We start from the raw sequence: 115,343 nt of genomic DNA, 5'->3' as shown, positions 1-115,343 counted from the left end.
GCATCCGTTGGACCATCTGTTCCATCTGTACCAACAGATGCAAAAACCACATTATTTAATCCTTCTATCTCCAAAGCAAAAGAATATGATAATTCTTGATTTCTACCGCCCAATCCATTGCCTTTTACACTTACAACTGTTTCTCCACCTGCTATTATTGCACATGGTTTTTTCACTGGATTATTTGATTTCAATACTTCTTTTGCTATATTTGCAAAAAATTTTCCTGCTTCTTTAGCCTCACAATTTAAACTCGTTGTTAATAATAACGTATTGTATCCCATTTTTTTTGCTTTTTCTACTGCAGAATGGCAGGCTACTCTTACACTACCAATTATTATATGTTGAACATTAGAGATTTCTTTAGGTGTTTCTTTTTCCAAAACTTTTTTAATCTTCTCATTCATTTTAATATCATATCTTTTTATTATTTCTAAAATATCTTCTGTAGTTGTTTCATCTTTATATACAGGACCAGAAGCTATGCTATCTAATTTATCCCCAAAACATCAGAAAGAACTAACGCATAAACTTTTTTAGGATATACTAATTCAGCAAATTTTCCTCCTTTTACTTTTGATAATCTTTTTCTTATAGCATTTATCTCAGTTATATCAGCACCTGATTTTAATAATTGTTCTGTTATATTTTGTAAATCTTCTAAGGTTACCCCTTCTTCCGGCATTTCAAATAAGGATGAACCTCCGCCAGAAATCAACAATAAGATACTATATTCGTCATCTAAATTTTTTATTAATTCTACAGCTCTTTTAGTAGATTCAACAGAATTTTTATCAGGTATAGGGTGACCTGCTTCATATATTTCAATTCCTTTAATTTCTCCTTGTGAATGATGATATTTAGTGATTACAATACCACTTTTTATTTTTTCTTTTAATTCGTCTTTAGCCGCATTTGCCATTCTCCATGCTGCTTTTCCAATAGCAATAAGAAATATCTTCTTTTCCTTAAATTCCAATTTTCTTAAATTATTTTTAACTGCATTTTCCGGCAATACTGATTCAATAGAATAATTAATTATCTCTTTTAAATCATCTATTAAAATCTTCCTCACTCCTTCCTTTCTAGATATTTTATTATATCATATATAGAAAGGAATCGCTTTAAGCGATTCCTTTAAATTATAGGATATTCAATTGTCATCTGGGCTATTTTATATACTACTTTATCAAGATAATAGGAATTTCCTCCACCATTATACCATCCAATCGCATGTGTAATATCCCCATGTAATTCCTTTAAATACTCTAAATATGCAGTTCCCACTAAAATATTATATTTTGGGTCATATAAAAGCCTTTGTTTAATCCATTCTAAATTCAGATTATCATAATCATATTTTTTGAATGTTTCAATATACATTTCAACTATATACTTCGCTGTTGCGGGTCTAATTTGCATATATCCAACCTCACCATATTTGCCAATAACATTTCTAAAACTAGTTTCTATATCGATAATAGAAGCTATAAGAAGCGGCGAAATATTAAATTCTTTTGATGCTGTTAATATACTTTCTGTCAATAAAACTTTTCTATCAGATTTTAAATCTTTTCCTGTAGTTAATTTATATTCACGATTTATAAAATCTACTAAAAAAAGCTTTAAGTTCGTTTCATTAGTTAAATTATAACTTTTAACTTCTCCATAAGCCATCACAGATAAAAACACCATAAACACTAAAATATACTTTTTTATATGCACCACCTCCGTGCTAAATTTCTATTATTAAAGTTGAATATCCTCCAATTTCTACCGTATTTTCAACTATTTTTGCAAAACCAAATATTTTATATGATTTATACTTTTTTAAAGGAATTACAGTTTTTTGGGGTTTAATATTATGATATATTAAAATGTTTTTCTCATTTAACTTTAATCCATATCTCACAACAAACCTATCGTTATTTAAATCATAAATTTTAGCATTTTCCATCCATTTATTTTCTTTTCTAAATACTGCAAGATTTTTTACATGATTTAAAAGTGAATTATCATCCTTTAACTGCTCTTCAACAGAAATATTTGAATATGGCGGATTAAACTTACATCCTTTCCATTCAGTCTGTCCTATTCCAAATCCAGATTCATACCATTGCATTGGTTCTTGTGAATCTTCCGTAAAATTAACGTCTATTATTTCACCACGCATTCCCAATTCTTCACCATAAAAAACAAAAGGATATCCAGGTAATGTAAATAAAATATTAAAAGCTATTTTCGCCATTTCTGGATTCTCATCAAAAACAGATATTAACCTTTCCATGTCATGATTGGTAAAAAAATTACCTGAAATTGATTCTACATCACCTGTTATATAATGTCCCAATGTTTCTTTTATACCTTTAACTAAAATTTTAGGATCATGATATTTTATTGTATCTTTTATAAAATATGACAACGGAAAATTGAATTCTACATCAAAAAGACCATGATATTTTTTTACAATATCAGGTGAATCCCATATTTCACTTATAATAATTGCATCAGTTTTTATATTTTTTATATATGTTGTCATTTCTTTCCAAAATTCTATATTTTTTTCATGTTGATATTTGAATCTCATATTCTCAATATCATAATCAAATATATGTTTAGCAGCATCTAATCTGAATCCATCAACTCCTAAATCAAGCCAAAATTTAAATACACTTTTTATTTCTTTCCACAATTCTTTATTTTCAAAATTCAAATCCGGCGAAGATGAACCAAATAGACCATAAAAGTATTTATCTTTGTATTTGAACCATATTAAACTATCATCCCAATGCCTTTTTTCATTTAAATCTGTTTTTTCATTGGCCCAAATATAATAATTTTTATATTTTTCATCTCCTATTATAGCCTTTTGAAACCATTCACATTTTACAGAAGTATGATTGATTGGTATATCTAAAACTATTTTAATTTCTCTTTTATGAGCTTCTTTAACCAGTTCTTTAAAATCTTCTATAGTACCGTAAGATGGATTGATTGAGTAAAAATCAATTATGGTATATCCATGGAATGCAGCCGATTGCATAACTGGTAACAGCCAAATGCCTTCAACTCCTAATTCTTTTAAATAATCCAGTTTTGCAACAATTCCTTTTATATCGCCTATCCCATCATTATTTGAATCATAAAAAGATCTTACAAATAACTCATAAAAAAACATAATATATCTCCTTTCTGTGATATAATATTTTTGAAACTATCAAAGAGGTGAATTTATGAAAAACTTATCTATGCATAAAATAACCTTACAAACTTTCATCATTATTATATTATCTTTTTCTCTTTCCTTTATCATGATATCATCTTTTTTAAAACAAAACGAGCAAGTAGATAAATTTTATGAAAATATAAAATTAACAGTTGAAGTTGTTAATGATGTTTTAGTAAACGATTTTGAAAATGCAATAATAAATTATAGTTTCTCGGATATAAATCCATCCTTTATTTCAAAGGCAGAACCAATGAAATCAGATAATGCCGAACTTATAAAAAAATTTTTCTCTATAAATATATATTATATTGGAAATAAAAACAATTATATTTATTTTAAAATAATAAACAAGGATATTGTCAAATATGTAAAACTCAATTTGATCCAGTTTCTTGATATTCATTTCTCAAATTTAGATTTAAATTTTAATTATTATATTACAGATAATAACGGAATTTTTATTTACGGCAATAAACCTCTTTATAAAAAATATAACAATATACAATGTATTAAAGATATTTGCAAAATAAAATCTTTTTATACTACAAAGTTCGATTTTTTTAAAATAAATGATATACCTCTTTTAAAAGTTTATGTTTTTTTTAAACCAAATATTTTTGATTTCCCTTTAAATTATATAAAAACATTTTTATTTTCAGTTATTCTTACGGTTATTATTGCCTTTATATATCATTTTTATCTTTTCCGATTTATAATGTTCAAATTTAATCTGAATAAAGAACAGATTAAAAAAATTACTTTAAATTCTATTATTGAAAAAGATGGAGATTTTGAAATAATTGATACATCTATACCTGAATTCAACGAACTTTTCCAGGAATTTTTTAGAATAATTAATACATTAAAGCTACCTCTTAAAAATGCGTTATCCGAAAATAAAAGTTTAAAGGCAAATATAAAAAAACAGAGCAAGAAAACCTAGCAATTATGACATTTCTATCATCTTTTAAAAAATTTTTATATGGAAAAAATAATTATAGAACATTTGATTTAACTATAAAAAGGCTAAATGAAGAGCTTCCATTCGAATCTGAATTATTAAAGCAAAATTTAAATAATTTATTCAATAAATTAAGCGTTAAAATTATAGAAATAGAAAATATAAAAATAATTATTATTCACAATTGGAGAATTTATTTAATATTATTGGTTCAATGTCTGAAATAAAGGAATATAATCCGACTCATAATATATTAATGGGAAAGATTTCTTATTATTTAGGTGAAAAACTTGAATTGAATGAAGTACAGCTAAAAAGCCTCTATTACGGTGCAAAAATACATGATCTCGGAAAAGTTTTTATTCCTGATAAAATTCTTTTAAAAAAAGGCAAGCTCGCTGATGAAGAATGGAACATTATTAAAAAGCATCCTAAATACGGCCTTATAATACTAAATAATTTGAAAATTTATCCTTTTTTAAACATCGGAAAAATTATTATTTCGCATCATGAAAAATGGAATGGTTCAGGATATCCTTATGGTTTGAGTGAAGAGGATATTCCTTTAGAAGGAAGAATCGTAGCTATTGCTGATACACTAATGGCGCTTCTTTCTGATAAAGTATATAGACCTGCTTATTCGTTTGAGGAAGCTTTAAAAATTATAGAATCAGAGTCAGGAAAAAGTTTTGATCCAAAGCTTGTTGATATTTTTCTAAAACATAAAAATCAAATTAAAAATATAATAAAACAAGATTTAAAAACAAAATAGCGGCAAAGCCGCTATTTTGTTTTTAAATACATTGTTAAATTCATTATATCCGCTGGCGTAATTCCGGGAATTCTCATAGCCTGTCCAATAGATTCCGGTCTTACCTTACTTAATTTTTCCACTGCTTCAAAAGCCAGATTAGGAACTTCTTTATAATCTATATTTTTAGGAATTTTTTCTTTTTCAAGATTTTTCATTCTTTCAACATCTTCCATCATTCTCTTTATGTAGCCACCATACTTTATAGCTATTTCAACCTGTTCTAACAATTCTTTATCCTGGATATTTTTCGTATCAAAATCTTTTATATCTGAATATAATACTTGTGGTCTTTTCAATATTTCATATAAGCTCATACCATTTTTTATAGGCGTTGTCCCTTTTTCTACTAAAATATCATTAATAGCATTATTGGGTTTTATTTTTACATTTTTTAGTCTTTCAATTTCTTCATCAATTGATTTCTCCAATTTTAAAACTTTTTCATAAAAATCCTTTGGAATTAATCCATATTTATATCCATACTTTGCTAATCTTAAATGAGCGTTATCATGTCTTAACAGCAATCTATATTCTGCTCGTGAAGTTAATAATCGGTAAGGCTCATTTGTTCCTTTAATTATTAAATCATCAATTAAAACTCCTATATATGATTCTGCTCTTGAAGGAACAAATGGTGCTTCCCCTCTTATTTTTAAAGCTGCATTTATCCCTGCAACTAATCCCTGACCTGCTGCTTCTTCATAACCACTTGTTCCATTAATCTGACCTGCAAAGAATAATCCTTCTATTATTTTAGACTCAAGGGAATGTTGCAATTGATCTGGATAGGCAAAATCGTATTCTACCGCATATGCAGGCCTTACTATAATAGCATTTTCAAGTCCTGGAACACTTCTTACCATCTGAATCTGAGCTTCATATGGTAAACTCGTACTTAATCCATTAATATAGTATTCTTTCGTCTTTCTTCCTTCAGGTTCAATAAATAATTGATGTGAATCTTTATTGAATTTAACAACCTTATCCTCAATAGATGGACAATATCTTGGTCCAACACTTTCTATTAACTTCACGTCACCATACAATGGAGAAAACATTAAATATCGTTTTATTATATCATGTGTTTCTTTTGTGGTTCTTGTAAGCCAACATGGATAATCTTTATCTAAAATTTTTGGTTCAGAAAAATATGAAAAAGATAACGGTTCTTCTGCTGTATCCTGTCTTTCCATTTTCGAAAAGTCTATACTATCTTTTAAAATTCTTGCAGGTGTTCCTGTTTTGAATCTCCCAAGCTTAATGCCGTTTTCTAATAATGACTTGCTCAATCCATTAGCCGGAAAATCTCCCATTCTTCCAGATTCAAAAACACTTCTTCCAACAAATATCTTTCCTCTTAAAAATGTTCCTGTAGTTAGTATAACTGCTTTCGCTTCATATTTTACACCTAATTCTGTTATAACCCTTTTATTTTTCCATTTTCCACGACTAATTCTTTAACAAGTCCATATCTCAATAATAAATTTGGTGTAGAATGCAATATTTCTTTCATGTTTTGAGAATAATCATATTTATCAATTTGCGCTCTTAATGCTCTTACCGCAGGACCTTTTTTGGTATTTAACATTCTAATATTTATCATATTTCTATCTGTAACTTTTGCCTGAAGTCCTCCTAAAACATCTATTTCTCTTGTAACTATTCCTTTAGCAGGACCTCCAATTGCCGGATTACATGGAGCCCAACCTACATTATCCAGATTTATTGTAAGTAATAGAGTTTTAATTCCCATATTAGCAGAAGCATAAGCGGCTTCTATTCCCGCATGTCCCCACCTACGACAATAACATCATATTTCAAGTCATCTTCAAAACTTCTCACTAAAATTACCTCCATTTTCACAAATCTATTCAATATATATTTTTTATTAATTATACATTTGTTTTTTTTCTTTTATTAATAAAATTTGTGAATTTTCATTTTTCTGGAGATAAAAATTTTTTAGAAGCTAATCCCAAAAGCAAAACACCCCAAAAAACATCATTAAATTAATAATTATAAATGTACTAACTTTCATTAACTCAATACCAGAAATATATCTTAAAGAATCTACTATATATTTTACAGGTAAGAAATATGAAATGGTCTTAAATGTTTTTGGCAAGAATTCTATTGGAAAATATACGCCAGAAAAAAACATCATTAGAGAAAAATATATTGTAGCTGCATTTTGAGCTGTATCTCCTTTTTTAAATAAAAAAAGAAATAATAGTCCTAATCCCATCATTCCAATAGTTGTTGTAAAGGCTAACAAAAAATATAATGGCCAACTTATAACAATTGATAAGTTAAACATAATTTTACTGGTAATAATTAGAATTAACAATGATACAAAGCTTAAAATAATTCTTGTTAATGTTAGCCCAATCACAAAAACATGTGTTTTTATTGGAATTAATATAAACCTTTTTAACACATTTAGTCTTTTATACCTTCCAAAAACCGTAATTACAGAAAACATACCATTTGAAAGTAATGAAATTGCTATAACGCCTGTTAATAAAAAATCTGAATAGGTGGTTTTTATTGAAGTTAGTTGTATATTTTTTTCATTTATTTTATATATTCAAAATTTTTATTTCTATTTAACAATATTTTTTTCAACGTCAATTCCAATCCCTGTATTAATAAGGCATTATTCATATTTGTTTCATCATAATAGATTTTTACTGAATTATTTTTCACTACAATTCCAGCATCATAATTACCTTTTTTAATATTTTCTGATACACTATCAATATTAGATATCTTAACTGCATTATATGTTTTAGATAACTCGTCAATAACCCTTTCATTATCAGTATATATTGCTATACTCATTAATGAATCTGAATTTTGATTATTAAATATGAACCCAAACATAATTAAAAAAATCAATGGAAAGAACAAAGTAAAAAATAATTCCGATTTATTTCTCATTGATTCTTTTGTAATATATTTAGATAACCAGATTATTTTACTCATAACCTAACACCTTCTTATAATTTAACGAAAATAATATTATTGCTGTTAAAAACCATATAGAAGGTACAATATATATCCATATATTTTCAAAAGGAGCTATATTAAATCCTACCAATCTTCTCATACCTTCAACTAAATATGTCACAGGATTAATATAGATAAACCATTTTAATACCCATGGGATATTAAAAACAGGAAAGTATAATCCTCCTAAAAACATGGAAACCTGGAAAAAGATGTTCACAAAAACAATAGAAGTAGTTAATTTTTTTGAGAAAGAAACAAATATCAAACCAATAGAAAATAGAATAATTAATGAAAAAATATAAAATAATATAAACTTCAAAGAAAAAAATTTATTGGATATTTTCATAAAATATCCTTCTACTATAATAATAATACTCGAAATTAACACCATAGCTATACTGCTGATTAACAATGAAATAAAATACGTATATCCTTTTATAGGAGTTAATAAAAATCTTTTATTAATTCCTTTTTCTCTGGAAAAAAGTAGATTAAAAGGAACATTAAAATATGCAACAGACATTATAGATAAAATCAAGATCCCTGGAAAAATAAAATCTTTATATGAAAATTCATCTCTTAATGTACTTATTGGAATCTTTTCTATTATTACATCATCTTCAACATTTTTTACTCTTTTTATCATTTCAATATTCACATAGTCTATAAATACTTTTACAATATTTTTTGAGATATCAGAATTACTTCTACCCTGTACATAGTATAAATCAATTTCAGGACTTTTATCATTTATTAGAGTCGTTGTTTTTGGGACAAACAAAACTACATCTAAATCTTTATTTTTCAATTTTTCTATACCCTCATCTAAATTTTTTAAAACTGTTTTCTTCATAGGTATGTTTTCAAAAGTTTTTGTGAATATTCCTTTTGAAATAATATTCATATTTTTTTCATATACAATTCCCACATTTAAATCTTTAATATTCATTTGATTTGTATTTCCAAAAATAGCCACCAGAATGATAAATAAAATAAAAGGAAATACAAAAGACCAAAAAAACGACTCAAAATCTCTAACATCACTTTTAAATTGATAATACGCTAACTTAAATATCTTTTTCATAATATCATTCCTTAATGTTCTTCCTGTTAAACTTAAAAATACATCTTCTAAATTCGGTTTTCTAATTACAATATCATCAATTTGTATATTGTTCTTTTTTGAAAATTCCATTATTTCAAATAGTGTTTTTTCAATGTTATTCGTACTTATTTCAACTTTTTCATCAAATACTATTCCATTAAATTCTTTTTGGAACAAATCAATATTAGAAGACTTAAATATTATGACAGATTCTTTATTTAATGATTTTATTAATTCCTCAACAGTTCCTTTTGCTATTATCTTCCATGATCAATAATATGAATACTATCAGACAAATATTCTGCTTCTTCCATATAATGAGTAGTTAAAATTATCGTTTTACCATTGCCTTTTAATTCTAAAATTAAATCCCATATCATTCTTCTTGCCTGAGGATCTAATCCTGTGGTTGGTTCATCCAAAAATACAATAGCCGGATCATTTACCAGAGCCACTGCAATAGCCAATCTTTGCTTTTGACCACCAGATAATTCCTTTACTCTTGCTTTCTTTTTTTCATCTAAAAATATTTTAGATATCAATTCATTTACATCAAGTGAATTTTTATATAGTCCAGAAAACATTTTTAATGTTTCATAAACTGTTAAATTATCTAAAAACGCACTGTTTTGCAATTGAACTCCTATTTTTTCTTTTATATAAAAATTCTCAGGTGAATTATATTTACCAAAATAAATTATTTCACCTTCATCTTTTTTTCTTAGCCCTTCTATAATCTCTAATGTAGTCGTTTTTCCAGCACCATTAGGCCCTAACAACGAAAAAATTTCTCCTTCTTTTACAGAAAAAGATATTCCATCAACTGCTTTCGTTTCACCATAATACTTTTTTAAATTTTCTATTTTAATAGCATATTGCATTATTTTCCTCCTTTTCGTTTAACTAACATGCTTAATCCAAAAACAATAAATGCTAATCCTATTATATAATTCCATATATTAATATTCACAATCATTTCTACATAAAATATTGTCGCTAACCCCCCAGAACTATTACAGGATACATTATTTCTTTTCTTTTCGTTACTAAATACATCTGAAATAAACCTATAGCTGGAGCTAATATGAATGTAGGCCATAAATATTCCAGATTATCATATCCAAAAAATGCACAAAAATAAAATAATACACCAATTGTTGTTAATAGACCTCCAGGTACTAGTATCCCCGAATGTTTTCTTTTACTATAATAATCATACTCAAATTTTAATCCTGGTAATAATATAAAAATTGGCCATATAAAATTCCATGAAAATTTTATATCAAAAATATTTGATAAAATCAAATATATTCCCAATAAGACTAAAATTATACCGCCAAAAAGATTTTTATTTTTATACATTTTATCACCTCACTTAACCTTCAATGTAATACTCAAGACTCCTGCATCTATACTACCCTGAAAATCTCCATTATCATCTTTTATTAAATCTTCATCGATATTTATTTTTCTTATTCCTCCATCATAATTAAGAAAATAAGTGGTTTTATCTGGTAAATTTATATCTATTTTTGAAACACCACTATCAATATCAAAAAATATTTTTTCTCCAAAATCAGTAATTTCACCTTTAATATTACTTACACCTGCATCTATTTGAAATTTTTTTATTACATTTATATTTTCTTTCAGATTTACATTAGCTACACCACTATTAATAAAAAAATTATAAACATATTTTAAAGGTATTTTTAAATATATTCTATATCCTTCTTTTTTAAACAATGTATTCATGTTCCCAAAATGAAGATTTTCTTTTTCGTATTTAATATTTAATCCATCTGGTCCGTAATAATACCCTGATATTTTTTCAGAATTCTCATCTGTTGATATATTTAACGTAACTGCAGGAACATCAAATTTTAGATTAATTATTTCAGAATTTGGAATTATTTCAAAATTCTTTTCTTCATATTGAGGTTTATCGGATAAAAAATCCGTATATTTATTATCGGAATTCCAGAAAAATAATAATAACAGAAAAATAAGCGTTACTATAATATTAAAATATTTCAACCATTTAAGATTTTTAGATAAAATCGATATGCCAGCTATAATTAACATAAATGGCCAAAACTTTAAAAAGTTAAATCCCATATTCAATAATAAATCAATATTAAACCCTTGAATAATAAAGAAAATTCCTACAACAATAAAAAATATCCCCCATACATATCTCATTTATCTTCTCCCCTTATAATTAAATATACTCCAAAAATTAGAAATAATGCACCAAAAATAACATTAAAAGATATAATATGCGGAAAAAAATTGTTTAATATAAATATTACCCCAAGAATCAAAAAAGTTAATCCTATAAACAAATTATTTCTTTCACTATATTCATGTTTATTAAATTTTTTTTCTGATTCATAAACATCATCGTCAGAAATCACAGGTTCTGCAGGAATAATTACCCACGCTATAATATACAATAAAAATCCAATACCATCAACCAGTAATAATCCCAAGCACACCAGTCTAACAAGTGTTGAACTTATTTCAAAATATTTTGCTAAGCCTCCGCATACACCACCTAAAAACCTATCCTTACGTGAACGGTAGAGTTCCTTTTCCATAACATCACCCCTCTAATTTTTGCTGCCTTTAATAATTATATACTACTTTTATTATATTTTAAATATCAAAATGATATATTGTCATTTTTTCATAGTAAAAAGGCAAATGATTATATGATATAATTAATTCGAAGAATTCCTGTAAGGAGGTATACTATGATATTAAATTTTTTAGCTTTACAATTTAACACATTAAACACTCTGGAAGATAATCTTGAATTTATTGAAGGAATAATGGATTTTGTTTATCACAAAAAATTGTCTTTTTTCTTTATCAATGGTAATCCGTTCAAAAATGGCAATATTAGCGAAGAAGAAATTGAGCAAATCAGTGATTTTTTATCAGCCTTATCAGATTATAACAATTGTACTATAGTTACTGCACAAACATATCAAAAAAGATACAAACTTTTTATTCAAAAACCTTATGAAGAATTAGAAATAACTAATTCCTTTGAGTTCGAGTTAAAGAATGGTAAAAAACTATTAATTAATTCAGATATTCAAGATGAAAAAAATTATTTTAACATTCATATCAACCCTAATTTTGAAATTCAGAATTTAGGATTATTAGAAAAAGTTGAAAATTACCTATATTTAACTCAACCTATTTTAGGAAAAACAAAAATAAAAGTAGGAGATAAAAAATGGGTAGGCGGAAATACCGAAGGTTACTTATATTTCTCCTGGTAATTGTTATTTTCAACTTTTTCAAAATAATTTTTATTACGGATAATACTATTTATATTATCAATATTTCTTATATGCCTAAAACAGAGTTTATAACAGGATATCAATATTTTAATGGTTTTTTCATGTATAAGAAGTTTGACATAGAAAAAAATGCTCTTTTAAAATTCAATTCAATCGGAATTCCTTATTTTATAAACTTATCAAATGAAATTTCAATAAAAAAAACTGAAAATAACATTTTTATATTTTATGAAAAAAATATACATCGCTTTAAAATTGAAGATTTTACTTTTAAATCACAAATTCCAATTAATATCATTGAACTTACAAATATTATAAAATTCCTGAAAAACATTTATATGACTATCCCAAAAAATTTACTGATTTTGAAAACTCAATATAAGCAGTCTTTCTTTGTTCCAGAAAACACTATATTTATCCGTCAAGATGACATAAAAAATGGCATTTTTATTCATGAACTATCTCATTATACTTTTGGATATTTAATTAAAAGAAAAAGTAAAAATGATATCTGGCCGGAGATAATTTGCGAAGCTATTAGATTAAAATATCTATCCATATATGATAATAATTTATACAATAAAATAATAAGCAAAAAAGAAGATGTACCATCTCAAACTTATTCTCAAATACTAAAATATCCTTTGCTTTTAAAAAAATTAAACACTTTTATTTTTAAACTTAAAAATAAATATACCAATTCTCAATTATCAGATCAAGATTTTTTTGAATTTTATTCTTATTTTGAAAGGGGAGAAAATAATTGATATTAGATATAGTTTTAATTGTCACAGGTATGTTCTTATTAATAGAAGGTGCTAACTATTTAATCGAAGGTTCTGTAGGTTTTTCAAGAAAAATAGGTGTTTCCGAATTATTCACTGGATTAACTCTTGTAGCTTTTGGAACCAGTGCTCCCGAACTTTTTGTAAGTATTAGTGCTGCTTTAAATGGTTCAGCAGGTATAGCTTTAGGAAATGTTGTTGGAAGTAATATTACAAATATAGCTTTAATCCTAGGCCTATCTTTAATGATAAAAAAAAGTTCAATACCAAAAAGTACTTTAGTTTATGAAATACCTTTTGTAATTTTAATTTCATTAACTCTACTTTTCATGCTATTGGATGGAAATAGCTCTCTATCTTTATATGATGGTTTTATTCTCTTAACCTACTTAATCATTTTTATAGCTTATATGTATAATATGGCAAAAAATGACAAAAACATTCAGGAACAGTTACTTGAAGAGGTACAGGAAGTAAAAATCGAAACTATGTCATGGAATAAAATAATTTTTTTAGTTTTACTGGGAATTGTAATGCTGGCAATTGGTGGTGAAATAACCGTTAGAGGAGCTTCTCATTTTGCAAAAACTCTCGGTTTAACTGAAACACTCATTGGAGTAACAATTATTGCAATTGGAACATCTTTACCAGAACTTGTAACCAGTATTATCGCTGCTAAAAAAGGAACAAATGATATATTAATAGGTAACCTTATTGGCTCAAATGCTTTTAACATATTGGTAGTCCTGGAATAACAGCAAGCATTCACCCTATTATTCCTGACAGAAGTGTAATTTTTGATGCATATTATATGGTTGGAGTTATAGTATTAACTGAATTATTTTTATTTAAGAAAAGAGAAGCTGGTTTCTGGAAAGGATTAATTCTCTTTTTATCTTATTTAGCATACATAATTATTAATTTAAAATTAGGATAGGAGGGAAAAATATGAAAGTTTACTTCTTGGGTCATGCTGTTGTTTATATAGAAGCAAGTAAAAAAATGATAATCGATCCTTTTTTAACTGGAAACCCACAAGCTAAAAAAAGCATTGCTGATTTCAAAGAATTAGATTACATTTTGATTACTCATGGTCATGGTGATCATATAGGAGATACTGTTGAACTGGCAAAAAAAACAAATGCAACTGTAATTTCTAATTTTGAAATTATAAATTATTTAAGCTTTAAAGGATTAAAAAATTTACATCCCATGCATATTGGTGGAAGAAAAAAATTTGATTTTGGGTCAATAAAGATGACTACCGCATTACATGGTTCTGGAATTATAGAAGGAGACAACATTATATATGGTGGAAATCCTGGAGGATTCATTGTAGAAATAGATGGTAAAAAAATTTATCATTCCGGAGATGCTGGGTTAACAAAAGATATGGAATTATTATCTTTAGAAAAAATAGACCTTGCATTTTTACCCATAGGTGGTAATTTTGTGATGGATATTGAAGATGCTGTAATAGCTACAAAAATGATAAAACCTAAAATTGTTGTTCCTTTTCATTATAATACATGGGAAATAATAAATGCCAACGCTGATGTTTTTAAAAGAAAAGTTGAAAGTTTAAAAATAAAATGCGAAATATTAACTCCTGGAGATTATATAGAATTTTAAAAATGTACATCTTGTTAACTATTTTTCTTTAATATTTAAAGTCATTTTGTTAAAATCCCCTGAAATAAAAATTTTTAAAGGGGTAGAATTGTGAAAGCATATTACTTTGCTAATAAAACATGTAGAACATGTAAGGGATTATGGCCAAAGGTCGAAAATCTTATGAATGAAAACAACATTGAATTAGAATATGTGGATATTGAAGAAAAACCTGAAGTTTCCGGTCAAATGTTAGTTTTCTCTGTCCCAACATTAGTTTTTGTTGATGAAAACAATAAAGAGATAAATAGATTTTATAGAAATTTTGGAATGCACGAAGTACAAGGTTTTATTGATAGATATTTATCGATAATAAATTCTTAGCTCAATCATTTGATTGAGCTTTTTTATATTTATTTTACTTTATTTATTATAATATTACAAAAACGAGAGATTTGTAAACTATAGAAATATTATATCAAAAAAATATGATATGATTTTCTTAGATTTGAATAGAAAGAAGGAATAAAATGGAAACAATCCTAACGTTTATCGGATTATTGGTAGTAATTTCATTTTTCTTTAGATTCATTGGTGCAATTTTTGTTATATTATTTAGATATCCAATATTACTGTTATTTGGTATATTAGGAATATATTTCTTGTTTAGAAATTTCAGATTTAGATTTTACACTTATAAAACAAGAGAAAATCCATATAAAAATTATAGAAATCAGTCTCAAAATTCTTATGGTTCACAAAACTATTATGATTTAAGACAAAAATACGATTATTACAGAACCTTATTTGACTTGCCAGAAAATTTTACTAAAGATGAATTAAGAAAAAGATTTAGAGAGTTAACAAAGAAATACCATCCTGACAAATGTCCAGATAATAGAAAGAAATGCGAAGAACAGTTTAAAAAGATTAATGAAGCTTATGAATTTTTATTAAAATATGCTAAATAACATTGGAGGTGATCGGTATTACTATCTGGGGAAAAATGTTTCAAAGATTTAACCCTATAGAAGAAATTATCAAACATGCCCGTATTGTTGAAGAAGCTTCTGATTATTTACCTGAACTTTTTGAAAGATATTTAAACGGAAAACCCATTGATGATTTAGTAAAAAAAATTGATAAGCTTGAAGATGATGCAGACGATATAAAAAGAAATTTCAGACAATTCTTAAAAAAGGGTATTTATATCGTTTTGAAAGATCAGAGTTATTAAATTTTATAGATCTTCAAGACAAAATAATCGATTTAATTGAAGATGTTGCGAAAAAAATGACTTTTAATAGAATAAACTTTGATGAAGAACATAAAAAGATGATTTATTCCGTTGTTGATGAAATAGAAAAAATGCTCGATCATTTTAAGAAAACTGTAAAATACATAAATGTGATTCTTGATTCTGATTTCTCTAAAAACACCATATCTTCTGAAGAAAAAGACATTGATGAAATGAAATGGTTCGAAAAAGATATAGATAATAAGTTATTTGCATTTGGAAAATGGTTATATTCTCAAAAAGAAATATTACATCCTGTTGATTTCCTTTATATTAGAGAATTAATATTACTACTTGCAAGAATAGCAGATGTTACTCAAAATGTTTGTGATAGAGTTCATATACTTATCAATGAGTAAAGGAGGAAGACTGTGACTATCATACTTATAATAGGATTACTCATCGGATTTGGAATGGCTTTAGCAATTGGAGCAAATGATGTTGCCAATTCTATGGCTACTGCAGTTGGAGCAAAAGCTATAACTCCAAAACAGGCTGTTGTCATTGCTGGTATTCTTGAATTTGTTGGTGCCACATTTTTCGGAAAGCAGGTTACAGACACTATCAGAAAAGGTATTTTGCATTTAGATATCTTAGCCGATCCAAAACTGGTTATCTGGGGTTCTATGGCTGCATTATTAGGTGCTACAATCTGGCTTGCAATTGCTACCTATAAATCGTGGCCAGTTTCTACAACTCATTCTATTGTCGGTGGTATGGTTGGATATGGTATTGCAGCTGGTGGTGTTGCTGTAGTTAATTGGTCTAAAATTGTTACTATTACATTAAGTTGGTTAATCTCTCCTTTAGTTGGTTTAGTTGTTTCTTTCTTTATGTTTAAAGCTATTTCTGCTACTATTCTTCATAGTAAAGATATAAAGAAAAACTCAAAATTATGGATTCCTTTCTTTCTTGGTTTGGCTGCATTTATTATAGGTCTTTCATTTATTGTAAAAGCTCTTCATATACCTATAAGCTTTAAAACTATTATCTATGCTGTATTATTTGGTGCACTAACATCATTAATAATTATGATATATATTATTTCAAAATTAAAAAATGTATCAGATGATCCATATGTTTATGTTGAAGAAATATTTAGAAAATCTCAAGTAGTAACTTCATGTTATGTTGCTTTAGCACATGGCGCAAATGATGTTGCTAACGCTATTGGTCCAGTAGCTGCAATTTATGCAGCAGTTGTAACTGGTACAGTAGGAGCCAAAGCAGAAATACCAAGATATATTCTTGCCCTTGGTGGTTTAGGTATAGCTATTGGTGTAGCTGTATGGGGAAGTAGAGTTATGAAAACTGTAGGAACTGAAATCACAGAGTTAAATAATTCAAGAGGTTTTGCTATAGATTTTTCAACTGCTACAACAGTATTATTAGCATCTAATATGGGGATGCCAATCTCCACAACTCATACCGTTGTTGGTTCTGTTATTGGTAATGGTTTGGCAAGAGGTACTGGATCAATTAATCTTGGAGTAATAAAAGATATTTTTGTATCATGGTTTTTAACAGTTCCAGCAGCAGCTATTGTTTCTTATATTATTTTCAAGATATTTGCTTTATTCATTTAAAAAAACGTTAATCATAACTTACTAATAATGTTTAAGGTTTGAAGTATTAATTTGTTAAAATAGTCTTACCTATAATTAGGTAAGACTATTTTTATTGGAGGTGTACGTATGAAAAATGCTATTTATGCACAATCAGGTGGAGTTACTAGTGTAATTAACGCTTCTGCTTATGGGGTAATAAAGGCTGCTTTAAGTGCAAAAGATATTGATAATATATATGTTGCTATTAATGGAATAAATGGTGTCTTTAATGAAGCACTAGCAGATATGAAAAAGGAAAATCCTGAACAAATAGAATTATTAAAATTCACTCCATCAAGCGCTTTTGGTTCATGTAGAAGAAAATTAAAAACAGAAGAAGATTTCAAAAAAGTTTTTGAAGTCTTTGAAAAATATGATATTCATTATTTCTTTTATAATGGTGGAAATGACTCTATGGATACAGCAAATAAAATTCATCAATATGCCCAAAAAAATGGTTATGATTTAAAAGTCATTGGTGTTCCAAAAACCGTAGATAATGACTTACCAGAAACTGATCACACTCCAGGATTTGGTTCTATTGCAAAATATTTATCCGTAGCAATTTTAGAAGGAACTTTAGATGTTAAAAGCATGGCTGCTGATTCAACAAAAGTATTTATACTTGAAACAATGGGAAGACATGCAGGTTGGGTAGCCGCATCAACCGCTTTAGCAAAAAGACATGAGAGTGATGGACCTCACATTATATTAATGCCAGAAGTTCCTTTTAATAAAGAAAAATTCTTTGCTAAAATTCAAGAAACAATTGAAAAATACGGATATTGTTCTATTGCCGCTTCAGAAGGGATAAAATATGAAGATGGTTCTTTTGTTGCTGCAAGAGGATATCAGGATAACTTTGGGAATGTTCAACTCGGCGGAATAGGTTCTACTTTAGCAAATATGATAAAAACTGAATTAAACATAAAAACTCATTATGCTGTTCCAGATTATTTACAAAGAAGTGGAAGACATATATCCAGTCAGGTAGATGTTAACGAAGCTATAACAGTTGGTGCTATGGCTGTAAGATATGCTTTAGAAGGAAAAAGTGGATATATGGTTGGAATTGAAAGAATAATGAATTCACCTTATCTAAGTACAACAAAATTAATTCCTTTAGAAAATGTAGCAAATGAAACAAAATTAGTTCCACCAGAATTTATTACCGAAGATGGTATGTTTGTAAATGAAAAATTTATTAAATACGCTTTACCATTAATAGAGGGAGAATATTATCCACCATATTTAAACGGAATACCTGTTTATGCTAAATTAAAACTTGAAATAGTAAAAAAATGATAAAAAAATCTCAGTTGTATCTGCAACTGAGATTTTTTACTTGAATTTAATGTATAATATTATTGAGGTGGATCAAATGAATAAATTTAAATTATATTCAAAATATAAACCACAGGGTGATCAGCCTGAAGCTATACAAAAATTAATAGAAGGAATAGAAAAAAACTATAGATTTCAAACATTATTAGGTGTCACCGGTTCCGGTAAGACCTTTACTATGGCTAATGTTATTGAAAAATTGAACAGACCTACTCTTATCCTCTCACCAAATAAAATATTAGCTGTTCAGTTATATAGAGAATTTAAAGAATTTTTCCCGGAAAATAAGGTTGAATTTTTTATTAGTTATTATGATTATTATCAACCTGAAGCCTATTTACCAGGAAGAGACATGTATATCGAAAAAGATGCAAGTATTAACGATGTGCTTCAAAAAATGCGATTATCAACATTAAAATCTGTTTTGACTCGACGAGATGTTATCGTTGTTGCCAGTGTGTCAACTATATATGCTTCAGGAAATCCTGAAGATTTTGCCGGAATTAACTTAAAATTGGAAGTAGGTAAAGAATATAATAGAAGATTCATATTGGAATCTCTTGCAAAAATGTTATATACTCGTTCAGAAGATAAACACACAGGTGGAGTTTTTAGATTTAAAGGCGATATTTTAGAAATATACCCACCATATGAAGATTTTGGAATTAGAGTTGAATTCTTTGACGATGAAGTTGAAAAAATTTATTCTTTTGATGTTCTTAACAGAACTAAAATAGAATTTTTTGATAAAATCACTATTTATCCTGCAAGCGAATTTGTTACAACTGAAGAAAAAATCAAAAGAGCCATTGATTCCATTAGAAGTGAATTAGAAATACGAGTTGAAGAATTTCAAAAAGCCGGTAAATTATTAGAAGCACAAAGGATTAAACAACGAACATTAATGGATATGGAATTGTTAGAGACACTTGGCCATTGTAAAGGAATAGAAAATTATTCAAGACATTTTGATAATAGAAAACCTGGTGATCCTCCATGGACATTGCTTGATTATTTCGATAAGGATTTTATAACCTTCATAGATGAATCTCATATAGCAATACCTCAATTAAGAGCTATGTGGGCTGGTGACCATTCAAGAAAAAGAAATTTAATAGAATACGGTTTTAGATTGCCCTCTGCATATGATAATAGACCTCTAAAATTTGAAGAATTTTTAGAAAGAATAAAACAAACAATATTTGTTTCCGCTACTCCTGGTCCTTTTGAATTAGAAAATTCGGAACAAATTGTAGAGCAGATTATAAGACCTACTGGATTGATAGATCCAGAAGTTGTTGTAAAACCCACTATTGGTCAGGTTGATGATTTCATTAGTGAATTAACAAAGATTATTAAAAGAAATGAAAGAGCTATAGCTGTTGTTTTGACTAAAAAAGATGCTGAAATGTTAGCAGATCATTTGAACCTTTTAGGTATAAAAGCTACTTATTTACATTCAGAATTAGATGCTATGGAAAGAGCTGAAGTGGTGAGGAAATTAAGAAGTGGTGAAGTGGATGTAGTAATCGGTGTTAATCTGTTAAGAGAAGGTCTTGACTTACCTGAGGTTTCTCTTGTTGCAATAATGGATTCAGATAGAGAAGGTTTCTTAAGATCTGAAACTACCCTAATCCAAACGATAGGTCGTGCAGCAAGAAATATAAATGGAAAAGTAATATTATATGCTGATAAAATTACAGATGCTATGCAAAATGCAATATATGAAACCAACAGAAGAAGAAAATTACAAATGGATTATAACGAAACACATGGAATTAAACCAAAATCAATAATAAAAGAGTTACCAAAAAATATATTTGAACAGTTTATGGAAAAGGTTGAAAAACCAGAATTTATCTTTGAAGTAGCAGAAAATACTACTCCGCAAGAATATATACAACTATTAGAAATGGAAATGTTTAAAGCAGCATCTGAATTAAGATACGAAGATGCAGCAAAATATAGAGACGAAATCAAAAAAGTAAAGAAAAAATATAGAATTAAATAAGACCTTCGGTTGAAGGTCTTATTTAATATCTTCTGTATAAACTTACAACTTTTCCAACGATTTCCCATTTTAAATCATCAGTTAATATTATAGGATCATATTTTTGATTTAAACTATATAGCATTGCAGGACCGTCCATAGGTTTTCTATAAACCTTTACAAGCGCATCTGCACCGTCATTTATTAATGCTACTACTCTGTTTCCTGATTCAATATAAGCATGTGGATCTACAATTACATAATCCCCTTCTTTTATCTCTGGCTCCATACTATCTCCAATAACTTCAACAGCAAATTCTCCTTTTGAACCTACAGGAATATAAATTTCGTCTATTGGATATTCTCCGGGTTCTGCAATCCCTGAAACTCCTGCAGCTACTTTTTCGTATACAGGAATTTTTTTCATATTTACTTTAATTACATTATCATCATTTATTTCTTTATCCAATCCCAATATATAATCTGCGGATACATTAAAATATCTGGACAATTCCAATATAACCTCAGCAGAAGGCAAATTCATTCCTGATTCAATTCTATAAACACTGTTCCCTGCTATCCCAATAATGTTACCTAACTTTTCTCTTGATAATCCTTTCCTTTTTCTTAATTTTTCTATCCTCTTTCCTATACCATTATCGTTAACCATTCTCCCACCTCTCTTTCTATATATATTATACACTATTTTCTACGTCTGGGTAGAATTGTTACTTATTTTTTACAATTTCTTAATTGTATTTCTTTAGAATTTGTAGTAACATAAAATCAAGAAACTTATATGTAGAAATAATTATTTATAAAAATTACAAATAGGAGGTAATATTATGATTAAAACAAATGAGTTGGTAAAATGGTATGAAGAAAAAAGACATTACTTCAAAAAGTTCTTATTGAACTCTGAAAAAATAAATATTTATTAGAATTAATCGGATTGGATAACAAAATTACAGAAAGAGAAATTATAAATCTAAATTCAATTGATGAATTAGAAAATTATATTAAAATACTTTTCGACAAAGAGATTAAAGAAATGTTTAAAAACACTGGCAAACAACCTCTTTCAGCATAGATTAAAAATGGCCTGTTTTAAAAACAGGCCTATATTTTATTCACATATTATAAACTCTTTCAAATAATGTTATATTGTTTTCTAAAATTTTCCCCGATAACAAATCATTTATTGCTTCTAAATAATGTTCTTTTTTTACTTCTGGAATTAATTTCATTTTTGCCATTGTTGCTAAAATTACCATATTTTGCATTCTTGAATCTTTTAAATCATCTAAAAATACTCTAATTAATTCGATCTTTCTTTTTTTGCTTCTTTTTCTATTATCTCATTTTCTACTTCTTTAGCTTTTCTTAATCTAACATCTAATGGTTGCCAAACTGCATCATAATATATAAGTGTAGAATTATTTTTTGAATAATCATTCATTCCTCTTAGGGTTTCATGTCTTTCTAAGGCTACAACCAAATCTGCCTGCCCTTTCATAATAAGTGGTGAATTTATATTATCTCCTATTCTTATATTTGAAGAAACTGTTCCTCCCCTTTGAGCTAAACCATGTGTATCCACTCCTCTGACATTTAACCCTGCCTTATCTGCAGAACGAATTATTACTTCACTTAATAATCCTATTCCCTGTCCTCCAACACCTATTAAATATATATTAAATGCCTTCATTATTTATCACCTTCTTTTGATACTATTTTAAAGGATAATGCATTAGTTGGACAGGTTTGAATACAGGAGCCATCACCTATACATAAATCTTCCTGAACCCAGACATTTCCTTCAGGAGTAATTTGATACGCAGGACAACCGAAATCACTAATACATACATATTGATGGTCACATTTATCGGTAACCTCTACTTTATTATTTTTAAATATTCCTTTTTTTCTTTGTTCTCTTGTTAATTTTAACATGCATGGGTGTTTTGCTATAATAACCTTTAATCCCTTTTCTTTTTGAGCTTCAAGTACATATTCTCTTAATTTTGATTGTTGATATGTATCCACTTCTTTTATATATTTTACTCCTAAACCTTCTAACATTTTCTTTATAGGTATTGCTTCTGTTGTTCCATTAAAGTTTTTCCCTATAGATGGCAACTCTTGATGTCCAGTCATAGCAGTAGTTCCATTTTCCATAATTATAAGAGTTAAATTGTGATTATTATATATTGCATTAATAATACCTGGAATTCCTGCATGGAATAATGTTGAATCTCCTAAAAATGCAACTACTTTTCTTGTATCATTAAACAACGATAAACCAGAACCTGTTGATGTTGAATGTCCCATAGATAATAATACCTGACCCATTTTATATGGTTCCAGGAAGCCAAGAGTATGACAGCCTATATCGGCAACTGTAATATCTGTTTCTTTTAGTGCATATTTAATTGCATGAAATGCAGATCTATGTCCACATCCTGGACACAATTGAGGTGGTCTTGGATTTAATTTTACTGTTGGTATGTTGATTTCAATTTCTTGCAATAAATCTGGCCAGGTTCTTTTTAATATTGTATAGACTTTGTCTGGTTTATACTCTCCGATCCAATCCTCTATGTCCTCTTTACCAATAATCTTTGTTTTTATATTATTATCATATGCTATAGCTTTTATATCTTTTTCCATTACATCATCTAATTCCTCTAAAATTTTCACTTCTTCATGTGTTTTAAGAAATTCTATGATTTTCTTTTTTGGCAAAGGATTTACTATTCCTATTTTCAAGATATCTATTTTCTCATTTGCATATTCCAAAACATCCAATAACGATAAATAAGGTAACCCAGATACTATAATACCTTTCTTTTTATTTCCATTATCAATATATTCATTAAACCTTGATTCATTTGATATTTTTTTGAAATCTTCCAATTTTTTTAACGCTATTCTTTTCATATTTAATGCACGTTCTGCTATAGGTATATGTGGTGCATTTAAATGATCAAATTTTGGCGAATAATCATAATCTTCTATTTTTAATTTTCCAAATTTTATTTTTTCTTTTGCATGACATACATGTGTAGTTAATCTCAATATTACTGGCATATGTTTTTCTTTAGCAATTTTAGCTGCTTCTTTAAACATTTCATAGACTTCTTTAGGAGAATTTGGCTCAAACATTGGTATATATGAAAGTTTTGAAAAATGTCTATTATCCTGTTCATTTTGTGAGGAATTTGCTCCTGGATCATCCCCAGAACAACTACCATGCCACCTTTTAAATCAAATAACCCCAATTGAACAAAAGAATCAGCCGCAACATTTATCCCTACACTTTTAAAAAACACCGTTGATAAATGTCCATTCATTGCAGCACCAAATGCCACCTCAGTAGCAACCTTTTCATTTACAGAAAATTCAAAATACATTGGATTATTCGGTATGCTTCTAATACCTTCTGCAATTTCTGGAGTTGGCGATCCTGGATAAGAAGTTACCACCTTTACCCAGATTCCAGCATTGCTCTAACCAAAGCATGATTACCCATAACAATTTCACTTACAGGTTCTTCAGAAATTAATATATCACCTAATGTTTTCAAATTTATCACCCCAATATCTTTTCGCTTCGCGAAAGAAATTAGTTTTTTATAATATAACTTTTTAAATATTTCACAAAACGAAACTTTTTTCAAAGCAAAGCTTCTACAAAACATAAAAACTAAGGATTAAAATTTTTAATATAAAGGTGTAAAATTCATTTTTGTCCAATAATCATCCGATAACTCTTTATACATACTATATAATATTTCTCTATGAGTTTCTTCCCATTTAGCTAATCTTTTAAATAATTCTTTTGCTTCGTTATTTTCAACTTTTTCTGCAGCTTTTTTATAGAAATTCATAAAATCATCTTCAATTAAATATGCCATTTTTAATATAGACAAGTCCAATGTCATATCTTGAACTACTCCACCTGTTATTTCTTTTAATTCCCTTTTCTCAAACAAATTATCATCATTTTCTTCAAAATCAATATCAAGACTTTGTTCTTTTTCATATTTTTCTATTAAACGTTTTATATAATCTGCATGACCTTGTTCCATTTCTACTAACATAGAAAATACTTCTTTTAAATTTTCATTTGAAATACTGTCCATTTTTAACTTATAAAAATCTCTTCCTTCTATTTCTTTAGTCAAAGCATAATTCAATATTCCAATAATACCATCTTTCATTTTAATCCCCCTATTTAATTATTATACATTTGTAATTATATCATATTTTTATTAATTTTAGAAATAAATAATTAAAAAAAATCGCGGCTTTAAACCGCGATTTTATTATTGTGGATATTTGACAAATCCTATTAAATAATGTTGATATGGCATTATTGGATTATATGGAACAACTCTTACATTCCAACCATATTGCCCTCTTTCGTCTACTTCAAATTCTCCTTCATATAAATACGTATCTTTATTTACTTCTTTTACTAATTTCATATCAAATGATTTCAAAGATACAACTTTATTATCTTCTAATTTCGCTAATACTATTTGTGTCAATACAGAATCTGGTCCTATACCTGGTAGGTAAATCTCTGCTTTTACTTCTATTTTTCCACCTGTTGCATAAACAACATCCTCGTTCACATTAGACAATACTTTTATTCTAATACTGTCCCAATTTCTTTCCAATAGTTCTACCCAGTTAGCAAATCTTCTTGTAATCTCAAAATTATCTTTCACAAATTTTTCTCCTAATTCTGCTGCTGTCATGTATAATTTTTGAGTATACTCCTTCAACATTCTATGAGTGTTGAAGAATGATGTAACCGAAATAATTGATTCTTTCATAATCTTAATCCATTCTCTGGATACACCTAATTCCTCATTATGATCATAATATAAAGGTACAATTTCTTTTTCTAATGTATTATAAATAGATACGCTATCAATTCTATCCTGCAATTCTAAATCTGTATAGTCTCTTTCATCTCCAATAGCCCATCCATTTTTTCCATTATATCCTTCTACCCACCAACCATCTAATACACTAAAGTTTGGTGAACCATTCATTCCAGCTTTTTGACCACTTGTTCCACTGGCTTCTCTAGGTCTTCTCGGATTATTTAACCATATATCCACACCCGCTACCAAATGTCTTGCAACATTCATATCGTAATTTTCAATAAATACTATTTTATCCTTAAATTCAGGCATTCTGGAAATTTCATAAATTCTCTTAATTAGTTCCTGACCCGGTTTATCAGCTGGATGCGCTTTACCAGCGAATATTAACTGGACAGGTCTTTCAGGATTGTTTAATATTTTCTTTAATCTATCTAAGTCTTTAAATATTAATGTAGCTCTTTTATATGTTGCAAATCTTCTTGCAAAACCTATTGTTAACGCATTTGGATCAAGGATTTCTTCAATTTCTTCTAATTGTTCTACAGTTTCTCCATGTCTCATTCTTTGTAACTTAGTTCTTTCATGTATAAATGAAATTAATTTTTTCTTTAAATATTTTCTTACATTCCATAATTCTTCATCTGGAATATTGTCTATCTTTTTCCATAAATCTGGATCATCAATCTTTTCATGCCAATCTCTTCCAAGATAATTAGTAAATAAATCCTGTAATTCCTTTGAAATCCATGTAGTTGCATGAACTCCATTAGTAACATGTGTAATAGGAACTTCTACAGCTTCTAATCCTTTCCAGATATCCTTTGCTAAATCCCTTGAAACTTCTCCATGTAATTTACTTACTCCATTTGCTCTTGATGATAAATTTAGAGCCAATGTTGTCATAGAAAATAATTCCGAACCATCTGGTCTTATTTCAGCACCCAAATCTAAAAATTCTCTTCTAGATGCTTTCAATTGCGGCCAATAATTTTTAAAATATCTATCCATTAAATGGAATGGAAATGCATCATGCCCAGCAGGCACAGGTGTATGTGTTGTAAATACAGCACTGGCTTTAGCTGCTTGAACTGCTTCTCTAAAGGTTAATCCCTGTTCTTGAACAAATTCTCTTATTCTCTCCAATCCCAAAAATGCGGAATGTCCTTCATTCATATGCCATACTGATGGATTATATCCAATGGCTCTTAACGCTCTAACTCCACCTATACCCAATAATATTTCCTGGCGAATTCTCATTTCCTGATCTCCACCATATAATTGGTAAGTAATCATTCTATCTTCTGGATCGTTTTGCGGAATATCTGTATCTAAATATATTAAATTAATTCTTCCTACCTGTAATTTCCATATTTTTGCATAAACTTTTCTATTATCCATTTCTACTGTAACAAATAATTCATTTCCGTCTTCATCTTTCACAGGAACAACTGGAAAATTATCAAAGTCATATGGATTAAAAATTGCTTCCTGCCATCCTTCAGAATTAATTCTTTGTTCAAAATATCCCTGTTTGTATAATAAACCTACTGCAACAAGGGGTATCCCCAAATCACTGGAAGATTTAAGATGATCTCCAGCTAATACACCTAATCCACCAGAATAATTTGGAAATGACTCATGAAGTCCATATTCCGCACAAAAATATGCAAATTCTCCACCTTTATATTCTCTATGAGTTGATTTAAACCATGTGTTTTCTGCTTTCATATATTCATCAAATTTTTCAATAACCTGAGAATATAACGAAACTATAGCCTTATTTTCAGCAGCTTCATTTAATTTTTTTTGACTAACTTTTTTCAAAAATAATACAGGATTTCTATTTACACCGACCCATAACTCTTCATCTATTCTTTCAAATATCTCCTGTGCATCATAATTCCATGTCCACCAAAGATTCTTACTTAATTCAGGTAACCTCGATAATTTTTCTGGTACCTTAGGCAAAACATTTATCTTTGAAATAAATTCCATGGAAAGTCCTCCCTCCAAAATTTAATATATCCAATACATATTATACCAAAAATTATTGATTTTGTGCAATAATCATAGAAATTTAACCTTAATTAAATTTAATTACCATTATTCGCCTTTAAAAACACAAAATTTTCAATATGAAAAGTATTCGGAAACATATCAAAAGGCCTTATAAATTCTATATTATAGAATTCATTCAACTTTGATAAATCTCTTGATAGAGTTGTCGGATCACAGGACAAATAAAAAATATTTTTAGGTTTCAATTGTAAAATTTTAGTTAAAATTTTCTTACCAAGGCCACTTCTCGGCGGATCAACAATCAATAGATCTATTTTTTTATCATAATCCTTAATAAATTCTTCAACATCTGCTTTAATAAATGTAGTATTTTTTATACTATTTATATTTGAGTTTGAGTGAGCTGCCTTTACTGAAACCCCATTACTTTCAACACCAGTCACATGTTTAAACAATGGTGCAAGATATATCGAAAACAATCCAACTCCTGAATATAAGTCCAACAAATTGCCAGAAATTTTATTTTCTTTCACAGCTCTAACAAATTCATTTAAAATTTTTTTAGTTATATTATAATTATTTTGAAAAAATGCAGTAGGTGGAATCTGATATTCAAATCCATCAAATTCTTCTTTTATTACTCCTTCTCCTTTTATAGTTTTATACGGTCCTCTTAACACAATAGAATCAGAACCATTCATAACATGTATAATTGAATTCGATTTTATATTTTGTTTTATTAATTCCTTAAATTTTTTATAATTGCTAATATATTCTGTTTTAGTAATAAATATGCTCATTATTTCATTTTTTGAAAATGATTTTCTTAAAACAAGATGTTTAAATTCACCTTTTCGACTTTTTGGATTATATATTTTTAGATTTAAAGCTTCAAATATTTTTTTCGTTTCATGTATTATTTTATTAAATTCTTTAGGCGCAATCAAACATTTTTTTATATCAACAATTTCATTGCTATTTCTTTTTTTAAGACCTATTTTTATATCTCCTTTATAATAAGAAAAAGAAAACTCCATTTTACTCCTATAATGATTTATTTCATCAGAACCCACTGCATCTAAAACAAGTGAGTCTTCCAACTTTCCAATTCTTCTTATCTGCTCTTTAACAATATTTGTCTTTATTTTTAATTGTTCATTATAATCAAGATCTAATAACTGGCAGCCTCCACATTCCTGAAAATGTGGACATATGGTTCTATTTCTATACGGAGATTTTTCTAAATATTCTACAACTTCTGCAAAATATACATCCTTTTTATTTCTTTTTACTTTGATTCTAACAAATTCTCCAGGATATGCATGTTCAATCATATATATTTTATTATCGTATCTGGCAAATCCATATCCACCATTTACAATCTTTTCTACCACAACATCTACAGTTTCCATTTTAATCACCTCTTAATTTTATCTAATTCCATTATATCATACATTTTATTTTTTGCCGTTTTTCTGATAAAATATAGTATATGGAAATTAAAAACCTTTTGCTTTTAATCCCTTTATTATTAAACTGGATATCTTTATATAATAAAATTTTACTACAATAAATGTTGATGCCCAATTAATGGCCATAAATATTCAAATATTTTTATATTAAAAAAAGATTTATACATAAAATAGGATGATGCCACCGGCACGAGAAAAAATATAATGTGGGGGATTATATTTTTTTTATTATATACTATACTTAACACTGGTGGTAGTAAATAGGTTGCAAAAAATATTAATCCAAAAAGGTCATTTAAGATTAAAATCAAAAAACCGGAAGTTAATGTTGAAATTATGAAATATTTCATATCTGTAAGTTTATATACAAGTATTAAAGGTATTAAACTAAAAAAGGATATAAGTATTCCAAAAACAGGAATAAACATTTGAGAAGTAAATAGTAATACCGTTATAACACTTAGCATAGCAGAAAAGGTTATATTTTTTACCAACTTAATTACCTCACTTTCAAAAATAAAAATATTTAGATAGGAGGAACATCATGGAAAAAACAAGATTAGAAAATTTTGAAAAAATTTTAAGGGATATATGTTTTAAAATCAAAGTTGAGGGTAGAAAAATCATTAAAAACAGTGAAATTTCTCCCGCACAATTTGACTTACTTCAAATTATATATTTCAGAGGTCCAAAAAGAGTTACTGATATTAGTATTGCTTTAGGTATTACAAAAAGTACTACAACTGGTTTAATAAACAGATTAGAAAACTCAGGTTATCTACAAAAAACCAAAGATGAAAAAGATAAAAGGGTTACAACAATCCAGATAACTCAAAAAGGCGAAAATGTTATAAAAGAAGTTATCAAGGCTCGTGTCGAATTTATGAATAAAGTATTGTCTCAAATTGAAAACCCAGAAAAATTAATGAATCAGCTGAAAAATCTGGATGATATTATAAATGAGGTGAGGAATAATGAAAAAGAATAATTTTATCTTAATTATATTCTTAACCTTCACTATATTATCTTTTTCATTTCAGCTAACAATTAATGCTCCAAAAGGAGCTCTAGTGTACGTTAACAATCAATATACATTAACAATGAAAAGAACCAAAGAAATTATTCAATTAAATAAAGGAACATATAATATATTAATATCAAAATATGGTTATAAAGATTTTAAAACATCTATTTCAATAGATTCAGATAAAGAAATAACAGCAGAACTAATCCCGTTGGCCTCTGTAATTTTTCATTCAAATTTGAATTCTTTTTATATTATGTTTGATAATAATAAATTATTGATACATAACAGTGAAATTTTAAAAATCCCTATAAATATTAATAAAGTTATTCTTTCTTCAAAAAACTATAAATCTCAAGAAATCGAATTAAATTTAAGACCTTTTGAGACAACTGATATTAATGTCGATTTTATTCCAAATGGAATGATAACCATAGAATCTACCCCAATTGCAAATTTATATATAAATAATGTTTTTGTTGGAGAAACACCTTATTCTACAATTTTATCTTTAAATAAAAAATACAATTTAAAATTAGAAAAAAGTGGTTATTTAACTCTTGAAAAAAGTATATCCCTAAAAAGCGATGAGCCAGTTAATCTTAAATATGAACTAAAAAAGGAATTCAATTGTATGTTGATTCTTCACCACAAAATGCTTTAGTTACAATCAATGGTAAAAGAATGGGATATACTCCCAATACATTTACAGTTCCTTCAGGAAATCTAAAGATTATTTTATCAAAAATTGGTTACATCTCAAAAGAATTAACAATAAACTTAGATAAATCTTTCTCTAAAAAACAACTTTTTTTTGAATTATATGAAAATAGTAGAATTATAAAGTTTCAAGATGTTAATGGTTTGGATTTTTATTTAGATGGTAAATTTATCGGAAAAAACATTGAATATTTAGAGTTAGATGGAATGCCTCATATAATTGAAATCACTTCTGAAAAAGATAACAGTATATTTTTTAGATACATTATAAACAAAGATTCCCCAAAAGAAATTATCTTAAATCCAAGATTATCAACCTCTATTGAAGTTTTATCCCAAGAAAAAATATTAACATATATTGGTGATAAGTATGCATTCACACCATCAACAATTTTAATAAATACAATCCAGAACACTAAAAATATAGATATTTATTATTTAAATTCCAAAAAATCAACTATTTTAAGAAAAAACAGATCACAAACTGTGTTTTTAACAAATAGTGAAAATGTTGGTGCTGTTTCATTATTTACTTCGTCAACCTATGCTTTGATATATATTGATGGAAAATATATCAATAAAGGTTATGTTTTAGGACATGTTTTAAATTCTGGAACACATAATATCACATTTAAATTCCCAGATGGAAAAACTTATAATATCAATATTAACATAAATAATTATGAACATAGAGTTATATTTTTCTCAAAAGCAAATCTCGTACCTGTAAAAATTATAAAAACTAAAACTTTTGATATTTATGTAGATGACATTAAATATTCATCATCTGAATTAGATTTAAGATTAGAATATGGTGTACATAAAATCGCGATATATAAAGGACAGAAAAAAATTGCTGAAAGATTTATATATTTAACAGATGAAGGGAAATACATCAATCTTGATAATTGGTATTAAGGGGGCAAAAAAATGAAAAAATTTATTATTTCAATTATACTATTAATGTTTATATCATTCGTATTTGGTGAAATTACCGATGTAAAACCACAATCTCCTGTTTATCCACATGTATATAAAGTTGTTAATGCCGGGGTAATGGAAACTGATACACAAGGAAAATTTAATGGTGCAATATCTGTTTCAAGGTATGATCTTGCTATTTTTGGTTCAAAATTCCTCGATTATCTTGATGAAAATTATAAAAAAGAACTAAATACTTTAGATGCATCACTTACAAAATTAGAAACTGAAAAATTACCTGAAAGAGTATATACTCTTGAGAATTTTATTTTTTCACTTGATGCTGATTATAAAAACACTAAAAATACTGTAATGGATCTATCATCAAGAGTTAAAAATTTAGAAAGTGCAATAATTATAGATTCCACTGATTCGAATAATCCTATATTTAAAACTATAGCTCAAAATGCTTATATGGTTGCTGAAAAAAAATCTGTTGAAAAAATAAACGAATTATATGAAACTACATTAGCTTCTATGGTTTTGTTTAGCAATAGAATGAATGATTTTGAAAAAGCAGTGGAAGGTGTGTTGGATCAATTCGCAAAGACAAAGGAATATATGACAAATACACTTGATGACTATTTAAAAAGAGAACAGAGTAATTATAAATCATATATAGATGATTTATTTACAAAAGAAAAAGAGGGTTTAAAGTTATTTATTACAAATGAAGTTTCAGCACAAATGAGATGGAAAGACAGCAGTGAAAATGCTACAATTACACAATTGATGAATGAAATAAATAATTTGAAAAATGAAATATCTTCATCCAACGAATATATTGATAATATAATTCAGCAAAAGTTTGATTTTCAGGTTAAACCTTTGATTAATTTAACTTCTAAAATCCCAGAATTAGATAATCAAATCAAGGAATTAAACGACAAAGTATTACAATTAGAAACTTCTGGAATAAAAACAACAGACTATTCAACAATATCAAATGATACATTATTATTTAAAAAATTGCAAAATATAGAAAATAAAATAGACCCTTTAGACTCAATAAAAATAAAAGTTGAAGAATTAGAAAAACTGACAAATTCATATTCAGCAATATTATCCGACTCATCAAACAGATTAAATAATCTTGATAAAAAAGTTTTAGATGTTCAAAAAGAATTAAGCGATATAAAAACATCTATTTCAACAAAAATACCTAAAGAATTATTAGATAGATTGTCCGTAATTGAAGATAGAGTTAACAATATGGAGAAATTAGAAAATGCTGCTAATGAAATAAATAAGTTTAATAAAAAATTACAGGAATTTGATCAAAGAATTGGGTTATTGGAAGGAGCAGCTTTTGATAAAGAAAATGAAAGTATATCCAACTTATTTACAAAGTTAGATCAGATTGAATCAAGAATTAACACTAACGATTATGCAGTCTCAAATTTAACCGCACAGGTTTTAAATATGTCTAAAGATTTAGAGGATTTTAGAAATGCTGTAAAAGAAAGCGGATTAAAAAATATCGGAGAACTATTAACAAATGTAAATTCTGCATTACCTAAGATTAGTAATCTGGAACAAATGAGCACAAAGAATTATCAGGAAATACAGAAAATCAACGATCAATTGAAAACAATTAATGAATTAAAAGCCAAAAATGAAGAGCTAACCAAGAAAATCAGGGATATGAATAAACTGGTTCAGGATTTAGCTTTGCAACCGCCAACTGAAAAATTACAAAATGATGTTATAAACAATACTAAAACATTATTTGAATTAAAAAGTGATTTTGATAAAAAAGTATTACAATTAAATACATTTGAGGATAGGTTAAAATCATTAGAAAATTCCATATACAATTTAGAAAACCTTCCTTCTAACAATAAAGATGTTTTAACAGAAATAATTGGAGAAATGGTATCACAATCAATTATGAAAAAATCTGATGATATTAAAAATTACGTATATATGCAAATAAAAGATGATTTAATAAAAGAAAATATGAAATCTTTAGAATCCATTATTACAAGATTAAATAATGTTGAGCAAAAAGTAGAACATGTTTCAGATACTTCATATTTAGATGAAAAAGTCATAAACCTAGAAAAAGAAATCACAGAATTAAAATCACAAAACAATAAACTTACATCAGAAATATTAGAGATGAAAAAAGAATCAGCAGATATAAATTCTTTGAAAAGCAAAGTAGAAAATTTAGAAAGCAATATTAACAATCAAAATATATTAAACAATATAATATACAGTTTAGTTGGTGGAATTGTTGGAGGCATTGCAGTTTATGTAATAATGGGAGGAATGTAATGAATTATGGAATTGCTTTAGGTAGTGGTGGCATTCGTGGAATGGCACATATTGCTTTAATAGAATATTTAGAAAAAAAATATAATAAAAAACCCATATCTATAAGCGGGTGTAGCGCCGGTTCTTTAATAGGCGCTTTATATGCATTGGAACCTGATAGTAAAATAGTTATGAGAAAACTTAGTTATATTATCAACCATTCAACAAGAGAAATAGCCCACATAAAAAAAAGTCTTGAAAATAAAATTGCTGGATTCGCAAAACTATTATCTTCTCCTGGAATTTTGAATAACGACTTATTATTCAGTTTATTAAAATCTCTTTTCTATAAAAAAAGATTTTCTGATTGCAAAATTCCTTTTGGCGCTATCGCATTGGACATTGAATCTGAAACCATAGAAGAAATCACAGAAGGTTATATTTTAGATGCTGTAATGGCATCATCAAATGTGCCTGCCGCGTTTACACCTAAATTAATGGGTGGAATGACCTTAATTGATGGCGGAACGCTCGAAGAAGTTCCTGTTAATCTCTGCAGGAAATTGGGAGCAAAATATATTGTTGCTTCACATATACCACAAAAAAATGAAAAATTTAATGATGGTTTAGAATATATTAATTTTATTTCTTCTTTAAGTGCTGATTTAATAACAAATAATCATTTAAAAAATGCTGACGAAGTGTATATATTCAATTCCATATATCAGTGGTATGAATTTGATAAATATAAAGAAATTTATCTAGAAGCAAAAAAGAAGCTCGAAAGAAGTGATAAAAATGAAAGAAATTAGAATTGCCTCTGGTGATTTCAAATATGGTATATACTGGAATTCTGGTATTATTGCTGAATTTATTAATCATGATATTCCAATTTTTTTAAGAGTTTCTGGTATTAGTTCATTAATAATATTTTTATATCAAAATATAAAAATAATTTTTTGGAAAAATGATCGAATTTATAAAAATTCTAAAATATTAAACAGATACTTTTTTAAAGACAAAATATATGAAAATTTGTATAATCAAGCTATTACATTATGGAAATTAAACAGAAAAAAACAATTTGAATTTGAATCTCATAAAGAATTAGAAAAAGAATTAAGAAATTACTTTGGTAATCTTAAAATAAAAGATTTAGGAAGTTTTTTTGAAATTGAAAGTTATGATATTTCCAAAAACGAAATTTATAATTTTAGTCCCAATGAATATTATATAGACGCTTTATTAGCTTCTTTTTCATCACCCCTTTCTTTAAATACTTTGATTACAAAGAAAAGTGGCTGGTTCCAACAGCAGAAATTTCATTATGTCCATTAAAATTAGATGACATAGATGTTGTTGCCTCTTTAGAATGCTCTTTGAAATTACCAACACCAAAAAATGGAGCAGAAATATTACTTTATTCATTTTTTTTGAGAAAAAAGAAATTATTTGATATAATTACTAAAGAAAAAGATGTTTTAACGCCTTTAAAATTAACTTCATTATCTTTAAGTGGCGCATCATACAACAATGCAAAAAAAATGGCTCAATCCTGGATAAATAAAAATTTGGAGGTAATATAATGAAAAAAATACTCTTACTCTTATTTCTAATATCTGTTGCTATTTCTTTCTCTTCAACTATTCATGTTAGTGCTAACTCCGTTAAAGGAGGCGATGATTTTTATGTATTAAAGAATGATGTTCAAGTAATCAAAGATACATTGGAGGTCCTAACTGATTTGGCTACAGTTACTTTAGTCAATGACGAATGGAGAAAACTTGAATCTAAAGGAAATATAAAAATTAAAACTGATACAATGGAAGCCACTTCTTCTCTTTTAAATTATGATTTAAAAAAGATACTGGACTATTAAGAGGAAATGTACAAACTAAAATTTTACTAAAAAAGAAAAAAAGAAATTTATATATTTGTGATGAAATAACTTTCGATAATAAAAATAAAACATATTCAGGTAAAATGGATAATAAAAATTCACTGGTAAAAATTATTAAAGACGACTATTTGATTTTCGCAAAATCATTTGATTATGATGAAAATACAAAGATTTTAGTTTTAAAAGATGATGTTCAAATAAAAAATGAAAAGAAAAAAATTGATATGAAAACTTCTCAAGCAACATTTAAAACAGACAAAAATGAGATATCTGCAGAAAAAGTTAAATTAACTCTTGAAATAAAGGATAAGGAGGAAAGCAAATGATAGATATCAAATTAATTAGGAAAAATCCCGAGGTTGTCATCGATGCATTAATTAAGAGGAACCATGAAACTGATTTAATAAACCAAATTAAAGAATTAGATGAAGAAAAAGAAATATTCAAAAAGAGGTTGAAATATTAAGGGCCAAAAGAAATTCTTTTTCAAAACAAATCGCTAAATTAAAATCTGCAGGAGATACTGAAGAATTAGAAAAAATAATGATAGAGTCAAAACTAATAGGATCCAGAATAAAAGAATTGGAATTAAAAATGAGAGAAATTGAAGATAAAATTCATATAAAATTATTATACATTCCTAATATACCAGATGAATCCGTGCCAACCGGGAAAAGCGAAGAGGACAATATTGAAATTAGAAAATGGGGAAAAATAAGAAATTTTGATTTTGAACCTAAACCCACTGGATTTAGGACCTGAATTAGGAATGTTGGATTTTGAAAGAGCCTCAAAAATAAGTGGTTCAAGATTTTCAATTTTAAAATCACAATTAGCAAAAATGGAAAGAGCTTTAATAAATTTTATGCTTGATGTTCATACAAAAGAACATGGATATATGGAGATTGTTCCTCCTCATCTGGTAAAAAGAGAAACAATGCTTGGTACAGGACAATTGCCAAAATTTGAAGAAGAAGCATATAATACAAAAGACGATGATTTATTTTTAATTCCAACTGCAGAGGTTACATTAGCTGGTATGCATCAAAATGAAGTTTTAAGTTTTAAGGATTTACCTTTAAAGTATGTTGCATATACACCATGTTATAGAAGAGAAGCTGGAAGTTATGGGAAAGACGTTAGAGGTATGATCAGACAACATCAATTTGATAAAGTAGAATTATTCTGGTATACTACACCGGATGATTCGGAAAGAGCGCTTGAAGAATTAACCTCTCATGCAGAAAGAATATTACAATTATTAGAATTACCATATAGAGTTATTACATTATGTACAGGCGATCTTGGCTTTGGAGCAGCCAAAACATACGATCTGGAAGTATGGTTACCAAGCTATAATGCTTATAAAGAAATTTCTTCATGTAGTAATGTAAAGGATTTTCAAGCAAGAAGGGGACATACAAGATATAGAAATAGAAACAATAAAATGGAATATGTACATACATTAAATGGCTCAGGATTAGCCATAGGTAGAACATTAGTAGCTATAATGGAAAATTATCAAATGCCTGATGGCAAAATTAAAGTTCCAGAAGTATTGATTCCATATATGGGTGTGGAGGTCATTGGTTAATGCCCAATATTTTTTACGGAAAATTTTTAAATGAAAAAATCTTTCTGGATAAAAATGAAACAGCACACCTGAAAATTGTAAGACTAAAAGAAAATGATGAAATAAAAGTCTTTGATGGTACAGGAAATATATTCCTTTGTAAAATTGAAAAAATTAAAAAAAATGAAACAATATGCGAAATTATTGAAATAAAACGCTATACAAAAACATTTAAGCCACAAATCGATTTTTATATTGGTGCAAGCAAGTTTGATAGAATGAAAATTCTGATAGAAAAATTAGTAGAACTGCGTGTAAACAATATTTTTATTTATTCTGGACAAAAATCACAATTAAAATTTAAATCTCTGGAAAAATTTAAAAAAACAATTATTGAAAGCTCAAAACAATCTGAAAATTATTTATTCCCAAAAATAGATTTCTTTAAATTTGAAAATTTTAAAGATATAAAAAATCCCATTATTCTTGACTTAACTGCTCAAAATACTTTAAAAAATATTTTAAATACTTTAAATCAGCCAGAAATTGTCTCAGTAATATTAGGACCTGATATGGGGTTTTCAAAAAATGAATTAAATAATATTCCCAATCATTTTCACAGAATAAATCTTGGAAATACTATTATGCGTTTTGAGACTGCTGGAATTTATACTATGAGTATCTTAAACTATTATTATAATAGATTATATTAAGAACTTTTCCCATCTCATTTGAGTCATAAATATCAGACTTATAAATGGGAGGGGAAAGAATGATGAAATCTTACGTGAAATTTTATGAAGAAACAAGAAAAGAGTATCATGACATGTTGAATCATGCAAAAAAGCCACAGGATGTTGTAGATGTATTTGCAAAATACACACTTAATTTTTTAAAAAAAGCATTCCCTGACAAAATCACAGATGAGCATTTAAATTACATAGTTTTCGATGAGGAAACTGAAGATGGATTTTATTTTGAAGAACCATTAATGAATATTTTAAAAGAAGAGTTTGAATCATCAGATTTACCTTCAATAATAAGGAAAAAAGCTAAAGAAGCTAAAGACAGATATTTACATATTGTAAATGATAATGATAGAACAGAAACTTTCAGATTATCAAATAGTTCAAAAAATTATTAAAACAAGGCGGAAATCCGCCTTGTTTTTTATTATATCTATAGAACTTTTAAAAATTATTTTGTTATCCTTTGAATTGTCCTGCAAAGTGACATGCAACCATATGCCCATCGCCCATATCTACCAGTGGCGGTTCTTTTTTAGAACATATATCCTTAGCTATTGGACATCTGGTATGGAATCTACAACCACTTGGCGGATTGATAGGACTTGGAACATCACCCTGTAAAATGATTCTCTTTTTCTTGTATTCTGGATCTGGTATTGGAATAGCAGACATTAATGCTACTGTATATGGATGTAATGGATTATCAAATAATGCTTTTTTATCTGCTAATTCTACTATTTTACCAAGGTACATAACAGCAACTCTATCAGAGATGTGTTTAACAACAGCTAAATCGTGAGCAATAAATACATATGTTAATTTAAATTCTTTTTGTAAATCTTCTAATAGGTTTATAACCTGCGATTGAATAGATACATCAAGAGCTGATACAGCTTCATCAGCTACAATAAGTTTTGGGTTTAATGCTAAAGCCCTTGCAATACCAATTCTTTGTCTTTGACCACCGGAAAATTCATGTGGGAATCTGTATATATATTCTGATGATAGACCAACTTTTTCTAATAAATCTTTTATTTTTTCTGTTGCTTCTGCTCCACTTTTCACTAACCCATGTGTGAATAATCCTTCTGCTATTATACTTCTTATTCTTAATCTTGGGTTTAATGAAGAATATGGGTCCTGGAATATAATTTGCATATTTCTTCTAAACCATTTTCTTTTTTCATTTATGTTAGATAACATTTCATGGTGCAATCCATGTGAACCTTTTTCAAAATATATTTTTGCATATTTTTTATCTACATCATCTTTAAGATTTTTTATTACTTCATCTTCTGATTTATATTTATTTTTTAATTCATTAAATCTGCTTATATATATTTCATGTATATATTTATTTGCTCTTGTTTTAGGTAAAAATAAAGGTGTTGTATCCAATCCATCTACAACAATTCTACCATCCGTTGGATTTAATAATCTTAAAATTGTCATTCCAGTCGTACTTTTACCACAACCAGATTCACCAACTAATCCAATTGTTTCACCTTCATATACTTTGAAGGAAATATCATCAACAGCCTTAACATGTGCTACAACTCTTTTAAAAACTCCAGCTCTAACAGGGAAATATTTTTTTAAGTTATCAACCTGTAAAAGAACTTTTTTATTATCTTGAGACATTATTTTTCACCTACCCTTGATTTCTCTACTTCTTTCACTAATTCATCTATATAGAAGCATCTTGAGTAATGTCCAGGTTCAACTTCTATTAATTCTGGCATTTCATCTTTACATTTTTCTTTTGCAAGGAAACATCTGTTTGAGAAACCACAACCTTTAGGGAATTTTCTTGGGTTTGGAACGGTTCCCGGAATAGACATTAACCTTTCAACTTCTTCATTCAATTTAGGTATTGATTGCATCAATCCCCATGTATATGGATTTTTAGGTCTTTTAAATATAGAAACTATATCTCCATATTCTACAACCTTTCCTGCATACATAACTGCTGCTTTATCAGACATTTCTGCAACAACACCTAAATCATGTGTAATAAATATAATTGCCATACCATATTCTTTCTGTAATTCTTTCATTAATTCCAATATTTGTGCTTGAATAGTAACATCTAATGCTGTAGTAGGTTCATCAGCAATTAAAACTTTAGGGTTACATGATAAAGCCATAGCAATCATTGCCCTTTGTCTCATACCACCTGATAATTCATGAGGGTATTGATCAACACGTTTTTCTGGCTCAGGAATACCAACTTTTCTCAATAATTCTATTGCCCTTTGTCTTGCTGCTTTTGCATCCATTCCCATATGAAGCATTATCATTTCTATAATCTGATCACCTACTGTAAATACAGGATTTAGGGCGGTCATCGGTTCCTGGAAAATCATTGCAATTTCTTTTCCTCTTATATGTCTCATATCATCTTCTGGAATTTTACTTATATCCCTACCTTTATATAATATTTCTCCTTCGGCAATTCTTCCATTTTCATCAAGTAATCTCATTATGCTCAATGAGGTTACTGATTTACCTGAACCTGATTCACCAACTATAGCAAGTGTTTCTCCTTCATGGACCTCAAAGGATACACCACGAACTGCTCTTACTTCACCATCTTCGGTATTGAAATATGTATGTAAATTATTGACCTTTAATATTGGGTCTTTCATTGTAAGCCTCCTTTCAACTAACCACGTAGTTTCGGATCAAAGATGTCTCTTAATGCATCTCCGACTAAGTTCCAAGCTAAAACAAATAATACCATTGCTGTACCAGGATATACTATTGTATACCAGTATTCAAATGCTCCACCTGTTCCACCTAAAATCCAGTTTCTTGCATAGTTCAAGATAGAACCCCAATCTGCATAGCCCTGTGGTGCTCCTACACCTAAGAAACTCAATACTGCAGCTGTAATAACCATAGATCCTATCCTCATTGAAGCTTGAATTAATACAGGAAAAATTGTATTAGGCAAAATATGTTTAACGATTATTTTAGAATCTTTTACACCCAATGCTTTAGCAGCTAAAACATATTGATCATTTTTAGCCTGTAATATATTACCCCTAATTAACCTTGCTGAACCCATCCATCCAAAAACAATCATAGCAATCATAACCTTATCAAGTCCTGTTCCCAAAACTGTAGTTAAAACCATAGCAGATAACATGAATGGTATAGACATAAAAATATCTGTAATTCTCATTAATACTTCATCTACCCATCCACCAAAATATGCTGAAATCGAACCTATAAATAAACCTATTATTGTGGCAGTAATAACAACTATTAACCCTATTTTAAATCCTGTTCTTGTTCCCCACACTACTCCATAATAAATATCCCTTCCATTACTTATTCCGAAAGGATGTTCTTTAGAAGGTGGTTGAGGTGTATTTTCATAAGTTACTATAGGCATTAAATATGGATCATAATGTAAATCCTTAATATAATTGGATTTTAAATCTTTAAAATATTTTTTTGCAGCTGGTAAAAATTCATCTACAGAACTGTTTTTTGAATTTATTTCATCTAACTCTTTTTTCATCTTTTCAGCATTAGTAGCTTTTGATAAAAATGCTTTTACACCATTTTCCAAATCTTTTAAAGCTGAATTGAATTTTTTTGTATCATTCAAATTGTTTTGAATATTTTCCAAATAAGATGTATCCAATACATAGTCTTCTGTTAAAGGGGTTAATTCATCTATCAGTTTTTTTAAATTCTCTTCATTTTTATTTGCTTGATAATTTTTTAATGCCTTTTCTAATTTTTTCACATCATCTGCATAATCTAAATAAAAACCATATGTAAAGTCGTAATAATCCGAAAATGAACTTGTTAAATCATCTATTAAAGATGTATCTTTTGTTTCACTTAATTGATTTATCATAGATTCCATATTTTCTATTTCAGGATCAATTGGAATTTGTGGTGGTGCTAATAATGGTGCAAAAGAAGCTATTAAGATAAAAAATATCAATAATATTAACCCAAACATTGCAGAAGGATTTTTATAGAATTTTCTGAGCGCTCTTTTGTATTCTTCGTTCACTTCAACTCACCTCACTCGTATCTGATTCTTGGGTCTATTAATGCATATGATATATCGATTATTAAATTTCCAACAATCAATAATAATGATGAAAACAATAACATACCCATTATTGAAGCATAGTCTAATTGTCCAGCAGCTTTTGCTGCAAAACTTCCAATACCTGGTCTGACAAATATTGTTTCAACTATAATAACGCCCATTATTAATCCAATAATCATAGAACCTGCTACTGTAGCAACAGGTATTAAAGCATTCCTTTTAGCATGCTTGTTAATAACAACTTTTTCTGATAATCCTTTTGCCCTTGCCGTTCTTACATAATCTTTACTTAAAACTTCTAACATTGATGATCTTGTAATTCTGATTAAATAAGCCCACCATAAATAAGACAAAGTTAAAATAGGACCTATTAAATGTCTTAGACCATCCCAAAAAACATCCAACCTTCCATTTAATAATCCATCTATTGTAATTAATTTTGTATATTGATGAAAGTCTGGAGAATTGATTATTTGTTCAATTTCCAGACTAATTCTTCCAGGGGGAACCATCCAAGCCAACTATAAAACACCATAAGAATTATCAATCCAAAAACAAAATCAGGAAATGACCATCCAACTATTGAAAAAATTCTTATCAAATGATCCTGCCACTTATTTCTATGCAATGCAGCCTGTACTCCAAGCCAAACCCCTATACCTATTATTGGGAATATAGCATATAATGTAAGTTCTATTGTAGAAGGTAATCTGTGAATAATAGCTTTTGTAACAGGTTCTTTACCAACAATCGACCAACCTAAGTCTCCATGAGCCACTGATTCAATCCATTTTACATATCTTGTAAATGGATCTTCATTTAGCCCATATTTTTCTTTGACCATTTCTAATTCTTCGGCTGACATTTTGTCTAAAGAATTAGGATCTACATATGCAGCTAATAATTGGTCTTCTCCAAGCAATTGCATCATGGAGAAAACTATCAATGTAACTCCAAAAATTATAAGAGGTAGTAACAGTAACCTCCTAATAATATACGCCGTCATACAAGCACCTCCATAGATTTTTATTAAAAACCAATATATTATACCATAGAAACATAACATTCAAAAAACAAAAAAATAAGGGGAAGGTGCTTCCCCTCCCCTTTAATAGAAAATAAAAGTTATTATTTTTAAAAATTTAAATTATTTGTCTGATTTATAATAGTGATAATAGTCGTCACCTGGTCTAATTGAGTTTGGATACCAACCTTTTAACCATTTTCTATGTACCCTTACACCAACTGGTTGATATAGTGGAACACCTAGACCTTCTCTGATTACAAATTCCTGTACTTTAATGTATATTTCTTCTCTAACTTTTGGATCTGTTAATGATGCTGCTTCTTCTATCATTTCATCTAATGATTTACCGCCAAAGAATGCTTGTGGTTTGCTTGCAAATTCTGCATATTTTTCTCCATAATATGAACCATAGTCACCTTTTGAATCATAGAATGTGTAAATAAAGTTATTTGGATCTGGATAATCTGCTAACCAACCTAAGATATATAATGGCATTTTACCGTTCTTTCTTGCATCCAAGAATGTTGGCCATTGAACTCCTCTAACTTCTGCCTGGAATTTAGGATTGATTTTCTTCAATGAGTCAGCTAACAATTCTGCTGATTTTTGTCTTGCAGCATTTCCTGTATTGTAAAGAATTGTCATTTTAAAACCTTTTCTCCATAATTGTCCTCTGTAAGCTCTCTTGAAATATTTTGTTGCTTCTGCTAAGTCAAATTTTGGTTTTGGTAAATTTTCATCATAACCTAAGAAGCCTTTTGGTAATGCTGTAGGTACTAATTCTCCATAACCGTCTAATACTTCATCAATCATCTTTTTGTAATCAAATGAGTAAATAAATGCTAATCTAACATTTTTATCAGCAAAGAATGTTGTAGGAACACCTTGGCCATCTAACTTTCCGCTTCCAATGTATGGAGAATCTGCTTTTACCTGCCAGTTAAAGTTTAATGTTGTAACTGATACTGTTGGCAATCCTTCAATAATTTCTAAGTCAGGATTTCCTTTGATTTGGCTTAAGTATTGTGCAGGAACTGCAGCAATATCTGCTTCACCTTTTTCCAACATTGCTTTTCTTGTTGACCATTCATCTACTCCCCAGATAACTACATTCTTAATTTTTGCTGGACCTCTCCAGTAACCTTCAAATGCTTTTAAGGTAACTTTCTGTTGTGTTCTGTCCCATTCTACTAATTCATATGGACCTGAACCGATTTCTTTTGCATATAATGGGGAATCTTCTTTTTTCCAATCATGGAATTTCCACCATCCATCTTTTTTGCCATCCCATAATCCTAATCCCATTGCTGCTTTACTATCTAATATTGCACCCCATGATGAACCCTGTGCAATAATGTTTAAGAAGTATACTTTTGGTGCTGCTAAATGGAATACTACCCAATCTCCGTCTACAGTTACTTTTGAATCAATATATTTGTCATAGAAATCTAACAATATTTGTTTTGCTTCATCATTTACAGGTTCCTTTGTTTCAGGGTTTACTAATTCTGACCAGGAATGTCCTGTTAATCCTTTAACTGCTGATTTTAAACTGAAGTAGTCACCAAAGAATACTTCATATAACATCCAGATAGGTCCTCCACCAGGATTACCTATTAATGCTCTCTTGAATGTGTATTCAACATCGTAAGGTGTTAATTCATTTCCACTGTGGAATTTAACGCCTTTTCTGATTTTGAATTTAACTGTATTACCATCAATTTCCCATTTTTCTGCTAATCTTGGTAAAAATTCGCTTAAGCTTGAACCCTTGTACTCAATTAAGTTATCATATACATTAAAAATTACCTCGCCACTAGCTGTATCATATGCCTGGTGTGGATCTAATGTGTCTGGTTCCCCAATAGTTACATCAACTATAGTGTCGGGGTTCTTAACTGCGGCAAATGTAAAGATAGAAAATACTAACAATAACACTACTAAAAGTTTCTTCATACAGTCCCTCCTTATATAAAATTTATTCCGGATATATTTTACCACAAAAAATCTAAAATTACAAATACTTTATCAAAGTTTCTAATTGATTAAGCGCCAACTACATTGTTATCTTTAATATTTCATTATAATAAATCTAAATATATTAAAATTTCCTATTATTATGAAAATTCTTTCATATTCTCTTTTTATTAATTCTTGCTTGTTAATTCTATGTAAATGAAGAAAATATTTACTAATTCCTTTTACTGAATTAATAATTATTTTAATTCAACTCCAAAATACGTAGATAATTCTTTTATTTCTCTAATAATTTTTTCAAATTCTTTAAAATTTAAACTCTGATTTCCATCTGATAAGGCTTTTTCTGGTTTTGGATGTATTTCCACCATAATCCCATGTGATCCAACTGCTAATGAAGCTTTTATTAAATCTGGTATAATATCTCTTCTACCTGCTGCATGACTTGGATCTATTATGATTGGTAAATGTGTTTCTTTTTTTAATACGGAATAGCTGATATATCCAACGTATTTCTTGTCTGTGTTTCAAATGTTCTTATTCCTCTTTCGCAAAGTATTATGTTTTTATTTCCTTCATAAGCTATATATTCTGCAGAATATAAAAACTCTTTTATTGTCATCATAAATCCTCTTTTTAAAAGTACAGGTTTATCTAACCTACCTACTTTTTTTAATAATCCGTAATTCTGTGCATTTCTTGAACCTATTTGTATTATATCTGCACACTTATTAACCAATTCCAAACTATCTTCATCCAATGCTTCAGTAATTATTTTTAAACTATATTTTTCAGCTGCTAATTTTAAATATTCTAATCCTTTTTTCCCTAAACCTTGAAATGAATACGGTGATGTTCGAGGTTTAAAAACACCTCCACGAATAATTTTCACATTTAATTCAGAAAGAAAATGTGCTGTTTCCTCTATAATTTCTTTATTTTCAACAGAACATGGTCCTGCTATTAAGGTAAAATAACCTTCTCCAATTTTTGTATTTTCTAAATCTATTATTGTATTTTCATTAGATTTTCTGGAAACTAGTTTTATATCCATTTTTTCCTCCTGAATTTTCATTTATATTTTATATTATTATATCATTTTTTATTTAAAAACTTTTGTACATACATATTAAAAAAACCTGCGCTATCGCACAGGTTTAAATTTCAAATACTATCCACTTATATTCATATGGTCTCAATTCTAATTCTTGAGATTTGCTATTTTTAAACAAATCGACCCCTTCTTTTTTTAATTTTATATTTTTTCTTTCATCGGCCAAATTATGAAATGCCCATAACATTTTATTCCCATATTTTTTCTTAACTATGTATAAGGATTTATCTTTCACAGGAATAATTTCTCCTTTTTGTTCAAAAAGTTCTATGTTTTCTTTTCTAATTTTCAACATACTTTTCACTGCATTAAATGTCCTATATTCTTTGGAGTTTTTGTCTTTTAATTCTTTTTCAATTTTGTCCCAATCCATTGGACCTCTATTTAAAAACCTTGAATCTTTGAATCCTGTTTTTTCTGTCATCATATTATAAAATTCATAGTCATTATCCATCGCTACTTCATCACCATAATATATAATTGGAGAACCTTCTGTTGAAAATAACATGGAAAATGATAATAACACTTTTCTAATATCTTTATTCATTAACTCATATAATCTCCCTGAAATTCCTTCACCTTCTCTAAATGTCCATAATGATTCTCTTAAATAATATTGATTCATTTTTTTTCTTTCTTCTTCTGTCACGAATTCAAGAGTTAATTCATCATGACATCTTAAAAAAGTAAACCAGCTGCAATTATCAGGTATATCTGGCGTATTTTTTTCTTTTAATGCTTCATAGATATGTGAATAATCTTTTTCTGCTATTGTTAAAAAGAATTTTGGCATTATTGGAAAATGATAACCCGCATGGCATTCATCACCATTACCAAAATATTTTACAACATCTTTTGGTCTTAAATTTGCTTCAGCTACCAATATACTCCCTTCTTGAAGATAATCCAATGAATGTCTGAAAATTTTTAATATATTATGTGTTTGAGGTAAGTTCTCGCAATTTGTTCCATCTTCTTTCCATAAAAATGGTGCAGCATCCATTCTAAAACCGTCTATACCCATTTTTTTCCAGAATACTAGAACTTTAAGCATCTCAAATAATACTTCTGGATTTTTGTAATTCAAATCAGGTTGAAACGGGTAAAATCTATGAAAATAATAATCCCCGGTTTCTTCATTATACTCCCAATTGCTATTCACCATTCCTTTAAATAGTAGTCTGGCTTCTTTGTATTTTTCTGTTGTTTCATTCCATATATAATAATCTCTATATGGTGAATTTTTAGAACTTTTCGCAGATTGAAACCATTCATGTTCACTTGAAGTGTGATTTATAGCAATATCAAAAATAACCTTTATACCTTTTTCATGAGCTTTATCGAGAAAATATTTAAAATCTTCATTGGTTCCTAAATCTTCTCTTATTTTATAATAATTTTTAATATCAAATCCCTGATCCATAAGAGGAGAATCCAACACAGGTAATAACCATATTGCATTTACTCCAAGATCATATAAATATTCTATTTTAGATGATAATTTTCTGAAATCTCCTGCATATAGATCTACATAAAGAGAGTATATTACAGCTTTTTTATACCAATATTTATCAACATTCTTATCTATAAAAAATCTTTTTTCATTTTTTAAAAAATCTATTATTTTTTCAAGAACTTCTGTTTGTGAGTTTTTATATATTTCCCTATATAATACCTTAATTTTATCCAGCATATAAATCCCTCTATTTTGGAATTTCAATTTTTGAATAATCGCCCACTACTAATTTTATTGTTTTTGGTTTTCGTTCAGAATGAACAACTGTTGCATTGGCACCTATAACACTTGAATCCAATCTTGTATCAAGATTCGCTATAGTAGCCCTATCAAGTATTATTGAATTTTCTATCTCTGCATTTTCAATAGTGACATTTGAGCCTATACTTGTATATGGTCCTATATATGCATCGGAAATCAACACATTTTCACCTATTATAATTGGCCCTCTAATTACACTATTTAATATTCTGGTTCCTTTACCTATTATAACATTTCCATGTACAGTTGAGTTTTCATATATTATTCCTTCATTTGAGCTTTCTTTTAACTGCTCCAATACTTTTCTATTTGCTTCTATCAAATCTTCTGGCTTACCTGTATCTTTCCACCAACCATATACAATATGAGCTCCAACATTTTTCTCATTTTCAAGAAGCCATTGAATTGCATCCGTTATTTCTAATTCACCTCTCCATGAAGGTTTTATATTTTTTATTGCTTCAAATATTATTGGCTTAAATATATATACACCAATTATAGCCAAATTCGATGGCGGCTCTTTCGGCTTTTCTACAACCTTTCTTACCTGTCCATCATCAATAATTGCTATACCAAACCTTGAAGGGTCTTCTACAGGAGTTAATAAAATAAATGAATCCATATTTTTATTGTTGAATTCTCTTACAAATTTCCCAAGATCAACTGTAACCAGATTATCTCCTAAATACATTAAAAATTCTTCATCTTTTAAAAATTCCTCAGAAATTGCAACAGCATGAGCTAATCCTTTTGGTTCTTCCTGAACAATATAAGTAATTTCTAAACCCAATTGTGACCCATTACCCAATGTCTCTTCAAAATCTTTTTTGTTATCCGGATTAACCACAATTCCAACTTCGTTGATTCCTGCTTCTTTTATCATTTCCAGACTATATACAATAGTTGGTTTATTAGCAATAGGAATCAGTGGTTTTGCATTTGTAAAGGTTAATGGTCTTAATCTTGTGCCTTTCCCTGCACACAATATCAAAGCTTTCACAACATCACACCCCCGTAATAATTTTTAAGATTTATTTATAGTATTTATAGCCTTCATTAAATCCTCATGAATATATGGGTTAGAATATAAATTTTTCTTATTGAATATACTGGTAGGATTGCCATAATAATCTGTAATTATGCCACCTGATTCTTTTACTATGATATATCCAGCTGCTACATCCCATGAATTTCCTTTAACAGAAATAAATGCATCAAAATTTCCTGTACCAACATAGGCGATTTGCAAAGCTGCTGTACCCAATAATCTTATTCTCATAACTTTTGTTTCTAATGCTTCAAAATATTTATATGTTTTACCTTTTATATTTCCCATTGAAATCATGGCATCATCCAATTTTTTTGCCCAATTAGGTTTTATCTTCTCTCCATTTAAAGAAACTCCTTTGTTTTCTTCTGCTACAATTATTTGATTCATTACCGGGGCATATATTATACCATATTTTGGTTCGTCATTTTCAACATACGCTGCTGATATACAAAACATCGGCAACATTTTTGAAAAATTAACTGTACCATCTATAGGATCTATAACCCAATAACCTTTTGTTTCTGGTTTCTTATTCATTCCACTTTCTTCACCTAAAAAACCTATTTCCGGAAACCTCTGAGTCAATGAGTTGTATAAAAATTCCTGTACTTTTAAATCAAGCGATGTAACCAGATCGTGTTTAGAACTTTTAGAACTAACGGTAAATTCGTTTTCTCTCCATTCTAAAAGCTTTTTTCCTACTTCTATTATTTTTTCATTTAAAAATTTAAACTCTATCATTTTATCACCTTCGAAAGATTATTGGTTAATCCTGTTTTCATACATACTCCACACAATGTACATACATCCCACCTACAATCTTCTGTAATTTTCTCTTTTTTTGCATTTTCAATTTCTTTATTTAAAAACTCTTCTTTAATTAAAATATCTATTATTTTCCAGGGTAAATCATCTGTTTTTAAATCTCCAAGATATTTCTTTGTATCTATTCCTAATTCATTTATTTTTCTAGCCCATTTTCTAAAATCAAATTCTTCATCCCATTCATCAAATATCGCATTTTCTTCAATAGCAACTTTATATATTAATTCTGATATTTTTCTATCTCCCGTGATAAAAGAGCTTCAATTAAACTCACATAAGGATCATGAACTTTTAATTTAGCAAATTTTCTTACTTCATTTAATATCTTTATTTTTTCTTTTATTTCTTTTGGTTGATAAAACCTTTCTTTTTCAAAAGGAGTGTGTGGTTTTGGAATAAAAATAGATACATTCACCGTAATGTCTTTTATTCTGGTATGTTTTTTTATTTTTTTTGTTAATTCCACTATTGCTTTTACATCTTCTTCTGTCTCTGTTGGAAGACCTATCATAAAATATAATTTTATTCTTCTCCAACCAGCTTTTTTCGCATATTCTGCTACATCAAGTATTTCTTTTTCTGTAATATTTTTATTAATTACATCTCTTAATCTCTGAGAACCTGCTTCAGGAGCAAAAGTTAACCCCGTTTTTCTGGCTCCTGATATTTTACTCCCTATTTCCAATCCAAATTTATCAACCCTACTGGAAGGTAAGGATATAGATATTCTATTTTCTTTTAAAAATGGTTCTAGTTCATTTAAAACGGTTTCTAAGTCACTATAATCAAGAGTACTTAATGATAATAACGAAATTTCATTATATCCTGTTTCTTCAAGAGTCTTTAGTGATAATCTTATAATTTTCTCCGTTGTTCTTTCGCGAACAGGCCTATAATAAAAACCAGCATGACAAAATCTACAACCTCTATTGCACCCTCTCATTATTTCAACTATTGCTCTGTTATGAATAGTTTTTATCTTTGGTACTATTTGCTTTGTTGGAAATTCTGCTTTGTTTAGATCCTTTATTTTTCTTATTTTTATACGTTTTTCATATTCTGGAACTATGAGTCCAACATTATTTTCTTTTAAATTATAGTATTTTGGTACATAAAATCCCGGGTTTCATGTAATTTCTTTATTTTTTCTTCTCTATTTAAGTTTGACGATAATATGTTTATTATATCATCAACAACCACTTCTCCATCACCATTATAAAAAGCATCAATAAAATCAGCTATTGGTTCCGGATTTGAAGCACTGGGCCCACCTGCTATAATAATCGGATCAGTTTCAACTCTATCCTTTGAAAACACTGGTATTTCAGCTAACTTCAATGCATGAACAATATTTGTATATGATAATTCATATTGAAGAGTTATTCCGATTAAATCAAGATTTTTTACTGGTGTATAAGTTTCCAATGTATATAAGGGTATGTTTGCCTTTTCCATTTCAGATATCATGTCTTTCCATGGTAAAAATATCCTTTCAGCAAATACATTTTCTTTTGAATTAAAAGAGTGAAATAATATTTGAAATCCTGTGTGTGACATACCAACTTCATATAAATCCGGAAACATCAGTCCTATTCTTATCTTATTTCTTGAATTTTTTATAATATCATTATATTCACCACCAATATATCTTGCTGGTTTTCTAACTCTATGTAAAACTCCACTTGAAAACAACCATTTACCTATATTCATTAAATTTCCTCCCAAACAAACTATTATTTTATGTTTAAGTATATCACAATTGTTTTTACTATATGTAAATTTATATTTATAATTAGGTTGTCTAAAAAATATAATCCTTTTTAATATGCTATTAATTTTTGTGTAAAATATGATATAATATTTTTGTACAAAACTTTAAGGGGGAATTTTTATGAAAAAGTTTATTGTATTTATTTCAGTATTATTGGTTGCATTATTTGCTTTTTCAGAAGAAAGTATTACTTTAAATCTTATTGAAGCATTTTCAAGTCCATGGCGAACACCAACATTAAATAAAATCATTGAAATGTTTGAAACATTAAATCCTGGTGTTAAAATTAATGTCATTTCTCCACCATACGAAACTGCTTATCAAAAAATTAATTTAATGGTTAGCACAGAACAACCTCTTGATATTGTAGAAATAGGCGATTGGAATTTAAGTACATTAGCAGCCATGGGAAAGTTAGAAGATTTAACACCATATATCAATTCATGGCCAGAAAAAAATGATTTAATTGACGGAATTTTGGAAGCTGCAAGTATTTATCATAATACGCCATATTTATTGCCTCATGGTTTATTTGCAAAAGCTTTATTTTATAGACCGGATATCCTAAAAAAATATGGTTTTAATAATTACCCTAAAACAATGCAAGAATTGTATGATATGGGTAAAAAGTTAACTGAATCAGATAAAAATCAATATGGATTTGCGTTCAGAGGGAAAGGATATCCCACTTCTTTCATTGATGCTGTTGTAACTTCCTTTTTTGATGATATAGATCCTGATAATATGTATTTAACCAAATCGGGTAAAATCATATTTGAAGATCCTAGAGCAGTTAAAGCATTGACTTTTTATGTCAATATATACAAGGACACTTCTCCTAAAGATTCTATAAATTGGGGTTGGGACGAGCAGGTTAATGCTTTTGTTTCTGGTATAACTCCACTTTTATTTCAGGATCCTGATACTACTGGAATGTTGAATGAAATGCTAAAACCAGGTCAATACAAAACTGCTCCTTTGCCAGTTGGTGTAAGCGGAAAAGCTTATCCATCATTTGGTTTTGTAGGGTGGGGTATCCCTACTTATTCAAAACATAAAGATCTGGCATGGAAATTTATAAAATTTGTAAGTTCTGCTGAAATTAACGGTTATTGGAGTAAAAGTTATGGCGCTTTACCTATATTAAAATCTGTTTATAAATATGATTCATACTTTAGCTCTTATGTTTTTGAAGGTTGGACAAAAATGTTTGAAGATAAAGAACATTATCAATTCACTCAATATCCACTGGACAACGAAAATTGGGGAAAATGGAATGAATTCCAGGAAAAAACTATGCAACAGGTATTGTTGGGAAAACTCTCTGTGGTTAGATGTCTAAAAGAATGGGCAGATTTCTGGAAAAAAGCCGGTATTAAATAGTTATAGGTGATTAAATGAAACATAAACGTTTTGTCTTTTTTATGATATTACCAACACTTCTATTAATTTCATTTGTCATATTGTACCCCACAATAAGTGGGGTATTGCTTTCTTTCAAAAATTATTCTGTATTTAATTTTGGTAATATAAAGTGGATAGGTACAGATAATTTCAAAGAAATCTTTGATGATATTTTTTATATCGATGTTATCTGGAATACTGTTAAATGGATTTTTTTCTCTGTAACCTTTCAATTGTTTTTTGGTTTTATCCTGGCTCTTTTAATGAAGGAACCTTTTAAAGGACGTGGGCTCTATGCCGGACTTGTTTTTTATCCATGGGCTATCTCCGGTTTTGCTATTGGATTAATCTGGTCATGGCTTCTCAATGGTCAATTTGGAGTTATTAATGATATTTTAATAAAATTGGGTTTTATTAAAGAAGGAATTAATTTCCTTTCAGATCCTTCATTAGCTATGTTTTCTGTTATTTTAGTTAATGTGTGGTATGGAATTCCATTTTTCGCTATTATGATTTTAGCAGCTTTGCAATCTATTCCAAATTCTTTATATGAAGCTGCGGAAATTGATGGTGCTGGATATTTTACAAAACTTTTCAAAATCACTATACCATATATAAAACCAACTTTAATTAACACTATTTTGTTAAGAATAATATGGGTTATGAATTTTCCAGATATTATTTATGGAATGACACGTGGTGGACCCGCTGGAAGTACTGAAATATTATCTGTAAAAATGATAAATACTGTTTTTTATGAATCAAACTATAGTAAAGCTGCAGCACACGGAGTTATTATTGTTTTAATTCTTTTGATTTATACCATAATGTATTTGAAATTAACTTCTAAAAAGGAGTTTAGCTTATGAAAAAAAATAAAATAGCAAAAAAACTTATCCGTGTCATTCTATTGACAATTTTTCTTATTTTTGCCTTATTTCCCTTATACTGGATTGTACTTACATCTTTTAAATCAACATATGAACTTTATACTTTCCCAATAAAATATTGGACTAAAAGTCCAACATTTTATGGATATAAAAAACTATTTGAGTTTGTCAATTTTAAAAGATATTTTTCTAACAGCGTTATAGTTTCTTTTTTAGCTTCTTCAATGTCAACACTTTTTGCAATGTTAAGTGGATATATATTATCTCGAAAAGAATTTAGAGGAAGATATGCTATTATCTTATTTTTATTTTTTTCACAGATGATTCCTTCATACTTGATTATGGTTCCTCAATATATTATGTTTTCTAAATTTGGATTAATAAACAAATTAATAAGTATCATTATTGTATACGGTGGATTTGGGGCAGCTTTTAGTACTATAATGGCAAAAGGATTTTTCGATAGAATACCCAAAAGTATTGAAGAAGCTGCTTTAATAGATGGTTGTAATGAAATTCAATCTTTGTTTAAAATCACTATCCATTAATGTTACCTGGTTTATCTGCAATTCTTAGTTTTTCTTTTGTAAATAATTGGAATGAATTATTTACTGCTGTAATGTTTTTAAATACATCTAATAAATATACTGTTCCTGTTGGACTATATTCTATTGTTTCAAAAGCTGGCGTTCAATGGAATGTTCTGGCAGCAGGTATAGTTGTAGCTTTATTACCAACAATTATTATATTTGCTATTGCACAAAAATATATTATCGCCGGTTTGACACAGGGAAGTTTGAAAGATTAAAAAATGAGGCTCTTTATTGAGCCTCATATTGTAATCTGTATAAATCATAGTATATTCCTCTTTTTTGCATTAATTCATTATGTGTTCCTTCTTCAACAACCACACCTTTGTGAACCACTAATATTCTACTTGCTGTTTTTATTGTAGATAATCTATGTGCTATAGAAATAATAGTTACTTTCCCTATAAGATTTTCCATAGCTTTTTGTATCAAATATTCCGTTTCAACATCAATATTTGCTGTAGCTTCATCTAATATTATTATCTTTGATTTAAATATAACTGCTCTTGCAAGAGCTATTAATTGTCTTTCACCTGCTGATAATGTACTACCTCTTTCTAATATTTTTGTATAATATTTATCTGGAAATTTTTCTATCATTTCATGTGCATGAACCTGTTTCGCTGCCTGAATTACATCTTCTTCAGATATATTTTCATCAAATATTCTAATATTATCCAAAATGGTACCTGTAAATAAGAAAACATCCTGCGGAACTACTGCGATCTGTCTTCTTAATGAGCGGAGATCATAATCATTTAAATCTTTTTCGTCAATATATATATTTCCCATTTGTGGTTTATATAATCCGTTTATCAATTTAATAATAGTTGTTTTACCTGATCCTGTTTCACCAACTATTGCTATATTTTCCTTTCCTGTTATTTTAAAAGATACATTTTTTAATATATAATTCTCTTTTTCGTATGCAAAATATACATTTTTAAATTCTACACTACCTTTTTTTATATCTTTATATAATCCTTTTCCAAATTCTTCCTGTTTTAATTCTTTTAATCTAAATATCTTTTCGGCAGAAGCAAAAGCATTTTGTAATATATCATATTTTTCTGCGATATCAAATAATGGTCTAAAAAACATATCAATATACGATGTAAAGGCTACCAAAACACCAAAAGATACTATATTCTGTTTAAATAATTTTGCTCCAAACCAGAATAATAATGAAAGTGTTATATAATACATTACATTCATTAAAGGTCTGAATAATCCATTTAATAGTATTTGCTGAATTCTTGATCTATATAGTTTATAACTTAAATCATAAAATTCTTTTCTTTTCCTATCTTCCTGATTAAAGGCCTTCGTTACATTTGCACCTGCTATATTTTCTGCTAAAAATGAATTTGTCGCAGATATTCTTGTTCTGGTTTTTGAATATATCTTTCTATCTATTATTCCAAATACCCATGTTGCCAAAACAATAATAGGAAACATCACGATTACATATGTTGTAAGTTTAAAATTCATATAAAACATTACAATTATTACTCCAATTATTATAGCAACGTCTTTGGTTAAACTTGTTAAAACATCTGTAAAAAATTGAGAAAGATTTTGTGTGTCGTTTACTGTTCTTGTTGTGATTTTACCTGTCGGATTTTTTGTAAAAAAATCCAACGGCACAGCTAAAAGATGTGTGTATAACTCATCTCTTATATCATATATAACTTTTTGTCCCATTAAATTAGAAAATATAACCTGTCCATAATTAAACATTAATTGACTCAAAAATAGGAATATTACAAGAATAGAATATTTTGCAATATCATTTAAAGATTTTTCTTTTATGTGCTTCACATATTCATCTTCTACATATATTTTTTCATTTTCTTTTGTCATATAATATTTACCTTCAATATGTTTTAACACATATTCGCCAGTTGGAGAAGGAATAAATTTTTATTTTCCATCTTAAATTTATATGTCGAATTAATAACATTATCAATCACATATCTCATTACTGAAGGAATTGTTAAATCTACTGCTGTGGATAAAAATAAAAACAAAAAAGAAAATATTAAAATAACATAATACTTTTTCATATATATCCAGAGCATGGAAAATATTTTTATATTTGAAATACTTCTTTGCTTTTCTTCTTTTAATATATCAGTATGAGCTGTTCTCATATTATTCCTCCTCTAGCTTCTCTTCTATTAGCTGTTTCATATACATTCCATAATATGCCCCTTCTAATGCTAATAATTCGTTATGATTTCCCTGTTCAATTATTTTTCCATCATCAAAAACATATATTTTATCCGCATTTCTTACTGCTTTTAATCTATGAGAAATTACTATCATTGTTTTATTAATAATATTATTTCTTAAATTATTTATTATTGCTTCTTCAGTTTCTGTATCTACTGCCGATAAACAATCATCTAATATAATAAATGGTGCATCTTTGGCTAACGCTCTGGCTATAGAAACTCTTTGTTTTTGACCACCGGAAAGAGTAACTCCACGTTCTCCTACCAGTGTTTTATATTTCTCTGGTAACTCAAGTATATCTTCATGAACATTTGCGATTCTGGCAAACTCAGGCGCTTTTTCAACTCTATCAGGGTAAGCAAAACTAATATTATCTTCAATTGGCATTGAAAATAAAAATGATTCCTGTGGTACATATGATATATTATCTCTAATAAATTTCGAATGCAATTTATTTATGTCCTGTCCATCAATAAATATCATATTGTCTTCTACTGCATAAAATTTCAATAATAATTTAGGTAGTGTTGATTTCCCTGAACCTATTTTACCTACAAACGCTACCATTTCTCCTGGCTTTATTTCAACATTAATGTTTTGTAATGCATATTTTTCTGAATTTGGATATTTGAACTTCAAATTGTTAATTTTTATATGTCCTTTAAATTCCTTATTTTCATTTTCTGACTCTGGTTCAGAAACACTCGATTGTGAATTCATTATTTCCATAAGTCTTTGATATGAAGCTTTACCCCTTTGAATAACATTTACAACCCATCCAATAGCCATCATTGGCCAAACAAGCATTCCTATATATGAATAGAACATTACTAATTGTCCAAAAGTAATTTCTTCGTTTATAACCATTTTACCACCAAAATATATTGCCAGAACACCAGACATAGATGCGAAAAATTGTATTAAAGGAAACATTAACCCCATATTTTTATTAATTTCATTTGCGCATCATAATATTTTTTTGAACGTTCGTTAAATCTTTTTTGCATTGTTTTTTCAAGCGAAAAAACTTTTACAACATGTATTCCCGCATAGCTTTCTTCAGTGTGATCAGATAAATCTGAAATTGTTTTTTGTAAATTTTTGAACAATCTTCTAATTAATTTACCAAAAAATAAGGTTATTATTCCTATAATAGGTAATGGCATTAATGATAAGAAAGTTAACTTTGGATTAACAAATTTAACCATAGCAATAATAGTTATTGAAGACATAAAAATAGTATCAATCATCATTACTATAGATGGACCCATTGCCATTCTTACTGAATTTAAATCTTCAGTAAATCTGGTCATCAAGTCACCCGTTCTCCACTTATCATAAAAATCGTATGATTGATCTAAAATATGTGAAAAAATTTTATTTGCCGTTTTAAATTCAAACAACCTTGCTGTACCAAAAATGAAAAAACGCCATATAAATCTGCCTATCATTATAGAAAATGCTATAATCAAAATCGAAAATATAGACATTTTTATTACATCAAAATTTTCAACTAATTTTAAATCATCCATTATATTTCCAATTTTTTTAGGAATAAATATCTGGAAATAATCGATCATCAAAAGAAAAATTATACCTATCAAATATCTCCACCAATTTTTCTTAAAAAATTCTTTAATAATGATTAGCACCCCCTAATTTCGTTTGTATTACAAACTATTTTAACATTTTTAAGGAAAAAAATCAATATATAAAGAATTATTAAATGAAATAACTTTAAGGAGGAATAATTCAATGTTAGAAGTAATTGATAATAAAGTTCTGGTATTCTGGTTCGAAAATTTTGCAAGTAATATTACAGCAGTAGAGTTAAGTGAAGAAGTAATTTTAATCGACTCCTCATTATACCCAGAAAAATTTAACAAGATTATAGACTTAGTTCAGTTAAGAACCAAAAAACCTGTAAAAAAGGTTTTTTTGACACATCATCATCCCGACCATTCATTTGGAGCAATCTTTCAAGGTAATCTTGAAATTATTTTATCAGAAAAAACGCTTATAAAATTATTTGATTATGATGATAATCTTTTAAAGAAAATATCCAAAGAATCAGAATATGAATTTTCAGACATTCAGAAAAAATTATCCAGATGCAAGTTCAATGTTTTTAGAAATGATAATTTAAATACCTCTTCAAAAACTGTTATCAGTGGTATATCTTTAGGAGGACATACAGAAGATTCTACAATTTATAAAATATACCCTGAAAATATTTTAATAGCAGGTGATCTCATTGTTTCTGGTGTTCATTCTGAATTAAACCAGGCAAATATCGACAATTGGATAAAAATATTAGAAGAATTAAAAAAACAGAATATAAAAACAATAATACCAGGTCATGGAAAACCTGGCAATATTCAATTAATAAATAATCAAATAAATTATCTAAATACTTTTGAAAAAGAAGGAAAGGAATCTTTGTTAAAAAAATTCAATAAATATAAATATCCAGAACTACTTTTGAATTTCTAATAATTTCTTTTTTATAAAATTAGTATTATACGGAATAATGTTAATTTTTACTTCTACTCTTTTCTTATAATTTGAATTATAAAATTCAATTTCATCTAAAAAATAATTATTCTTTTCTTTTTTAAATATATTTTCATTTGAGTATAATCAATTCTTAAAAACTTTAAAGCATTTTTCGATTTAGGATAAAAATAAAATATTTTTTGATCTCCGTTTTTTATTTCTTTTACAAAAAATTTATCCGATGAATATGTTATAGATAATATTTTTATAAAATTTCTGAATATTTCCAGATTATTTTTTATACCATTGTATTTATCAACATCTTCTTTAAAGTCCGTAAAAAATTCATCGTTGTGCAAATCATAATAATAATCTATTCCAGATAAAATCTCAGGTTTATTTATTTTAAAATAAAAATATTTAAAATTATCAACATACATATCCATTAAAACAGAGGTGGGAGTTGCATCCACCTCAAATTTTATATTTAATTCAATTTTAAATTCTCCAAGTTTTGAATATCTTGAAAATAAATCATTTAAATCACTAGAAAATATTATATTGACCAATAATAAAAATATCATTATTATATATATTTCTTTTCTTATCATTTTAATGCTCTCAACCTTTCTTCCAAAGAAACTATTTCTGTTATTCTAACACCAAAATTTTCATCTATAACTACTACTTCTCCACGTGCTATTAATCTACCATTTACATAAATATCAACAGGTTCACCAGCTAATTTATCCAACTGAATCATTGAACCCTGATGAAAATTAAGTATATCCCTTAATGAATATTTCCTTCTTCCCAATTCTACCGACACGTTTAATGGAACATCAAATAAAAGCTGTAATTTCTCAAGATCTACATTTTCAGTGGGCTCCATTGGTTGCCCGGATATATTTCCAAAAGTCTTTGGCTGCACATTTACCTGTTGCTCTTGTGGTATATATCCCATTGGTTGCTGCATCGGCATTTGTTGTGGATATCCCATTGGTTGTTGCATTGGCATTTGTTGCGGATATCCCATTGGTTGTTGCATTGGCATTTGTTGTGGATATCCCATCGGCTGCTGCATCGGCATTTGTTGCGGATATCCCATTGGTTGTTGCATTGGCATTTGTTGTGGATATCCACCTGCTGGTTGTTGTGGCATTTGTTGAACTGGTTGCTGAGGTTGTGGCTGTGGCTGATTTTGAGAAGGTTTTTGTTGGATATCAACATTTTGTGCCGCTAAAACTTTATCTTTTATATCATTAGCTATATCAATAGGAACAAATTGCCACATTTCTCCTTCTTCTAAGCCTTGAATTTTCAATTTAAATTTTATTCCAATTATTGTTTCAGAAGCACCTTCCAGCTCAGGAGGAAAAGATACATTCGGATCGTCAAAATCAAGCACTTCTACCTGTGGAGGTGTTATATCAACTTTAGCATTTAAAAATTCTGATAATGAAGTTGCTGCAGCACCCATCATTTGATTAATAGCTTCAGCTAATGCACTTATTGATATTTCATCAAATGTTTCTGGAACATTTTCTCCAGTTCCTCCCATCATAAGATCTGCTATGACAGAGGATATATTTGCCGGAAAAAGAAAAAAGTTTGTCCCTTTTAATCCATCTTTATAATTAATAGATATTATTAAATATTTTCCAGAAAATTGATTTTTAATTTCTGACTTTAATAGTGTGATGGGTGTTGGACTTGAAATATCAACTTTTCTCTTTAATAACGTTGATAGTGTAGTTGCACCCGCTCCCATAGCTATATTTCCAACTTCTCCTACCAGATCTAATATAATAGAGTCAACATTTTCTTGAGAAGTTGCACCTGGTGAAGCAGGCTGTTCAGTTTTTTGTTGTGATGTTTCATCCTGATTTAATCCCTGCAATAATGCATCTAATTCTTCCTGGGATAAAAATTCATCTGACATGTATTACACACCTCCACTATGGATTAGTCCTTCTAATCCAGTTACGCTAAAGTCACTATTGAAGAGTCTTTAAATATCTTTCAACCAAAACTTTTTCAAGCAATTCTGGATCTTCTTTTTCAATGTTTACAGCATAATGCCCTTTATAAATTCCAGGTGTCCCTTTAAAAATAGGAGTATCCTGAACTGTTATACTAATTGGCTCATCATTAAATGAATTTAATCTGATTACATCCCCAATATCAATATTAAGAAAATCGCTTAATTGTATGGTTGTTTCACCCAAAATAGCTTTTACTTCAGCCTTTGTCATTAATACTGAATTTTTTAATTTTTCAATTTGTTTTTGTGTTGTTTTTCTATCTGGTGACCATAATCTTGTTGTTAATTTTTCATTAATCGGTTCTAATAAAGATGATGGCCAACAAACATTTATAAATCCCTGTATATCTTTAAAATTGATAGATAATGTAATCAATACTGTCATTTCATTTGGTGCTGCTATTTGAACAAATTGAGGATTAAATTCTGTTTTTTCCAATATAGTATCAAATGGAACAATTGTAGCCCAGGCTTTACTTAAGGCTTTAATGAGAGATAATCCCTCTTTTCTCAAAATAGCCAGTTCTAATTCTGTAGGCGTTCTTAATGTTTCAAGTGGAATACCTGGCCCTCCTAATAATTTATCGACCAAAACATAACCTATATCCAACCCCATTTGAAACACAGCACTACCAGGTAATATATCTGTGGAAAATACAGATATAAAAGTTGGACTGGTTAGTGATTGTTGAAATTCACTAAAAGTTATTTGATCAACACTTGCAAAGGTTACATTCACATATGAACGAGCACGTGAAGATAAATAGGTGGATACATCTCGAGCATAATTTTCATGTATAAGTTGTAAAGTTCTCAATTGTTCTTTAGAGAACTTCATAGGTCTTCGGAAATTATATTCCCGAACATTTGCCATTATATCTTCTTCTTCATTAACATTTGAAACTGCTAACGAACCAGCCTCCATAGCATGCAATAACGCATCAATTTCCTCTTGTGATAAAGTTTCATTATCTGGAGGCATATTTTCACCACCTTTTAATAAGCTGACGTAATTACTACTATATCTATTATAACCTGAATTACTCCAAATTTCTCTTTTTCACCAACAAACCCTGTTATTTCATTAATTGCATTTTTTATCTGATTTTTTAATATTTCTCTACCTTCAACTGTTGTTAAATCTTCACGCGTTTTGGTAATAAATATCAAACCTATTGCTTCTAATATTTCAACATTATATTGTGCAACTGCTGCTCTACATTCATCACTACCAACTTTTAACTGCAAAGCGTTAACAATAGCTATCTCATTTCCACCTTTAAGCATAAATTGTCTCTGATGCCCTTCTCTAATAACTTCCGCCAAACCAATTTGAGGAGCCTTTTGAACCCCCTGTGCCTGTTGTTGCGCCTGTTGTTGCGCCTGTTGAACTATATTTTTACCAAGAATATTTATCAGAAAAAATGCTCCTCCCACGGATAATATAACAGAAACCACTACAGCTATTAGTAATAATAATATAATATTCGGTCCTTTCTTCTCCTCTTTTTCTTCTTGAATTTCTTCTTCAGCCATTGATATTCCACCTCACTATCTCAAACGCTGTCTTAATATTAGTAAATCTATTCTCCTATATTTTCTTCTTAGAGTTTCCAGATCTTTTTTATATTTCTCATCTAAATTTTTTTCTTTCAATTTCATATCTGCAATATTCACCTTTCCCTGCTCAAAATCTTCTTTTAATTTTAATTTTTGAGCTTCAATATTTGATTTTAGATTTTGTATATCTTTTTTAATCTCTTTATCCCCAACAGCTATAGGATAAAATCTTTCAGGATTATAATAATATTCAGGATCAAATTTTCCTTCTCTTACTTCAGCCAATCTTTCCATAGTACGTTTCTGTTTCATTTCATCTGCATAAAACCTTGCAACACTCGCTGCCCTAGCAGCTCCTAAGTGCCAGTTTGAAGGATATATTGATGTATCGGCTGGAGGCCTATCATCAGTAAAACCATATATTTCAATCGCATTATTTGAGTGCTCTATAAGAATTATACCCAATTTATATAACAATTCTTTTGCATCTGCTGTTAATCTGGCACTTCCAGGTTCAAAAAAAGCCATATCCTGCATCTTGATAATAGTTCCTTTATCATTCTCTTCAATCGTTATTCTTCCTTTATATTTTGGATTATCCTGAAGTCTAAAAAGTTCAACTCTTATACCTGGATTAGAAGTAATCAAACTTTCTTCTGATAAACTTCTTCCACCTGTTAATACACTTGGCGGAGTTCCACTAAATGGACTTCTAAAGCTTACTGCTGCCTGTTGGAATTTACCAGGTGATATTGATGACATTGAAAACAACATAACGAAAAATGTCATTAACAATGAATTTAAATCACTAAATGTAGCCAACCAAGCTGCTGGTGGTGGTGGGCCTTCATCTTTTTTACATTTATTAGCCATTTAAATCACCCTTCTTTTTCTGATTCATATTTCTTTTTATCATCAGGACTTAAAAATGCTTTTAATTTTTCTTCCATTAACCTTGGATTTTCTCCTGAAACAATTGATAATATACCTTCTGTTATCATTCGTAACATGTTTACCTGCGCTTTTGTTCTTCTTCCAATTTTCTCAGCTATTGGCAATGAAAAAATATTTGCAACTAAAGCGCCATACAATGTTGTTATCAAAGCAATCGCCATTTTAGGACCAATCGTCGTAGGGTCATTTAATGTTTTTAACATCAAAACCAAACCTATCAAGGTTCCAATCATCCCAAAGGCCGGTGCTAATGATCCCCACGTATTCAATACACCTGACCACTTTCCTTCTTCTTCTTCAAAAAGTTCCATTTTTATTTCAAGTATCTTTCTTATCTCTTCAGGATCTGTTCCATCTACTGCTGCCCTTAAACCATCTTTCATAAATTCATTCTCCAAATTTTCAAGATCTGCTTCTAAAGATATTAATCCTTCTCTACGTGCTTTTTCTGCAAATGAATATAACGTTTTCAATGTCTCCACTGTATCTATTGTAGGTTCTTTAATACCTTTTATTATAGCCTGAAAAAACTTAAAAGACACATCTTTTGGATTTGCTATAAACATACCCCCAATTGATCCAACAACTGTAATAAAAAACGATGGCATGTCAATTAACGATCCAAAATCAGAAATTGCCCCTAATACTATAGCTGCCATTGCTAACCCAAGTCCAGCTAATGTTGATATATCCATCTAATCACCTCTTTTAAACCCAAGAGAAAATATTTTACTTCTAAACTCTATTATTTCCTGAATAATTTCTTCTACAGATTCTTTTACAACATATATATGACCATTATTTAGAATAATAGTTGTATCAGGTCTTGCCTCTATTTTCTCAATCATATCTGGATTTATAAAAAATTCCTTACCTCCAAGATTAGTTACTTTTATCATTTAAATCACCATTATCTCTTTAAATTTACTAATTCAGTAAGTATTTGATCTGATGTTGTAATTACTCTTGCTGATGCCTGAAACCCTCTTTGAGCTGTAATCATTTTTGTAAATTCTTCTGAAAGGTCTACATTTGACATTTCCAGAGCACCTGATACCAATGTTCCTGCACCTTCTTCACCAAAAGAACCTATTTTTGCTAGCCCACTATTTTCACTTTGTGCGAACATTGAGTTTCCCATATCAATCAATCCACCAGGATTTGTAAATTTAGCTACAGCTACTTGAGCAATTAAATCAGATTTCCCATTAGAAAACATTCCCAATACTTCACCAAGATCGTTAATTGTAAAATTTTGTAATACTCCTTTTGCATTCCCATCTTGATCAGCAACATTTACTGAATTTGGTGCTGCAAACTGAGTTAAATCATACATATTCAAATTCACTTTTACGGGTCCAGCTGCCGCGACTGAAGATGGAGCTACTCTTTCATTTGGAGATTCACCAGTACTTGCTGGATCAAACCAAAACCCTATAGAACCATTATCACTATCTGACGTATCATAATCAACATATCCCACTGAATCTAATCTCCATCTTGAAGTTAAATATTGACCTTTACCATCAAAAGCAACAACTCCTTCAGCTGGATCTGATGTAGTCGTACCATCTTCCGTTATTTTGTATAATGGTTGTCCATCCACAGTTTCAGCTTTCCAATACCAGGTATTATCAGAAATTTTTGAATATTTTATATTAATATCATAATCATTTCCCAAAGAATCATATACTTTCGTTGATATTACTACATTTGGATTTTCATATTCTGCTATTTTATAATTTTGCGAATTTTCTGTATCAATTAATCTCAATTCACCAGAAACAGGTGTTTGAATAATTTTTTTAGCTGCAACATATCGAACAGTTCCAGCTTCAGATGTTTCACCACTGGTATTGGTAGTCGTTGATACAAACGTATCTGTAGCATTTGCTTCAATAACAGAAAGTCCAGAAATTGTATATTTGCCATCTGCAGATTTCCATCCACTTTCCATTTTTGAATTAAATTCTTCTACAGTGTCTGCAGATCCACTATCTCCATCCGCATCACTGAAAGTCACTGTTTTTAATGTTCCACTCTCTTCAACCTTTAATGTTATTGTAACATTACCTGTTGCATCTACACTAAAAGATATATCTCTCGGATCATAAAACACTTCATTATTCTGACTATCCTTTAATGAGATACCACCTAAAAATTTCACATTTCTTTGATTAGTTCCATCTGTTAATTGTAATCTATTATCTTCATCCTGATATTTTGGAATTAGCTCTCCTTTAGTATCTGTCATATAAATTCCATCTAATCCCCATTCAGTTTTATCATCAGAACCAGATTGATACATTTCAATCGACAATGCATTAGCCTGACCTACAGGTAATAAGGCTACAGATTCAGAAACTCCTGAGTCTAATATTAGATTTTTTAAAGTTATTTCATTTCCTGTTCCATCATCTAATGTTACTCCCTGTGCAAATAATCTATTTAAATCATAAAAAGTACCATCTGTAGTAATTGTGCCGGTATATGTAGTTCCTCCACTATCAGAAACCTGAACTGTTACTTTATTCGGATTTGTTGCATCTCTATAAATTAATATATCTGGTCTATCTGATGAATCTATAGCTCCACTACCATCATCATCATCTTGTGACAATAAGGTTACCGGTGCGCCATTACTATCTGAAACCGATATATCTCCATACGCTCTTAATGGCCAATCAATACCATTTTTACCAAGATCAATTCTTGAACCTGCTGGGAATGATGAATTAAAATCATTTGTTGCATTAGCTCTAACAACATGTCCAGGATAATTTGACCATCGCAGAACATTTCCAACCTCATCAAGTTCTACTTCACCATAATTACTTCCACCAAGCAATTCGTAGTTTTTATCTGGATCTACTGTTTCAGCATGCCATCTATATACTATTCTATCTTTATATTGCTCTGACATTATTCTTTCAAAAGTAAATTTTACAGGTACCACATCTCCAGATGATGATTTTATTGTCATTGTAGTCTCTTTTATACCAACATCGGAATTTAAATTATCAGCTAAATTTAAAAACGTTGTTTCTCTTGCTTCCATAACTAAATTTGGTGAAATTGTAATATCCTGTATGGGTTCATTTGAATCTATATATCTTTTTCCGGTATCTGTTACCTTAGCATTCCAACCCTGTAATTTCATTCCACTGGAAGGATTAACAAAATGTCCTTCTGAATCTAATGTGAAATTTCCTGCGCGCGAAAAATATTTTGAAAGACCATCCGATAAAACAAAAAACCTTCGCCTTTTATTGCCATATCTGTTTTGTTTCCAGTATTTTGTAATGAACCCTGGGTCATTATTTTATCTATTGAAGCTATTTTTGAGCCAAGACCAACCTGTATAGCATTTACTCCACCAAATTGTCCACTCGCTCCTCTTGATTCAGCTAAAGTTTGTGACAATGTATTTTGAAAAGTAACCCGGGATGTTTTATATCCAATGGTATTTACATTTGAAATATTGTTGCCTATTACGTCTAATTGTGTCTGGAAATTTTTTAGTCCGCTTTGGCCACTGAACATTGCTCTTAACATATTAATCTCCTCCCAATATATTATTTATATTTCTGATATTTCAATAATATTTTCAGTACTGTATTTTTGACCATTTACAAGAACATAAAATTGATTGTCGTTAAATTGAACTGCATCTACTTTTCCACCATCCAATCCTCCTATTTTTTCTTTTTTGCCATTTTTATATGTATATACTTCATATCTATATTCTCCATCCGGTAATCCAACACCATTCGTTCCTCTTCCATCCCAATTGAATGTTTTCATCCCTTCTTCCTGTATTCCTAAATCTTTTGTATATACTAAATTATCTTTATTATCATAAATATCCACATATACTTTGGTAGGTTCTTCCAAATTATAGATTATTGCATCAGAAAAACCTCCTGTTAAATTTATTTTGTTATTTTCCACTACTACATTTTTCCCAATTAAGTTAGAAGCCTGAACTTTAAATAAATTCATTTGAGATGAAACCATTTTTTGGAAAGACTTACTCATATTCATAATTTGTTCTGTCGAAGATAATTGTGACATTTGAGCTATAAATTCCTTATCATCCATGGTATTTGTTGGATCCTGATATTTCAATTGGGTCATTAAAATTTTTAAAAAAGCATCTTTGTCCAAATCTTTTTTAGGTTCACTATCCTTTTTTTGTAGCGAATTTGTAAAATATTTTGTATTATTTATTCCATTAATCATATTCTTCACCTCTTAAAAGTTCCCAAAATTGGTTTCTCTTATTTTTTCTCTTTTCTTTTTCTTTTGATGTGTTTTCTTTTGAATATTCAGATTCATTTTCTTGATTTTTTTCATCTTCATGATAATTTTCATTTGAATCATTAAATTCTGTTTTTATAGCAATTTCCACTTTTTCATATTTTTCTTTTAAATTGACTATTAATGGTTCCATTCTTCTTTCTATTTCTTCTTTATTTTTACTATTTTCTAAATTAAATTCTATTTTTAAATTTTTTTGCGATTTAACAATCGTTATTTCTAAATTTCCTAAATCCGGAGGATTAATTTTTACAACTGTTCTTTCAAAATATTTTGGAATATTTTGAATTTTTTCTGTAGTTTCGTATATTCTATTTAATAATTCATTTGCAGAAATTTGTTTTGTCTCATAAATTTCTTTAAAATTAGTGTTGCTTGGTTTTATCGTTGGATGCAAAAAATAGATATTATTACTAATTATTTTTTTTGCACTTTTTTTAGTAAATACTTCTTGATTCTTGTTAACTAAAAAATCCTTATTTTTAATTTGATTATTCTTATTGATTTTATAAACTATAGAATCTACATATTTAAACACTTTGCCCACATTTACTTGAGAATCTTTTTTATTGAGTATGATAAAAGTATTTTTAGTTATCATTTTCTTTATTTTTTGTGTATTCGACATTATATTTTTCGATAAATGTACTGCTTTTTCCTTCAATTGATTATTTGATATTTTTTTTGAGATTATTAAATCTACTTTTTTATCAGAGTACAACAATTTTGATTGATTATTACTTCTTTCAAAATTTCTTATTTTATTTTCAAATATAGTTTTAATATCTTTCGTAATCAAATTAATATTACTTCTATCTTTGATTTCTTTGTTTAATTTAAATAATTTAAATTTTGTTTTTTTATCATTATTAATATAGGCTATTATTCCTGTTTTAAATTTTATTTTTATTATATCTTTACCAATATTTTTACTAATAATGATTTTTCCTTTTTCAACTACTTTATTATGCTTTGTAAGAAAAATATCTTTCTTTATAATGTTCATATATGTAGAATATTCAGGGTTCTCGTAAGTAATATCTTTGGACTTTTTAAAATTTTTAACTGTAATTTTAATAACTTTTTTTTCAATTCTTTTACTTCTTTTTTATCTCTTCTGGTAATTTGTCTTCTTCTTTTATTATTTCTTTTATTATTTCATTTATCTTCTTATTTATTCCTTCTGTTTTTTGCATTTCTTTTTCATTACTCTTTATTTTTACTATTGGTTCTTTTACTAATAATTCCCTGTTATTTGTTCTTATTTCTTCTTTTCCTTTTGCCTTTAACATTATTCTTCTTAATTCTTTTACTTCTTTTTTATCTCTTCTGGCAGTTTATCTTCCTCTTTTATTATTTCTTTTATTATTTCATTTATCTTCTTATTTATTTCTTCTGTCCTTTGCATTTCTTTTCATTACTCTTCATTTTTATCATTGGTTCTTTTATCAATGATTCCCTGTTATTTGTTCTTATTTCTTCTTTCCCTTTATTCTTTGCTCTTAACATTATTCCTTTTAATTCTTTTACTTCTTTTTTATCTCTTCTGGCAGTTTATCTTCCTCTTTTATTATTTCTTTTATTATTTCATTTATCTTCTTATTTATTTCTTCTGTTTTTTGCATTTCTTTTTCATTACTCTTTATTTTTACTATTGGTTCTTTTACTAATAATTCCCTGTTATTTGTTCTTATTTCTTCTTTTCCTTTTGCCTTTAACATTATTCTTCTTAATTCTTTTACTTCTTTTTTTATCTCTTCTGGCAGTTTATCTTCCTCTTTTATTATTTCTTTTATTATTTCTTTTATTATTTCATTTATCTTCCTATTTATTTCTTCTGTATCTTGCATTTCTTTTTCATTACTCTTCATTTTTATTATTGGTTTTTTTACCAATGATTCCATATTGTTTGATTTTATTTCTTCTTTTCCTTTTGCCTTTAACATTATTCTTCTTAATTCTTTTACTTCTTTTTTTATCTCTTCTGGCAGTTTATCTTCCTCTTTTATTATTTCTTTTATTATTTCATTTATCTTCCTATTTATTTCTTCTGTATCTTGCATTTCTTTTTCATTACTCTTCATTTTTATTATTGGTTTTTTTACCAATGATTCCATATTGTTTGATTTTATTTCTTCTTTCCTTTTATTTTTTGCTCTTAACATTATTCCTTTTAACTCTTTTACTTCTTTTTTTACCCTTCTGGCAGTTTATCTTCCTCTTTTATTATTTCTTTTATTATTTCATTTATCTTCTTATTTATTTCTTCTGTTTTTTGCATTTCTTTTTCATTACTCTTCACTTTTACTATTGGTTCTTTTACTAATAATTCCCTGTTATTTGTTCTTATTTCTTCTTTTCCTTTTGCCTTTAACATTATTCTTCTTAATTCTTTTACTTCTTTTTTTATCTCTTCTGGCAGTTTATCTTCCTCTTTTATTATTTCTTTTATTATTTCATTTATCTTCCTATTTATTTCTTCTGTATCTTGCATTTCTTTTTCATTACTCTTCATTTTTATTATTGGTTCTTTTACCAATAATTCCCTGTTATTTGTTCTTATTTCTTCTTTTCCTTTTGCCTTTAGCATTATTCTTTTTAATTCTTTTACTTCTTTTTTTATCTCTTCTGGTAATTTGTCTTCCTCTTTTATTATTTCTTTTATTATTTCATTTATCTTCTTATTTATTTCTTCTGTCTCTTGCATTTCTTTTTCATTATTCTTTATTTTTACTATTGGTTCTTTTACCAATGATTCCCTGTTATTTGTTCTTATTTCTTCTTTTCCTTTTCCTTTTGCCTTTAACATTATTCTTCTTAATTCTTTTACTTCTTTTTTATCTCTTCTGGCAGTTTATCTTCCTCTTTTATTATTTCTTTTATTATTTCATTTATCTTCTTATTTATTTCTTCTGTTTTTTGCATTTCTTTTTCATTACTCTTTATTTTTACTATTGGTTCTTTTACTAATAATTCCCTGTTATTTGTTCTTATTTCTTCTTTTCCTTTTGCCTTTAACATTATTCTTCTTAATTCTTTTACTTCTTTTTTTATCTCTTCTGGCAGTTTATCTTCCTCTTTTATTATTTCTTTCAATAACTTTATTTCTTTTTCAATACTTTCAGCTTGACCTTTGTCTAAAATATCAAAATTATCCGAAAAATCTTTTTCGGATTGAATAAACTTGACATTTTTAATTTTTAAGAATTTTAAATTTTTACTTTTTAATTGGAAAGAGTTTTTAGAAAGTTTAAGAGATTTACCAAGATAAACTTTTTTTATATTTTTATCAGAAGAGAAATGGAAGCGAATATTTTTGACTTTTAATGTAAGTTTTTTCAATCGCTTTTGTCCAAGTGGTAAATTTATATTATCATTTTTTATAAATATATTATTATCAAAATATTTATTAAAACTATTGTTTTTAAAATTTTTTTCTGTTTTTTCAATTTCAAAAAATTTTTTGTATTTTCCATTAAACAAACCAGTTACTACTTTAGTAGTCATTTTTCCCCTCCTATTTACTTTTCACCTCCCCTATTTTTGAAATAACATTAGCTGCTTTTGTTGGGTTAATTTGAGCTAATGCCTGAATTATTTCAGCTGCTGTATCTGAAGGAAGTATGAGCAATGCATTAACTATTAAATCAATACTAACCTCATCCCTTGAAAGTGCTACTGCTATTTGTGCTGGTGTTGAGGAGGCAAACCATTCTGCGAGTTTATTTATTCTATATTTATAATCTTCAAAAACTTTTTTTTCTTCTTCAAAAGCTTTTTTTTCTGCATTGAATTTTTCTTTTTCTAATTCCAATTGCTTTGATTCATCCTTTATTTGAGAAGAGATCTTTTTTAATTCCTCTAATTGACTATTAATTTGTTTAGATTTCAACTCTAATTCATTTAATCTTTCTTCAATTAATTTTTCTTGTATAGCATATGCATTTCCTACATCAAGATATTCATATTTCACTTTATCTTTTAACGCAGGAACTTTCTGTAACATATACGCAACAAAACTTTTCCAATCTTTTTCAACGCTAAGATTGAGAATTTTTATTCTTTTAAATTCAAAGTTTACATATACTAAAGCAATTATTATCAATGTTATAAATATAGACCAGAAAAATAAGGAGATTAACCTTTTTAATCTTCCAGGCTTTTTTTCTTTTTTGTCTTTTGCCATATATTCCACTCCTTTTTTAATTTTCATTCAACTTATAGTATATCAAATTTTTAAACTTTTTTAAATACCAAATAAAAGAAAAAGGCTTTTCGAATGAAAAGCCTTCAAAATTTCAGCAAAAAATATGAAAAAATAATATGGATAAATCACAAATAACTTTTAAAACAAAAGATTTAGAATACAGGTCCAAAACCAAAAGTCCATTTAAATTTATTCTGAGTGTCAAACACACCTTCAAATCTTATAGGTCCAATCATTGGTACAGTCAATTTTATCCCAAAGCCATATGACCATAAATAATTTTTCATCAAATCTGAATCACTTGCATTACCAATATCAAAAAAAGCATAAAGATCTACTGGTACATTTTCTTTATTTATTTGATATTGGATTTCAGTATTATTTAAAATCATCATATTACCAGTTCTTACTGAGAAATCATACCCTCTAATAGTATACATTCCACCTAAATAAAAATCATACAAATCCGCATCATCTATTACATAACCTGTTTTAAATCTATTCGCAACTGTAAATTTATAATACGTATAAAAAATCTTGTTTTCTAAATATCCACCATAATAATATTCATTTTTATTTAATGCATTTAAACCACCAAACAGTTGTACTGTATTGTATAATCCATTATATGGTCTAAATGGATAATCTAATCTTGAATATGTATATCCTACACCACTACTAATTTCTTTTTTTGGGTTATATGTTTCTGGATTATATTTCGTTTCAGAATAACTGAAATTCATATTTAGATTATTGAAATCATTTATATTATAATTAGGAGAAATCGAAAAAGATATTTTATTTGAAACCGTCGCTACCCCACTAATGTTTTCTTGTGGAATTCCTACGTTTTCATCGTATAATCCATAACTTAATTTTGTATTAAATGAAAATTTTGAACCAAATAAATTTTTAATTCCATATCCTCCATTAAATACATACGTTTTAGACAATGGGTTAATATTAGTGGATAAATTAAATGATTGGCCATATCCCCATGGATTTGCCCATTGCAATTCCAATTGTCCAAGAAATCCCATAAACCACGGTTCATTTTCAGGAATTGTATAGGTTACTCCTCCTATAAATTTACCAGGTTTATTTTTTTCTGTTATATCAATTTTGAAATCCAATTTATCTCCTTTTTGATTAAACGGATATATATTTACTTTTTCAAAAAAACCTGTTCCTGATAATGCATAATAAGTATCCTGAATATCTTTTGTTCTTATCACATTACCAGATATTAATTTTATAGATGGTTTTATTAGATAATCTTTGGTCTTTTGTTCTGGAGAAAAACTTATGGTTATATTTCCAACCTTATATTCAGTTATTTGATATGTTAGTATATTTGAATCATACGAAACATCAATCTCTACAAATGGATATCCAAGATTTGTATAATATTCTTTTAACGATTTTACACTGTTTAAAACATCGATATTTGTAATAGTTGTATCTTTTGTTATATTTGACTGTTTTAATTTATCCAAAATTTCAAAATTCTTTATACTTTCATTTCCTTTTATTTTGATTTCTTTTATAATTGAAGATTTTTTAATAATTTTTCTTAAATTACCACTTAAAATAAGAACCAGATCTCCACCAGGAGTTTTATCAATATTAATTGGTTTTATAGAAATTTGTGTATCTTTTGAAAAATATGGAAGTTGCTGTAGAGACTGGAAAATTTTTTGAATATCCTCAACTTTTGGATATGTATCTTTTACATCAGATCTAAATAAGAAAAATTTATTTTCCCAATCTTTTCTAAAATCAAATCCAAAAATTTTCTTTAGTTCAGATTTATCAAGTTTTTTTATTTCATCATCTAACTCAATATCCCATAAGTCATATTCCTTTATTATATATACCAATGTATTTTTATCTGTTATTTCATTATTAATTTTTGTAGATTCAAAGGTCAACTCATTTGAACTTAATTTTATATTGCTAAAAACCTCTATATACATATATCCATTTTCATTATAATATTTTTTTATCTCATCCAATCCTCTTTTGTATTCATTAATATTTAAAGGTTTCCCTTTTTCAGTATATACTTCTGTTGCTATTTTTGAAAGATCTACTAAATTATCTCCTAAAACTTTAAATTTCACTTTTTTTACTATTGGATTTAATTTAAATATGAATTTCAATTCTTTGCTTTCTTCAGAGTAATTATAAGATATTGATGAAAAATACGGATAATTTTTTTGAATATTGTCTATTGCTAATTTTATGTCAATTTCACCAACAATAGAATTATTTTTTATATCATACTTTGATAATACATTTCTCAAATCATTTTCAATAAAAGAGACATTCCCTTCAAAAATTATTTTTTCAACATCCATTAATGCAAAAATATTGATAAACATACCTATCAATATAACCAGTAAAATCTTTTTTTTCATCACAAAACCTCCCTAATTTGTTTTTCTAAATTTTCTATGTAATTTCTTATTAAAATCAAATTTTCTGGATCAGTCAAATTAAAATTATTTTTTAAAAATTCTGTCTCAATTGTATATCCTTCTTTTTTAAAAAATCTCGTAATTTTCCATGAAAAAGATTGACTCATATTTATAAGATGTAGCATTATTTGAGAAATATTGCCAATTGGTTGACAATCTATATTTTTTAAATTAAAGGAAGCAATAACAGTTGTTCCTTTATTTTTTTCAGAAAATATTTTAAATTCTCCTTTTGTTCTTTCAACAGAATATTTTAAAAAAGGTAACCCAAGTCCAAACCTTTTTTTTCTTTCTTTTTTAGTGGAAAAAAATGGATCCAAAATCCTTTCTAATTTTTCTTTATCTATCCCCCTACCATTATCCGAAACAACAAATTTAAAGATTTTTTCTGTTTCTATTATCACCAAATATCCTTTATCTCCACCTGATTTTATAGCATTCTCACATATATCCAATATATGATCACCAATCGTTCTTAATGTTGCCAAAGTGGCATCACCTTTCTTTCCATTATGGATTTTTTAAACTCTTCAAAAGTTCTGGCATTAGTTTCTATTTTAACCGAAGGGATTAATTGTTCTGGGAAATGCGCATCTGAATTAAATATAAAATTTTTAAATCCCAGCTTTTTAGCTCTTTCTAATTCTTTTTTATTTTTTATTTCAACAGCATCTAATACCAAATTTTCAGGTGGAAAACCTAAATTAGTAATTAATCCATTAAATCTAAAAATATGTGCCGGAATAAAAAGAGAATTGTATTCTTTTGAAATGTTATATATTTCATCTATAGAAAATTTTGAAGAACTTCCTAAGAATGGTGTCTCATATATTTTTTTAAAATTACCATTTTTATCACATAATATCTGATATCCTAATTTATCTGGATCATATTCTCTCATTGTAAGACTATTCTCAATAATCTCACCAAATTCTTCTGCATCTTTTATTTTTTCAAAATATACAAGTATATGAACCTCTTCTTTTGAGGTTACTTCTATACCTGGTATAACCTTAACATCTATACTTTTTAAAAGTTCCGAATAAACACCTATATGTTTTGTTGTATTATGATCCGTTATTGATATCCAATTTAATCCTTCAAGATATTCCAAAAATATATCCGGTGTCATTGTAATATCCGCACATGGGGAAAGTACTGTATGTATATGAAAATTGGCATAAAATACTGGCATTTTATTCCTCAATCAATTTAGTATATATTATACCTGCTGCTTTAAATATATTGCATCTACTTTTTAACAAATTAATATTATTTTCTTTCGCTTTTTTTATTGTTTCACTCTCAAATTCAAATCCTTCTGGTATGATTATCGTATTTATTTCGACAATAGAGGCTACAGCTATGATATTCGGATGCGTTTGATGCGTAAGCCATACAGATTCACCTGGTGCATTTCTCATAATTTCACTAAGTAAATCACCAATATATCCATTTTTTATATTTATCGCATCATCAACAATATACACTTTTTCAAAATTCTTATCTTTTATTAATTCTGATATTTTCAATATGATCACCTCAAATAATATAAATTATTTATAAAACAACATTTCTATTATTACTCCTTTTCCAACTTCAGAAATTATCGTCATTTTATCAGAAAATCTTTTCATATTCGGTAATCCCATTCCAGCACCAAATCCCTGAGATCTAACTTCCTCAGATGCAGTTGAGAAACCTTCCTGCATAGCCATTTCAACATTTTCTATACCTTTTCCATAATCTTTTATTAATAATCTTATACTATCCTCAAAATCCCAACAAAAAATTTTTCCATAAGATTCTGAGTGGATGACTACATTTGCCTCAGCTTCATATGTAGAAATAGAAACTTTCCTTATTAATTTTTCATCAATTCCTTTTTTCTTTAAAAAACTTTTAAGTTTTGTAGCTCCTGTTCCTATTCTTTGTATTTCTGTATAATCTATATCAAAGTCGAAAGAAATTTTTTTGTTATCAAGTAATTCTCCAGTAAGTCTTGATGTATATTCTTCCCGCTCAAGAATTTTTTTTCTTCTATCATCATGAATATACATTGTACCAAGTTTTTCAAATAACCATGATATAACATCATACTTTGTAATTATTCCTATAACTTTATTTTCATTATTGATAACAGGATATCTCCCAAATTTATATTTTTGCGAAATACTCATAAAATCAGATAATGTATTTTCTTCATATAATATTTTAACGTCTTTTGTCATCCATCTCTCAACTGAATCTTCTAATTTTCCATTTTCAAGTACTTTAATAATATCTTCTATGCTAATAATACCTGTTAATTTTAATCCTCTTTTTACTACTGGTAAACCAGAAATTTTTTTTATCTTCATTATATTTTTCACTTGTTTAATAGAAGTTTCAGGAGTAACAACTATAGCTGGTGAAGTCATAATCTCTCCTATTCTTATATTGGAAAAAAACTGTGATATTTTCTCCAATAACTTATTACTCTCAGGTGTCATATCTATTCTCCTTATCGGTTTCCATCGCATCTTTTATTCCATATTGATATAGTTTGGCACATGTATAATACATAGAAAAATCTGTTGTTAAAATAGGGATTTCACATTCTTCAATAATTTCCAAAAAATTCTTGGGAATAGTTTTTCCACGAACAAATAAAATAGCGCTTGCTTCTATTACAGAGGCCGTTGTAAGTGTTTGTGGTGTAGCTAATCCTGTTATTAAAAGCATATTTGGTTTTGAAAAAGCTAAAAAATCACTCATTAAATCAGATGCCCCAGCATATTCAATTTCTATATTTTCTAAACTTTTAGCTTTATGTAGAATTCGGGCATTTAATTCTTTTACAAGATTTGATAATTTCATTTTAATAAATCCCCTCTATATTCAAAATTCATAAACGCTTCATATGTCCATGGTAATTTTTCTTTAAATACTTCAGCTAATGCAACCGCATATTGTTGTATCTCCCACTGTGCATGAGAATCTGCTCTTAAATTTAAGAAATTCATTAAAGATCTGGTATTTACAGTCCAGTAAAATTGTGTATATTGCCCCACTGGCAATATCATCCTTGCCATTTCTCTTGCAACACCCATTTCCAACAATTTATTATAAGTTTCAAATAAATAATCATATGTATAATTTATAATATTTATTGCTTTATTTTGCATATGTTCATCATTTGTTTTTATTGACCCCTGTTTATTAACTGTATCCTGAATTCTTATATGATCAGGAATATAAAATTCTTCAGCATACTTTGTTGTATATCTCCTTGAAATTTCATTATAACTACCAATCCTGTGCCTCATCCATTGACGAGCTATAAATATTGGTGTTTTTACATGAAATGTAAATACCTGATGTTCAAAGGGACTATGATGCTTGTGTTTCATTAAATAATATATCAACTTTTTGTCCTTATCATCATTTGATATTTCTTTCCCATATGAAACTCTTGCTGCTTTTACTGCCGTTCGATCGTTACCTAACATATCTACTAATTTGATAAATCCTTTATCTAAAACTTTTTTTCAATCATCATTATCACCTTCTTCGTCGCCTTTTAAGAGAAGTTCTTTTTCCTTTTTCTTTTTTCTTTTTTCATAATAAATCAAAATACCTAATGAACCAACTACAAACAGAATTATTGGCAACACATAATTTATCATTACCTCTATTTTTACTTCTGTTCTTAGTTCTTTAAGTGCTTTTAAGGCTTCTTCTGAAATATTAGGATTTATTGATATGGCTTTATTCAAAGCAATCCTTGCTAATGTTTTATATTTATTTTTATCTACATTTAGCATTGACAATGCCCATTTCGATAATATTCTTGCATTTTCAGAATTGTATTTCAACGATTGTTGATAATAATTCATTTTCTGTATGTTTGTATCCGCATAATCTCCCAGTAATTCATAACTAAGCTGTAAAACTTTTGTATTTTTTGTATTTGGAATTATCTTATTTATTATTATTTCTTTTGCAAAATCCTTTTCATCAGTTTCAAAAAAATGTTTGGCGATTAATAACAATATATTTTCTTTAGTTTCTGGCTCTCTTACATATATTTTGGAAATTTCTTCAAAAACATTTTTATCTTTTTATCCTTATTCAATTGAGTAGAAATTTTTAAATATATTTCTATTATTTTTTTATTTTCCGGGAACTCTAAGACTCCTTTCTTTACTATTGTATAAGCTTCTTCTTTATTACCATAAATATTAGACTTAAAAAGAAAATTAGCTTTATAATACACAATAAATGGGTATCCCCCATTATTTTTTTTATTGATTCAATTTCATTTAATATCTTTTTTGCTAATTTTGGATCTCCCGTTATTAACCATTGTTTATAATTAAATTCTAAAAGCAATATATTTATTAATTGGAAATTGGGATATTTACTATTTAATTCTTCTAACTTTTTTATTGGATCTATTGTTGTTTGTGGATTTATTGTACTCATCACATCAAAAATCTGTTTTTCCTCAAATTTTAAAAGTTCATTATATTTTGCTCTTAATTCATTCGCAGCTTTTAAATATCCACTATACCCAGTTTCAAAGTATTTCTTTAAGTATCCAAAAATTTTTATATTTATTTTATTTGAGTTAATCATCTCATCTATGTCAAAATTTCTTACGTAAAAATCTGTAATATCATCACCAAACGATAATATGGTTAAAAATATTATTAATACTATATAAATGTATTTTTTCATATCTTTCCCTATTCCCCCTGTACATAAGCATAAAGTTTTATTTCGTCATTTATATTCATTATCTGAACACTGCTTATCTCTTTTTCAGGCATTAGTAACTTATTATTAACTCTCACTGACACACCTGGATATAGCATTTTCCTGGCAATTACTATTCCTTCACTTTTAGATTCTTCAATCATTTTTCTTAATTGAATAATTTTTTTCTTGTTTTCTTCAAGCCTAGATTTAATAGTGGTAGCTTTGTCAATTAGCTTTTTTAAATATAAAACTTTTTCATTTTTTACCCTCATTTGTTTTACTTTTTTTAATAATGAATTAATTTGTGGTGTGATCGCTCTTAATTCTGCTGTATCCTTTTTGGTAACTTCTATTAAATTTTTATATTCTTCATATAACTTTGGATCAACCCCACTTCTATTTCTGTATTTACACCCATGGGTGTTCCAATATAATAAGCATCTACCTTTTTCAACGCTTTTATTTTTCCGCCTACTATTTTGCTATTATATCCATCTAAAATTACTTCTTTCGCAGAAAGAACATTACAATTAATCATTGATTTATCTATTGAAATTGTTTCTTCTGCTTCTAATATAGCATTTTCAGCAAATCTTGCGAAAATATTTTTTGCTTTTATATACCCTTTATTTCCACCTTTTATTCCATTTACCTTTACCGTTTGTTTTGAAATTACCTTTGCTAATTCTATTTCTCCATATATTTCAATATCCCTTCCGCTTCCACTATAAAATCTGGACGCACTGACCCTCTAATTAAAACTTTCCCTGGAAACCTGATATTTCCCGTATTAAAATCAACATCACCGTTAATTTCATATACCTCTTCAATACCAATATATATAGTTCCATCAATATCTTTTCTTATTTTTAATTCTCCTGATGCAACTGCTATAATATAGCCTTCTTCATCTTTTTCAACATTTTTTTCTAAAACAATCTTCGCAGGATTTCCAGGAAGTCCTGGAATTTTTTGTCCATATATATCTTTTCCTGGTTTCCCTAACTTTGGCGGATGAATAATACCAATTTTTTCTCCTAACTCTACTGTTATAATATTTTTTGCAAACTCTCTAAAATCTATTTTTTCATTATTTCTTACTTCCTTTTTTTCTTCCAATTTAAACAACTCTACGTAGCCGGGTTCTCCTTTTTCTGGTAAAGTTGCTTCAGCTACAACTATAGACTCATTATAAACAGGATTTAAAGCCAAACTTCTCAATACATCATATTTTATACCATGTTTTATACCAGCTGATTGAAGACTTCTTAATATCTCTCCATCTGTTGGTATTCTTCCATCATATATTAAAGTTATATATGCTTTTAATCTGTCCTCCGTTGTCTTTATTTTAGTTATTGCCATTCTTAGTCCCCAAGTTCTTTTTTAATATCAACAAATTTCCCTCTTCATTAATATCTTTCCACATCATTTCATCAAAAACCTGAGTTATAATGTGAACACCAAGTCCATGATCTTTTATATCATCCAGATCTCTTGATTTTACTTTTTCTCTATTAATTTTTTCACCAAAATCTCTTATATGCACACTAAAAATATTTTTTTCTATCTCAAATTTTATTAAAATTTTTTTATTCTCATCAAATTTATATGTATGTTCTATAACATTTGCAATAGCCTCATTTAAAGCAAGTTCCATAAAAAATATTTGTTCTTCATTATCATAATCGTTTAATCTTAAGAAGTATTTCATTGCTTCCCTTAAGATTTTAATATATTTTGTTTTACTCAGTATTTCTAATTCTATTATTTCCATAATATCCCCCTAAACAACAATAAATTTCGATTTCCAATTTCCAATTTTATTTCTCCCATTTTTTATACCTAAATCTTTTGCTATATCTTTTCGTATTAAAATCATCTTTGGTTTTAAATCTTTCAATATCTCTAATCCATATTTATACAAATATTTTGGATATAAATCCTCTGGTATTTTTAATAAACTTTGATCCATTAAATGTACAAAATCAAAGCTCAATTTCTCGGATAAACTTTTTTTCTTTTTTCAAAGGATCTTTTTCTTAATTCTTCTGCTTCTATTAGTGAAAACTCACAACCACAATATTGTTGTCTATAAATATCATTGGTTTTACAAAATTTTGCTCCTTCTGAAATTGCATTATTGGATCTAAAATTTTCATAATAGAAATCTATATTATATTTTTTACTTAATTCTGAGGCTATTTTTTTTATATCTTCATGGCTTTTTCTCGGACTTGATAATAACGTAGTAGAAAATTTCTTATATTTTCTTTTTTTTGCTTCAATTGCAGCCTTTTCCATTCTAAAATACATACATTTATAACATCTACTCTTTTCATTTTTCACATCAAGATTCTTCATAGCATTCAAAAACTCTTCATGATTATAATTATACTTTATTTCTTCAAAATTCCACATTTTTTTCAATTTCAAAAATGCCTTATATCTTTTTTCATATTCTTTATCCGGATATATATTAGGGTTATAAAAAAAAGTTGTATATTCTATTTTTTTCTCTCTTAACTTTTTATGAGCCAATATCAAATCCGGAGCACAACAAACATGTAAAAATATTTTCAAAATTCCACAACTCCCTTGATTTTATTTATTTGAGAATTGCTAAGTCCTATTTTCTTTAATTCATATAAATTTTCTATCTTTTTATTTTTCTATATGAAATTATTTTATTTGCACTTACAGGACCTATACCTGGTAATTTCAGTAATTCACTATATGTTGCTATATTAATATTGACTTTTTGTTTTCTTTTAAGATATAAGTACTTTGAGATAAATAAAAATATTTCTTTATTTTTGAAATGTTTTTTCACCAATACCAGATATATTTTTCAAATCATCTACAGAAGAAAAACCTATATTTTCGCTATATTTTTTTATTTCTTCGGCTCTTTTAAATCCAATTCCTGGAATTTTAATTAAATCCTCTATTTTGAAATTTGATAAATCTATTTTTTATATTCACTATTTTCTGTTTTGTATTATCTGATATTTTATAGTATACATTAATCCAGCTATAATTAACAAAAGAAAAACAAAAATTATACTATTTCTTTTCATTGTTTTCTGCTCCAATTAATTGAAAACTTTTCAAAAATCTATCCTTTATACTCAAACCTGTTAATTGTAATATCTTTTTTTCATCAATATCTTCCATATATTTTTTTGCTTCGTTTATATCAGCAAATAATCCAGCACATATAGCAAAATAGCTTTTACCACTATTTTGAAATCTTCCCCTATATACGAAAACTGGTAATCCAGCATTTCGCAATGTTAAAGTTGTAAAAAAAGCATCTTCTTCAGTAAGATATAATCTTAACTGAACAGTAAATACTTTTTGTTCTCCGTAGTTTGCGGTCTCAGAATAAAAAGAATATAAATCTGTTGCAATTTTCGTTAAAAAATATCCTTTTCTATGCTCTAATGAATCAATCCCATAAAAAAAGCATCCTTTTTTTTCATCAGAGTTATTCCGCCTATTTCATTATTTTGAAAACTGCTTTTTGATTCTTTTATTAAATAAAATATATCAACTTTTTCTTTTTCAATTATTCCTTTGGGTTTTATGTTAAGAAATTTATCTATTTCACTAAGGTCAAGATTCAATACCTGTTGTGATCCGTTTTTTTCAATATTTTCTGGTTGATTTATCTCTTTTAACTCATTTATCTTAACCTCAAGATTTCTGATTTTATACTTTAAATATAATGTATATGAAGTAACTATAGCCAGAATCATTGGAACTATTATCAATAAAGCCGTTATAAAAATCAAACTCCAATTTTTTTTATTTCTTATCACAAAAATCCACCTCTAAAATATTCCTTCACTTCTTTTAAAATTGTTTTAAGCTCTTCACAAGAAATTTTATATTCTATAAGCTTTCCTGAAGAAGTAAAGAGGACAAATTTATTTGAACAGTAAAATGTTTTAAAATTTATTGTTTCTATCAATTTATAAGAAACGTTAAAATTATCCAATATTTCTTTTTCTATTTTTTCAAATGTTTCAAAATCTAAAAATCCATAATACCATGATATATATAATTCTATTATAAAGCTTATGGCAAAAATTTCAATATAGTTTTTATTGAAACCTGTTTTTTTGTTATAAAACAAAGGAATAATACTTTCTCCTGGAAATATATCGTTTTCATTTTTTAAATAATAAACCCACTGTTTTATTGAATAAAAAACAAAATCCTGTAAATCAATATTTGAAAAATTCATTTTTGAGTAATTCAATGCAAGATTAGCTATTTTAGAATTCAAAATTTTGCCTATTATATATGGAACAATAAACATATTTCTAAACTCTCGCCTGGAAATAGATTCAAAAAATTTCATATCTATAATAATTTGTTGAGGATATCCTTTCTGAATTAAATAGTCTTTTTTCCAATTAAAGTTCAGGTAATACTTTCCTTTTATAGGCAACATAATAGCTGAATTAAGCGTTGTTGGAAAAAATGAATAATTATCTATGCCAATATTTTCAAGCGTATAACCGGAAAAATCTAATACACTATATCCTCCAAATACGTTAACAGAATTTATTTCAATTTCCGATAATTTCAATAATAAAGTCAAATATTTGTCGAGGCTTTTTAAATTTTCATTTCCTATTAGAGGGATAGAATTATTTAATTTCATTCTATTTATCAATTCAACTTTTTTATCAAAAATAATATAGTTATTATATTTTTTCTCGTTAATAAATTTATTGTAGTAATTTTCTCCAACTAATATTTCAACTTTTTTTAAATCACTTATTTCAAAAAATATTTCTTTCAAAACATTCACCTCAAATATTTAATCCCTCAAAAAAATTATCCACTACTTTTTCATTAATTTGTGAATTAAATCCTCCTTCTTGAACTATTAATTTAGGGATATTTAAATACGAGATCATATCGCCAATTTCTTTATAATCATTATCCTTAAGATTAAATGTAGTTGCTAAATCCCTTTCATGAGTATTTGAACCAAATGGTATTATAAGAAAATCCGGATCAAAATCCTCTACTTCTAATAATGCTTTTTCTAATACGCGTAAATAAGTTCGTCCGTTAATTCCATCTTTTAAAGGAAAATTAATATTATATCCTCTACCTTCATTTTCACCAATTTCCCATTCAAACCCAGAAATATAAGGATAATGATTAGATGGATTTCCATGAATGCTAATTGTTAAAACAGTATTGTCTTCATAAAAAATTTCCTGAGTACCATTTCCTGCATAAAAATCCAGATCTAAAATTGCTATATATATGTCTCCATTTTTTTGAAGATATTTTGCAGCTAATGCTGCATTATTAAAGTAAGATCTACCTCCACAATATGTAATTCCTGCATGGTGACCCAGTGGTCTTGAACAGGAATATACCAGCTCTTCACCTTCTAATAGTAAAGATGCACCCGTTAATGAACATTTTGCACTTATCCATGCCATTTCAAATGTATTTTTACCAACAGGTGTTTTGGTGTCCATACACATATCATATCCAAAAACTTTAGGAAAATATTCTTGATTATCTTCCAGAGTATATTGTTTTTCCTTCAGCCAATTTACATAATCTGATGAATGAACAAAATACAAATACGATCTTGGATAATCTTTTGATCCAACTATAATATCTCCATATTTTAATTGTAAAATTTCTTTTATTGTTTCTATTCTCCCTGGTTTATCTATATTTTCTATCATTTCATAACCATTAAGCTCATTTTTAGGTGAATAAAAAACATGCCTTGGATCATATACAACTTTCATAAATTTTCCTCCATTTCGGATATAAGATTAATCCTTCTCTCGTGTCTCCCTCCCTCAAATTCCGTATTCAAAAATGTATCTACTGTCCATTCAGCAAGTTCAAATCCCATAGTTCTACCACCTAAAACCAATACATTTGCGTTATTATGCTGTCTTGCAAGTTCAGCCATTTTTGGATAATATGCAAGTGTTGCTCTAATTCCTTTCACTTTATTAGCAGCAATAGACATTCCTAAACCTGTACCACACATTAATATTCCATATTTTGCTTCTCCTTTTATTACTCTTTCACAAACCTTTTTTGCATATATCGGATAATCAACTCTTTCTTCTACATAAGGACCTTCATCTATAACCTCAATTCCTTTACTTTCTAAATAATTTTTCAAATGTTCTTTCATCTTATATGCTGCATGATCAGAACCAATAACTATTTTCATTTATTATCACCTCTTTTAAATTTATTGTTCCTATAATTATATTTTTTTTATTAAAAATTAGGAGAGTATTTTCAGGATAATCATTCATATTATCTTTTACAATTATATTTTTGTATTCTGATGTACTGATTAATTTAATGCCAGAAATGCTCTTTAAATATATTGGCGTATCATATAATTTTATTTTTGATCAATATACTCACCATCTATTTTTATAATTCCGAAATCTTTTTGATTTAAAACTTTTATACCTCTGAATTTTCCTGATATTTCTATAAAACCTTTTTTTTCCAATGCTTTTAAGTGAGAATGTATAGTTGAAACACTTTTTAAATTAAAATACTCTTTCATTTCTCTCATTGAAGGTGGATAACCTTTTACTCTGATATAAAAATCTATATATTCTAAAATTTTCTTTTGTTTTTCTGTTATTTCTTTCATAATATAATTATGCACCTCTTCAAAAAAACTTTTTAAATATCAAACACAACCTTCAATGAAATAGGATTTTCTTTTTCTATAACTTTCGGATAGGCTATTGCTTTTATTTCTATATTTCCTTTTATTTCTATTATCTCAGAAAAATATATTTTTATGTTTTCATTTATAACTTCAACCTTTGACGGAAAAAAACCTTCGTATATTTTATTTAAAGAATAATTTCCTATATCAAATACAATATCATCGATTTCTTTTTTAGATATATCATATACGTACTCTTTTTTCAAACCTCCAACAACCGGATTAAATATTTTATTTAATGCATCAAACAAATCCTCCATTATATCTTCCAATGCATTGCCAGATAATTCAAACAATATATCCGCTGGATGATTTAATTCTTTACTCATCTTCAACCACCACTGCTGCATCTGCTACTATATCTTCTTTATCTAATCTAATAGCTCTTACTCCAATTGCATATCTACTCAATGTTGATATTGTAGAAACCTCTTCCCTAATTGCTTTACCTAATTTTGTAAATACTATAATATGGCTATCTTCATCAACAGTTAGAGCTTTTACTATATCTCCTATACGCGATGTACCTTTAACACATTTCAATCCTATTCCACCACGATTTTGAAGTCTAAAGTCCTCAAAATTTACTCGTTTGGCATATCCATATTCAGTAATTAATAACATACTTTTCTCTTCATTCACTCTTACTGCATTTACTACATTATCGTTCTCTCTTAATTTTATAGATCTTACCCCAGCAGCAGCTCTTCCCATAACTCTAACATCAGAAACTCTAAATCTTAAACTCATACCTTTTTTACTTATTACCAATACTTCATCATTTTCATCTACTATTAGTGCATCTACAACCATGTCATCTTCTCTAATTGTAATTGCTTTTAAGCCATTTTTTCTAATATTTGTAAATTCACCTAATGATGTTCGCTTTACAACACCATTTTTTGTAAATAACATAATATATTTGTTTTCAATATCCTTTTCATTCTCTATAGGGATAATTGTTTTAATTTTCTCATCATTATCTAAATATAGATATGTACTTATATGTTTGCCTTTTGTTTCTTTCGTACTCTTTTCTATATTATATGCGTGCAGTTCAAAAGCTTTTCCTTTCGAAGTTATAAATAACAATCTTGAAAGACTATTTGTTTGTAAAACCTGAATAATGAAATCATTATCAGATTTTTTTATTGCTTTTGATCCTTTTCCACCTCTATTTTGAACCTTATATTCATCACTTTTCATTGCTTTTATATAACCCCATTGTGTTAATACTATAACGAGGTCTTCTTCTTCGATATTATCCATTTCTTCTATTTTAGAACCTTGATTTGTAATTTTTGTTCTTCTTTCATCACCAAACTTCGCCTTTATTTCTTCTAATTCTTCTTTTATTACTTCAAATAGTCTTTCTTTATTATTCAAAATTTCCATTGCATCCTTAATTTTTTGGGTCAATTCTGCATATTCTTTTTCTAACTTTTTTTCTTCAAGTTTTGATAAATTAATCAATCTCATATCTACTATAGCATTTGCTTGCTCTTTAGTTACATTGATTATCTCCATCAAACTGTTTATTGCTTCTTCTCGACCTTCTGATTGTCTGATTATTTCTATAACTGATTCAATTCCCTCTGAAGCTTTCATTAATCCTTCCACAATGTGAGATCTTTTTCGCGCTTTGTCCAATTCAAACTGTGTTCTTCTTGTTACTACATCAACTCTATGATCAATAAATGCCTGCAGTATTTCTTTTAAATTCATCACTCTGGGTTTTCTTTTATCTATAACTGTCATTTGAACTGCAAAAGATATTTGTAAAGATGTATGTTTTAACAGTTGATTTATTATTCTTTGAGGATTTACATTTTTCTTTAATTCTATTACTACTCTAATACCCTCTTTATCTGATTCATCTCTTATATTTCTTATTCCTACGTCTTTTTTGTTTTCTTTTTGTTTAGTAACATAATTAGCTATTTGGGTTATTAGATCAGATTTAGGAACACCATAAGGTATTTCTTTAATAACTATACTTAATCCATTTTTATTCTCTTCCAAATCATACTTAGCTCTTATATGAAAAGAGCCTCTACCTGTTTTATAAATATCTTTTAACTTATCGCCATCAACAATAATACCACCCGTTGGTAAGTCTGGTCCCTTTATATACTCCATTAAATCATCTGTTGTTGAATCTGGATTATCAATTAATTTTTTTATACCTTCAATTAATTCATTTAAATTATGTGATGGAATATTTGTTGCCATACCAACTGCTATACCATTTACTCCGTTCATTAGTAAATTCGGTATCCTTGTTGGCAAAACAGATGGTTCTTTTAAAGAACCATCAAAATTATCTAATACATCTACCGTATTTTTATCTATATCCATTAGCATATATTCTGCTAATTCATGCATTTTAGCTTCTGTATATCTCATTGCAGCTGGGGATCTCTGTCTATTGAACCAAAATTTCCCTGCCCTATTACTAACGGATATCTCAAACTAAATGGTTGTGCCATTCTCACAAGAGCGTCATAAATTGCAGCATCACCGTGAGGGTGATACTTACCCATAACCTCTCCAACTATACGAGCACATTTTTTATAAGCAGCAGTATGCCTTAAATTTAATTCATCCATTGAATACAATATTCTTCTTTGAACAGGCTTTAATCCATCTCTTACATCAGGAATTGCCCTACTTGTAATAACACTCAAAGAATATAAAAGATATGACTCTTTAAGTTCTTGTTCAAACGATCTATTTAAAATATCACTCATTAAAAGTTACCCTCCCAAATTACGAAATTTTAGCTCCTGGTTCAATATCTCCATCCGTTGTTAAAAGTACTAATTTGTCTTTTATTTTTGCAGCTAATAACATTCCATTTGATTCTATTCCCATTAATTTTGCTGGTTTTAAATTAGCTACCACTATTATTTTTTTACCTATTAAATTCTCTGGCTCATAATAATTAGCTATACCTGCTACAATCTGCCTTTCGCCTAATTCACCCAAGTCCAATTGTAACTTAATAAGTTTTTTTGACTTTTTTACTTTTTCTGCTTCTAAAATTTTTGCAACTCTTAAGTCAACATTTTTAAAATAATCTATATCTATTAATACATTTTCCATTGTTTCTTCTACTTTCTTTTCTTCCATTTTTTCTTCCTCCTTTTTCATCACAATAACTTTTTTCCATTTTTTCACATCAATCCTCTTGAACACTGGCTCCCCTATATCAACTTTTTTTCCTGATTCCAATAAACCGATTTTAATATTTTCATTATTAATGTAACTTTCAGGATTTTCAATTGCTAATTTTCTAAATATTTTAATTGCAGTATCTGGCATTATAGGAGAAATCAATAATGCTATTATCCTTATTGAATCCATTAAATTATACATTACTGTAGATAATCTTGATTTTTTTGATTCATCCTTCCCCAGTAACCATGGTTCAGTAAGATCTATATATTTATTGGTAAATCTTACCAACTCCCATAAACTTTCCAACGCATGTGTAAATAAGTATTTATCCATATATTCTTCATATTTTTTAATTGTTGTATTTATTAAATTATGTAATTGTTCATCAACATCTGCTCTTTCTTCAGGTTCTGGAATAACTCCATCAAAATATTTATTAACCATTGATAACGTCCTATGAACCAAATTACTCAAATCATTTACTAAATCAGAATTATACCTTGTAATTAAATTATCTTCAGAAAAATCTCCATCTTTACCAAATACAATATCTCTCATTAAATAATATCTAATAACATCATTACCGTATGCTTTAACTAACACTCTGGGATCTATTGCATTCCCTAATGATTTTGATATTTTTTGACCATTTACCGTCAACCAACCGTGAGCAAATATTTTTTTAGGCAAAGGTAATCCAACAGACATCAACATTGCTGGCCAGATTAAAGAATGGAATCTATTAATTTCCTTCCCTATCAAATGTAAATCAGCAGGCCAGTATTTTTCAAATAACTCTGTATTTTCAGGATAACCCAAAGCGCTAACATAATTTATTAAAGCATCTACCCAAACATAAATAACATGTTTTGGATCATTAGGCATTGGCACTCCCCAATCAAAAGTTGTCCTTGTGATACTTAAATCTTTTAATCCGCTTTCCAATATTTTTAGCATCTCATTTTTTCTAAATTCCGGTTCAACAAAATCAGGATGTTCTTCAAAATACTTTTTTAAAGGTTCATTATATTTTGAAAGTTTAAAGAAATAATTTTCTTCTTCCACCCAATTTACTTCTCTTCCGCATGAAGGACATATTTTTTTCCCATCCTTTTCTTCGATCTCTTCTTTTGTCCAGTATGTTTCACAAGGAACGCAATACCATCCTTCATATTTTCCTTTATATATATCACCATTTTCCAGCATTTTTTCTACAAAGAATTGTACAGTTTTCATATGTTGTTCATCAGTAGTTCTCACAAAATAATCATTTGTAATTTGTAATTCTTTCCATAAAGTTTTAAATTTACCTGACAATTCATTGCATAATTCCTGAGGATCTATATTTTTTGCTCTAGCTGCCTGTAAAATTTTTTGACCATGTTCATCTGTTCCTGTTAAATAAAAGACATCATATCCTCTCATTCTTTTATATCGTGAAATTATATCTCCTACAATAGTAGTATAGCTTGAACCTATATGCGGTTCAGCATTAACATAATATATTGGGGTGGTAACATAAAACTTTTCCATATTTAATCCTCCTATCTTTTTCTCGTTTATTCTATTATACCATATACTCCCACGAGTATAATTAAGAAGATTTTAAAATTTTGGTCATATCATATATAATCATTTTGTACCACCTTCATATTTTTTTTACCATTAAAAGTTGTTTTATTTAAAATGATATGTTAAAATAAAAAAACATAATTTGACAAGGAGGAATAAAAATGCGAATGTCAAAATATTATGCACCAACATTAAAAGAAGTTCCTAATGATGCCGAGATTAAAAGTCATGAATTATTGGTAAGAGGTGGCTTTATCAGAAAAACAGCATCAGGTGTTTACACTTATTTACCTTTGGGAAATAAAGTATTGAAGAAGATAGAAAAAATTGTAAGAGAAGAAATGGAGAATATCGATTCTCAGGAAATATTAATGCCTATTATACAACCCGCTGAAATTTGGAAAGAAAGCGGAAGATGGGATGATTATGGTCCAGAGATGATGAAATTAAAAGATAGACACAATAGGGATTTCACACTTGGCCCTACACATGAAGAAATGATCACAACTATTGTAAAAAATGAATTGAGATCATACAAACAATTACCTGTTTCATTGTTTCAAATTGCAAATAAATATAGAGATGAAATTAGACCAAGATTTGGTGTATTAAGAGCTAGAGAATTTATAATGAAAGATGCCTATTCATTCCATGATTCTGAAGAATCTTTAGATGAAACATACAAAGCTTTTTATAGGGCTTATGAAAAAATTCTAGATAGACTCGGTGTAGATTATTTAGTAGTGGAAGCTGACACAGGTGCTATAGGAGGTAGCAATTCTCATGAATTTCAAGTAAAAGCAGAATATGGAGAAAGCACCATTTATTATTGTGATTGCGGATATTCTGCAACAGATGAAAAAGCAGAATCTAATGTTGTTTTCAAATTATCTAATGAAGAAGAAAAAAACATCGAGAAAGTTGATACTCCTGATGTAAAAACCATCGAAGACGTTGCTAATTTTTTAAATATCGATAAAAAGAAAATAGTAAAATCTTTACTCTTTAAAGGAAGAGAAGGGTGGACATTAGCTTTAATACGTGGTGATTATGAATTAAACACTTCAAAATTAAAAGCATTTTTAGGAGATCAAACATTAACAATGGGCGAACCTGATGAAATCAAAAATGTTTTCGGCGTAGAAATAGGCTTTATTGGTCCTGTTGGAATTGAAAATGTAAAAATCATTGCAGATAATAGCGTAAAAAATATGAAAAACTTTGTTGTTGGTGGCATGGAAAAAGACAAACACTATATAAACGTTAATTTAGATAGAGATTTTAAAGTCGCCACATTTACAGATATTAGAATGGTTACAAAAGGTGAACCATGTCCAAAATGCGGTAAACCCTTAAAAGAAATCAAAGGTATAGAAGTTGGACAGGTATTTAAATTAGGAACAAAATATTCAGAAAAATTACAGGCATATTATACCGCAGAAGATGGAAAACAAAAACCTTTCATTATGGGATGTTATGGTTGGGGAGTTTCAAGAACATTAGGTGCAATTGTCGAACAATTACATGATGATTATGGTATGATTTGGCCAAGAAGCATTGCCCTTTTGAATTAGTTATCATCCCTGTTTCAATGAAACAAGATGAATTGGTCAATAAAGCTGAAGAATTATATAAATTATTAAAAGATAAATATGATGTTTTATATGATGATAGAGATGCTTCTCCAGGATTCAAATTTAAAGATGCTGATTTAATAGGTATCCCTTTAAAAATCATATTGGGTAAAAAAATGAAGGAAGGAAAAATTGAAATAAAATTGAGATACGAAAAGAATTCAGAAGAGGTTGATATAACTGAAGGGTTCGATGAATTATTAAAAATAATTGAAAAAAAATTAAACGAATACGACCCAAAAATTTACGTAAAAAGTATTGACAAAGAATAATATTCATGTTATAATTGTTTCGCGTCGGAGAGGTGGCCGAGCGGCCGAAGGCGCTTGCCTGCTAAGCAAGTGAGGGTTATTACCCTCCGTGGGTTCAAATCCCACCCTCTCCGCCATTTTTTTTACCTATTCAACTTCGTGCCCGTAGCTCAATTGGATAGAGCATTGGACTGCGGATCCAAAGGTTGCTGGTTCAAATCCAGTCGGGCACGCCATCTTAAATAAAAAAGTGGGTGTTACAAAAAATTGTAACACCCATTTTTTTATTTCCTTTATTTCTCTAGTTTTGTAAAATATGCTTTCGGATGATTACACGCCGGACACCTTTCAGGAGGTTCGTATCCCTCCATTATATACCCGCATTTTTCACATTTCCATAAAACCTTTTAATCCTACCACCAATCACCATACATATTTTTCTTTTAATATTTCTTTCGTTTGCTTTATTACTTCAAAATACATTTCTTTTACATTTCCCAATAATAATTCCGGATTAATTGTCAAAATATTATTTTTAAACTTATTTATAATTTCATTTTGAAGTACAACTTTTCTACTAAACAGCTCTAAATATTCGTTTATAGAATTCATAGCCTTATTATTATACTCTTCTACTTTTATTTTTTCTATATTTTTTAGTTCATTCAACTTTGTTTCCAATGTTTTATGTTTATCTAAATCAACTCTTGGCATTATTGAAAAAACATATGAAAGATATCTTATATCTTTTTTTACATTTAGGCTATACATAGTATTTTTTAAATAATCCATTTCATTATTGACAATATTTAAAAATTTATTATAAACTTTCTCTGTAATTTTCTTAAATTCTTCTTCAATCTCTTTGTCATTCTTTAAAGAATTATATTTAGAAAGTATCGTTTTATAAGAATCTACCATTTCTATTAATTTAAATTCTTGTGAGTTATCTATATATCCATCTAAATTCTTTATCATATTTAAAATATCTCTTTTATTTATAATCAACTCAATTTTTTTATAATATTCATTTTGACTATTATTAAATGTTTGGCTTAAATTTAAAAGTTTATCATTTAATTCTTTAAATTCGTTTTTTAAATCAATAAAATATTTATTATTTATACTGTTTAATTTTTCTATCGATTTTTCTAAAGAATTAATTTTCGTTTCTAATTTATTATACTTTCCTTCATTAGAATTAGAGTACAAAAGCTCTTTTATAGAATTCGTATTTTCTAAAAGACTATTAATCTTTTTTCTAAATCATTATTTGACGTATTATTCAAACTTTCATTTAGCTTAAATATACTTTTACTTAGATCCTTTATACTTATTTTTACAGTATTTATTTCTGATTTTATTTCTTCAAGAGATGCACTTTCCATTTTAATTTTAGATTTAAATTCTCCTTGTAAATTGTATTTTTTTAATGCATTTTCTATATCGCTCTTTATACTCTTTTCCAATTCATCAAATTGTTTTTCTATATCCAAATTAACAGATATATTTTTTGATATATCAAAATTCTTTAAGATTTTTTTATTTTCCTCTATACTTAGCATAATATCCGGTATTTGCCTGGTATTAGAGTTTATTATATCTAAAATTTGAAAATTATTATTTAATTTTTCGAGATTATTATTTAGCCCTTCAAATTCTGTCACTTTATTTTTTATTATTCTTATATCTTCTTCCACTGCATTTTTAAATGTAATTTGTTCAAAAAGAAAATAACCCATCCCACCCAATAATAGAACATTTAAAAGTACCAACAAGATCAACAATTTATTACTATTTTTGTGATTTTTTCCTTCATTATTCAATTCTTTATGAGGAATATTCATTTCTATTTTATCTTCTTTTTTAAATTCACCATTATTCATATTATTCCTCCTAATTTAATAGAATTAATATACTTTACTTATATTATATCATAAAATAAAAAATTAATTGCAGCTCAATATTTCAAATTTAATATTAATCTTTTTAGTTTTTTATAATTATTAGCCTTTATATATAATTACAGTAATTTATATAATATTATATATTTTTTTCAATATTATATACTTGTATTTATATAATATTTTTTGGTATAATTGTTTGGTATAATAAATTTATAAACCAAAATATAGGAGGGGGAAAAATTGAAAAACTCTAAATTGAAAATTAATTTTTTAACTCGATGGGATTCAAAATCGGAATTATCATTCTTATTCTATCCGTTATCCCTTTATTAATAGTATCTTTTTTCGTAAATAGTTCAATTAAAAGTCAGGAGAAATCAATAATAAAAATGTAAATAGCCAAATAGAAAATATCCAAAACAGCTACAAAAAACAATTTTCAAATTATAATAAACTTTTAGAAAAACAAATTAACGAGTATAATCAAAATATTTCAGAACAAATAAAAAGTTTAAACAATGATGTCAATAAAAAATTTGAAGATTTTTTTATTGAAAATTATGATAAAACTCTTTCTACTTTATTCTCAATATTTGAAAATAAAATAAAAGAAAATATTAAAAATTTAGAAGATTTCTTGAATGCTATCAGTCGAAGCACTGATTTGAAGAGAAAAACTGCATCAAAATCCATCTCAATTATAGAGAGATATAGTTTATTACAGCCATATGTAGATTTGCAAAAATTAGATGGAATCCAACTCTGGATTATTAATCCAAAAATATTCACAAAGAAAAATGCTTTTGAAATTTCAATAAAAGGAGACAATTATAAAATTCAAAAGAAAGCTGAAAGTTATGTTCCTGGCAAAGATAGTTTAAAAAACTTAAATATAATTAATTTCGTTAAAATAAATTCCATACAGTTAATTTCAAAAATCTTTCTTATGGATTAAGTAAAATTATTTTTATAAACAATAAACCTTTTTTTCTAACATTAACCCCTGTTTATGATCCAGTATCAACACAAAAAATTGTCGGAATATTAGTCGGATTAAAAGAATTCGGATATGATGATATTGTTGAAATAGGTAATTTGATTGACGCATATATAGTAATTTATTCATCGTCTGGAGAACCATTATTTGGTAATATTCCAACAACAGGTCTAAAATTTAACCCTTCCAATATAAACAAGTTTATTACAGAAACCATTTTAAAAAAGGAAGCTAGAAGTTTTTACACAACATCTCAAATTTTCCCATTAATGTATGTTCAAATTTCTAAACCGTTAATCAAAACAAAAACTGATTTAAATATTAGTTTAAAAAGCAACTTTTCTTTACCAGAATTCAAGACAGAACGCATTTCTTTAAATTTAAATATTGATATGAGCAAAATTATTAATATGATAATTACTATTATTTTTGTAATTATATTGATTTCTATAATAATTTCTATTTACATGGGAAGACGATTTTCTAAAGATTTAAATGTCGTTGTAAAAAATCTTGATAATATCTCCCAGGGGAATTTAAAAGATATTATTAAGTTGGAAAGAAAGAAAAATGATGAAATTGGTATTATGATGAATAAAATACATAGTACACTTGACTTTTTAATCTTGATGTTCAAAGATTTAAATGAAAATATAAACAGACTAAACACCGCATCAAAAGAAATTGATACATCTTCAGAAAAATTAGAAAAAACAAAAGTTACTATAGAAAAAGTTGTAGAAAGTGTTCGAAATTTAATGGATGATATGGAAGAATTTTTATATTCTTTAGATAAAAACATCGAAGTACTTTTTGATAATAGCAACAACATATTAAATGAAGCAAATACTATAGAAAATACAATTGATAAATTAGGTCAATTTAATACAACAACTAAAAAAATGACCAGCGAAACTAAAGAAACAACAGAATTAATAAATGATTTAATAATTAATTTAGCTTCCAGTTTTGAAAACTTTAATAAGAAAGTGGAAGAAATTTTTGATTTTGTAGAAAAAATTACTGACATTTCCAAACAAACCAATTTACTTGCACTAAATGCAGCGATAGAAGCAGCAAGAGCAGGAGAAGCAGGTAAAGGATTTGCTGTTGTTGCCGACGAAATAAGAAGTTTATCTATTGAAACAAATAATATAGCAGAAGATATTTCAAATCAAATAAAACTTATAGGTGATGATATGAAAATATTATTAAAAGAAGTCCAATCTTCAAAGGAAAATGTAAACAATCTTGATTTAATAATGAATAGATTTGAAAAAGATATGGCAGAAATAAATAATCTTACTCTTGAATTGGATAGAGTTTTTGATATTTTAAAAAATATTATAGAAGAACAAAACACAGTTTTAAAATCATTTGATGAAAAGAAAATTGAAATAAATAGTTTTCTGAATGTCTCAAAAAATGAAATCTTAGAATTTACAAATATTATAGATAACGAAACAGACGTTATAAATACATTAATTACACAATCAGAAAAACTACAAAAAAGTTCAGAAAAATTGACATCCATAATATCCTTTTTTAAAGTCGATTAAAGATAATTAAAGATGTTTATTATTAGTTATTGAAAAAAATTTAAAAATATGATATAATCCCCCTATAAGAATTCTTATAGGGGTGTTTATTGTGGAGAGGGATGAAGTTTTAAAAGTTGTAGAATCTGAAAAAATTAAGTTTATAAGATTGCAAATCACTGATATTAATGGTTTGCTAAAAAATGTAGAAATCCCATGGGATGAATTAAAAAATTCATTTGAAAAAGGAACAATGTTTGATGGTTCATCCATTGAAGGATTTGTTAGAATAGAAGAATCTGATATGTATTTAAGACCTGATCCTTCAACATTTGCAATATACCCATGGACAGACAAAGGTTATAAATCTGCCAGATTAATTTGTGACGTTTATAATTCTCATGGTACTCCATTTGAAGGCGATCCTCGATATAGGCTAAAATTAGTATTAAACAGATTAAAAGAAAAAGGATTTTCTGCTTATGTAGGACCTGAACCAGAATTCTTTTTATTACCAAAAGACAATCAATCAAATAAACCTATATTAGAATTTTTAGATAATGGGGGATATTTTGATTTATTACCTATCGATCAGGGTGAAGAAACAAGAAAAGATATCGTATTGGCTTTAGAAGAAATGGGAATTAATGTTGAAGCATCTCACCATGAAGTTGCTCCTTCACAACATGAAATAGATTTTACTTATGATGAAGCTTTAAAAACAGCTGATAATATTCAAACATTTAAATTAGTTGTAAAAACGATCGCTTTATTAAAAGGATTACATGCTACGTTTATGCCAAAACCATTCTTTGGTGAAAATGGTTCTGGAATGCATACTCATTTGAGTTTGTTTAAAGATGGGAAAAATGCTTTTTATGACGAAGATAAAGAATTTGAATTAAGCGATACTTTAAAATATTTTGTTGGCGGGGTTTTAAAACATATAAAAGCTATTACTGCTATAGCTAATCCGACTATTAATAGCTATAAAAGATTAGTTCCTGGTTATGAAGCTCCTGTAAATATTGCATGGTCTCCAAGTAATAGAAGTGCATTAATAAGGGTACCTGCGACACGTGGAAAAGGAACAAGAATAGAAGTGCGTAGTCCTGACCCTACAGCTAATCCATATTTATTATTAGCTTCTTTATTAGCTGCTGGATTAGAGGGAATAGAAAATAAAATTGAACCACCAGAACCTGTAATTTCAAATATTTATCATATGACTCCAGAAGAAAGAGATAAAGTTGGAATTGATCATTTACCATCAAATTTAAAAGAAGCCATTGAAGAGTTAAAAAAAGATGATTTAATAAAATCTGTTCTTGGTAAACATATTTTTGAAAAATATATTGAATTAAAAGAATCTGAATGGAAAGAATATTCTATTAATGTAACTGATTGGGAAATTAATAAATATTTATGGATTATGTAACATTTTTCTATTATAATACTATTGGTTCTAGGGACCTACTATAGGCTGGGTCCCGCGCAACGGGAACCCGCGAACCTGGTCAGGCCCGGAAGGGAGCAGCCATAAGCGGTACTTCCTGTGTGCCGCGGGGGTGCCCAGCCATCTTTAATTTTAAGGGGGATATTTATGAAAAAAATTTTTTATTTATCTTTTTTCTTTTTATTTTCTTTACAAATTTTTTCGGTAAATTTAGGAATATATTCAAATGGTATTTTTCTAGAACTTCCTTTTGACAATATAAAAGTGAAAACTGGATATCCAACATTTGGTATTTCATATAATAAAAATGATAAGATTGTAGGATTTAATCTAAATTCTGATTTTAATCTTAACAATCCACAATTAAATAATTACATATCAACAAATTTAAGTATAAATTTTAATGAACTAAATTTTTATTCGGGTTTATGGAACACGTTTGATTTGAACGATTCGGGAAATGCTACTACTACTAAAATTGGAAACTTCGGCTTTTTCACTGGTATAACTACAAATATTCAAAATTTAAAAATAAATATATCCTTAAATTTAAAAATAATGAACTGGATAAAAACAGGTGATATAATTACAAGCCTTCCTGCCTTCAAAGGAACTTTTGAAGATGCGGTTTTTCTGGCTATTGGTTTAGATTACAATATACCTATAAATAAAAATAATATTAATATCTTCTTTAATTTTGGAACAAATTATATTAGTTTTCCAAATGGTCTGACATTATATCAATTTAATGATAAATATAATTTTGGTGTATTACTAACATTAAATGAATTGTTTAAACAGGAGGAATAAAATGCGAGAAAAAAATGAAAAAATTTTTGGACCTGAAGATTTAAAAGATTTAACTCCAGAACAAGTTATAAAATTATATGGAGAACAAAATAAAGAAAAGAAAAAAGAAAAAAGAAAAAAAACAACAAAATTTCAACATTATTATATTGAAAATCCTGAAACTGAATTAACGGTAAAGACGTTAACTCTTGAATTAAAAAACGGACATACTTATGTATTTAAAGCACCATCTGGAGTATATGGAAAAAGAGAAATAGATAAAGCTACAAAAATACTATTAGAAAATGTTGAGATCACCGGGAAAAGGGTATTGGATATAGGATGCGGATATGGAGTTATCGGGATTACCTTAAAAAAAGAATACCCTGATCTTGAAATACATATGAGCGATATTAATAAAAGAGCTGTTGAATTCACAAAAATAAATGCAAAAGATAATAATATTTTTGCTGATATTAGGCAGGGCTATTTGTTTGAACCATGGGAAAATGAGATATTTGATCAAATTATATCTAATCCTCCAATTGTAGCTGGAAAAAAAGTATGGATGTCATTGATAGAAGATGCTTTTAATCATTTAAATAAAGAAGGAACACTGCAATTAGTAGCTTTCCATAATAAAGGCGGAAGCAGAATAAAAGAATATATGAAAAAAATATTTGGAAATGTTACAGAAATTACAAAAAAGGCGGTATTAGATTGTATAAGTCGGTGAAATTATAATGCTTGAAACAAAAAAAATTAATTTTAGCTATAATGAAAAAAATATCTTTAACAATTTAAATATTTCTTTTGAAAATAAAATCCCAATTGGAGTAGTTGGTTCTAATGGCAGTGGAAAATCAACTTTATTACGATTATTAAGCGGAATATTATCACCTACTAGCGGGGATATTTATTTATATAACAATAAAATTAATTTTCATGATAATGAATCGCTTTTATTTTTAAAAAAGCACGTAGGTTATATCTTTCAAAATCCAGAAAATCAGATAGTAGGCGTTACAATTGAAGAAGATATTGCTTTTGGTCTGGAAAATTTAGGTTTGGATAGAAGTGAAATGAAAAAAAGAATTAATTGGGCTTTAAATGTTACTGATCTAATAGGATTGGAAAAAAAAGATCCAAACACATTATCTGGGGTCAAAAGCAACGCCTTGCTATTGCTTCTATGCTGGCAATGCAACCTGATTTCATCTTGATGGATGAACCAACAACAATGCTTGATCCTGAAGGCCGCGAAGAAATATACAGGGTTATTAAAAATTTAATAACTATCGGAAAAACTATAATTATAGCATCACATCATGCAAAAGATTTGCAATTTGTAGAAAAAATTATTGCTCTTGATTCAGGAAAAATTGTATTTTATGATAGTAGGGATAAATTTTATAGTTGGTCTGAGAATAAAAGATTTAATGTTGAAATTCCTTTTGAAAATATAGTAAAAAAATATACTGGTAAATCAATAAAAGATTTGGAGAGAAATATATGCCAATAGAAATAAAAAATGTTTCATATACATATGCTGAAGGTACTCCATTTGAAACTACTGCTTTAAAAGATATAAATTGGAAAATAACTGAAAATTCTATGTGGGTTGTTTTAGGAAAAACTGGTTCAGGTAAAACTACCTTAATACAAACTTTAAATGGACTTTTAATACCAAAAAATGGCGAAATTTTGGTTGATGGTATATCTACCAAAGATCAAAAAAATGATATCAAGAAAATCAGAGAAAGAATAGGACTGGTTTTTCAATATCCAGAAAATCAATTTTTCCTCCCTACAGTACTCGAAGAATTATTATATGCTCCAAAAAATTTTAATAAAAATATCAGCCAAAATGATATTTTAAATATATTGAATCTTGTAGGTTTAAATAGAAGTTTTTTAGGTAGGAACCCTTTTACTTTATCTGGTGGTGAAATGCGTAGAGTGGCTATTGCTTCTGTTCTTTCTTATAATCCTAAATATATTGTATTTGACGAACCTACAGTAGGATTGGACTATAGCGGAAGAAAAAAATATGGAATATAATAGAAAATCTTCGGAAAATGAAAAAAACTATTATTATAGTAACACATTGGATTGATGAATTAATCGAATTTAAACCAAATGTATTACATATACAAAATCATCAAATAAGTTTTAATGGAACATTTGATGATTTTATTTTACTCGGAGAAGAGGTATTAAAAAATAAAAGTATATCTTTCTCTGAAAAGCTTAGGTTATATTATTGTTCATTAAAAAATAATATAAAGTTAGAAAAATTATTTCATTATTGAAAAGAATAGGCGTTGACTAATTGCAAAAATAATGTTATAATACTATCTGTCTTGGGAGGTCGTCTAATGGCAGGACAGCGGACTCTGGATCCGCCGATGGAGGTTCGAGTCCTCCCTCCCAGCCAATAATAACACGCCTGTAGCTCAATTGGTAGAGCGGCGGTCTCCAAAATCGCAGGCTGGGGGTTCAAGTCCTCCGGGCGTGCCATATTTGATGTTGTGTGGGCCATTAGCTCAGCTGGTAGAGCGGCTGACTCTTAATCAGTAGGCCGTGGGTTCGAATCCCGCATGGCCCACCAGTTTATTTAATATGTGTTATTTATTCATGTGAAAAGCGGAAGCCACCCAGTTGCTTCCCACCTCGGGTGATTTAGCCGTCAGGGGTTTAGAAATAATGGGAAATACTTGGGTGGAGTTTACTCCACCCTTTTTAATTTATATATTCATCGTTTTTTACACCATGTAGGTGTAAAAAGAATAGGAGGGATAAGTATTAAGAAATCAAAAGATACAACATTGAGAAACGAAGAGATCAGGGTAAAGGAAGTTAGAGTTATAGGTAAAAGTGGAGAACAGTTGGGTATAATGGAAACGAAAAAAGCTTTACAATTAGCTTATCAAGAAGGACTCGATTTAGTATTAGTTGCTCCAAATTCTAATCCACCAGTTGCAAAGATTATGGATTATGGTAAATACAAATATGAAAAAGAAAAAAGAGAAAAAGAAGCTAAGAAAAAACAGAAAAAACAGATATTAAAAGAAATGAAATTCAGATTACGAATTGACGAACACGATTTTAATACAAAAGTTAGAAGGATTAGAACTTTTCTTGAAGACGGGAACAAAGTTAGAGTTGTCGTAATGTTTTTAGGTAGAGATATTATGTTTACTGATAAAGGAAAAGAAATATTAAATAAAGTTATTAAAGACGTTGAAGATATTGCAGAAGTTACAAGAGCGCCTAAGATGGCTGGAAGAGACATGGATATGATTTTATCCCCAAAAACAAAAAAATAATTTAAAGGAGGACTAATTATGAAAGTTAAAAGACATTCTGCATCAGCTAAAAGATTTAAAGTTACAGGTTCTGGAAAAATAAGAATGAGAAGATCAAATGTAGGACATAACACAAGAATAAGAGGTAAAAAAAGAATGAAAAGATTGCATCAATACAAGGATGTTCCAACTGGATTAAATGAAAAAGTAGAAAGATTACTTGGATTGAAATAATAAATAAAAAACAATTGAAAGGAGAGACAATAAATGAGAGTTAAAAGAGCTGTTCACGCAAGAAAAAAAAGAAAAAAATATTTAAAAGCTGCTAAAGGTTATAGAGGAGCTCTTAGTAGAAGGTATGTTTTAGCAAAACAACAATTCTTTAGATCAGGAAAATATGCTTATGCTGGAAGAAAGCAAAAGAAAAGAGACTTCAGAAGACTCTGGATAACAAGAATTAACGCTGCAGCTAGAAATGAAGGATTAAAATATAATGATTTGATTCATGGTTTAAAGTTAGCAGGTGTAAATATCAATAGAAAAATGTTGTCTGAACTTGCTGTAAATGATTATGAAGCTTTCAAAGAATATGTAAATATAGCTAAAGAAGCTTTATCTAAATAATATTTGAGGCACCTAAAGGTGCCTCAAATATTATTTAAAGATACTTATTACACTACTATAAGCTTTATCTATTTTTTCATTTATATCTTTTTTGATTTTTTCTAAATCTATTTCTTTTAAATTCCAGATATTAGTCTTTAACACCATTAAAACTGGATTTTTTATATTCATATCTGGAATTTTATATGAATCCCTTAGTATTAAATTTTTCTTAGTTAAGTATGATTTTGCTATTTTTCCAATCTCTATTATTAATGTTTTATTTTCAATATTCTGGGAATATCAAAAACAAAATGTACTTCATTTAAAAAATAATATAAATAGATCCCTGAAAATACCAAGTATTATATGACCTTAAAATAAAATCTAATAATTCATAATCTATATATTTATATAAAGATATGTATTTTAAACCTTTTAATCTTTCTGATAATACATATTTTTTAATAAGCCCTTCATCACCTTTAATATAATAACTTGGTATTATAAACGGTGATTGATAAATTGATATACTTGATGTAATATTAACTGTTTTATTATATTTTTTTGCTAATATAAAATATTGATCTTTAAAAAAATCGATTGTATCGTTTTCTATTTTTTGAGGATATAGAGAACTCATATATCTTGAAGGTTTATCTGGAGTTAAAGCAAAAAAAAATCTCATTTCACTATCAAAAAAAGATTTAAACTAGGAAATTTATTATTAATATCAAAAATAGAAAATCCTATTAAATGATCATATTCATCAGCTAATTTACCCTTTTTTTCTTTAAAGTATTTTATAGCTATATTTTTTATCTTTTTAATATTACTTAAATCATATTCAAATTTCAATATCCCACCTCACCTGAATATTGTATTTATTAAATTCAAAAAGTCTGTATAAAGTATCTTTTCCCCATCTGCAGTATATTCAATAGGTTGTATAGTTTTGGTTTTAATGGTTTTTTTTACATCGAAAATAATTTTAAATCTTGCAAATTTACCAAAATAATATGCATCGCCTTCAAATACAACGTTAATTTTACCAAAATTTCTAACACAATACCACTTTGTATTAGAAAAAAATGAATCAAAATATACACCTATTTCTTTATCCGGGTAGCCATAAAAAGAGCTCCCTTTTATTATATTTATGCATTTTTCGTCTGTTAGATTTATTTGAAATAAATCTTTTATATAAAAAATATATATAAAGGATAGTGTTAATATCAACACAAAAGATGAAACTGATAATATCAATATAATATACTTAAATGATTTTTTCTCGTTAATATAGGTCACCCCATAATTATTTTTCTATAATTTATCAAAAAATCCCTTGAATTATTAACATCATTAAAGTATAATTGTATAAATAATAATCGTTTAGGAGGTAAAAGTATGGATATTGGAAAAAGATATACACCAAACGAAATTGAAACAAAATGGTATAAGTTCTGGATCGACAATGAATTGTTTAAAGCAAAAGGAGAAGGAAATGGAAAATTCTCAATGGTTATACCTCCACCGAATATAACAGGAAAAATACATATGGGACATGCTTTAAATATATCTTTACAGGATATAATTACTCGTTTTAATAGAATGCAGGGAAAAGATACATTGTGGTTACCTGGAGAAGACCATGCAGGTATTGCGACTCAACATGTTGTAGAAAAGTTCTTAATGAAAAGCGAAGGAAAACGAAAAGAAGATTACGGCAGGGAAGAGTTTATAGCTAGAGTCTGGAAATGGGCTAATGAATATAGAGACCACATTAAAAAACAAATAATGGCAATTGGTGCTTCTGTTGATTGGTCAAGAGAAAGATTCACCTTAGATGAAGGTTTAAACAAAGCCGTTAGAAAAGTATTTGTTGAGTTATACAACGAAGGGTTAATATATAAAGGGAAATACATAGTAAACTGGTGTCCGAGCTGTGGAACAGTTTTATCTGATGAAGAAGTTGAACACAAAGATGAACAAGGTGCATTTTACCATATAAAATATCCTATAAAAGGTGAAGATAATTACATAATAATAGCAACAACAAGACCTGAAACAATGCTCGGAGATACCGCAATAGCTGTTCACCCTTCTGATGAGCGGTATAAGGATTATGTTGGTAAAGTTGCTATATTACCATTGGTTGGAAGAGAAATACCTATTATTGCAGATAAATACGTAGACCCTTCTTTTGGTACTGGTGCATTAAAAGTTACTCCTGCTCATGATCCTAATGATTATTTAATGGGACAAAGACATAATTTAGAAACCGTTCAAATAATGGATGAATTTGCTAAAATAAATGAAAATGGCGGTAAATATGCCGGATTGGATAGAAAAGAAGCCAGAAAAGCTATAGTAGAAGACCTAGAAAAAGAGGGATATTTAATCAAAATTGAAGAAATGACACATTCTGTAGGTCATTGTTATAGATGTGATACAGTTGTAGAACCATTCTTATTAGATCAGTGGTTTGTAAAAATGAAACCATTAGCAGAAAAAGCTATTGAAGCTGTTGAAAAAGCCGATATAAAATTCTATCCTGGAAGATGGAAAAAGGTTTATTTAAACTGGATGAATGAAATTAGAGATTGGTGTATATCAAGACAATTATGGTGGGTCATAGAATCCCTGTATGGTATTGTGATGATTGTGGACATATTAATGTTTCTGAAGAAGATATACATACATGTCAGAAATGTGGTTCTACCAATATCAGACAGGACGAAGATGTATTAGATACCTGGTTTAGTTCTGCATTATGGCCTTTCTCAACATTAGGCTGGCCAGAAGAAACTGATGATCTAAAAAAATATTATCCTACGGATTTATTAGTAACTGGATTTGATATTATATTCTTCTGGGTAGCAAGAATGGTTGTAATGGGCGAAAAGTTCATGGATAATAAACCTTTCTCTGATGTATATATACATCAATTAGTTAGAGATAAATATGGAAGAAAAATGTCAAAATCCTTAGGTAATGGTATCGACCCATTAGAAATAATTGAAAAATTTGGTGCGGACCCAATGAGATTTACATTAGCTATATTGGCAGCACAGGGAAGAGACATAAAATTGGATCCACAAGCATTTGAATCTTATTCAAAATTTGCAAATAAAATATGGAATGCTACAAGGTTCGTATTATTAAATATGGATGATTTTGAGAAAATAGAACTTACTCCAGATATGTTAGAGATAGAAGACAAATGGATGCTTTCTAAACTAAACAAAACAATAAAAATCGTAACTGATGCGCTTAAAGGATATGAATTTAATATTGCTGCGAGAGCATTATATGATTTCTTCTGGAACGAATATTGTGATTGGTATATAGAAGCAGTTAAAAACAGATTAAAATCCGAAAATAAAAAAATTGCTCAAAACGTATTGGTAAGAGTTTTAGATTCATCTTTAAGATTATTACATCCATTTATGCCATTCTTAACAGAGGAATTATGGCAAAATCTCCCAAAAATAACAGATGAAAAATATTTAATCACAGCAAAATGGCCAGAATATAACAAAGAACATGAATTTGAAAATGAAGAAAATGAGTTTGAAAAGATCAAAGAATTTATAAGAGGCATAAGAAATGTTAAAGCAGAAATAAATATACCTCAAATTACCAAGGTTGAAGTTGCATATAAAACATTAGGCGATAATAGTTGGATTAAAAATAATGAAAAAATTATAAAAGAATTATCTTTTGTTACAACCCTTGAAGTAGTGGAATCTAAACCGTCTAAAGCAGCTACTTCATATGTGGATGATACGATAGAAGCATATGTGAAATTAGGTGAATTAATAGATATAGAAGCAGAAAGAATTAGATTAAACAAAAAGAAAGAAAAGTTGGAAAAAGAATTTATGAAATATGATAAAAAAATAAACAATGCTAATTTTATGTCAAAGGCACCGGAAGATGTTATTGAAGAAGTAAAAGAAAAACATGCTTTTGTAAAAAGCCAAATTGATAAATTAGAAAAATTATTAGAGGAGTTAAAGTAATATGATTTCTAATTTAAAAGATGCTGTGAATTATATATATGACAGACGCGGTGGTACAAGAATAAAATATGGTTTAGAAAGAATTAATAAATTATGTGAATTATTGGGAAATCCTCAAAAGGATTTCCCCGTTATTCATGTAACAGGTACAAACGGAAAAGGAAGTACTTCAAGAGCTATACATGATATATTAAAAGCACACGGATTAAAAGTTGGACTATTTACATCACCACATTTAACGCATATATCAGAAAGAATTAAAATAAATGGAAAACCAATAAAAAACGAAGAATTTATTGAAACGTTAAACGAAATGATAATGCCCATTGAGAAAATGGATGCTATGAAAGAAGAAATGTCACCCTCTTTCTTCGAAATAATAACAGCATTAGCTTTAAAATATTTTTCAAATAATAATATTGATGTTGCTGTCTTAGAAGTTGGTTTAGGTGGGAGACTTGATGCAACAAATGTAGTTTTATCAGATGTTTCTGTAATTACAACCATACAATACGATCATATGAATTTATTAGGAAATACTTTAGAGGAAATTGCTTTTGAAAAAGCTGGTATAATCAAAAAGAATAACAATCTTGTATTGGGTAAAATAAATGAATCAGCTAAAAAAGTTATTTTTGAAAGAGCTAATGAAGTTGGAATAAAAAACATTTTTCAATTTAACAAAGATTTCTATTTCAATAATTCTGCATTTTCTTTAAACTGGAATTCTATTGATTATAAAAGTCCTTATAACGAAATAAATAATTTAGTATACAAAGCTAATGGAACTTATCAACCTTATAATGTTTCAACAGCTGTTATGGCTGTAGAAAGTTATTTTGAAAAAATAGAAAAAAGCCTCGATATAGAAAAAACAAAAAAAGCTTTAAAAGAGTTTATCTGGGAAGGTAGATTTGAATTAATTGAATATAAAAACAAAAATGTTATTCTTGAAGGCGCTCATAATATTTCAGGTGCTTTAGCTTTAAAAAATTCTATTAAAACATATCTAAAAAATTTTAAAAAAGCCGCATTAATTGGAATTTTAGATGATAAAGATATTGATGGTATGGTAAAAATAATGGCAAATGAATTTGATTATATTATCGTTACTCAGGTTCCAAATAAACGATCAACTAATCCTGAAAATGTCTATAATTTATTTAAAAATATATCAAATAATGTAATCTTTATAAAAAATCCTATTGAAGCTTTTAACAGATTATTATCTACTCCATACGATTATTATTTTGTTACTGGTTCATTGTATTTAGTTGGAAAAATAAGAGGATATATGCTTAATCTGGAGGAAATTTAATGATAAGAAAAGTTAAAGGAATTATAAATAAATTAGATACTGAGGAAATTATAATACAAGTAGGAAATTTCTTTTTTGAAAGTATTCCAACATATAGAATACTAAAAAATTGTAAAGAAAACGAGGAATATATTTTTGAATCATTTCTTGATGTTAACGAAAGAAATATTTCTTTATACTTATTTTATGACGCCCTTGAAAGGAATATGTTTATTAATTTAAAAAAAGTTTCTAAGCTTGGTGCAAAAAGCGCATTAAAAATGCTTCAAAATGCTGATGCAGAAAATATAGCTACTATGATATCTGCAAATGATATTAATGGATTATCCAAATTACCGGGAGTTGGTAAAAAAACCGCTGAAAGGATTGCAAATGAATTAAAAAATAAATTTGATTCATTCATATCGTCCGGTAATAATAATAAATTAAATGACGCTTTAGATGCATTAGAAGCTCTAGGATTTGATAGAAATGCGATATACAGAGTCTTAAAAAATATGGATATAGAAAATCTTCCTTTAGAAAATATTATTACGCAAGCTTTGAAGAAATTGTGATAATATCTTAATTTTAATTAATGAAAATAATGTTAAAATATATATTGTATAATATTGTGTCGGGGTGTGTTATGCGAGTTTTAATTCTAGCTGCTGGATTAGGTAAAAGAATGAAATCAAAATATCCTAAAGTAATGCATAAAATAATGGGAAAAGAATTGATAAATTGGGTTATAGATACTGCTAAAAAATTAAACCCTTCAAAAATTGGTGTAGTTTTAGGTCATAAAAATGAATTGGTTAAGAAAATACTTCCAGATGATATTGAGGTTTTTTATCAAATGGAACAATTAGGAACAGGTCATGCTGTGATGTCTGCAAAAGATTTTATAGCTGATGAAGATATATTAATATTATATGGTGATACACCTTTAATTACAGAAAAGACATTAAAAAATCTTCTTGAAAAACATAGAAATACAAATGCTGATGCAACAATATTAACAGCTATTTTAAATAACCCAACAGGTTATGGAAGAATAATAAAGAATGAAATAGGAAAATTTATTGATATAGTAGAAGATGTTGACACAAATGAAGAACAGAAAAAAATTAAAGAAGTAAACGCAGGTTTTGTTGTTTTCAAAGGATCAAAATTATTAGAAGGTTTATTTAAAATAAAACCAAATAATAATCAAGGTGAATATTATTTAACAGATGTACCTAAATTTTTAGATAATGTTGAAACTTATACGCTCGAAGATTTCTCTGAAGTATTGGGAATAAATAATAGAATTCAACTTGCAGAAGCGGAAAAAATATTAAAAGAAAGAACATTAAAAAATTTAATGATTAATGGTGTTACAATAATCGATCCTGATACTACTTATATTTCACCTGAAGTAAAAATTGGGCAGGATACGATTATTCATCCAATGACCTTCATTTTTGGCAATACAGAAATAGGTGAAGATTGTGAAATTGGGCCAATGACTAGAATTCTAAATTGTAAAATAGGGAATAATGTTAAGGTAATCAGATCAGAATGCGAAGATGCAAAAATTGAAAATAATGTTTCCGTTGGGCCATATTCAAGATTAAGAACAGGAACCGTTTTAAAAGATAATGTTAAAATTGGTAATTTTGTAGAAACTAAAAAAACTATTGTAAATAAAAATACAAAAGCACAACATTTAACATATTTGGGAGATGCTACCATAGGAGAAGATGTAAATATTGGTGCAGGAACTATTACATGTAACTATGATGGAAAGAACAAACATAAGACATTCATTGGAGATAGAGTATTTGTTGGTAGTAATTCATCTTTGGTAGCTCCTTTGAATATAGAAAATGATTCTTTGATAGGTGCTGGTTCAACAATTACACAGGATATCCAAAAGGTGCTTTAGCTTTAGGAAGAGCTAAACAAATAATAAAAGAAGATTGGGTATTCAAAAAGAGGGAGAAAGGAGAGTAAAAAAATGCCTTTTTCAATGGCCCACGAAATTAAAATTTTTAGCGGTAATTCCAACAAAACATTAGCTGAAAAAATTGTCCAGTATTTAGGTATAAGATTAAGTGAAGTTGAATTAAAAAGATTTGCAGATGGGGAAGTTAATTTAAGAATAGGTGAAACTGTTAGAGGATTGGATACTTTTGTTATACAATCTACTTCAGCACCTGTAAATGATAATTTGATGGAATTATTAATTATGATAGATGCTTTAAAAAGGGCATCAGCTAATTCTATTGCTGTAGTTATCCCATATTTTGGCTATGCTAGACAGGATAGAAAAGCAAGAGGAAGAGATCCAATTTCAGCAAAATTAGTGGCTAATTTATTGACTGTCGCTGGAGCATCAAGAATTGTTACATTAGATTTACACGCTGAACAAATCCAGGGTTTTTTTGATATTCCAGTTGACAATTTAATGGGTTTTCCTGTTTTTGTCAATTATTTTAAAAATGAATGTGATGATTTCGACTCTGAAAATTCTGTTGTTGTTTCACCAGATGTTGGTGGTGTTAAAAGAGCTCGAAAATTAGCTGAAAAAATGAATTTACCATTAGCTATATTGGATAAAAGAAGACCTAAAGATAATGTAGCTGAAATAGTTAATATTATTGGTGATGTTAGTGAAAAAACTGCAATAATATTTGATGATATAATTGATACTGGAGGTTCTCTTGTAGGTGCTGCCGAAATGCTAAAGAAAAAAGGTGCAAAAAAAGTTATTGCATGTGCAACACATGGCGTTCTTTCCAAAAATGCAAAAGAAAAGTTACAAAATTCAGTAATTGAAAAAATATATGTTACAGATACAATATATCATAATGACTTGCCGGATAAATTTCATGTGTTATCTGTTGCTTCGTTACTTGGTGAAACTGTCGCAAGAATTAAAAACAATTTGTCTGTAAGCATATTATTTAAATAATATCATAAATAATAATTTATTATAGGAGGGATTCAAATGGCAAAAGTATATCAACTAAAAGCTATTGAAAGAAAAGAAGGCGAAAAAGCTAATCATGTAAAAAAAGAAGGGTTTATCCCGGCTGTAGTATATGGACCTGGTTTAGAAGGTGAAAATGTTCATTTAAAAATTTCATTGGTTGATACAATGTTAATGATTGAAAAAATCGAAGAAACTACTCCAATCCAATTGAATATCGAAAAAGAAAATGGTGAAACATATACACTTACAGCATTTTTAAAAACTATTCAAAGACATAAAGTATCTGATAAACCTATTCATGCAGATTTCTATGTTCCTGCTTCAGGACATAAAATGCATCTTAACATTCCTATTGAATTTGTTGGTGAAGCAAAAGGTTTATCTAAAGGTGGTATGTTAGAAATCCATCACCATGAATTACCTGTAGAAATTTTACCAAAAGACATTGTTGAGAAATTTGTTGTCGATATTTCAGAATTAGATGTAAATGATCACCTAACAGTAAAAGATTTAAATATTGCTGAATCAATTGATGTATTATTAGATCCAGAAGAAATTGTTGTAGCTATTCCAGTTGCAGGTAGAGTTTCAGAAACTGTTGAAAGCGAAGAAGAAGAAACAGAGGAGAAGAAGCCTAATATATGAAAATAATAATCGGTTTAGGAAATCCTGGCCCACGTTATGTTTTTACAAAACATAACGTGGGGTTTTTGGTTGTAGACAGATATTATGAATTAAATAAAAATAACTTCAAAAAAATAGAAAAAAGAACTTTTGAAGGATATTCAAACGAAAATATTATGCTAATAAAACCGCTTACTTATATGAATTTAAGCGGAAAAGTTTTATATGAATTGAAAAATTATTTTACCAACCCTGAAGATATTATAGTAATATATGATGATGTTGCTTTAAATCTAGGGAAAATAAGAATAAGACAAAATGGTTCTGCGGGAGGACATAATGGATTAAAATCAATTATTTCTGTATTACAAAGTACAGAATTTCCCAGAATCAGAATTGGTATTGGTCCAAAACCTGAACATATAAATCTTGCAGATTACGTTTTAAGTGAATTTTCAAACGAAGAATTCTATAAAATAAATAAAGTTATAGACAAAACAATACCTGTTATTGACTTATTAATAGAGAATAAAATTTCTGAAGCAATGAATAAATTTAACAATAAAGATTTATCCGGAGATGAGTAATAATGAAATGCCAACTCTGCAAAAAAAACGACGCTATTATTGTTCAGAAATTTTATTATGACGGTATTTTAACAAAAATTGGTTATTGTCAAAAATGCTTAAAAGAAATCTCAAGATTTCATATTTCACCTGTTAAAAAAGGTAATTTGCAATTTTTTGGAACAAATATTTTTTTTAAAAATAAGTTCGATCTAAATAAAAAGAATATTGATTTTAAAAATATAAAAAGTAAAATTTTCATTGAACAACCTCTTTTTATCAAAAGAATTCTCTTTGTAGAAGATAAAAATTCAAAAATTCGAGATTCTCAAACCCTGATTAAACGTGGTTTGGATTTTTGGACAAATGAATATGAAAAAGCTAAAGAAGAATATAACACAGAAAAAATGAAAGCTATTGAAGATATTATAGAAAAAATAAAAAAGCTACTATAAAATAAAAATCCAGCAATATGCTGGATTTTTATATTGTCATTGTATACTTTTTTGCTTCTTCATATGTATCCAATATATTCATTAATCTATTAACTTTTGTTATATCTAGAATATTTTTTATTAAAGAATTTACATTTATAAAAATCAATTTATTATTATATTTTCTTGCTCTTTGTATAAGAGAAATAATAACGCCTAACCCATTACTGTCAATAAAATATACATCTGAAAAATCTACTATAATTTCCTTATTTTCAAAAGACAAAAAAAATTCTAATCTTTCTTTAATGTATCCACTATTTTCTACTGTTATATTTGTAAGAAATCTCAAAACCTTTATATTATCTTCTTCTTCAAATGAACAATATTTATTCATATTTTCACCTCGCCTCGATTTATTAAATCGTCTAAAAAGAGTTTTTCTTTAACAAAACATATAAATGATAAAATAAAAAGTAGCTTAAATTTAAAAAAATACTTTACTTTTCTAAAAAAATATAGTATAATATCGAAAAAATCCCTGGAGGGGTTATGATGAAAAAAACAGTAAAGTACATAGTCATAAATGATTCATTGAATTTAAATAGTTTAAATTGGTGGTGGACGCCCGGTGGGTGTCTACTATTTCGTCATGCTCTATAACTTTGGGGCCAATTCTATTTATGTAGGCAATCACCGGATATCCAGTTTGGATATCCGGTTTTTTTATTATCCCTGGAAAGGAGAGTGTATATTATGGGTAAAAGAGAAAGAGTATATTTATCAGTTGAGGAGATGCCAAAATATTGGTATAATGCATTGGCAGATTTACCATTTCAGCTTGATCCCCATTGAATCCACAAACAAAAGAAATCATGAAACCAGAAGAATTAAGTGCTATTTTTCCAGCTCCTTTAGTTGAACAGGAAGTAACTACAGAAAGATTTATCAAAATTCCAGAAGAAGTATTGAAAGAATATGCTATATTCAGACCTTCTCCGCTTATTAAAGCGACAAATTTAGAAGAATATTTAGAAACTCCAGCGAAAATATATTATAAATATGAAGGAGTTTCTCCAACAGGAAGTCATAAAACAAATACTTCAATTCCGCAGTCATATTATAATAAAATTTCTGGAGTAGAAACATTGGTTACAGAAACCGGTGCAGGACAATGGGGAAGCGCTTTATCCTATGCTGGATCAAAATTTAA

The 115,343-nt window shown here is 27.9% G+C and carries 125 protein-coding genes, 5 tRNA genes, 1 other RNA gene and 17 pseudogenes (2 of these 148 cut by a window edge); 61 read left to right on the top strand and 87 right to left on the bottom strand.

What is annotated here, in order from left to right:
- From DJ007_RS20310 to DJ007_RS09885, 3 genes and pseudogenes are all read right to left on the bottom strand, one after another.
- Positions 1 to 1,066: pseudogene (locus tag DJ007_RS20310) on the bottom strand (glycerate kinase type-2 family protein) (it extends 178 nt beyond the left edge of the window).
- Positions 1,067 to 1,137: 71 nt separating this feature from the next.
- The gene (locus tag DJ007_RS09890; protein ID WP_129409426.1) at positions 1,138 to 1,725 is read right to left on the bottom strand and encodes a transglycosylase SLT domain-containing protein; all 588 of its coding nucleotides are present in this window, start codon (positions 1,723 to 1,725) and stop codon (positions 1,138 to 1,140) included.
- A 10-nt stretch (positions 1,726 to 1,735) separates the two neighbouring features.
- Positions 1,736 to 3,178, bottom strand: coding sequence for an alpha-amylase family glycosyl hydrolase (locus DJ007_RS09885; RefSeq protein ID WP_129409425.1), 1,443 nt, complete (start codon positions 3,176 to 3,178; stop codon positions 1,736 to 1,738).
- Positions 3,179 to 3,233: 55 nt separating this feature from the next.
- On the opposite strand from DJ007_RS09885, the gene DJ007_RS09880 reads away from it, so the two are divergent.
- From DJ007_RS09880 to DJ007_RS09870, 3 genes are read left to right on the top strand one after another with little or no spacing between them, the layout of a single operon-like run.
- Positions 3,234 to 4,172, top strand: a complete 939-nt coding sequence (locus DJ007_RS09880; RefSeq protein ID WP_129409424.1) for a hypothetical protein — start codon at positions 3,234 to 3,236, stop codon at positions 4,170 to 4,172.
- Positions 4,173 to 4,177: 5 nt separating this feature from the next.
- Entirely contained in the window at positions 4,178 to 4,417 is a 240-nt protein-coding gene (locus tag DJ007_RS09875) for a hypothetical protein (protein WP_129409423.1), read from the top strand.
- Positions 4,405 to 4,962: an HD-GYP domain-containing protein gene (locus DJ007_RS09870; RefSeq protein WP_129409422.1), complete on the top strand. Its 558-nt coding sequence runs from the start codon at positions 4,405 to 4,407 to the stop codon at positions 4,960 to 4,962. The genes DJ007_RS09875 and DJ007_RS09870 overlap by 13 nt, the downstream gene beginning before the upstream one ends.
- A gap of 11 nt (positions 4,963 to 4,973) precedes the next feature.
- Here DJ007_RS09870 and mnmG read toward each other — a convergent pair.
- The 8 genes and pseudogenes from mnmG to DJ007_RS09835 all read right to left on the bottom strand — a co-directional run bounded on the left by mnmG (position 4,974) and on the right by DJ007_RS09835 (position 11,721).
- Positions 4,974 to 6,861, bottom strand: a pseudogene (gene mnmG, locus DJ007_RS09865) (tRNA uridine-5-carboxymethylaminomethyl(34) synthesis enzyme MnmG).
- 112 nt (positions 6,862 to 6,973) lie between these two features.
- On the bottom strand, positions 6,974 to 7,552 hold the full coding sequence (locus tag DJ007_RS19255; protein ID WP_276318750.1) for an ABC transporter permease: 579 nt from the start codon (positions 7,550 to 7,552) through the stop codon (positions 6,974 to 6,976).
- A gap of 26 nt (positions 7,553 to 7,578) precedes the next feature.
- Positions 7,579 to 7,989, bottom strand: coding sequence for an ABC transporter permease (locus DJ007_RS19250; RefSeq protein WP_129409420.1), 411 nt, complete (start codon positions 7,987 to 7,989; stop codon positions 7,579 to 7,581).
- Positions 7,982 to 9,298 carry an ABC transporter permease gene (locus DJ007_RS17865; protein ID WP_240739476.1) on the bottom strand — a complete coding sequence of 439 codons (1,317 nt, stop codon included), beginning with the start codon at positions 9,296 to 9,298 and terminating at the stop codon, positions 7,982 to 7,984. The genes DJ007_RS19250 and DJ007_RS17865 overlap by 8 nt, the downstream gene beginning before the upstream one ends.
- Before the next feature lie 80 nt (positions 9,299 to 9,378).
- Positions 9,379 to 10,002, bottom strand: coding sequence for an ABC transporter ATP-binding protein (locus DJ007_RS09850; RefSeq protein WP_240739475.1), 624 nt, complete (start codon positions 10,000 to 10,002; stop codon positions 9,379 to 9,381).
- Positions 10,003 to 10,117: 115 nt separating this feature from the next.
- Positions 10,118 to 10,483: a LiaI-LiaF-like domain-containing protein gene (locus tag DJ007_RS09845; protein WP_129409419.1), complete on the bottom strand. Its 366-nt coding sequence runs from the start codon at positions 10,481 to 10,483 to the stop codon at positions 10,118 to 10,120.
- A 9-nt stretch (positions 10,484 to 10,492) separates the two neighbouring features.
- Positions 10,493 to 11,323 carry a LiaF transmembrane domain-containing protein gene (locus DJ007_RS09840; protein ID WP_129409418.1) on the bottom strand — a complete coding sequence of 277 codons (831 nt, stop codon included), beginning with the start codon at positions 11,321 to 11,323 and terminating at the stop codon, positions 10,493 to 10,495.
- Positions 11,320 to 11,721: a PspC domain-containing protein gene (locus DJ007_RS09835; RefSeq protein ID WP_129409417.1), complete on the bottom strand. Its 402-nt coding sequence runs from the start codon at positions 11,719 to 11,721 to the stop codon at positions 11,320 to 11,322. Before DJ007_RS09835 ends, DJ007_RS09840 begins: the two co-directional genes overlap by 4 nt.
- Before the next feature lie 156 nt (positions 11,722 to 11,877).
- Between DJ007_RS09835 and DJ007_RS09830 the strand changes: the two genes are divergently transcribed.
- The 11 genes and pseudogenes from DJ007_RS09830 to uvrB all read left to right on the top strand — a co-directional run bounded on the left by DJ007_RS09830 (position 11,878) and on the right by uvrB (position 21,090).
- Positions 11,878 to 12,414 (top strand): hypothetical protein, encoded by a 537-nt coding sequence (locus tag DJ007_RS09830; RefSeq protein ID WP_129409416.1) that lies wholly within the window; start codon positions 11,878 to 11,880, stop codon positions 12,412 to 12,414.
- Between the two features lie 71 nt (positions 12,415 to 12,485).
- Positions 12,486 to 13,202 carry a hypothetical protein gene (locus DJ007_RS09825; protein ID WP_129409415.1) on the top strand — a complete coding sequence of 239 codons (717 nt, stop codon included), beginning with the start codon at positions 12,486 to 12,488 and terminating at the stop codon, positions 13,200 to 13,202.
- The gene (locus DJ007_RS09820) at positions 13,199 to 13,975 is read left to right on the top strand and encodes a calcium/sodium antiporter (RefSeq protein ID WP_240739474.1); all 777 of its coding nucleotides are present in this window, start codon (positions 13,199 to 13,201) and stop codon (positions 13,973 to 13,975) included. Before DJ007_RS09825 ends, DJ007_RS09820 begins: the two co-directional genes overlap by 4 nt.
- Before the next feature lie 56 nt (positions 13,976 to 14,031).
- Positions 14,032 to 14,157, top strand: coding sequence for a hypothetical protein (locus DJ007_RS19245; protein WP_276318733.1), 126 nt, complete (start codon positions 14,032 to 14,034; stop codon positions 14,155 to 14,157).
- A gap of 11 nt (positions 14,158 to 14,168) precedes the next feature.
- Positions 14,169 to 14,852, top strand: a complete 684-nt coding sequence (locus DJ007_RS09815) for a metal-dependent hydrolase (protein ID WP_129409414.1) — start codon at positions 14,169 to 14,171, stop codon at positions 14,850 to 14,852.
- 90 nt (positions 14,853 to 14,942) lie between these two features.
- On the top strand, positions 14,943 to 15,215 hold the full coding sequence (locus DJ007_RS09810) for a thioredoxin family protein (RefSeq protein ID WP_165974107.1): 273 nt from the start codon (positions 14,943 to 14,945) through the stop codon (positions 15,213 to 15,215).
- Between the two features lie 146 nt (positions 15,216 to 15,361).
- Positions 15,362 to 15,802, top strand: coding sequence for a J domain-containing protein (locus DJ007_RS09805; protein WP_129409412.1), 441 nt, complete (start codon positions 15,362 to 15,364; stop codon positions 15,800 to 15,802).
- Positions 15,803 to 15,837: 35 nt separating this feature from the next.
- Positions 15,838 to 16,487 (top strand): annotated as a pseudogene (locus DJ007_RS09795) (DUF47 domain-containing protein).
- A 54-nt stretch (positions 16,488 to 16,541) separates the two neighbouring features.
- The gene (locus DJ007_RS09790) at positions 16,542 to 17,714 is read left to right on the top strand and encodes an inorganic phosphate transporter (RefSeq protein WP_129409535.1); all 1,173 of its coding nucleotides are present in this window, start codon (positions 16,542 to 16,544) and stop codon (positions 17,712 to 17,714) included.
- A 108-nt stretch (positions 17,715 to 17,822) separates the two neighbouring features.
- On the top strand, positions 17,823 to 19,040 hold the full coding sequence (locus DJ007_RS09785) for a 6-phosphofructokinase (protein ID WP_129409409.1): 1,218 nt from the start codon (positions 17,823 to 17,825) through the stop codon (positions 19,038 to 19,040).
- Positions 19,041 to 19,116: 76 nt separating this feature from the next.
- Positions 19,117 to 21,090 carry an excinuclease ABC subunit UvrB gene (gene uvrB, locus DJ007_RS09780; protein WP_129409408.1) on the top strand — a complete coding sequence of 658 codons (1,974 nt, stop codon included), beginning with the start codon at positions 19,117 to 19,119 and terminating at the stop codon, positions 21,088 to 21,090.
- A gap of 22 nt (positions 21,091 to 21,112) precedes the next feature.
- Here uvrB and DJ007_RS09775 read toward each other — a convergent pair whose 3' ends face one another.
- A complete protein-coding gene (locus DJ007_RS09775) occupies positions 21,113 to 21,739 on the bottom strand; it encodes a LexA family protein (protein WP_129409407.1) in 627 nt (208 codons plus the stop codon).
- Positions 21,740 to 22,021: 282 nt separating this feature from the next.
- On the opposite strand from DJ007_RS09775, the gene DJ007_RS14785 reads away from it, so the two are divergent.
- The gene (locus DJ007_RS14785; RefSeq protein WP_165974106.1) at positions 22,022 to 22,159 is read left to right on the top strand and encodes a hypothetical protein; all 138 of its coding nucleotides are present in this window, start codon (positions 22,022 to 22,024) and stop codon (positions 22,157 to 22,159) included.
- Between the two features lie 40 nt (positions 22,160 to 22,199).
- Here the strand turns inward: DJ007_RS14785 and DJ007_RS19240 are convergent, their stop codons facing one another.
- From DJ007_RS19240 to DJ007_RS09745, 8 genes are all read right to left on the bottom strand, one after another.
- Positions 22,200 to 22,352 (bottom strand): hypothetical protein, encoded by a 153-nt coding sequence (locus DJ007_RS19240; RefSeq protein WP_206076286.1) that lies wholly within the window; start codon positions 22,350 to 22,352, stop codon positions 22,200 to 22,202.
- Between the two features lie 35 nt (positions 22,353 to 22,387).
- Positions 22,388 to 22,777, bottom strand: coding sequence for a 2-oxoacid:acceptor oxidoreductase family protein (locus tag DJ007_RS09770; RefSeq protein ID WP_206076285.1), 390 nt, complete (start codon positions 22,775 to 22,777; stop codon positions 22,388 to 22,390).
- Positions 22,777 to 24,234, bottom strand: a complete 1,458-nt coding sequence (locus DJ007_RS09765; protein ID WP_206076326.1) for a thiamine pyrophosphate-dependent enzyme — start codon at positions 24,232 to 24,234, stop codon at positions 22,777 to 22,779. Before DJ007_RS09765 ends, DJ007_RS09770 begins: the two co-directional genes overlap by 1 nt.
- Positions 24,150 to 24,554, bottom strand: coding sequence for a ferredoxin family protein (locus tag DJ007_RS16035; protein WP_206076284.1), 405 nt, complete (start codon positions 24,552 to 24,554; stop codon positions 24,150 to 24,152). The genes DJ007_RS09765 and DJ007_RS16035 overlap by 85 nt, the downstream gene beginning before the upstream one ends.
- Positions 24,555 to 24,790: 236 nt before the next feature.
- Positions 24,791 to 25,291, bottom strand: a complete 501-nt coding sequence (locus DJ007_RS09760; protein ID WP_129409406.1) for a ferritin family protein — start codon at positions 25,289 to 25,291, stop codon at positions 24,791 to 24,793.
- Positions 25,292 to 25,396: 105 nt separating this feature from the next.
- The gene (glgP, locus tag DJ007_RS09755; protein WP_129409405.1) at positions 25,397 to 27,964 is read right to left on the bottom strand and encodes an alpha-glucan family phosphorylase; all 2,568 of its coding nucleotides are present in this window, start codon (positions 27,962 to 27,964) and stop codon (positions 25,397 to 25,399) included.
- A gap of 98 nt (positions 27,965 to 28,062) precedes the next feature.
- Positions 28,063 to 29,400: a 23S rRNA (uracil(1939)-C(5))-methyltransferase RlmD gene (rlmD, locus tag DJ007_RS09750; protein ID WP_129409404.1), complete on the bottom strand. Its 1,338-nt coding sequence runs from the start codon at positions 29,398 to 29,400 to the stop codon at positions 28,063 to 28,065.
- Between the two features lie 152 nt (positions 29,401 to 29,552).
- A complete protein-coding gene (locus DJ007_RS09745; protein WP_129409403.1) occupies positions 29,553 to 29,954 on the bottom strand; it encodes a YybS family protein in 402 nt (133 codons plus the stop codon).
- 50 nt (positions 29,955 to 30,004) lie between these two features.
- Between DJ007_RS09745 and DJ007_RS09740 the strand changes: the two genes are divergently transcribed.
- The 13 genes and pseudogenes from DJ007_RS09740 to DJ007_RS09685 all read left to right on the top strand — a co-directional run bounded on the left by DJ007_RS09740 (position 30,005) and on the right by DJ007_RS09685 (position 39,061).
- Positions 30,005 to 30,448: a MarR family winged helix-turn-helix transcriptional regulator gene (locus tag DJ007_RS09740; RefSeq protein ID WP_129409402.1), complete on the top strand. Its 444-nt coding sequence runs from the start codon at positions 30,005 to 30,007 to the stop codon at positions 30,446 to 30,448.
- The gene (locus tag DJ007_RS09735; RefSeq protein WP_129409401.1) at positions 30,435 to 31,148 is read left to right on the top strand and encodes a PEGA domain-containing protein; all 714 of its coding nucleotides are present in this window, start codon (positions 30,435 to 30,437) and stop codon (positions 31,146 to 31,148) included. Before DJ007_RS09740 ends, DJ007_RS09735 begins: the two co-directional genes overlap by 14 nt.
- The gene (locus DJ007_RS09730) at positions 31,115 to 32,122 is read left to right on the top strand and encodes a PEGA domain-containing protein (protein ID WP_165974105.1); all 1,008 of its coding nucleotides are present in this window, start codon (positions 31,115 to 31,117) and stop codon (positions 32,120 to 32,122) included. Before DJ007_RS09735 ends, DJ007_RS09730 begins: the two co-directional genes overlap by 34 nt.
- Positions 32,123 to 32,134: 12 nt before the next feature.
- The gene (locus DJ007_RS09725; RefSeq protein WP_129409399.1) at positions 32,135 to 34,465 is read left to right on the top strand and encodes a hypothetical protein; all 2,331 of its coding nucleotides are present in this window, start codon (positions 32,135 to 32,137) and stop codon (positions 34,463 to 34,465) included.
- The gene (locus DJ007_RS09720) at positions 34,465 to 35,256 is read left to right on the top strand and encodes a patatin-like phospholipase family protein (RefSeq protein ID WP_129409398.1); all 792 of its coding nucleotides are present in this window, start codon (positions 34,465 to 34,467) and stop codon (positions 35,254 to 35,256) included. The genes DJ007_RS09725 and DJ007_RS09720 overlap by 1 nt, the downstream gene beginning before the upstream one ends.
- The gene (locus DJ007_RS09715) at positions 35,243 to 35,782 is read left to right on the top strand and encodes a hypothetical protein (protein ID WP_129409397.1); all 540 of its coding nucleotides are present in this window, start codon (positions 35,243 to 35,245) and stop codon (positions 35,780 to 35,782) included. The genes DJ007_RS09720 and DJ007_RS09715 overlap by 14 nt, the downstream gene beginning before the upstream one ends.
- 41 nt (positions 35,783 to 35,823) lie before the next feature.
- Positions 35,824 to 36,030 carry a hypothetical protein gene (locus DJ007_RS09710; RefSeq protein WP_129409396.1) on the top strand — a complete coding sequence of 69 codons (207 nt, stop codon included), beginning with the start codon at positions 35,824 to 35,826 and terminating at the stop codon, positions 36,028 to 36,030.
- The gene (locus DJ007_RS09705) at positions 36,030 to 36,323 is read left to right on the top strand and encodes a hypothetical protein (protein WP_129409395.1); all 294 of its coding nucleotides are present in this window, start codon (positions 36,030 to 36,032) and stop codon (positions 36,321 to 36,323) included. Before DJ007_RS09710 ends, DJ007_RS09705 begins: the two co-directional genes overlap by 1 nt.
- A 104-nt stretch (positions 36,324 to 36,427) precedes the next feature.
- Positions 36,428 to 36,670: a hypothetical protein gene (locus DJ007_RS09700; protein WP_129409394.1), complete on the top strand. Its 243-nt coding sequence runs from the start codon at positions 36,428 to 36,430 to the stop codon at positions 36,668 to 36,670.
- Positions 36,667 to 37,106, top strand: a pseudogene (locus DJ007_RS17855) (hypothetical protein). The gene DJ007_RS09700 and the pseudogene DJ007_RS17855 overlap by 4 nt, the downstream one beginning before the upstream one ends.
- Positions 37,069 to 37,938 (top strand): serine--tRNA ligase, encoded by an 870-nt coding sequence (gene serS / locus DJ007_RS09695; RefSeq protein ID WP_240739472.1) that lies wholly within the window; start codon positions 37,069 to 37,071, stop codon positions 37,936 to 37,938. Before DJ007_RS17855 ends, serS begins: the two are co-directional and overlap by 38 nt.
- Positions 37,938 to 38,630 carry a 16S rRNA (uracil(1498)-N(3))-methyltransferase gene (locus DJ007_RS09690; RefSeq protein WP_129409393.1) on the top strand — a complete coding sequence of 231 codons (693 nt, stop codon included), beginning with the start codon at positions 37,938 to 37,940 and terminating at the stop codon, positions 38,628 to 38,630. The genes serS and DJ007_RS09690 overlap by 1 nt, the downstream gene beginning before the upstream one ends.
- Positions 38,631 to 38,689: 59 nt before the next feature.
- Positions 38,690 to 39,061 carry a hypothetical protein gene (locus DJ007_RS09685; protein WP_129409392.1) on the top strand — a complete coding sequence of 124 codons (372 nt, stop codon included), beginning with the start codon at positions 38,690 to 38,692 and terminating at the stop codon, positions 39,059 to 39,061.
- 61 nt (positions 39,062 to 39,122) lie between these two features.
- Here the strand turns inward: DJ007_RS09685 and DJ007_RS09680 are convergent, their stop codons facing one another.
- From DJ007_RS09680 to DJ007_RS16025, 12 genes and pseudogenes are all read right to left on the bottom strand, one after another.
- Positions 39,123 to 40,307 carry an ABC transporter ATP-binding protein gene (locus tag DJ007_RS09680; RefSeq protein ID WP_129409391.1) on the bottom strand — a complete coding sequence of 395 codons (1,185 nt, stop codon included), beginning with the start codon at positions 40,305 to 40,307 and terminating at the stop codon, positions 39,123 to 39,125.
- A complete protein-coding gene (locus DJ007_RS09675) occupies positions 40,307 to 41,314 on the bottom strand; it encodes an ABC transporter ATP-binding protein (protein WP_129409390.1) in 1,008 nt (335 codons plus the stop codon). Before DJ007_RS09675 ends, DJ007_RS09680 begins: the two co-directional genes overlap by 1 nt.
- A 17-nt stretch (positions 41,315 to 41,331) precedes the next feature.
- Positions 41,332 to 42,078: pseudogene (locus DJ007_RS20305) on the bottom strand (ABC transporter permease); the annotation flags it as partial.
- Between the two features lie 513 nt (positions 42,079 to 42,591).
- Positions 42,592 to 42,702, bottom strand: a pseudogene (locus tag DJ007_RS20300) (ABC transporter permease); the annotation flags it as partial.
- 11 nt (positions 42,703 to 42,713) lie between these two features.
- A pseudogene (locus tag DJ007_RS20295) lies at positions 42,714 to 43,750 on the bottom strand (ABC transporter permease).
- Positions 43,751 to 43,891: 141 nt separating this feature from the next.
- The gene (locus DJ007_RS09660) at positions 43,892 to 45,727 is read right to left on the bottom strand and encodes an ABC transporter substrate-binding protein (protein ID WP_129409388.1); all 1,836 of its coding nucleotides are present in this window, start codon (positions 45,725 to 45,727) and stop codon (positions 43,892 to 43,894) included.
- A gap of 260 nt (positions 45,728 to 45,987) precedes the next feature.
- Positions 45,988 to 46,823: pseudogene (gene aroF / locus DJ007_RS09655) on the bottom strand (3-deoxy-7-phosphoheptulonate synthase).
- A gap of 82 nt (positions 46,824 to 46,905) precedes the next feature.
- Positions 46,906 to 48,555: an alpha-amylase family glycosyl hydrolase gene (locus DJ007_RS09650; protein WP_240739471.1), complete on the bottom strand. Its 1,650-nt coding sequence runs from the start codon at positions 48,553 to 48,555 to the stop codon at positions 46,906 to 46,908.
- A gap of 10 nt (positions 48,556 to 48,565) precedes the next feature.
- Complete coding sequence (locus DJ007_RS09645; protein ID WP_129409387.1) at positions 48,566 to 49,639, bottom strand: glucose-1-phosphate thymidylyltransferase; 1,074 nt, start codon at positions 49,637 to 49,639, stop codon at positions 48,566 to 48,568.
- A gap of 24 nt (positions 49,640 to 49,663) precedes the next feature.
- A complete protein-coding gene (locus DJ007_RS09640; protein WP_129409386.1) occupies positions 49,664 to 50,431 on the bottom strand; it encodes an inositol monophosphatase family protein in 768 nt (255 codons plus the stop codon).
- 304 nt (positions 50,432 to 50,735) lie between these two features.
- Positions 50,736 to 51,458, bottom strand: a complete 723-nt coding sequence (locus DJ007_RS16030) for a radical SAM protein (RefSeq protein WP_206076283.1) — start codon at positions 51,456 to 51,458, stop codon at positions 50,736 to 50,738.
- A gap of 146 nt (positions 51,459 to 51,604) precedes the next feature.
- Positions 51,605 to 52,225, bottom strand: coding sequence for a radical SAM family protein (locus tag DJ007_RS16025; protein ID WP_206076282.1), 621 nt, complete (start codon positions 52,223 to 52,225; stop codon positions 51,605 to 51,607).
- Positions 52,226 to 52,406: 181 nt separating this feature from the next.
- On the opposite strand from DJ007_RS16025, the gene DJ007_RS09630 reads away from it, so the two are divergent.
- The 4 genes from DJ007_RS09630 to DJ007_RS17850 are packed head-to-tail and all read left to right on the top strand — an operon-like array spanning position 52,407 to position 55,388.
- The gene (locus tag DJ007_RS09630; protein ID WP_129409385.1) at positions 52,407 to 53,669 is read left to right on the top strand and encodes an ABC transporter substrate-binding protein; all 1,263 of its coding nucleotides are present in this window, start codon (positions 52,407 to 52,409) and stop codon (positions 53,667 to 53,669) included.
- Between the two features lie 14 nt (positions 53,670 to 53,683).
- Positions 53,684 to 54,559: a carbohydrate ABC transporter permease gene (locus DJ007_RS09625; protein ID WP_129409384.1), complete on the top strand. Its 876-nt coding sequence runs from the start codon at positions 53,684 to 53,686 to the stop codon at positions 54,557 to 54,559.
- Positions 54,556 to 55,128 carry a carbohydrate ABC transporter permease gene (locus tag DJ007_RS09620; RefSeq protein WP_240739470.1) on the top strand — a complete coding sequence of 191 codons (573 nt, stop codon included), beginning with the start codon at positions 54,556 to 54,558 and terminating at the stop codon, positions 55,126 to 55,128. Before DJ007_RS09625 ends, DJ007_RS09620 begins: the two co-directional genes overlap by 4 nt.
- Positions 55,128 to 55,388, top strand: coding sequence for an ABC transporter permease family protein (locus tag DJ007_RS17850; protein WP_240739469.1), 261 nt, complete (start codon positions 55,128 to 55,130; stop codon positions 55,386 to 55,388). Before DJ007_RS09620 ends, DJ007_RS17850 begins: the two co-directional genes overlap by 1 nt.
- Before the next feature lie 13 nt (positions 55,389 to 55,401).
- Here the strand turns inward: DJ007_RS17850 and DJ007_RS09615 are convergent, their stop codons facing one another.
- The 4 genes from DJ007_RS09615 to DJ007_RS17835 are packed head-to-tail and all read right to left on the bottom strand — an operon-like array spanning position 55,402 to position 59,012.
- On the bottom strand, positions 55,402 to 57,063 hold the full coding sequence (locus tag DJ007_RS09615) for an ABC transporter ATP-binding protein (RefSeq protein ID WP_240739468.1): 1,662 nt from the start codon (positions 57,061 to 57,063) through the stop codon (positions 55,402 to 55,404).
- Positions 57,057 to 57,323, bottom strand: coding sequence for a hypothetical protein (locus DJ007_RS17845; RefSeq protein WP_240739467.1), 267 nt, complete (start codon positions 57,321 to 57,323; stop codon positions 57,057 to 57,059). Before DJ007_RS17845 ends, DJ007_RS09615 begins: the two co-directional genes overlap by 7 nt.
- 1 nt (position 57,324) lies before the next feature.
- Positions 57,325 to 58,341 carry an ABC transporter ATP-binding protein gene (locus tag DJ007_RS17840; RefSeq protein ID WP_240739466.1) on the bottom strand — a complete coding sequence of 339 codons (1,017 nt, stop codon included), beginning with the start codon at positions 58,339 to 58,341 and terminating at the stop codon, positions 57,325 to 57,327.
- The gene (locus DJ007_RS17835) at positions 58,341 to 59,012 is read right to left on the bottom strand and encodes an ABC transporter transmembrane domain-containing protein (RefSeq protein ID WP_240739465.1); all 672 of its coding nucleotides are present in this window, start codon (positions 59,010 to 59,012) and stop codon (positions 58,341 to 58,343) included. The genes DJ007_RS17840 and DJ007_RS17835 overlap by 1 nt, the downstream gene beginning before the upstream one ends.
- Positions 59,013 to 59,163: 151 nt before the next feature.
- Between DJ007_RS17835 and DJ007_RS09605 the strand changes: the two genes are divergently transcribed.
- On the top strand, positions 59,164 to 59,901 hold the full coding sequence (locus DJ007_RS09605; protein ID WP_129409383.1) for an MBL fold metallo-hydrolase: 738 nt from the start codon (positions 59,164 to 59,166) through the stop codon (positions 59,899 to 59,901).
- Between the two features lie 95 nt (positions 59,902 to 59,996).
- On the opposite strand, the gene DJ007_RS09600 is transcribed toward DJ007_RS09605, so the two are convergent.
- The 43 genes and pseudogenes from DJ007_RS09600 to metG all read right to left on the bottom strand — a co-directional run bounded on the left by DJ007_RS09600 (position 59,997) and on the right by metG (position 91,682).
- Positions 59,997 to 60,515, bottom strand: a complete 519-nt coding sequence (locus tag DJ007_RS09600) for a hypothetical protein (RefSeq protein WP_129409382.1) — start codon at positions 60,513 to 60,515, stop codon at positions 59,997 to 59,999.
- Entirely contained in the window at positions 60,512 to 61,846 is a 1,335-nt protein-coding gene (gene fliY, locus DJ007_RS09595) for a flagellar motor switch phosphatase FliY (protein WP_129409381.1), read from the bottom strand. Before fliY ends, DJ007_RS09600 begins: the two co-directional genes overlap by 4 nt.
- Positions 61,847 to 61,901: 55 nt before the next feature.
- Positions 61,902 to 62,930, bottom strand: coding sequence for a flagellar motor switch protein FliM (fliM, locus tag DJ007_RS09590; RefSeq protein WP_129409380.1), 1,029 nt, complete (start codon positions 62,928 to 62,930; stop codon positions 61,902 to 61,904).
- A 14-nt stretch (positions 62,931 to 62,944) separates the two neighbouring features.
- On the bottom strand, positions 62,945 to 63,484 hold the full coding sequence (locus DJ007_RS09585; protein ID WP_129409379.1) for a flagellar basal body-associated FliL family protein: 540 nt from the start codon (positions 63,482 to 63,484) through the stop codon (positions 62,945 to 62,947).
- 15 nt (positions 63,485 to 63,499) lie between these two features.
- The gene (locus DJ007_RS09580; protein WP_129409378.1) at positions 63,500 to 64,381 is read right to left on the bottom strand and encodes an OmpA/MotB family protein; all 882 of its coding nucleotides are present in this window, start codon (positions 64,379 to 64,381) and stop codon (positions 63,500 to 63,502) included.
- A gap of 5 nt (positions 64,382 to 64,386) precedes the next feature.
- On the bottom strand, positions 64,387 to 65,157 hold the full coding sequence (locus tag DJ007_RS09575; protein ID WP_129409377.1) for a motility protein A: 771 nt from the start codon (positions 65,155 to 65,157) through the stop codon (positions 64,387 to 64,389).
- On the bottom strand, positions 65,158 to 65,361 hold the full coding sequence (locus DJ007_RS09570) for a flagellar FlbD family protein (protein ID WP_129409376.1): 204 nt from the start codon (positions 65,359 to 65,361) through the stop codon (positions 65,158 to 65,160).
- Positions 65,362 to 65,372: 11 nt separating this feature from the next.
- A complete protein-coding gene (locus DJ007_RS09565; RefSeq protein ID WP_129409375.1) occupies positions 65,373 to 67,622 on the bottom strand; it encodes a flagellar hook-basal body complex protein in 2,250 nt (749 codons plus the stop codon).
- A gap of 35 nt (positions 67,623 to 67,657) precedes the next feature.
- Positions 67,658 to 68,017: a flagellar hook-basal body complex protein gene (locus tag DJ007_RS09560; RefSeq protein ID WP_129409374.1), complete on the bottom strand. Its 360-nt coding sequence runs from the start codon at positions 68,015 to 68,017 to the stop codon at positions 67,658 to 67,660.
- 24 nt (positions 68,018 to 68,041) lie between these two features.
- Complete coding sequence (locus tag DJ007_RS09555) at positions 68,042 to 68,704, bottom strand: flagellar hook assembly protein FlgD (RefSeq protein WP_129409373.1); 663 nt, start codon at positions 68,702 to 68,704, stop codon at positions 68,042 to 68,044.
- Positions 68,697 to 69,788 carry a flagellar hook-length control protein FliK gene (locus DJ007_RS09550; protein WP_129409372.1) on the bottom strand — a complete coding sequence of 364 codons (1,092 nt, stop codon included), beginning with the start codon at positions 69,786 to 69,788 and terminating at the stop codon, positions 68,697 to 68,699. Before DJ007_RS09550 ends, DJ007_RS09555 begins: the two co-directional genes overlap by 8 nt.
- Before the next feature lie 91 nt (positions 69,789 to 69,879).
- Positions 69,880 to 70,074, bottom strand: coding sequence for a hypothetical protein (locus DJ007_RS09545; protein ID WP_129409371.1), 195 nt, complete (start codon positions 70,072 to 70,074; stop codon positions 69,880 to 69,882).
- 94 nt (positions 70,075 to 70,168) lie between these two features.
- Positions 70,169 to 70,291 (bottom strand): hypothetical protein, encoded by a 123-nt coding sequence (locus tag DJ007_RS19225; protein ID WP_276318731.1) that lies wholly within the window; start codon positions 70,289 to 70,291, stop codon positions 70,169 to 70,171.
- A gap of 17 nt (positions 70,292 to 70,308) precedes the next feature.
- Positions 70,309 to 70,947, bottom strand: coding sequence for a hypothetical protein (locus DJ007_RS09535; RefSeq protein WP_129409370.1), 639 nt, complete (start codon positions 70,945 to 70,947; stop codon positions 70,309 to 70,311).
- Between the two features lie 29 nt (positions 70,948 to 70,976).
- Entirely contained in the window at positions 70,977 to 71,591 is a 615-nt protein-coding gene (locus DJ007_RS09530; protein WP_129409369.1) for a hypothetical protein, read from the bottom strand.
- A 17-nt stretch (positions 71,592 to 71,608) separates the two neighbouring features.
- Positions 71,609 to 72,289 (bottom strand): hypothetical protein, encoded by a 681-nt coding sequence (locus tag DJ007_RS09525; RefSeq protein ID WP_129409368.1) that lies wholly within the window; start codon positions 72,287 to 72,289, stop codon positions 71,609 to 71,611.
- Positions 72,290 to 72,299: 10 nt separating this feature from the next.
- Positions 72,300 to 72,968, bottom strand: coding sequence for a hypothetical protein (locus DJ007_RS09520; protein WP_129409367.1), 669 nt, complete (start codon positions 72,966 to 72,968; stop codon positions 72,300 to 72,302).
- 173 nt (positions 72,969 to 73,141) lie between these two features.
- Positions 73,142 to 75,409: a POTRA domain-containing protein gene (locus tag DJ007_RS09515; protein WP_129409366.1), complete on the bottom strand. Its 2,268-nt coding sequence runs from the start codon at positions 75,407 to 75,409 to the stop codon at positions 73,142 to 73,144.
- Complete coding sequence (locus DJ007_RS09510; RefSeq protein WP_165974104.1) at positions 75,409 to 75,957, bottom strand: ATP-binding protein; 549 nt, start codon at positions 75,955 to 75,957, stop codon at positions 75,409 to 75,411. Before DJ007_RS09510 ends, DJ007_RS09515 begins: the two co-directional genes overlap by 1 nt.
- Positions 75,945 to 76,664, bottom strand: a complete 720-nt coding sequence (locus DJ007_RS09505; protein ID WP_129409364.1) for a PHP domain-containing protein — start codon at positions 76,662 to 76,664, stop codon at positions 75,945 to 75,947. The genes DJ007_RS09510 and DJ007_RS09505 overlap by 13 nt, the downstream gene beginning before the upstream one ends.
- Position 76,665: 1 nt before the next feature.
- Complete coding sequence (locus DJ007_RS09500) at positions 76,666 to 77,001, bottom strand: iron-sulfur binding hydrogenase (RefSeq protein ID WP_129409363.1); 336 nt, start codon at positions 76,999 to 77,001, stop codon at positions 76,666 to 76,668.
- Between the two features lie 24 nt (positions 77,002 to 77,025).
- Positions 77,026 to 77,961, bottom strand: coding sequence for a CBS domain-containing protein (locus tag DJ007_RS09495; RefSeq protein ID WP_129409362.1), 936 nt, complete (start codon positions 77,959 to 77,961; stop codon positions 77,026 to 77,028).
- The gene (locus DJ007_RS09490; RefSeq protein ID WP_129409361.1) at positions 77,951 to 78,328 is read right to left on the bottom strand and encodes a DRTGG domain-containing protein; all 378 of its coding nucleotides are present in this window, start codon (positions 78,326 to 78,328) and stop codon (positions 77,951 to 77,953) included. The genes DJ007_RS09495 and DJ007_RS09490 overlap by 11 nt, the downstream gene beginning before the upstream one ends.
- Complete coding sequence (thyX, locus tag DJ007_RS09485; RefSeq protein ID WP_129409360.1) at positions 78,325 to 78,960, bottom strand: FAD-dependent thymidylate synthase; 636 nt, start codon at positions 78,958 to 78,960, stop codon at positions 78,325 to 78,327. The genes DJ007_RS09490 and thyX overlap by 4 nt, the downstream gene beginning before the upstream one ends.
- Positions 78,961 to 78,999: 39 nt before the next feature.
- Entirely contained in the window at positions 79,000 to 79,503 is a 504-nt protein-coding gene (locus tag DJ007_RS09480) for a hypothetical protein (RefSeq protein ID WP_129409359.1), read from the bottom strand.
- Positions 79,504 to 79,657: 154 nt separating this feature from the next.
- Positions 79,658 to 80,191, bottom strand: a complete 534-nt coding sequence (locus DJ007_RS09475) for a hypothetical protein (protein ID WP_129409358.1) — start codon at positions 80,189 to 80,191, stop codon at positions 79,658 to 79,660.
- A gap of 8 nt (positions 80,192 to 80,199) precedes the next feature.
- Positions 80,200 to 80,568 (bottom strand): annotated as a pseudogene (locus DJ007_RS19220) (FapA family protein); the annotation flags it as partial.
- Positions 80,565 to 81,577 (bottom strand): annotated as a pseudogene (locus tag DJ007_RS17830) (flagellar assembly protein A). The pseudogenes DJ007_RS17830 and DJ007_RS19220, both read right to left, overlap by 4 nt.
- On the bottom strand, positions 81,564 to 81,989 hold the full coding sequence (locus DJ007_RS09455; protein ID WP_129409354.1) for an ATP-binding protein: 426 nt from the start codon (positions 81,987 to 81,989) through the stop codon (positions 81,564 to 81,566). Before DJ007_RS09455 ends, DJ007_RS17830 begins: the two are co-directional and overlap by 14 nt.
- A gap of 9 nt (positions 81,990 to 81,998) precedes the next feature.
- A complete protein-coding gene (locus DJ007_RS09450) occupies positions 81,999 to 82,187 on the bottom strand; it encodes a hypothetical protein (protein WP_129409353.1) in 189 nt (62 codons plus the stop codon).
- A 20-nt stretch (positions 82,188 to 82,207) separates the two neighbouring features.
- Entirely contained in the window at positions 82,208 to 82,795 is a 588-nt protein-coding gene (locus DJ007_RS09445) for an epoxyqueuosine reductase QueH (protein WP_165974103.1), read from the bottom strand.
- Positions 82,796 to 82,868: 73 nt separating this feature from the next.
- Positions 82,869 to 83,045: a ComEA family DNA-binding protein gene (locus DJ007_RS09440; protein WP_165974102.1), complete on the bottom strand. Its 177-nt coding sequence runs from the start codon at positions 83,043 to 83,045 to the stop codon at positions 82,869 to 82,871.
- Positions 83,023 to 83,184, bottom strand: a complete 162-nt coding sequence (locus DJ007_RS20290; RefSeq protein ID WP_129409533.1) for a ComEA family DNA-binding protein — start codon at positions 83,182 to 83,184, stop codon at positions 83,023 to 83,025. Before DJ007_RS20290 ends, DJ007_RS09440 begins: the two co-directional genes overlap by 23 nt.
- A 94-nt stretch (positions 83,185 to 83,278) precedes the next feature.
- On the bottom strand, positions 83,279 to 83,506 hold the full coding sequence (locus tag DJ007_RS09430) for a hypothetical protein (protein WP_129409350.1): 228 nt from the start codon (positions 83,504 to 83,506) through the stop codon (positions 83,279 to 83,281).
- A 149-nt stretch (positions 83,507 to 83,655) separates the two neighbouring features.
- On the bottom strand, positions 83,656 to 84,036 hold the full coding sequence (locus DJ007_RS09425) for a hypothetical protein (protein ID WP_129409349.1): 381 nt from the start codon (positions 84,034 to 84,036) through the stop codon (positions 83,656 to 83,658).
- On the bottom strand, positions 84,033 to 85,028 hold the full coding sequence (locus tag DJ007_RS09420; protein WP_129409348.1) for a hypothetical protein: 996 nt from the start codon (positions 85,026 to 85,028) through the stop codon (positions 84,033 to 84,035). Before DJ007_RS09420 ends, DJ007_RS09425 begins: the two co-directional genes overlap by 4 nt.
- Before the next feature lie 10 nt (positions 85,029 to 85,038).
- Positions 85,039 to 86,007: a histone deacetylase family protein gene (locus DJ007_RS09415; RefSeq protein ID WP_129409347.1), complete on the bottom strand. Its 969-nt coding sequence runs from the start codon at positions 86,005 to 86,007 to the stop codon at positions 85,039 to 85,041.
- The gene (gene rpiB / locus DJ007_RS09410) at positions 86,004 to 86,447 is read right to left on the bottom strand and encodes a ribose 5-phosphate isomerase B (protein ID WP_129409346.1); all 444 of its coding nucleotides are present in this window, start codon (positions 86,445 to 86,447) and stop codon (positions 86,004 to 86,006) included. Before rpiB ends, DJ007_RS09415 begins: the two co-directional genes overlap by 4 nt.
- 180 nt (positions 86,448 to 86,627) lie before the next feature.
- Positions 86,628 to 86,888, bottom strand: coding sequence for a LexA family protein (locus DJ007_RS09405; RefSeq protein WP_129409345.1), 261 nt, complete (start codon positions 86,886 to 86,888; stop codon positions 86,628 to 86,630).
- Positions 86,889 to 86,920: 32 nt separating this feature from the next.
- Positions 86,921 to 87,298: an archease gene (locus tag DJ007_RS09400; protein ID WP_165974101.1), complete on the bottom strand. Its 378-nt coding sequence runs from the start codon at positions 87,296 to 87,298 to the stop codon at positions 86,921 to 86,923.
- Positions 87,291 to 87,683, bottom strand: coding sequence for a DNA gyrase C-terminal beta-propeller domain-containing protein (locus tag DJ007_RS17825; protein ID WP_368359746.1), 393 nt, complete (start codon positions 87,681 to 87,683; stop codon positions 87,291 to 87,293). Before DJ007_RS17825 ends, DJ007_RS09400 begins: the two co-directional genes overlap by 8 nt.
- A pseudogene (locus DJ007_RS09395) lies at positions 87,666 to 89,578 on the bottom strand (DNA gyrase/topoisomerase IV subunit A); the annotation flags it as partial. The pseudogene DJ007_RS09395 and the gene DJ007_RS17825, both read right to left, overlap by 18 nt.
- A gap of 160 nt (positions 89,579 to 89,738) precedes the next feature.
- Complete coding sequence (gene metG, locus DJ007_RS09390; RefSeq protein ID WP_129409343.1) at positions 89,739 to 91,682, bottom strand: methionine--tRNA ligase; 1,944 nt, start codon at positions 91,680 to 91,682, stop codon at positions 89,739 to 89,741.
- 200 nt (positions 91,683 to 91,882) lie between these two features.
- Here metG and DJ007_RS09385 point away from each other — a divergent pair.
- From DJ007_RS09385 to DJ007_RS09375, 3 genes and pseudogenes are all read left to right on the top strand, one after another.
- A pseudogene (locus tag DJ007_RS09385) lies at positions 91,883 to 93,627 on the top strand (proline--tRNA ligase).
- A gap of 26 nt (positions 93,628 to 93,653) precedes the next feature.
- Positions 93,654 to 93,743 (top strand) — tRNA-Ser (locus tag DJ007_RS09380).
- Positions 93,744 to 93,765: 22 nt separating this feature from the next.
- A tRNA-Arg gene (locus tag DJ007_RS09375) sits at positions 93,766 to 93,842 on the top strand.
- A gap of 57 nt (positions 93,843 to 93,899) precedes the next feature.
- Here the strand turns inward: DJ007_RS09375 and DJ007_RS20285 are convergent.
- The 3 genes and pseudogenes from DJ007_RS20285 to DJ007_RS09360 all read right to left on the bottom strand — a co-directional run.
- A pseudogene (locus DJ007_RS20285) lies at positions 93,900 to 93,992 on the bottom strand (rubredoxin-like domain-containing protein); the annotation flags it as partial.
- A 37-nt stretch (positions 93,993 to 94,029) separates the two neighbouring features.
- Positions 94,030 to 94,818, bottom strand: coding sequence for a hypothetical protein (locus DJ007_RS09365; RefSeq protein WP_129409342.1), 789 nt, complete (start codon positions 94,816 to 94,818; stop codon positions 94,030 to 94,032).
- 26 nt (positions 94,819 to 94,844) lie between these two features.
- Positions 94,845 to 95,492 carry a hypothetical protein gene (locus DJ007_RS09360; protein WP_129409341.1) on the bottom strand — a complete coding sequence of 216 codons (648 nt, stop codon included), beginning with the start codon at positions 95,490 to 95,492 and terminating at the stop codon, positions 94,845 to 94,847.
- 658 nt (positions 95,493 to 96,150) lie between these two features.
- Between DJ007_RS09360 and DJ007_RS09355 the strand changes: the two genes are divergently transcribed.
- The 16 genes and pseudogenes from DJ007_RS09355 (at position 96,151) to rplT (ending at position 104,225) form a co-directional block, all read left to right on the top strand.
- A complete protein-coding gene (locus DJ007_RS09355) occupies positions 96,151 to 96,468 on the top strand; it encodes a hypothetical protein (protein WP_129409340.1) in 318 nt (105 codons plus the stop codon).
- Positions 96,469 to 96,608: 140 nt separating this feature from the next.
- Positions 96,609 to 98,069 (top strand): methyl-accepting chemotaxis protein, encoded by a 1,461-nt coding sequence (locus tag DJ007_RS09350; protein WP_129409339.1) that lies wholly within the window; start codon positions 96,609 to 96,611, stop codon positions 98,067 to 98,069.
- A gap of 91 nt (positions 98,070 to 98,160) precedes the next feature.
- A complete protein-coding gene (gene glnA / locus DJ007_RS09345) occupies positions 98,161 to 99,486 on the top strand; it encodes a type I glutamate--ammonia ligase (RefSeq protein WP_129409338.1) in 1,326 nt (441 codons plus the stop codon).
- Between the two features lie 43 nt (positions 99,487 to 99,529).
- Positions 99,530 to 99,629, top strand: an RNA gene (ffs, locus tag DJ007_RS09340) — signal recognition particle sRNA small type.
- A gap of 22 nt (positions 99,630 to 99,651) precedes the next feature.
- Positions 99,652 to 100,314: a hypothetical protein gene (locus DJ007_RS09335; RefSeq protein WP_129409337.1), complete on the top strand. Its 663-nt coding sequence runs from the start codon at positions 99,652 to 99,654 to the stop codon at positions 100,312 to 100,314.
- Position 100,315: 1 nt separating this feature from the next.
- Positions 100,316 to 101,037, top strand: a pseudogene (locus DJ007_RS09330) (class I SAM-dependent methyltransferase).
- Positions 101,037 to 101,516, top strand: a complete 480-nt coding sequence (locus DJ007_RS17810; protein ID WP_240739461.1) for an energy-coupling factor ABC transporter ATP-binding protein — start codon at positions 101,037 to 101,039, stop codon at positions 101,514 to 101,516. The pseudogene DJ007_RS09330 and the gene DJ007_RS17810 overlap by 1 nt, the downstream one beginning before the upstream one ends.
- Positions 101,495 to 101,815, top strand: coding sequence for an ATP-binding cassette domain-containing protein (locus tag DJ007_RS17805; protein ID WP_240739460.1), 321 nt, complete (start codon positions 101,495 to 101,497; stop codon positions 101,813 to 101,815). Before DJ007_RS17810 ends, DJ007_RS17805 begins: the two co-directional genes overlap by 22 nt.
- Positions 101,806 to 102,354, top strand: coding sequence for an ATP-binding cassette domain-containing protein (locus tag DJ007_RS09320; protein WP_240739459.1), 549 nt, complete (start codon positions 101,806 to 101,808; stop codon positions 102,352 to 102,354). The genes DJ007_RS17805 and DJ007_RS09320 overlap by 10 nt, the downstream gene beginning before the upstream one ends.
- 17 nt (positions 102,355 to 102,371) lie before the next feature.
- The gene (locus DJ007_RS17800; protein ID WP_240739458.1) at positions 102,372 to 102,605 is read left to right on the top strand and encodes a hypothetical protein; all 234 of its coding nucleotides are present in this window, start codon (positions 102,372 to 102,374) and stop codon (positions 102,603 to 102,605) included.
- Between the two features lie 52 nt (positions 102,606 to 102,657).
- Positions 102,658 to 102,730 (top strand) — tRNA-Gln (locus DJ007_RS09315).
- An 8-nt stretch (positions 102,731 to 102,738) separates the two neighbouring features.
- Positions 102,739 to 102,813 (top strand) — tRNA-Trp (locus DJ007_RS09310).
- A gap of 15 nt (positions 102,814 to 102,828) precedes the next feature.
- Positions 102,829 to 102,904 (top strand) — tRNA-Lys (locus tag DJ007_RS09305).
- Positions 102,905 to 103,121: 217 nt separating this feature from the next.
- The gene (infC, locus tag DJ007_RS09300; protein ID WP_240739457.1) at positions 103,122 to 103,622 is read left to right on the top strand and encodes a translation initiation factor IF-3; all 501 of its coding nucleotides are present in this window, start codon (positions 103,122 to 103,124) and stop codon (positions 103,620 to 103,622) included.
- 18 nt (positions 103,623 to 103,640) lie between these two features.
- Positions 103,641 to 103,835 carry a large ribosomal subunit protein bL35 gene (locus DJ007_RS09295; protein WP_129409336.1) on the top strand — a complete coding sequence of 65 codons (195 nt, stop codon included), beginning with the start codon at positions 103,641 to 103,643 and terminating at the stop codon, positions 103,833 to 103,835.
- 33 nt (positions 103,836 to 103,868) lie between these two features.
- A complete protein-coding gene (rplT, locus tag DJ007_RS09290) occupies positions 103,869 to 104,225 on the top strand; it encodes a 50S ribosomal protein L20 (protein WP_129409335.1) in 357 nt (118 codons plus the stop codon).
- A gap of 30 nt (positions 104,226 to 104,255) precedes the next feature.
- Here rplT and DJ007_RS14780 read toward each other — a convergent pair whose 3' ends face one another.
- The 4 genes from DJ007_RS14780 to DJ007_RS09280 all read right to left on the bottom strand — a co-directional run bounded on the left by DJ007_RS14780 (position 104,256) and on the right by DJ007_RS09280 (position 105,470).
- Positions 104,256 to 104,396 (bottom strand): hypothetical protein, encoded by a 141-nt coding sequence (locus tag DJ007_RS14780; protein WP_165974099.1) that lies wholly within the window; start codon positions 104,394 to 104,396, stop codon positions 104,256 to 104,258.
- Between the two features lie 133 nt (positions 104,397 to 104,529).
- Entirely contained in the window at positions 104,530 to 104,892 is a 363-nt protein-coding gene (locus DJ007_RS09285) for a DUF4895 domain-containing protein (RefSeq protein WP_129409334.1), read from the bottom strand.
- On the bottom strand, positions 104,889 to 105,062 hold the full coding sequence (locus DJ007_RS14775; RefSeq protein ID WP_165974098.1) for a hypothetical protein: 174 nt from the start codon (positions 105,060 to 105,062) through the stop codon (positions 104,889 to 104,891). Before DJ007_RS14775 ends, DJ007_RS09285 begins: the two co-directional genes overlap by 4 nt.
- A gap of 9 nt (positions 105,063 to 105,071) precedes the next feature.
- A complete protein-coding gene (locus DJ007_RS09280) occupies positions 105,072 to 105,470 on the bottom strand; it encodes a hypothetical protein (RefSeq protein ID WP_206076280.1) in 399 nt (132 codons plus the stop codon).
- Between the two features lie 141 nt (positions 105,471 to 105,611).
- On the opposite strand from DJ007_RS09280, the pseudogene DJ007_RS20280 reads away from it, so the two are divergent.
- The 8 genes and pseudogenes from DJ007_RS20280 to DJ007_RS09240 all read left to right on the top strand — a co-directional run bounded on the left by DJ007_RS20280 (position 105,612) and on the right by DJ007_RS09240 (position 114,151).
- A pseudogene (locus DJ007_RS20280) lies at positions 105,612 to 108,229 on the top strand (valine--tRNA ligase).
- Between the two features lies 1 nt (position 108,230).
- Complete coding sequence (locus DJ007_RS09270; RefSeq protein WP_129409332.1) at positions 108,231 to 109,547, top strand: bifunctional folylpolyglutamate synthase/dihydrofolate synthase; 1,317 nt, start codon at positions 108,231 to 108,233, stop codon at positions 109,545 to 109,547.
- The gene (ruvA, locus tag DJ007_RS09265; protein ID WP_129409331.1) at positions 109,547 to 110,104 is read left to right on the top strand and encodes a Holliday junction branch migration protein RuvA; all 558 of its coding nucleotides are present in this window, start codon (positions 109,547 to 109,549) and stop codon (positions 110,102 to 110,104) included. Before DJ007_RS09270 ends, ruvA begins: the two co-directional genes overlap by 1 nt.
- Before the next feature lie 71 nt (positions 110,105 to 110,175).
- Positions 110,176 to 111,524 (top strand): annotated as a pseudogene (gene glmU / locus DJ007_RS09260) (bifunctional UDP-N-acetylglucosamine diphosphorylase/glucosamine-1-phosphate N-acetyltransferase GlmU).
- A 4-nt stretch (positions 111,525 to 111,528) separates the two neighbouring features.
- Entirely contained in the window at positions 111,529 to 112,485 is a 957-nt protein-coding gene (locus DJ007_RS09255) for a ribose-phosphate pyrophosphokinase (RefSeq protein WP_129409330.1), read from the top strand.
- Positions 112,486 to 112,521: 36 nt separating this feature from the next.
- Positions 112,522 to 113,151: a 50S ribosomal protein L25 gene (locus DJ007_RS09250; RefSeq protein WP_129409329.1), complete on the top strand. Its 630-nt coding sequence runs from the start codon at positions 112,522 to 112,524 to the stop codon at positions 113,149 to 113,151.
- Positions 113,148 to 113,717 (top strand): aminoacyl-tRNA hydrolase, encoded by a 570-nt coding sequence (gene pth / locus DJ007_RS09245; RefSeq protein ID WP_129409328.1) that lies wholly within the window; start codon positions 113,148 to 113,150, stop codon positions 113,715 to 113,717. Before DJ007_RS09250 ends, pth begins: the two co-directional genes overlap by 4 nt.
- A gap of 2 nt (positions 113,718 to 113,719) precedes the next feature.
- On the top strand, positions 113,720 to 114,151 hold the full coding sequence (locus tag DJ007_RS09240; RefSeq protein ID WP_129409327.1) for a hypothetical protein: 432 nt from the start codon (positions 113,720 to 113,722) through the stop codon (positions 114,149 to 114,151).
- A 28-nt stretch (positions 114,152 to 114,179) separates the two neighbouring features.
- On the opposite strand, the gene DJ007_RS09235 is transcribed toward DJ007_RS09240, so the two are convergent.
- On the bottom strand, positions 114,180 to 114,527 hold the full coding sequence (locus DJ007_RS09235) for an STAS domain-containing protein (RefSeq protein WP_129409326.1): 348 nt from the start codon (positions 114,525 to 114,527) through the stop codon (positions 114,180 to 114,182).
- Between the two features lie 359 nt (positions 114,528 to 114,886).
- Between DJ007_RS09235 and DJ007_RS09230 the strand changes: the two are divergent.
- A pseudogene (locus DJ007_RS09230) lies at positions 114,887 to 115,343 on the top strand (TrpB-like pyridoxal phosphate-dependent enzyme); it runs 816 nt beyond the window's last position.

The sequence above is a fragment of the Marinitoga lauensis genome (genome assembly GCF_004135675.1).
GTDB classification, from domain to species: domain Bacteria; phylum Thermotogota; class Thermotogae; order Petrotogales; family Petrotogaceae; genus Marinitoga; species Marinitoga lauensis.
The sequence above is the reverse complement of the archived record's forward strand: the minus strand, read 5'-3'. Positions and strand labels throughout refer to the sequence as shown.

Excerpts from the sequence above, each read along its gene's own strand:
- DJ007_RS09885 (WP_129409425.1), bottom strand. The coding sequence starts at position 3,178 with ATGTTTTTTTATGAGTTATTTGTAAGATCTTTTTATGATTCAAATAAT.
- DJ007_RS09880 (WP_129409424.1), top strand. The coding sequence starts at position 3,234 with ATGAAAAACTTATCTATGCATAAAATAACCTTACAAACTTTCATCATT.
- DJ007_RS09875 (WP_129409423.1), top strand. The coding sequence starts at position 4,178 with ATGACATTTCTATCATCTTTTAAAAAATTTTTATATGGAAAAAATAAT.
- DJ007_RS09870 (WP_129409422.1), top strand. The coding sequence starts at position 4,405 with ATGTCTGAAATAAAGGAATATAATCCGACTCATAATATATTAATGGGA.
- DJ007_RS19250 (WP_129409420.1), bottom strand. The coding sequence starts at position 7,989 with ATGAGTAAAATAATCTGGTTATCTAAATATATTACAAAAGAATCAATG.
- DJ007_RS09850 (WP_240739475.1), bottom strand. The coding sequence starts at position 10,002 with ATGCAATATGCTATTAAAATAGAAAATTTAAAAAAGTATTATGGTGAA.
- DJ007_RS09845 (WP_129409419.1), bottom strand. The coding sequence starts at position 10,483 with ATGTATAAAAATAAAAATCTTTTTGGCGGTATAATTTTAGTCTTATTG.
- DJ007_RS09840 (WP_129409418.1), bottom strand. The coding sequence starts at position 11,323 with ATGAGATATGTATGGGGGATATTTTTTATTGTTGTAGGAATTTTCTTT.
- DJ007_RS09835 (WP_129409417.1), bottom strand. The coding sequence starts at position 11,721 with ATGGAAAAGGAACTCTACCGTTCACGTAAGGATAGGTTTTTAGGTGGT.
- DJ007_RS09830 (WP_129409416.1), top strand. The coding sequence starts at position 11,878 with ATGATATTAAATTTTTTAGCTTTACAATTTAACACATTAAACACTCTG.
- DJ007_RS09825 (WP_129409415.1), top strand. The coding sequence starts at position 12,486 with ATGCCTAAAACAGAGTTTATAACAGGATATCAATATTTTAATGGTTTT.
- DJ007_RS19245 (WP_276318733.1), top strand. The coding sequence starts at position 14,032 with ATGGTTGGAGTTATAGTATTAACTGAATTATTTTTATTTAAGAAAAGA.
- DJ007_RS09815 (WP_129409414.1), top strand. The coding sequence starts at position 14,169 with ATGAAAGTTTACTTCTTGGGTCATGCTGTTGTTTATATAGAAGCAAGT.
- DJ007_RS09805 (WP_129409412.1), top strand. The coding sequence starts at position 15,362 with ATGGAAACAATCCTAACGTTTATCGGATTATTGGTAGTAATTTCATTT.
- DJ007_RS09790 (WP_129409535.1), top strand. The coding sequence starts at position 16,542 with ATGGCTTTAGCAATTGGAGCAAATGATGTTGCCAATTCTATGGCTACT.
- DJ007_RS09785 (WP_129409409.1), top strand. The coding sequence starts at position 17,823 with ATGAAAAATGCTATTTATGCACAATCAGGTGGAGTTACTAGTGTAATT.
- uvrB (WP_129409408.1), top strand. The coding sequence starts at position 19,117 with ATGAATAAATTTAAATTATATTCAAAATATAAACCACAGGGTGATCAG.
- DJ007_RS09775 (WP_129409407.1), bottom strand. The coding sequence starts at position 21,739 with ATGGTTAACGATAATGGTATAGGAAAGAGGATAGAAAAATTAAGAAAA.
- DJ007_RS19240 (WP_206076286.1), bottom strand. The coding sequence starts at position 22,352 with ATGCAAAATATGGTAATTTTAGCAACAATGGCAAAAATGAAATTAATT.
- DJ007_RS09770 (WP_206076285.1), bottom strand. The coding sequence starts at position 22,777 with ATGAAGGCATTTAATATATATTTAATAGGTGTTGGAGGACAGGGAATA.
- DJ007_RS09765 (WP_206076326.1), bottom strand. The coding sequence starts at position 24,234 with ATGTTTGAGCCAAATTCTCCTAAAGAAGTCTATGAAATGTTTAAAGAA.
- DJ007_RS09760 (WP_129409406.1), bottom strand. The coding sequence starts at position 25,291 with ATGAAAGATGGTATTATTGGAATATTGAATTATGCTTTGACTAAAGAA.
- glgP (WP_129409405.1), bottom strand. The coding sequence starts at position 27,964 with ATGGAATTTATTTCAAAGATAAATGTTTTGCCTAAGGTACCAGAAAAA.
- rlmD (WP_129409404.1), bottom strand. The coding sequence starts at position 29,400 with ATGGAAACTGTAGATGTTGTGGTAGAAAAGATTGTAAATGGTGGATAT.
- DJ007_RS09740 (WP_129409402.1), top strand. The coding sequence starts at position 30,005 with ATGGAAAAAACAAGATTAGAAAATTTTGAAAAAATTTTAAGGGATATA.
- DJ007_RS09735 (WP_129409401.1), top strand. The coding sequence starts at position 30,435 with ATGAAAAAGAATAATTTTATCTTAATTATATTCTTAACCTTCACTATA.
- DJ007_RS09725 (WP_129409399.1), top strand. The coding sequence starts at position 32,135 with ATGAAAAAATTTATTATTTCAATTATACTATTAATGTTTATATCATTC.
- DJ007_RS09720 (WP_129409398.1), top strand. The coding sequence starts at position 34,465 with ATGAATTATGGAATTGCTTTAGGTAGTGGTGGCATTCGTGGAATGGCA.
- DJ007_RS09715 (WP_129409397.1), top strand. The coding sequence starts at position 35,243 with ATGAAAGAAATTAGAATTGCCTCTGGTGATTTCAAATATGGTATATAC.
- DJ007_RS09705 (WP_129409395.1), top strand. The coding sequence starts at position 36,030 with ATGAAAAAAATACTCTTACTCTTATTTCTAATATCTGTTGCTATTTCT.
- DJ007_RS09700 (WP_129409394.1), top strand. The coding sequence starts at position 36,428 with ATGGATAATAAAAATTCACTGGTAAAAATTATTAAAGACGACTATTTG.
- DJ007_RS09690 (WP_129409393.1), top strand. The coding sequence starts at position 37,938 with ATGCCCAATATTTTTTACGGAAAATTTTTAAATGAAAAAATCTTTCTG.
- DJ007_RS09685 (WP_129409392.1), top strand. The coding sequence starts at position 38,690 with ATGATGAAATCTTACGTGAAATTTTATGAAGAAACAAGAAAAGAGTAT.
- DJ007_RS09680 (WP_129409391.1), bottom strand. The coding sequence starts at position 40,307 with ATGTCTCAAGATAATAAAAAAGTTCTTTTACAGGTTGATAACTTAAAA.
- DJ007_RS09675 (WP_129409390.1), bottom strand. The coding sequence starts at position 41,314 with ATGAAAGACCCAATATTAAAGGTCAATAATTTACATACATATTTCAAT.
- DJ007_RS09660 (WP_129409388.1), bottom strand. The coding sequence starts at position 45,727 with ATGAAGAAACTTTTAGTAGTGTTATTGTTAGTATTTTCTATCTTTACA.
- DJ007_RS09650 (WP_240739471.1), bottom strand. The coding sequence starts at position 48,555 with ATGCTGGATAAAATTAAGGTATTATATAGGGAAATATATAAAAACTCA.
- DJ007_RS09640 (WP_129409386.1), bottom strand. The coding sequence starts at position 50,431 with ATGATAGAGTTTAAATTTTTAAATGAAAAAATAATAGAAGTAGGAAAA.
- DJ007_RS16030 (WP_206076283.1), bottom strand. The coding sequence starts at position 51,458 with ATGAGAGGGTGCAATAGAGGTTGTAGATTTTGTCATGCTGGTTTTTAT.
- DJ007_RS16025 (WP_206076282.1), bottom strand. The coding sequence starts at position 52,225 with ATGAATATAGGTAAATGGTTGTTTTCAAGTGGAGTTTTACATAGAGTT.
- DJ007_RS09630 (WP_129409385.1), top strand. The coding sequence starts at position 52,407 with ATGAAAAAGTTTATTGTATTTATTTCAGTATTATTGGTTGCATTATTT.
- DJ007_RS09625 (WP_129409384.1), top strand. The coding sequence starts at position 53,684 with ATGAAACATAAACGTTTTGTCTTTTTTATGATATTACCAACACTTCTA.
- DJ007_RS09620 (WP_240739470.1), top strand. The coding sequence starts at position 54,556 with ATGAAAAAAAATAAAATAGCAAAAAAACTTATCCGTGTCATTCTATTG.
- DJ007_RS17850 (WP_240739469.1), top strand. The coding sequence starts at position 55,128 with ATGTTACCTGGTTTATCTGCAATTCTTAGTTTTTCTTTTGTAAATAAT.
- DJ007_RS17845 (WP_240739467.1), bottom strand. The coding sequence starts at position 57,323 with ATGAGAACAGCTCATACTGATATATTAAAAGAAGAAAAGCAAAGAAGT.
- DJ007_RS17840 (WP_240739466.1), bottom strand. The coding sequence starts at position 58,341 with ATGTTTCCTTTAATACAATTTTTCGCATCTATGTCTGGTGTTCTGGCA.
- DJ007_RS09605 (WP_129409383.1), top strand. The coding sequence starts at position 59,164 with ATGTTAGAAGTAATTGATAATAAAGTTCTGGTATTCTGGTTCGAAAAT.
- DJ007_RS09600 (WP_129409382.1), bottom strand. The coding sequence starts at position 60,515 with ATGATAAGAAAAGAAATATATATAATAATGATATTTTTATTATTGGTC.
- fliY (WP_129409381.1), bottom strand. The coding sequence starts at position 61,846 with ATGTCAGATGAATTTTTATCCCAGGAAGAATTAGATGCATTATTGCAG.
- fliM (WP_129409380.1), bottom strand. The coding sequence starts at position 62,930 with ATGCCTCCAGATAATGAAACTTTATCACAAGAGGAAATTGATGCGTTA.
- DJ007_RS09585 (WP_129409379.1), bottom strand. The coding sequence starts at position 63,484 with ATGGCTGAAGAAGAAATTCAAGAAGAAAAAGAGGAGAAGAAAGGACCG.
- DJ007_RS09580 (WP_129409378.1), bottom strand. The coding sequence starts at position 64,381 with ATGGCTAATAAATGTAAAAAAGATGAAGGCCCACCACCACCAGCAGCT.
- DJ007_RS09575 (WP_129409377.1), bottom strand. The coding sequence starts at position 65,157 with ATGGATATATCAACATTAGCTGGACTTGGGTTAGCAATGGCAGCTATA.
- DJ007_RS09570 (WP_129409376.1), bottom strand. The coding sequence starts at position 65,361 with ATGATAAAAGTAACTAATCTTGGAGGTAAGGAATTTTTTATAAATCCA.
- DJ007_RS09565 (WP_129409375.1), bottom strand. The coding sequence starts at position 67,622 with ATGAAATTACAGGGTTGGAATGCTAAGGTAACAGATACCGGAAAAAGA.
- DJ007_RS09560 (WP_129409374.1), bottom strand. The coding sequence starts at position 68,017 with ATGTTAAGAGCAATGTTCAGTGGCCAAAGCGGACTAAAAAATTTCCAG.
- DJ007_RS09555 (WP_129409373.1), bottom strand. The coding sequence starts at position 68,704 with ATGATTAATGGAATAAATAATACAAAATATTTTACAAATTCGCTACAA.
- DJ007_RS09550 (WP_129409372.1), bottom strand. The coding sequence starts at position 69,788 with ATGAACATTATAAAGAAAGATATTTTTCTTACAAAGCATAATAAAGTA.
- DJ007_RS09545 (WP_129409371.1), bottom strand. The coding sequence starts at position 70,074 with ATGTTAAAGGCAAAAGGAAAAGAAGAAATAAGAACAAATAACAGGGAA.
- DJ007_RS19225 (WP_276318731.1), bottom strand. The coding sequence starts at position 70,291 with ATGTTAAGAGCAAAGAATAAAGGGAAAGAAGAAATAAGAACAAATAAC.
- DJ007_RS09535 (WP_129409370.1), bottom strand. The coding sequence starts at position 70,947 with ATGTTAAGAGCAAAAAATAAAAGGAAAGAAGAAATAAAATCAAACAAT.
- DJ007_RS09530 (WP_129409369.1), bottom strand. The coding sequence starts at position 71,591 with ATGTTAAAGGCAAAAGGAAAAGGAAAAGAAGAAATAAGAACAAATAAC.
- DJ007_RS09525 (WP_129409368.1), bottom strand. The coding sequence starts at position 72,289 with ATGACTACTAAAGTAGTAACTGGTTTGTTTAATGGAAAATACAAAAAA.
- DJ007_RS09520 (WP_129409367.1), bottom strand. The coding sequence starts at position 72,968 with ATGGCAAAAGACAAAAAAGAAAAAAAGCCTGGAAGATTAAAAAGGTTA.
- DJ007_RS09515 (WP_129409366.1), bottom strand. The coding sequence starts at position 75,409 with ATGAAAAAAAAGATTTTACTGGTTATATTGATAGGTATGTTTATCAAT.
- DJ007_RS09505 (WP_129409364.1), bottom strand. The coding sequence starts at position 76,664 with ATGCCAGTATTTTATGCCAATTTTCATATACATACAGTACTTTCCCCA.
- DJ007_RS09495 (WP_129409362.1), bottom strand. The coding sequence starts at position 77,961 with ATGACACCTGAGAGTAATAAGTTATTGGAGAAAATATCACAGTTTTTT.
- DJ007_RS09490 (WP_129409361.1), bottom strand. The coding sequence starts at position 78,328 with ATGAAATTATCAAATCTTGTAAAAGAATTAAATGCCCGAATTCTACAT.
- thyX (WP_129409360.1), bottom strand. The coding sequence starts at position 78,960 with ATGTTAGGTAACGATCGAACGGCAGTAAAAGCAGCAAGAGTTTCATAT.
- DJ007_RS09475 (WP_129409358.1), bottom strand. The coding sequence starts at position 80,191 with ATGAAAAAATACATTTATATAGTATTAATAATATTTTTAACCATATTA.
- DJ007_RS09455 (WP_129409354.1), bottom strand. The coding sequence starts at position 81,989 with ATGGAAATAATAGAATTAGAAATACTGAGTAAAACAAAATATATTAAA.
- DJ007_RS09450 (WP_129409353.1), bottom strand. The coding sequence starts at position 82,187 with ATGGATCAAAGTTTATTAAAAATACCAGAGGATTTATATCCAAAATAT.
- DJ007_RS09415 (WP_129409347.1), bottom strand. The coding sequence starts at position 86,007 with ATGAAAGTTGTATATGATCCAAGGCATGTTTTTTATTCACCTAAAAAT.
- rpiB (WP_129409346.1), bottom strand. The coding sequence starts at position 86,447 with ATGAAAATAGTTATTGGTTCTGATCATGCAGCATATAAGATGAAAGAA.
- DJ007_RS09405 (WP_129409345.1), bottom strand. The coding sequence starts at position 86,888 with ATGAAAGAAATAACAGAAAAACAAAAGAAAATTTTAGAATATATAGAT.
- DJ007_RS09400 (WP_165974101.1), bottom strand. The coding sequence starts at position 87,298 with ATGAGTAAAGAATTAAATCATCCAGCGGATATATTGTTTGAATTATCT.
- DJ007_RS17825 (WP_368359746.1), bottom strand. The coding sequence starts at position 87,683 with ATGGGAAGAGCTGCTGCTGGGGTAAGATCTATAAAATTAAGAGAGAAC.
- metG (WP_129409343.1), bottom strand. The coding sequence starts at position 91,682 with ATGGAAAAGTTTTATGTTACCACCCCAATATATTATGTTAATGCTGAA.
- DJ007_RS09360 (WP_129409341.1), bottom strand. The coding sequence starts at position 95,492 with ATGAATAATGGTGAATTTAAAAAAGAAGATAAAATAGAAATGAATATT.
- DJ007_RS09335 (WP_129409337.1), top strand. The coding sequence starts at position 99,652 with ATGAAAAAAATTTTTTATTTATCTTTTTTCTTTTTATTTTCTTTACAA.
- DJ007_RS17810 (WP_240739461.1), top strand. The coding sequence starts at position 101,037 with ATGCTTGAAACAAAAAAAATTAATTTTAGCTATAATGAAAAAAATATC.
- DJ007_RS17805 (WP_240739460.1), top strand. The coding sequence starts at position 101,495 with ATGCAACCTGATTTCATCTTGATGGATGAACCAACAACAATGCTTGAT.
- DJ007_RS09320 (WP_240739459.1), top strand. The coding sequence starts at position 101,806 with ATGCCAATAGAAATAAAAAATGTTTCATATACATATGCTGAAGGTACT.
- DJ007_RS17800 (WP_240739458.1), top strand. The coding sequence starts at position 102,372 with ATGAAAAAAACTATTATTATAGTAACACATTGGATTGATGAATTAATC.
- DJ007_RS09295 (WP_129409336.1), top strand. The coding sequence starts at position 103,641 with ATGAAAGTTAAAAGACATTCTGCATCAGCTAAAAGATTTAAAGTTACA.
- rplT (WP_129409335.1), top strand. The coding sequence starts at position 103,869 with ATGAGAGTTAAAAGAGCTGTTCACGCAAGAAAAAAAAGAAAAAAATAT.
- DJ007_RS14780 (WP_165974099.1), bottom strand. The coding sequence starts at position 104,396 with ATGAATATAAAAAATCCAGTTTTAATGGTGTTAAAGACTAATATCTGG.
- DJ007_RS09285 (WP_129409334.1), bottom strand. The coding sequence starts at position 104,892 with ATGAGATTTTTTTTTGCTTTAACTCCAGATAAACCTTCAAGATATATG.
- DJ007_RS09270 (WP_129409332.1), top strand. The coding sequence starts at position 108,231 with ATGATTTCTAATTTAAAAGATGCTGTGAATTATATATATGACAGACGC.
- ruvA (WP_129409331.1), top strand. The coding sequence starts at position 109,547 with ATGATAAGAAAAGTTAAAGGAATTATAAATAAATTAGATACTGAGGAA.
- DJ007_RS09255 (WP_129409330.1), top strand. The coding sequence starts at position 111,529 with ATGCCTTTTTCAATGGCCCACGAAATTAAAATTTTTAGCGGTAATTCC.
- DJ007_RS09250 (WP_129409329.1), top strand. The coding sequence starts at position 112,522 with ATGGCAAAAGTATATCAACTAAAAGCTATTGAAAGAAAAGAAGGCGAA.
- pth (WP_129409328.1), top strand. The coding sequence starts at position 113,148 with ATGAAAATAATAATCGGTTTAGGAAATCCTGGCCCACGTTATGTTTTT.
- DJ007_RS09240 (WP_129409327.1), top strand. The coding sequence starts at position 113,720 with ATGAAATGCCAACTCTGCAAAAAAAACGACGCTATTATTGTTCAGAAA.
- DJ007_RS09235 (WP_129409326.1), bottom strand. The coding sequence starts at position 114,527 with ATGAATAAATATTGTTCATTTGAAGAAGAAGATAATATAAAGGTTTTG.